Genomic DNA, 86,943 nt, shown 5'->3' with positions numbered 1-86,943 from the left:
TTACAAACTGTTTGTAAATCAGAGCAGCAGGCCCAGACATCGTTCCCCTCCATGCCAGCAAAAACAGCCGTCACCCATCGACGGCTTGACGAATCAGAGAACAGTGCAATCCTTGAACCAAAACGACGACAACGTGCGATTGCCCTGTGGCGACATCAAGCATACATTCAGTGACTTGAAAATCCGAGTGACCATCATTAGCTAAAATCCATTTCATGGAAGATAGTTTACCGTTACTGAACTCCAATTGAAATGGACCATGTTTCTCGATTATTATCTCATCGCATTCATATATGCCTTCGTAAGGCCCAATTACTGAATGAGCTTCAATTGACGACATGGACATATTGAGGGGCGAAATGTCTCCATTGGCTAGAAGTCTCCTAAGCGTGGGCATATTATTCACACCCCATTTTTCGAAGTGAGTCAATCAGGAATGCTAATTCCGCTGCTGTTCCATTTTCGGCTGCCTTTTGCTTTTATCCTCCAAGCTGTTCTAACGCTCGCACTGCAGCATTGTGCAAACGCTGCCTAAAACCAATGTCACTAAGTGCATCAGTCGCCACTTTTGAAGCATCGCGAAATGCCGACTGGTTGGTTGAACTGAATACTGGCTTGAACACTACAGAAGCGTCCTTTCCCGGCCTAACAGCCAATTCTATTCCTTTCACGTGAATATGTGCTCCCTTTGTCGCCCAATCGTCAGTTACCGCTGAAATCCTCGGCCATGACTGCTTCGCTTTTCCTGTGATTGGGGCTAGTCGAAATCGCGATGAGACATTCTCAGCAGCATTGTCAAGCGCCTTTCGCGTTTTAGTTCCGGATCGAGCCAAGTCACTAGTGGCTGCTGCGAATCCACCAAGCCCACCAGCACCAGCCTCAAGTGCACGAAAACCACGCTCTGTCCCTGATAGAGCTCTACCTGTTATAGCCTCTTTTCCTGAGGCTGCTTCAGTAGCACTAGTAAAGGCGTTGCCCCCTGGCATGTTGTCCATACATTCGCGCTGAAACGCTTTGGCTGTTTGGACGCCTTCACGATAATTTTCCCTGCTCAATTCATCAAGCGCCTTCCACCCGGCGTCTTGGCTTGCCAAATCTTCTCGAATTGACGCTAGACTACCACGTTTCGGCGGCGACTTCGGTGGTGGTGGATTGCGGTTAAACTTTTGATTCCTTATTGGATCCTTCTCTACGTACCACCATTCTGCTAATCCTATTCCCCACGCACCAAATCCAGGTTTTCATTCTTCCAGACCACTCGGGTCCGTAAACACAGTAACCTCATTCCCCACATACCGATAAAGATTCTCATCCCCCGCCTCGAACCCAATCGGATCCGGGCTCATCCATCTGCCTAGCTGGGCGTTGTACCAGCGGTTGGTGTTGTATTGCAGGCCGGTAGCTTCGTCGAAGTAGCGGGCGGTGAAGCCGAAGCCTGTCGTGTCAAGCGTGGCGTTCGTTTCGCTTAGCACGTTGCCGAAGGCATCGTAGGCGATGTGATTGACGACACTGGTCGTGTCGGTCAGGTCGTCGTACTCGGCCCAGTCGTGGACCGTGTTCAGGTGATCGGTCAGGGCCCAATAGACATCGCCTGAGGCGTTTTCGTCGGCCAGAAGCTGATCGACATTCGCCCGCCACAACAGACGATGATCGACTTCGCCGTTGTCGTCGATCTGAAGCATGATCTGGTCGCCGTCGTAGATAAACGTTCCAGACTGGTCGACGGTTCCATCCCCGTCGCTGTCGAGCTTACGCCCGATCAGCCGGTTGAACAGGTCGTACGTGTAAGCCACCTGCTGCTGTTTGACGTCCGAAGCATTGTAATCCGTCACGCTGACCAGGCGATTGCGATGGTCGTACTGGTAGACGACGCAACTGGTGCATCAAAGACATGGGGCAGAGAGCCCCCGTCCGTACTGCGAACGATCGCCCAACTGATCGTCGGCGATCGCCCCAATCGTAAAGAATTCCGCCAGATCAAGCGCCGCCCGAAACCGTACAAACTCCTGCAGGCAGCCCGAAAGTCGATCATAACCCGTGAGGGGATAATGAGTTAGAGCTTAAGCTCGTGCCATTCAGATCTGACGGCCTTTTCTTTCCCTCCTGAAATCAAGGCAATACACTCTTCAAATAGGCACGAATGGCTTCTCGTTCAGGCCCAACAGCACGTGAAGCGGCCAATGCACGGTTGCCACCCATGTCAACCAATAGTTTTACAAACTCCAGACGCTTGTTTATGACCGCTACTTCCATAGCTCTATCCAAATCACCCCATGCCGACTTCACATCCATAAGCTTTCTAAACAGCTCTAGATTATTTACACGGATCGATTGGCTTAATAGCGACAGGCCCTCAGACGGAACAAGCTCTCCCCCAGACTCGATGTATTCTCGAACGTAATCCCACGGCTGTTTAGCAATCACTTCTAGGAAGGGGCGAGCTTCTTCCGACTGCTGTACCAAGCTGTTCACAAAGGATAACCAACTATCTGCACATATACTTTCGGATTTATCTGGCGAGAACAGAATTAGCTTGGGTGTCTCTACGCCTAGTTCGATGCATATAAATTCTTGCCCTATCGTCATCGCAATTGGCAAGATCTGCGGAGATTCTCGAAACTCGTTTACATAATCAAATGTGTGCTTCAGGCTGCTACCATCTCGTCTTAGCCTTAGAAACAATGCCAAAGGATAGGCAAGGGCAGGCAATTTCGAGCGAACTTCAGGTCTGCAGGAACCACCGTTTTGCATGCGAAGAAAGTTCTTGTATTGAGTACAAATGGCCGCTCCCACATATTTTTCGAGGTCGATGAGAGCTTGCTCGTCAACCGGCTCCCCCCCAGCTTCCAATTTAATGTGTTTCATCTCTTCACTCAGCTAGATTTTACGACTTGTCGAATTACGGAATTGCGATAGCCCATGACTTCTGGCCATTAACGCTACTGATTTAGATCTCTCCGAAGGTTTGCAAGGCCTTTCATGAACACGGCTTCATACTCGGGCTCATTGCCGTTACGATTAATCTCACTTCTAGCAAGCCTCCCCTCCATGGAACGCAGCATTTTCTGTTTCTCTCGTATTCGTCATTCTTGCATTGAGGCGAATTTCTGTACTCTTCCTGTTTCCGCAATTCCTCCATGAACCAATCGGCGTGCTGCTGATCCATCGCACGTATTCCTTCATTTATCTCATCTTCTCCCTGGCTTAAGAATGCGATAGCCCACGACTTTCGCACAGTGGCGGGTAAGATTTCTACAGCGGGTGGCACTGGCTGCCAAGGAAACCTCTCGGTGTGCCACGGTGCCTCTGGCCTGTGTCTTGGGTTGCGGGGATATGGTTTGCCAGCAACAAGCAGCCAGGAGTTCGATTGTCTTCTGCTTCTCGGGATTCCGTGGACAACTTCTTCTACCAGGCGTAAGCTTCTAGGAATCGAAACCGTAGCCAGCCCCGGGCAAGATACCCGGGGCACCCGCAACCGAGAAAACTTCAAGACGGCCATCTTCTTCCACTGCGGCGGACTGAATTTGTCCCCATGAAAAAGCTGGATGGGCCAAGTATTTTCCATTCAAGTAACTTCTTCTTATCGACGGCAGGGAAGTTCACATGTTTGAGGCTAAGATGCAAAATTACTGCAAGTCAAGCAACACATCAAACATTGCAATAAGGCTGGTCATTCAACTAGCAATGGCAACCTTCTTCTGCACCGTTGGTACGGCTGGCGTTAGCTTGCCTTTCATTTTGTTTGACAGCAAGAGCTGGGAATTAAGTGGATTGACATTGACGCTTTACCTGTTGAGCGTGGTCGGTGTCTTGATATCGCTTTGTCTCTTGGGTATTGGATTTCTTCTAGCACTTGCGTCGTTTCGGACACTTACTCAGAGTGTAGCAATCGACGCCTCGGGGATTTCAGTGAGACGACTAATTGGAAGCAGCGCCTTCCATTGGAGTGAGCTCGAAGCGATTCAAGTCTACTCAATGCATCCAACCGCATCCAACTGGTTTGGGCTTGGAGCACTTTATGACACCACGTCTCTCTTTTTTTCAAATGGCCGCACGATATGCGTTGGGCCTGAAATTTCAAGGCGTTATAAGCTTGGACTGCTGGCCAATCGGATATTCTTGAAAACGCGAGTAGCGTGGGCCCTTGCCGAGATTAACAGCGGCCAAAACGTGAGCTTCGGATTAACCATGGCTTCGTCGTCGGGGCTTCACCGCGGAAATATGACTTTACGATGGGATGGAATTCGTTTTGTTTGCTTGCGTGGCCAAGGTTCGGAGCTGGAGGTCGCTGGGGAAAATGAGACATGGATGTTTCCCATTGAGAAGACCGGTAATGTCCTACTGTTAATTTGCATTATTGTTCTAAAAAGCAACGCTGCCTTAGGAGATTTACCAGAGGATGTCATAGCGATCATTGAAAAATACTGTCCGAATAGAAATATCGCAGAACGGACCATGATTTCCCCGCCTGATTGCCATTGCTAAAGCATCGCAGATCACCCAACATGGCGCAATCGGCGGGTGGCACTGGCTGCCAAGGAAACCTCTCGGTGTGCCACGGTGCCTCTGGCCCGTGTCTTGGGTAGCAGGGATATGGTTTGCCAGGAATCAAGAAGCCAGGAGTTCGATTGTTCTCTGCTTCTCGAGAATCCGTTGCCAACTTCTTCTACGAGGCGTGCGCTTCTAGGAATCGAAACCGCAGCCAGGCCCGGGCAAGATGCCCGGGGCACCCAGTGTAGACATCCATTATTTGGATGGCAACTAAACTTAATTGCGTAAATCGTTGCCTTCATCGTTTCGTTTCGATTAAGTTAAGCATATACCCCGTTTTGTCCCCTTTGTTGCTTACGGTACCTTCTGATGACGAACTTCCTGCGACTGCGATTTGTTTGGACTGTGGCTGCTGTTTTGTTGCTTGAAGTCGGCTGTTTTGCCTCGTTGGGGTTGGCCCAAGAGGGGGCGGGCAAGCCGAAGAAGGAACCGTTGCCGGTGATCCCGGACGAGCCTCGGGCGATTGATCCGGCGACGCTCGTGCCGGGGCCTTTGGCGGTGAAGAAGACCGCCGATTTGCAAGGGGCGACGCTCAGCGAGGTTTCGCAGTGGCTTGAAAAAGAGTGCCAGGTCGAGGTCTTGATCGATAAGGCTGCCGTCGCGCAGAAGGGTGTTCTGCCGACCGACCCCGTCGGAGAGAACTTGAAAGATACGCCGGTTTACCTGTTTCTCGATCGGCTGCGACGGCTCGATCTGTATTGGTATTACGCCAACAATATTGTCTATATCACATCCCAGGAAAAGTTTGACGAGCGGCTGGTCATGGTTCCCTATAACGTGGGTGACTTGCTCGACGCTGGCTACGAGATCGATTCGTTGGTCGAGACGATCAACACCACGGTTGCTCCGGACTCATGGATAGATGTGGGAGGGGATGGCGTAATGAATGTGATTGGCGACGTTCTGTTCGTTCGCCAAGATGAAGAGATTCAGCGCAAATTACAGGGGCTACTGCAAGCGCTGCGAGGCCCTGGTCGTCGCACGTTCACTTACGATCCGCCCGAGAATCAACAAATTCGTGAACGTTTGAAAAAGCCAATCACGGTTTCTTTTCGCGAAATCGCCTTGACCGATGCGGTTAGCCTGATTGCCAAAGAAGCGGAGATCGATATTCGCTTGAATCAGGCCATTCTGCGTCAGCTTGGGATTCGCGAGCGAACACCGGTTTCGTTGGAGCTTACCGATACGCCGGTCGATGTGGTGCTGAACGCGCTGCTGCAAGATTTGCAACTGACTTGGATTTTGCGGGACGGGGCGTTGTCGATCACGACGCCAGAAAAGGCGAAAGCTTACCTGGTGACGGCTGTGTTTGATGTACGCGATCTATGTAGCGATGCCAGTGAATCGGAAGCGTTGGTCGATGCCATCTCGTCGCAAGACGGCAACGAATGGGAAGCGTTAGGGGGCCCCGGCAGTTTGGCCATGGCCAAGTCAGGCACGCTGGTTATTCGGCATCGCGAGGCCATGCTGACCGATGTTTTGAACTTGCTGGAAGCTTATCGCACGGCCTTGAAGGGCTCGAAGCCGCGTGTCTCGCAAGATGAAGACCCCAACGAAGTGATCACCGTTTATTACCGCACGCAAGCCAATGTCGCCCAAGGGCTAAATGCTTTGCTGCCAGAGTTGGTTCGCCCGGAAAGCTGGAAATCGCCCAAGCATCCTGACGCCCCTGGCGTGATCTTTTCTACGGCTTCCGAAGACGAGATCATCTCCTCGCAAAGCGGCAGCGGCAAAGAGAGTTCGTCAACTCGTGTCCTGATTCCGCAAGCCGTGCTGATCATCACCCAAACCCGTGGTTGTCACGAAGAAATCGCCGAAGTCCTGAACCGCGTCGAACATGGCGACTCGCTGCATAGCGGTGGCATGGGGGCAATGGGAGGGGGCGGTGGTGGTTTCGGAGGGATGTTTTAACATTCTGCTGCCGGAACGCCCCCGCGCGGCTCCGATCTGAGTAACTTGCATCCGAAGCAGCCAAGCAACCGCCTGCGAAGCGAACCATGGCTCTCGAAGGGGGAACACCTTGTACGGTATGACCCCTTTCAGAGTTTCTATCCTTACAAGCACACCCACGATACTCGGGTATCCACACCTTGAGTAAGCAGCGTGTGATGTATCTTTCAATTGAGCATGCCCTGCTTTTCCATTGCCAGACGATGGAAGGGCGGGGGCATCGCGGCTATTCTCTGCGCGTGGCTGGCTAAGCGATCAGCAACCTGACCTATGGTTGATGTCTGCGCACATAACCTAGACTTGGTCAGGGGTGTTCTGCTTACGAACTGCGGAGCTTCCGGTGGTCGCTCTGCACGATTGGCAGCGAGTTCCTAATTGAAGGTGGTAAGGTTGAAGGCTTTTACTCTGAGCACGTTCTTCGCATGTTTCGTGCTTGGCACGCTCACGGCAACCACCTTAGCAGAAACGCAGGACTGCCAGAGCTGTCCTCTGCCTGGTGCCGCCACGCAACCGACCAATGCGGCCATGGAAGGTCCGGTTCACTATTTCAGTCATTTGTTCGATACCAGCGACTTCCCGGCTCGGTGGAATTGTGGGAACTGGTCGGCTGATTTAGGCTGGCTGCATATTCTCTCAGATGGGGCCATCGCGGCGGTTTACTTTGCGATACCGCTGGCGTTATTAGTGTTTTTGGCGAAGCGGCCAACCGTTCCCTTTCCATTCTTGCTGTGCTTGTTCGCGGCATTTATCCTGCTGTGCGGCAGCGGGCACCTGATGGAAGCGGTGATGTTCTGGTGGCCAGCGTATCGCTTCACAGGGCTTATTAAATTACTCACGGCGTTGGTTTCTCTGGCCACGCTAATCGCCCTGCTGCCGATCCTGCCCAAAGCGCTGGCCTTGCCCGATGTGGTGGCTTTGAACCAACAACTGGCCGACGAAATTGGTCGCCGTAAGATCCTGGCTTCTATCATCGATTGCAGTAGCGATGCGATCTTCAGCAAGGAAAGCGAAGGGGTAATTTCTAGCTGGAATCGCGGCGCGGAACGGTTATACGGTTACACGGCCGAAGAAGCAATTGGCCAGACGGTGACTTTGATTGTGCCGGAAGATCGGCGTTCGGAGGTGCACGAACTGCTTGGACAGATCGCCCAGGGTACCTCGATCGAGAACTTCGAAACGATTCGCGTTTGTAAAGATGGAACGCTCCGAGATATTTCGCTTTCGCTCTTTCCGCTCTACGACGCGCAAGACCAAATCTTTGGCGCGGCATCGATTGGGCGAGACATCTCGGCGCAAAAGCAACTCGAACGTGCTCTGCAAAGCAGTAAGAAGCGTTTCGACAGCTTATTGCAAGCGAACATTGTGGGGATCATGACGTCTTCCCTGGATGGCAAAGTGGGGCAAGCCAATAACGAGATGTTGCGAATCCTTGGCTTCTCGCGGCAAGAATTGGAAAATCAAGCGATATGCTGGCACGACCTTGTCACGCCTGAGTCGCGCGGCAGCATCCATGCCGACGCCTGGAAGACGACCTCGATGACCCAGCAGCATCGAGCTTGGGAAGCCGAGTTCGAGCGTCCCGATGGCTCTCGTGTTCCGGCGATGATTGGTGTGACGAATCTGGACGCGGAAGAAGGGCTTTACCTTTGCTTTGTGTTAGATATCACCAACCAAAGGGCCGCGCGCCAAGCAATGAAGGAAGCGAAAGAACTGGCCGAAAAAGCGAACCAGGCCAAAAGCGATTTCCTGGCAACCATCACCCACGAACTACGCACGCCGCTAAGTGGTGTGATCGCCATGACCGAGCTTTTGGCCGATACCGAGCTCGACGAAGATCAACAGAAGTTCGTCAACTGTTGTTGTTCCAGTGGGAACGCGCTGCTGGCGTTGATCAACAATGTGCTCGATGTTTCGAAAATCGAGAAAGGGCGGCTCGAACTGAGTTATCACGCTTTTGATCTTTCGGCCATGTTAGAAGACGTGGTGCAAACGATGCATGCCCGCGCGGCCAACCAAGCGATCACCCTCACGTGCCGGTGGGACTCGACGCAGAAGTTGATCGTGGAAGGGGATAGTCATCGGCTGTGCCAGGTTCTGCTTAACCTGATCGGCAATGCCATCAAGTTTACTCCCGCTGGCGAGGTGACTTTGACGGTGGAAGCGAAACGTCAGATGGAAAGGCAAATCGAACTATCCTTCAGCGTGGAAGACACGGGGATCGGGATTTCTGCCGATTGCCTCGACAAGCTGTTTCAACCCTTCATGCAAGCCGACAGCTCGACCAGTCGTCGCTTTGGCGGCACCGGCCTGGGTCTGAGTATCTGCCAGCAATTGGTGCAAGCGATGGGCGGGAACATTCAAGTGGAAAGTCAGCCAGAGGTTGGCTCGCGATTCTACTTTACGTTGGTGCTACCGGTCATCGAATCTCCTTCCCCTAGCGAGCAGACGCGGACGCCACGTTTGAACAAGGAGAAGCCGACCCCACCAACAACCGATCTACCTGCGCCGCAACAAACCAAGACCTGCCACGTGTTGGTGGCCGAGGACAACGCAACCAATCAACTTTTCATTCGTGAAATCCTGACTCGCGGAGGTTGGCATTGCACGATTGCGTTTAATGGAATCGAAGCTCTGGAACGAGCCACCTCCGAGCGGTTCGATCTGGTGTTGATGGATTGCCAGATGCCTGAAATGGACGGCTTTGAAGCCACGCAGAAGATTCGCCAGTGGGAACAAGCAAGCCAGCAATCTGTGCGACTCCCCATTATCGGGCTGACGGCCAATGCGTTCCGGGGTGATCGGCAGCGCTGCCTTGATGCAGGCATGGACGACTACCTTTCCAAACCGTACACGCGGGTTCAGTTCTGGGAAGTTCTTAGTCGGCATATCGACAGCCAAGCCCCGTCCGCTGTGGAGACCGCCCCAAACGCTATGGAAGAACAAGCCGCGCCGGCGATCGATATCGACTCGCTGTTAGACCAATGCCTGGATGATGTGAACTTCATGAGTTCGCTGCTAGAAACGTTCACCCGCGACGGTCAGACGCACATTCAGCAACTCGAACACCATCTTCAAGTCGAGGACGCGAAGGGGGTGGCCGATCGAGCGCATCAAATCGCCGGGATGGCTTCGATTGTGGGGGCCAAGCATCTTCACAAGTTATCGTGCCACATGGAAGAGTTGGGGGCGATTGCCGAACTTTCAACCGCCAAAGATGCGATTAAGCCCCTGAAAAGCGAGTTCGAGCAGTGTATCCGCATCTCGAATCGTTGGCGAAATTCAGTCACTGGGACAACCTAATGCACCAAACAGTAACCGACGACCTCCTATTATTGAGGTCTGCGCCACCAATCCAATTAGGGGCAACCAACGGAAGCCCCGGATTCGTGGCAAATCGGTCTGCTGCGATGTTGGATTACGTGCGCAGACATCAATAGTACCGATTATCCGTAGTTTGATTTACGCGTCTGCACTGGGCACTTTTCTGCACGGTGACTGGCCATTCAGGATTTTGAAATCAACTTACCCGGACAGCCGTTGACCATGAAACAGAAACAACTGCGAGCTTTGCTTGTCGATGACGACAGTCTGACCCGGCTCAATCTGCGTTTTTTTCTTGAGAAAGAAGGGTTCGTCTGCGAGTATGCGGAAGATGGCCGCGAAGCGTTATGGAAGATGGGCACCTCCGAGTTTGATGTCGTGATTACCGACTTGAAGATGCCCAACATGCACGGTCATGCGTTGGCGATCGAACTGCTTTCGATTGAACCACGCCCCCTTATTTCTGTGCTGACTGGCATACCCGAGCCTCAGATCATGCGCGACTTGATCATTCGTGGGGTCGACGATGTGACTTTGAAGTCGACCAACTTCATTGCCTACGGGGCCAAGGTGCGGGCCATGGTCGATCTTCGGCGACTAAAAGAGCTGAAGCCAGCCACTAAGCCTGAGCCCATGGCGACCAAGACAGAGCAGGGACCTGCCCGGCAGTTACCTGGACGAGTCAAGCTGGGAGAGGGTTTGGCCGAGGTCGTTCAGGCACTTCCTCTTTCGCCCCGCGCGATTGAAGTTTATCGCATGGCGCACGAGCAGGAAATCGAGTGCGAAGAAATCGCCGCTTGCGTCGCCACCGACCCTTCGTTGACCTGCGAGATCTTGCGAATTGGCAATAGCAGCGCGTTCAATTCCACGAATGAACCGATTACCGACATGGGCGAGTTGATCAATCGGATCGGTCGCCGCCGCATCGGCGAGTTGGCCCTGGCCGCTTCTGCCAGCAATGTGTTGAAGAACCTTTCCTCAGCGTTCATCGATATCGGCCTGGCCCGTCGCCGCAGCATGGCCGCGCGCCTGGTGGCCGAGTATCTTTGCAGCCTGCAAACCTTCGAGGTTTCACCTGGTGTGCTGGTGGGTGCGGTCATGCACTGCTTGGGGCATGTCGCGCTAAGCACGGCGTTTCCCACCGAGTATGCCGCCATGCTGGCCGTGGTGAACGAAGGAGGCGTGCCCCATATCTCCGAAGCCACTCGTCGCGTTTTTGGCGGAACCCAATCGGAATTGATGTCGCGGCTGCTGCGTTATTGGAAGGTGCCTGAGCAATTAACGTTCTCGCTGAGCCAAATCGAACGAAGCTATGACGACGCCATCGAGCACCCTGAACGCGTGCGCAAGGATATCGAGCTGTTAAAGCTATCGATTTTGATTGGCTGGATTGCTTGTGGACGTTGGGAACCGCACGATATCGTGGAGATCCCCAACCCAACGGTGGCCAAACGTTTGCGACTCGGCGACGTTTGCGGCCTGATCGATAACGTCCGTCAAGAGTTGCAGCGAACGGCGTCCCCGGCCAAGTCTCCTGAGGTTACACAGCGAATGCAGGTCCACTACCGCGGGTGTGCGATGGACGGCTTCGATTTCCTGGCCGAACTACTTACCGGCTTCGGCTTGGACCTCGTTCGCTGGGATGGGGATCGCGCTGTGCCGGTGATCATCAATGGCCTTAGTGCCCGCGAAGTTCCCACAGCATTGGAAACCAACCGCGATCATACGCTGGTCATCTGCGACGAAGACTTAACCGAGGCTTGGTCTTCGTATGGCAAAACGCTTGCTCTGCCGGCCAGCTATGCCAGTCTAGAAGCCGCCGTCGATAACTTTACCTGCTTGGCCGCTACCCAAAAGCAAACAACCGCCGCCAAAAAGCAGCAGCCACAGAAAAGCTAGGTCGCGCGTTTGCGGCTACTCGGCGTCGGTCAAGGGGCCGATATGTTTGACATTACGATCTTTCAAACCCACTTGAAATTTCTCCCACTGAAACGCTTCGCCAGGATCGTTTTTGCGTCCTTGAGGAATCGCGATATCGCTATGGCCGGTGATGTGGGTGATATCGTACTCGTCGATTAAGTACTCGCACAGCTTTAGCAAAGTCGCATACTGGGCGTCGGTGTAGGGCTCCCAATAATGGCCATCCTCTGACTGAACTGGCGTAGGTCCATCGTACTTGCGGCCGGTGTAGTTGACGAACTGGCCATCGACTTGGCGGAGCGGACCCCAGTTGCAAATCTCGATACCGACGCTGTACGAGTTGACGCCGGTCTTGTCGCCGATCTTGCTTTTGCCAGCGTGCCAGGCAGCTTGATCGAGCGGCACCATCTGGGTGACGGTTCCATCCCGACCGACAACGTAATGCGCCGAGACCTTGGCTTTGGGATTACGAAACCATCCCACCGTCGCGGCCTGCGAGCCACCGGCGGTGAAGTGCATGATGATCGCGGACACGTCTTCCCCTTTCCTGCTGCTGTGATGCGGGCTGGGGTTGAAGGTGACCCAATCTGGCTGCGCATTCTTCTGGCTGGAAGTTACCTCTTCGGCGGAAGCATGCAGACAAGGAAACGCCAGCAAAAGCGTCAGACAAAAACATGGAAAAAGCTTGCGAGTCATCGGTTGCGCGGCCATTAGCGGAGGGAAACAGACGGAGGGAATTCGATATCTGTGTTTATACAACGTGTTGGTGATATCGAAACAAAGGATGTCCGTTTCTTACCATTTTATTGCCCATTTCTGAACAATCGGCGGCCGCGATTCTCTGTTTTGCGCAAGAGAATTTACGCTATGCGTTTGGGCACGGATTCAGGATATTCCGTTTGATATTACAAAAAATTAAAGGCCGGATTAGCAGCCCGTAGAAAAAGCGACGATTCCCCACGAGGGCGATTCACTGCCTGCAGCATCGCTAGTAATCGTTCAAAGCTGAACGAGGATTCTCAAGCGTCTCTCAACAAGGATCAGGGCAAGCTGGAGAGCCAAAAGAAGGCTTGCAAGGCCCTGCAGGCTGCGTGCCGTGCCGATTCCGAAGAGCGTGCGCAGGATCAGGCCCAGGTTGCGGGCGGTGGATTGGATGGTGCAGCGTTTGCGACTCGGCTTGATCGGCGTAATAAGCAAGGCAAATCTCTTCCAGCTGCGCGTCAAACCAAGCCTCCGTCAACAGCTGATTCAACTTTTTATAGAACACATGCCCCGGCGCCTTCGGCAAATCGGTCGAAGCAACCCAAGCCGCCTGAGTTTCGCAGGCCCGTTTTCCTAAAGCCATCATCCATCCTTTGCAATGGGAAGATCTTGCTGGAGAATAACGAGGAGATGAGGGTTTTTCAACGGGCTGCTAAGCAAAAATCCCTGGCGTTTTGCCAGGGCTTTTCTTGGTTTGTGATTTGTGGTTGAAGTTCATCGGCAGAGGGTAGGCGGAAGGCTCAGTGGCATGGTTTAATCGCCACCCTGCCGTGTCTGTGACCAGAAGCCACGGACATAAAACAATACGACCTTTACAATGCCGAATGCTAGAAGTGCCGCTCCGCCAAAACACGCTGCTGCAATCGAATATCCCCGAGGATCGTAATGCGTTAGCCCCATTTCTCCTCCATAGAAACAAGCTCCAAATACTGCTGATGTTACAACGAACACAAATAATATAATTAAATTGCACATTTCCTATGCTACCGATTCATTTTATCCAGGTCGTCTTCAAAAAATATATGATCGCTGCCACCAAGGGCGCCGTTGTCTGCATTGACCGGCTTTCCACCACACAACCCAGGGCAATCGCACGTTGTCGTCGTTTTGGTTCAAGGATTGCACTGTTCTCCGATTCGTCAAGCCGTCGATGGGTGACGGCTGTTTTTGCTGGCATGGAGGGGAACGATGTCTGGGCCTGCTGCTCTGATTTACAAACAGTTTGTAAAGGTTATCGATCCGCGAACTGATCGGGGCAAGAACCATAACCTGCTGACCGCTAACGGGAACCAAGAGACGCTACATCGAAAGTTGCTCGAGATGTTCGCCGACTTCGGCGAGCGAAACTACCAGGTCCCGGGGCTTCGCAAACATACGACTCGCGAGCGTCAGTCAGGCGACAAGCAGCAGTGCGAAACGTCTTTCTTTATCAGCAGTCATCCGCCCCGGGTGAAGCACCTGGCCGGGCTGATTCGAGATCATTGGCGAATCGAAAATAGCCAGCACTGGGTGCTTGATGTAATTTTTGCCGAAGACGCCAGCCGCATCCGCCGCGGTCAGGCCCCAGAAATCACCGCCGCGTTCCGCCGCCTGGCCCTCAATATTTTAAAGCAGGACACTACCGTCAAAGATAACATCCGCGGAAAACGCCTCCGCGCCGGCTGGGACGAGACGGTGCTGGACAAGATTTATGCCGGTTTTAATGGGGATTGAACATGCGATTGCCCTGCCCCCACGGGGTAGCGGCGTCTTGACGCGATGCGAAATCCAGTCGGATGTCTTCAGTTGATAAAGAGTGCCTAGCGGAGCAAGATGCGGCAGTTGCGCAGCTCGAACAATTACCGCTTCACCATCCCCTGAAAAACCAATCGATGACGCCCCGACGTCTCCCAGTACACGATTCTGGTCCAACGGATCGATCCGTACGCAGCTTACTTGCTCGGGGTTACCCGCTGCCGCAGGCTGCTCGTTCTCGCCAGCTTGCACGCTTGTAATTGCCCCCAACAACAAGGCTCCGGCCAGCAGCTGATTCAACTTTTTATAGAAGACATGCCCCGGCGACTTCAGCAAATCGGTCGAAGCAACCCAAGCCGCCTGAGTTTCGCCGGCCCGTTTTCGTAAAGCCATGATCCATCCTTTGCAATGGGAAGATATTGCTGGAGAATAACGGGAAGACGAGGGTGTTTCAACGAACTTCTAACGTTTTAATTTTCGCTTCCAATTCTTCGATCACCGGAGCAATCACTTTCTGCGGGAAACGTTTGTGGATGTGCTGCGGGCAGTTGATGTCCCATGCTTCGATTTGAAACAGGATGACACGTTCGACGCGCGCAGGATAATCTGGATCTTGCAGCCGTTGTTCTAAGTCGTTATCCCCTTCGATCACACGTGCCTGGCCCCACAGCTTGATGCGGCGGCTATGGACGTAATCCATCAGAAAGATGAACGCTTGCGCGTTTTCGGAAAGGTTGCCGATGGTAATGTACTGACGGTTGCCGCTGAAGTCGGCAAACGCGAGCGTCTTTTCATCCAGCACTTTCAGAAAGCCAGGACTGCCGCCTCGGTACTGAATGTACGGTTGCCCAGCCGCATTGGCCGTACCGAAGTAAAACATATCTAGTTCCGCCAAGAACGCTGCCAATTCAGGCGTGACTTGCGTCCGCCAACCTCCGCGCTGTTCCATTTTGGCATACGCAGCTCGCGAACCTTGCTCGGTTTGAATTGCTTTCACCGCTGCCGTGAAGGCAATGTCGCTCGTAACTTTGGTCATGACGTCTCCTTTGTTTGTTGCGTATGACAACTCATTGCACGGCAGGAATCCCTTGGTCAGTATCTGGCCGAGGGCCGGGGGCTGGCCAATGGAAACGACGTTCACTCGCTTGGATAGAGACATCGTTGATGCTGGCTTCGCGTCGCCGCATGAGACCTTGCTCGTCGAATTCCCATAGCTCGTTTCCATAAGCCCGAAACCACTGTCCGGCGGCGTTATGGTATTCGTACTGAAAACGGACAGCGATGCGGTTGGACGTGAAGTTCCACAGCGATTTCGTCAGGCGATAGTCGTGTTCGTTTTGCCACTTGGTGCTTAAAAAGTCACGAATTGCCGCGCGGCCGGTCACAAACTGGCTGCGATTTCGCCAGACTGAATCTTCGCTGTAGGCGAGCGAGACACGGTGCGGATCGCGGCTGTTCCAGGCATCTTCCGCCGCGCGAACTTTGGCGGTGGCCGTTTCCAAAGTGAATGGGGGACGCAGGTCAAGCATCTGATCGTTCCTTGAGAAGTCTTTGTGCAAAAGAAAATGAAAGCCGGGCAGGGTGGCACCGTGCGTCTGCCCGGCGGTGGGCAACGTCGCTTAGTGCGAGCAGGTATCCGTACCGCAGCTTGCCGCAGGAGCGAGCGGTTCCGCTGCCGGAATATCGAGTTCGGTATCGGCGACGTTGTTCAGGAAGTTGGTGAAGCAGCCCAGCACCACGCTGGCGACCATCTCCACGATTTCTGCATCGCTGAAGCCAGCTTCTCGGACTGCGGCTAGTCGGGCGTCGCTCACTTTGCCACGGTTTTCCAGCACGTCGTGAGCAAACGCCAACGCGGCCTTGGTGCGGGTATCTTCACTGTGGCCGCTTCGCCCGGCCAGCACATCGGCGGACGAAAGCCCCATCGCCGGAGCCACGGCAACCAGCAGCGACGAACAGTAGTCGCACTCGTTTTTCTCGCTAGTGATGAGCTTGAGCTGATTTTGCAGCTTGGCATCGATCTTTGTGTCTGCCATGGCCGTGCTAAAGGCCAGAAAGCTGCTAAGAACCGCAGGCGAATTGGCCATCACCTGGGCCGAATTCGGAATCGTACCGAACACGCCTTTCACGCTTTCCAACAGCTCTTGGGTGCGACCAGTTGCGGATTGCAGATCGACGGAATTCAAACGTTGCATGGGAAGATCTCCTACTTTCAAAAAAACAGTTGGGTAAACTTGGAAACACAATACAGACAGGTCTGTCTTTGTCTTGCTAAAAAAATTGAACCTGAGCGGTGCCTACTTCTTAATGTTTCGCTCTCGACCACAGTTCCGCAGTCACCTAATCTATTTGTGAGAACCATATCCATACAGACAGGTCTGTCTTGTTAGAGGCAAAAAAAGGGAACTTGGTTACGGCTTATTACGGCTTTTTGTGAATGAATCTAACATTTGGAACGCGGCCTTCTTGGCGGTATCGGCTGGTTTGGGCGAACCTAACAGGACGGCGCTGATGATCGCCCCTTCGACCAGCAGCGAAATCGCTGGGGCCGTGGCGGCCGCGACGTCAGCATCGTAGTCCTGGGCGATGATCTCTTGAATGCGGGCATGAAAACGCCGCTTGTGAGCCGAAGCAAACTGCGACGCGTCGTGCTGGCTGTCGGCTAACTCGACGGCGGCGTTGATGAACGAACAGCCCCGAAAACCGGTTTGCTGAAACCACTTTTTCAAGGCCGCGAAAAAACCTTCCAGCCGCGTGCCACCTTTCTGCACCGACTTTTTGATTCCTTGCTCGAACATCTGATCGACGTCGACTTCGCGTTTTTCTAACGCCGCTAAAATCAAATCATCCTTGGAGGGGAAGTGGCTGTAGAGCGTTGTCTTGGCGACATCGGCCTCGGCAATAATACGATCGATCCCCACGGCCCGTACCCCTTCGGCATAGAAGAGCTTTTCTGCCGTGTCGATCAGCCGTTGTCGAGGACTCGATTTCTTTTCTGCTTTTGCCATGCTGAGATCATACAGACCTGTCTGTTTTCGTCAAGCGACTTTTTACAACCACTCTCCCATCGCGAGCAGAAATCTCTTCTGACGCAACATGAAGATTGGGTAAAATGGCCTTGCCTCAAGCTACAAGGGCTAAATAATACGTCGCAATTCCGCATTAACAGCTACCCAAAGACGACGAACACCACCTAAGCAACTTTTTGCACATTGGGCGTTGTTCCTCGGGATAGTTCTCGTAAAATGCAGCGTCCATCATTGGATTCTAGCTATTTGCCTTGCTTCGCTGACTTCCTGAGAGGATTCGCACCGCATGTCTTTGCCTACTCGTCGTCGATTTTTACAAACGTCTGCCGCTGCGACCACGGCTTTTGCGGCCCCGCTTCTGCTGCGGGCTGAAAATAAGTCAGGCTCCAGCCCGCTTCGCGTCGGCTCGGGCGAGTACGTTTACGAGTGCCACCATGGCTGGGGACAACTGCCTGAGGGCATTCAATGGGGCGCCACCCACGACGTCGCGATCGACGAGGCTGGCCTGATTTACATCACGCATCAAAGCCCGGCCAAAGACCCCCTGGATGCGATTGTGGTGTTCGATGCCGACGGCAAATACGTTCGCTCGTTCGGTCAAGAATTCCACGGCGGCGGGCATGGGCTTGATCTGCGGAAGGAAGGCAACCAAGAGTTTCTTTACTTAAGCGATATCAAGAATCATCAAATCGCGAAGCTCGACCTGAACGGCGAGATTGTCTGGACGAAGGGTTTTCCGCAAGAGTCGGGCAGGTACCAGGACGCTGGCCGGTACACGCCCACCAACATCGCATTGGCTCCGGAGGGTGGCTTTTATGTCGGTGACGGCTACGGTTCGCACTTCGTTCATCAATACGACGCCGACGCCAACTGGGTCCGCAGTTGGGGAGGGAAGGGGAGCAAGCCGGGCGAGTTGAATTGCCCGCACGGTTTGTATGTCGATACCCGCCCAGGCCGCGAGGCTTCGCTGTGCGTGACCGACCGAGCCAATAATCGCCTGCAATACTTCACCCTCGATGGCGAGCACCTCAGCTACGTCGACAACTTGGTTTATCCTTCGTCGCTAGATGTACGCGGCGAAGTGATGCTGGTGGGGGAACTCGATTCGCGCCTGACTTTGCTCGACAAAGACAACAACGTGCTGACCTATCTCGACGACGATCCCGCGTGGCGTAAGCATGTGAATGCGAACGGGCGGAAGGTTCGCCAGCAGCGCGATCAGTGGGTCGCCGGCAAGTTCGTCCATCCTCACGGGGCCACCTTCGATGCCGACGGCAACATCTACCTGGCCGAATGGGTCGTGGGGGGACGTGTTTCGCTACTACAGAAAGTTAGCTAAGCGAACCTAGCCAAACTCGCAGTTGAAAGCGGCGGCGTCCCCTGCGGACAGACGCCGTTTTTTATTGGTGCAAACGCTGCCAATTACGAATCTGGGGTGATGTTCAAAGCGGCTCGGTAGTCGGCAATGGCTTTGAGGAAGTCGGCTTTGGAGGCGATATCGATCAAGCGCGCATTGGTGGCCGATTGTTCGTATATGTTCAGTTCCACCAGGTCGATATCCCCTTCGTTAAATTGAATGCGGGCCAACTTCATGGCTTCGTCTGCCAAGGCGACGTTTTGTTCGGCCCGAATGATACGCTGCTTGGCGTTCAACAAGGCCGAGATGGCGTCTTGCACGGTCGCAACCGTTTTCTCGGCCGTGAATTGGCGTTTGAGCGAGAGCTGTTGCAGTTTGCCTTGGGTGGAAGTGATTTTGCCGAAGGCCGCGCGCCGCTGCAAAGGGACTTCGCCGAAAAGGCCCAGCTCTAATTCAAACGGAGTCTTATCCCCTTTGGGACTGGTCGGATCGCCGACATCTTTCGAGGCGTACAACTGGGCGTCGAGCTTAGGCAAAACCGAGTTTTCGGCCTGTTCTAAATCAATCCGCGTTTGGCGAATCTTCCAGTCGATATCTGCCAGCAGCGGCGAAGCGGCGATGGCCGTGGCAGGGGCGTCTTGCAGGTCTTGCTCGGAAGGCAACAGTTGCGGCGGGAAGTGGCCTGGCAGCAGCGATTCGTGCGGTAACAGCGGTTCGCCTTCTGGATTGCGAAAGAAGAGCGAAAGCTTGATCGCCGCACTTTGCAGCTTCCGTTCTGCTTCAATCACTTTCGTTTCCCGCGCGGCGATGAGCTGCTCGTTGGTGATGCGGGTGATTGCTTTCATGTCGCCTAGCTCGATTCGGCGTTGGATGTTTTGAACGCGCTGCAGGGCGAGCGCCAGTAATCCGCGTTCGGCATCGCGAGCCTGACCGGCGGCGACCCAATCCCAATAGTAGATCGAGGCAATTTTGGTGAACTCGATCAGTTGCGCTCGAATCTCTGGCTCGACCCGTTGTCGTTCAAGCTCGGATTTGAATAGCTCGGCCCGGCGTTGATCGATCGCGCGATCTTTCAGCAGCGGCATTCCCACGCCGGTTGCAAATTCGCCGCCACCGTTGGTTTGCTGACCGCCGTACCAGACCGGAAAGTTGCCTTCCCCCAGCCGATAGCCGCCATACAAATAACCGCCGGAAAACAGCGGCTGCTCCATCGAGACCCCTTGCCGGTAATATTCATAGAACCCTTCCGGGCGCGAGATGCTCGAGCCTTTCAACTTCAGGTCGAACGCGCCCATGGCGGTGACGTTTTCGCCAGCGGCGACCTCGCGGCTCAGGTAGGCACTGGAAAGAAGTGGGTACGAAGCTTCCACGGCCTTGATCACGTCTTGCATGCTCAGCGGCTTCGGCTTCACTTCTTCCAAGGGCGTGGCCTGCTGCGGTACGGCTTCTAAAGGAGCTGACTCGAGTGGTGCCCCTTGCTCGTTAAGCTGAGGCAAATCTTCGTCGAAGGAGACCATCTCGTAGTCTGCCGGCTGCGGGTTGGTGGCGACTTCCGGCGGCGCTGCCGCTTCCTGGCTGTGGGTAGCTTGGGCCGTGGTTGTTTCGGCATAGGCTGGCACGTGAACCGACGAAGAGCGACAACCGCTCAAGCAGTTGGTCGCCACGATGGTGAGCAGCAAGACGACGAGGTTGCCCCGGCTTATTTTGGCAGCTTGACTTTCGACTTCACAGGCTTCTTGCTTGCGGGCTTCTTGCCGTTGGTGGCCGTCGGTGGGAATCCGTTCAATTGTCGCCATATCTCGTAGCCTAGTGGAACCTGATTTAACATCACCCAACCGTTTGCTTGCACACCTTGCCGCAGGTAGCGATCCGATGGCCATGCCCCTTCTTCATCGGGTACGACCAAAACACGAAAGTTGCCTTGGCCATCGTCGGTTGCGTCGACACTGGTAACTTTTCCGCCGAAAGTGCCCACCGCCACCGAAGGCCAGCCGGCAAATTGAACGGCGGGCCAACCTTCAAACTGCAAGCGGACGTGATCGGCGTTTTGCACCAGGGGAACATCATTACCGGAGATCCAAAGTTCGACGGCCCGCTGAGTGGTCTCAGGGACAATCGTAAACAGGGGATCTCCTTCCTTTAACATTTGTCCACGTTCAAAGACCTCGACTCGATACAAGGTTCCATCCCGTGGAGCTCTGATTTTCAAGCGTTCGAGTTCAGAAAGTTTGATTTCCAGATCGCGTCGTTCTTTGTTGGCGGTGGCAACCTGGCCGAGCGCCTCGTGCTGCATGGCTTGGGCGTAATCGACCTTCGTTTGCGCTTCGCGTTCTTTCTGGATTCGCTCTTTCTTCTTCGCTTCGTACTCTCCTAAAGCGGCTTCCACATCGAGCTTGGCCGACTTCAAGTCGGACTCGGCTACGTGCAGATCTTTTTGCAACTTCTCCAATTCCTTTTCCGATTGCAGACCACTGGCAAACAGTTTCTTTTGGCGTTCCAAATTCAACTGAGCCTGCAAACGTTTGGCTTCGTAGCCGTCGACCAGTTTTTGTTTCGAGTCCCACTTCGCCTCGGCCGCTTCGATCAACTGATCGGCCCCCGACACGGCTGCAAGTTTGGCTTCGGTGAAGTCGATAACGTTCCTGCCGTAAACATCTGCTTTTGCCTCGGCGGTGGCAACCTTGGCATCGAGGTCGCGTAAGGAAGCTTCCAACTGATTTACCAAGTCGGCGGCGCCTGGTTCCATTTCCAGGATCAGGTCCCCTCGCTTCACCAGCGAACCTTCGCGCAGCTCAGGCGAAATTAACGACACGACTCCTTTCGTTGGCGCGGTGATCAACTGCTGTCGTTCTTGCGGAGCATAGGCAACCACTTGCCCGGTCCCTTTGGCCGATTGCTGCCATGGCACAAAGACCATCCCCACAATGCTCAGCAGAAGCATTCCCAACAGGATATTCGCCAATCGCCACACCCAACGCGATGACTGCACCAGCTTCAATGCTGGCAAGCTATCGTCGTGCGATTGCGGAATATCCGATACGTTTCGTAAACCCGATACTTTCATCGGTGTTCCCTTGCTTTAGCCGTTAGGTGCTATTGAGTTTCTGATGCGATTGCCCCGGAATTTTCACCCTTTAACACGACTTGGCGCTGGCATAACTGGGCGATGCTTTTCCTGACGGTGGCGACCACCAAAGTCCAACTGTTTTCGCCTTGCAATCTTTCCAACAATCGCCCCGCCATCTCGTCGGAAAGCCCGTCGAGTGCCCCATCGAGCAGCAGCATGCGCGGGCGTCCTACGATCGCGCGGGCCAACATCAAACGGGTGGCCTGGCTGCGGGAAAGTTTGTGTCCATGGGTCTGCACCATCGTGTTAAGACCGTCGGGCAGGTCTTGCAGTTCGTCAAACAAGTCGACAATCGTCAACGCGTCACGGACATCTTTGGCATTGATGTGCGGACGATTTAAATGAATGTTCTCGAGAATCGTTCCGTGGAAAATGGCGACTTGGCCAGCCAATGCGATATGCTCGCGAAGGGAATCGGGACGCAGTTCTCGGATATCGATATCATCCAGCTCGATCCCACCTTTGCTCGGCGAGCGTAGCCCACACAAAAGACTTAGCAGGGTCGACTTGCCCGCGCCGGAATCGCCCAAAATGGCGGTGCAAGTTCCTGGTTCGATTTCCAAACTGAAATTGGAAAACAAGGTTCGGCCTTGGTTAGCCAACGTGATTCCCCGCACCCGCATTGCTGCCGGAGTCCCTTCGTTGAGATGGAAGAGCCGGTCGTGCTGTTCGGTACTCAAATCGAAGAGATTCCCCAGCTTATCGATCGAAGCCAGCAAGTCGTAGAAGCTTTCGAGGTGCTTGCCTAATTTTGCGAACGAGCCGAGGATCATCATCACAATCAACTCGGCGGCGACCAGTTGGCCCAGGGTCATTTCACCGGAAATAACGAGCCAGCCTCCGAGCCCCAGCAAGCTTGTGGCCGCGACGGCTTGAAGGCCGAGCACGAACAAGATTTGACGCAATATGACTTTGAAGTGAGACCGTCGAGCTTCGAGCCAATGCACGGCCAAATCGTCGGCTCGCTCTAACGCGTAGGACTGGCCTCCGTTCATCTTAAAGGCGGTAGTATGCCGGGCCAGTTCCTGCAGCCAGGCCGCGACGGCGTACTTTGCTTTAGACTCTTTGATCGAAGTTTTTACCGCCCCACGACCCAGGCCAAAAATAGCCAGGGCGATCAGCATCAGCAGGACCACATCGAAGCCTAAGAAAAAGGGATGGTAAAAAGCGATCACGGCCATCCCGATGATGGTTTGCAGCACAATCGTCACACCATCAAGCAGCAATACGGAAGTCGCTTTCTGGACAGTAACCACATCGAAAAAACGATTGGTCAGCTCTGGTCCATGGACGTCGTTGAATTCGTCTTGCTGGACCCGGGGCAAGCGATAGGCCAGGTCTTCGACTACCCGGATGAAGATCCGCCGTTGCAACACTTCCGCCACGAAGATGATCAACGCCCGCATCACCGCCGCGAATACGAGGAAGACAAACAGCATCAGTGCCAGGACAATCACCGGCTGCAAATATCTGCCGAACGCGACCGTGTTGACCAGCACCTCGACAGCCACGGGAGTCGCCAGTGCCAAGATGCCGACAACGGCCGAGAAGACCAACAAGATCCACAGATCGCGTCGCTCGGGAATAAAGAGCGATACCAACCGCGAGAACGGCTTTTGCCCCCCTTGAGCCGAAGGTGTTTTCGTTGGGCGAGATGGCGTTTGGCAACTTAAAGCCGGCTGACCGATCAGCCACCGATACTTGGCATCTTTACTCTCGAGCGAAAGTTCCTTTCGCAGATTTCGCAACGAAATCCATCGTTCCGACTCGACGAGCGGTTCTAGCACGTGAACCTGAGAGCCTTTGACTTGAGTGATGATACGCCAGTGAGTTTGCCCCGCTTCGTCGTCGACGCCGAAAGCGATGGGAGTGCCATCGTGGACAAACGCAATAATGCGATCGACAGACGCATCGAGCGTGCGGACCTTGAGGTTGATGCTCTCGCCCACTTCCACCAAACGGCATCCCCAGGCAGCGCTTTCCTCGCCCGGTATCGCGCGTTCTGCTTCGTGCAACAGACGCCGAGCCTGGCCTCGATCAAACGAAACACGGGCTGTGGCGGCGAACTGTGCCAACACACAAATGGCTCCTTCGAGCGATAAATTATTCGTATTTCCTGCAGCACCTAGTGGCATTGTGGTTCAGACTTTAGGGAGAAGTTCTTAGGTGAATTCTCGGCTCTGTTTATAAATAGCTCGCCTGACACGCGAGCGACGCCAAAAACGGAGCCTAGCTTGGCTTTAACCGCACATCTTGCAGTTTCTTAATTGTCGACCTCAACCCTAAAGCTGAAAAATAGAAAAGAAGTAGGGTAGGCATAGATTTTATCTATAGAGGGTTTCACCCATGCAGATTCGCCCCCAAACGGTCGTTTTCTCTGCGATTTGAAGCAATAGATAGGCCGAACTCGCGCTGGGCAGGTACTTGGGGAGTGCTTTATGCGGAAAACACAGGGGGGTCGTCGCCCCCTCCACACCTAAATAAAAGCGACTTCGACGCGACAGTCTGTTCGGTTCGAGGCATATTACGCACCCCCCACGAGCGAACAGACATATTCCCTCTGGCAAATCTGCCTTCTCGCAACAGTTCACGCTGGTGGACCTTGGCCGATGAGGAACAGCCAGGCACACAACAGCCATCCCGGCACTGTGAATAGCGCCTTGTCCGAGGGCTCAGTTGATTAGGCGAATTCAATCTCCCGCCTTGATTCAAACCGCAACGAAGCCAAGCTGGTCCCACTGCTTACGCAATTCAAGAAGGACCGTCGCTGATTGAGCCTTGCCAGGGCGACAACCAGTGCCATGCGTCCCGTTCGTGCGAACGGGGGACACTCCTCAGCTTGCTTTGCGTTGCCACACGAGTGATTTCCGCCAGGCTTTTTAGTAAATCCTGGTGCATCGAGACGAACTCTGCGTATCCAAGCGTGATAGGAACATCGAGTTCATGAATGAGGCATGTGAGAAATATAATCGCTTACCACTTGGGGTTCGCCATCGAATGGGCTGCTGCGAGCGGATACTCGTTGGAAGAAAACGCCAGGCCTGCAATCTACAACAGGTTCTTAGGCGTTTTGAAACGCTTATGCCTTGCCTACGAACAGGCAAGTCGGTTCCTTTTACTGGACCGAGTCGATGACCTTTTGGGCTTCTTTCCCATAGTAGGCCTCGGGGAAGCGGCTTGAGGCGCGGCCCATCATGCGGCGGAGGGTAACTGGAGTTGTCCCTTTTTGCATGGCTTGGTCGTACAGCTTTTTGGCGGTTAGCTCTTCTTGAAACGCTTTGTCTTCTTCCAGCTTGTCGAGCAGCCCGCGACAGGCTCGGCCTTGGGGGGTCGATTTGAAATTAGTGGCGATGGCCTCCGCCATTTCGTACCCTTTGATTTGCTGCGGAACGGTCCCCTTGCGTGAATCGGCGATCTCTTTCACTTGTCCATCAAGGAAATCACTAATGGCCGAGTTGAACTCGTTGGCCAGCGGTTCATCCATCTTCTTCCGCATCGCCAGCAGCGATCGTTCGTCGAGGTTGCTTCCCAGTTCCAGCGGCCACAGCACCTGTTTCAGGGCGTCGGACGTCTTGTCGGTCAGAAACGAGAACTTCCCTTCCAGCCCAGTCTTAATTTGTCGACTTAAGGCGAACTCTTTCTGGCCGTTCTCTAAGTTGTAATAACCGCCGGCCTGTTTCCGGTTGGTTTGTTGGCCATCTTGGAAAATCGAGTAGTTGAACAGTTCGCTTTGAAAACCCATCCGCGCCACAATGTTCGGGTCGTCGCCGTGGAAGATGTTCGGCCCGACTAGTTTTCGCTGCAGGGCGTAGTCGACCCCGCGGACCGTTTCGTCTGCGTTCACCGCGAACAAGATGACCGGCTGATCTTTGATCGACTCGGCCAACTGGGCGAATAGCTCTGGGGTCCAAACGTTGCACTTCGGGCACCATGTGGCATAAACCAACACGATTGGCGTTTTGTCGCCGATCGTGGCCTGCGAAGGAACCCGCCCTTGCCAGCGGACGCCTGCCAAAGCCTGATCGAGCGTAACCAAAGGGCGCTCGACCGCTGGGGTCTGGGCGAAGAGGGTTGTCGAAAGCAAAGTGGCGGCGAGTAGGCTAAGCACAATCTGGCGAAGAGCTGGCATGGGAATCTCTCTCGGTATCAGGTGCCAAATTCACGTCGGCGTGAGCATGGCACCAAATCAATACGTTTACGAACAGGGCCTTTGTCGTCGTTGCAAACGAATATCGGCATCTCTTGATTGAACTGGCTCAGCCTAGCGCCGTCAAGTCAAATCCACCTGAAATGGGGCCTGGCGAACCACTTGCAGGCAAATTTTGTTGGCACAACCGTTCCCTCAATATTTTGCCAGCACGGACGAACTAGAAATGGTGCCTACCCCATCCTACAATCGCGATTAGCGCGGGGCAGCGCCAACCTTTTTCAACAACCCAAATGACCCCGTAGGAGCCTACCCCTGATGCAGTCTCATGAAGTTGACTACGAAATTTTTGGCGATTCCATGCAATTGGTCGAAGTGGAACTCGACCCTGGCGAGACCGTCATCGCCGAAGCAGGCGCAATGTGCTACATGGAAGAAGGGATTCAATTCGACACGAAGATGGGGGACGGTTCGACGCCTAGCCAAGGTTTCTTTGGCAGCTTAATGCAAGCTGGCGGGCGAATGCTGACCGGCGAATCGATCTTCATCACTCACTTTACCAATCGCGGCAGCGGCAAGAAGCGCGTTTCGTTTGCGGCGCCTTTCCCAGGCAAGATCGTGCCGATCGATCTTGCGAAAGTCAACGGACGCATCATCTGCCAAAAAGATTCGTTCCTGTGCGCGGCGTTGGGCACCAAGCTGTCGGTGGCCTTCAACAAACGGCTCGGCACTGGCTTCTTCGGCGGCGAAGGGTTCATCATGCAGCGAGTCGAAGGAGACGGCATGGCCTTCGTGCATGCTTGCGGCACGATCATCAAGAAGGAACTGCAAGGCGAAACGCTCCGCGTCGATACCGGCTGCCTCGTCGGCTTCACCGACGGCATCGACTACAACATCGAGCGAGCTGGCAACTTGAAAAGCATGGTCTTCGGCGGTGAAGGCCTGTTCCTGGCGACCCTCCGCGGGCACGGAACCGTCCTGCTGCAAAGCCTCCCCTTCAGCCGCATGGCCGACCGCATCGTCCAACACGCCCCATCCGCCGGAGGCAAAAGCCAAGGCCAAGGCTCCGTCCTCGGCGGCTTAGGCAACTTGTTCGGCGACTAAAACACCGACGCGGGCCAACCACATGGCAACGCAACTCGCAACCTGGTGCGTTGCCCCATGGTGAATGGTGGTGAGGTTGGCTCGCAGGGCTTGGAACTTCGAGATTCACCGTAGGGTGCTCGCCGGGTTATGCTGCCCCCGTCCATACGTACATGGGGATGAATTGCCTTATGTCTGTTGATCCTCGACGTCGCCTTCGCGTTTCCCTTTTTCTGGCTGCCATATTGGTGTTGTGCCTCGCTTTTGTTGCATGGAACACTTGGCAGTACATTCCAGGCACGTATTTTGTTGATAACGACGGTCATGCCTACGGGACCGGGAGGGAAATGTACTTTTATGACAGCGGGGAACTGCGGCTTGTGGAGGAGTACGAAGCCGGGATATTTAACCCAGCAAACGCACTACCTGCGAGATGGTGCGGTGGTCATCACTTCGTCGTTTGACGTGCAAGCTGGTGGCACGGGATATATTGTGAACGATGATGGCTCAATTCGGGCCAAGGTGCCTTATCGTTTCAGTCCAGAGCAGAAGGAGTATTTCGCCCACGGGAATGCGGAATACTATGACCTAGACGGAACTGTTGAAAAGATTGTTGAATTCCAAAATGGGGTCGAAACCAAAGAAACCACCAAGCCATAAAAACCACAGCTGACGTATCACAGCCTCCATGATTCCCACGCAAGCAATGCAACGACACTGCCATGATCACCACGCACGATCACCGTGGACGTGTGCCACGGTGCCTCGGGCCCGTGTCTTGACGGCGGGGGCACGTGACTTACATTCAGGTTTGTCCTTCTCGCCAGGCAGGCAGTGTCGAAAAAGACTCAGCATGACCCCACAGCATGCTCACGAAGACGTGAACATGGCACCCTGGCAAGTTCCTATTTTGAAATTCAGATTGGTTCATGGAGTGTAAATGAGGGACTAAATGTGGAGACTAAATTCTCCGGGGCTGGAGTGTCTTTTTTTTCTGGAGATACTGGAGTTGCGGTCTCTTTGAACATTAAAGGCAGTGTAAGCTTCTCATATACCGTGACTCTTACATAACCATCGGCGACATAGCAGTGGAGTGATTGACGTGAATTGGTGCCGTTTTGTCATTTTGTATTGCATGCAAGTAACGCTTGTTTGTCTCTGTGGGTTATCCATGCGTGCCAAAGCAGACGACATTCCTCGTTCAGACCAGGAAGTAATCAATTACCTGGAAGGCCAACACGCGGGCTTAAATTATCGGGAAATTGAAGGTCGCGTCGAGCTAGTTGGAGTGTCTATCGTTGCTCGCCCGGTTACGAATGCAGATGTCTCGAAGTACATCATTCAGTTGAAGCATTTAGAAGAGCTTGACCTCGGCGGCACCAGAATTACTGACACCGCTTTGGCTAAAATCGCGGAGCTACCGACGATCAAAAAATTTAGTTGCTGGGGATGTAAAATAACGGATGTTGGTGTCCGAGAAATTGCAAAATTGGAGAACCTAGAAGAGCTTAATCTTTGGCATACCCAGGTGACAGATTCCGGCTTTAGCCAGCTTAAGTCCTTGAAACAATTGAAAGTTCTTAATGTCTCTAGGACATCGCTTACTGATCGTGGGCTGGAGTCGTTTTCTGAATTGAATCAACTGCAGTATCTCGATGTGAGTGGGACGAAAATTACCGACGCAGGATTGAGTCATCTGGCCCCATTAAAGAATCTTGAATCGCTTTGGCTACTTGAAACGAACGTTCGAGGTCAAGGTTTTCGCTCATTAAGTTCTCTGGAAAAGCTCAAGGACTTGCGGTGTGATTATTCTGAAATCGACGACGAAGGGATGAGGCACATTGCACAGTTCAAATCCATGGAATCCCTGTTTCTTGGCCATACCGCGATTACAAACGAAGGCATAAAGTTCTTGGCTGATTCAAAGCAATTGCGGGCACTACGAATCAATGGCACCAACGTCGGAAACGAAGGGATAGCACACATAGCAAAGCTGAAAGGCTTGAGAACACTGATGCTTAGCAAAACAAAAGTCGACGACGAAGGAATCAAAAACATAAAAGCATTCGAAGACCTTGAATACCTTTATCTTGATTCAACGACAATCACCGACGCATCCGTCCAGTTCTTACAGCCATTCAAAAAGCTAAAAAGCCTCAATCTGTCGTCTACTAAAATAACCGCAGCGTCACTGGCAAGCCTCAAAGAAATGGAGGCCCTTCAAAGTATTAGTATCTTCGACACCGAATTGGAAAAGCTTGGCGAGGCTGAGCTGCAAAGTGAATTGCCCGGTATAAAGATTTCAAGACATCGCCCATTTTTGAACTGACTTCTACATGAGGCAAGAGTAAGGAGGCAGAACGAAATCGGAGGAATAAAGGGGTCAGGACTCGGTTTTCTCCGCTCGCCCTATGATAAACTACCCATATGGGTAAGCCTAAGCGAGCCGGGTATCATGCTCTCGTCCGCGAGAGCATGGGACTTACATTCAGGGTTTGTCCTTCTCGCCAGGTAAGCAGTGTCGAAAAAGACTCAGCATGATCCCACTGCATGCTCACGAAGACGTGAACATGGCACCCTGGCTAACTTCGTGAAATTTGTTTGGGCATGGATGGTCATGATTCTCGACGCGTCCAGCAGTTCTGCCCGTCCCAGTGAACAATTGCCACGAAATGAACCGAATGATCTACGAACCTTCCCCCATCGAACAAGCAATCTTTCAATTCTGGGATTTGCAAGTTGCGTGTGCGACGCCAGATTTGGCGTTATTGCCTTGCTACCTAAAGCGAGAAGTCACCGGTTGCGGCTTCTTTTTGGAACCTGTGGCCGGGCAGCAGTATCTGCCGCTGAAATCAACTGCTGACCTGGAAGACATTAACGGTCAAGACCAGTCCGGCCAGCCCATCATTGGAATCATCGCCTTCCAAGATGACCTCGGTATTAAAATGATTGAAGGCTTTTGCTATACATCACTTTGGCCAGATTGTGAGTTTGCCGACTTATCGCTCGGCGAAAGCAAGTCGAAGCAAAGAACGAAGATCGCCCTTGGCCAGACCGGCGTCGTCTCCCTTAGCAAACTCGCAGAAAGGGCGTAGTCCCGTTGAGTAGAGCCCTGTAGGGTGCTGCGATGATGGCGAGTAGGTGCCAATCGGTTTAAAATAGAAACCGCATCGGCAGTGGGCCAGGTGTTGCTGGTAAACAGCCGGTTTTCTTCGCTTAACTTTGTTAGGCAGTTGGGTGAACGTTCGACATCATGTTACGTCGACGGCACTCGATCAATTGGGTAGGGCGATATGCCATGGACGAAAGCCCGCACGACAGAACTACTGAGCAGCTGCAACAGCTGGCAAAAGTTCAGGCACTATGGCGCCGTATTTCGGCTGTGATTCTCATTGGTTTTTCTTTGCTGCTTGTGTTGGGCGGGGGGGTGTTATCCTTTTTCACCGGCAGAGCGAGCGACTTTTATGGCATGCTTTTTTATGCCGTGTTTCCCTTGATCACACTGGCCTACTTCTATTTCATCCTGCTCAACCCCTGGCGAGATCCGCTGAAGACGGAGCAAAAATGTGTCACCGTTTACCGAAAGCAGCGACGCCAAACATGGAAGACGGCGATTGGTAATGGCTGGATCATGCTGTTGGCATCGCCAGCGTTGTTCATTGTTTTTGTCGGAAAAGGACTGGAAGAAGGGTTTTGGCAAGCAGTATTAGGCGGCTTGTTGGGGCTGTTATTTGCGGTTGCAGGCATCGCGAGTATCGTCTGGGGACGACGCTCGCGCCGGACCGATCAGGCACGACAACCTGAGTAAGGGTGCCGTTTCCCGACGCACGAGTTTGCTAAACCGTTTTGCCGAAACCAATCGTGTGGCAACGTAGCTTGGCGTGACCACACGTTTGCGAATCGATAGCCAGGTTTGGCGCGTGAGGCCAGTTGGAGTTCCGCTGTTGTAAACTCCAACTGGCGAAGTTTGCTTGGCGGGGTGGTTACTTGCTTTCCCCGAGCATCGTTTCTAGCACTGGCTTAAACGCTTCTGCTTGCCGCATGAAGCCTAAGTCGCTGGCGTGCGAGGCGTCGGTGGCGCCTTCGGTGTCGTCACCGTACAGGGTGTCCCCTTCGATGTAGGCCAGGTGCTGAATGCCTGCTTTTTTCAGCTCTTCGTAAGCGGCTTTCAAAGCGGCGTGATTTTGCGTGTGATGTTCGTGCCGGGCCGGCAAGATCCAGTCGTTCGTGTTGCGGCGGTCCTCGACCAGAATGATGGGCGTATCTGGCCGGGCAGCGCGAAGCTGTTTGACCAGCGGCACGCAGCGTTCGGTTACGGCGGCGGCGTTCATGTTTGGCAGACAATCGATCACATAGGCAGCCGGGTCGAGCTGAACCAGGTAATCCCCCACTTCTTTGTCCATCTTGCCGTTGCCACTGAAGCCAAGATTGACGACAGGACGATCGAACCAGCGTCCTAAGATGGCTGTGTGGACCATGCCAGGGCGGCTGGCACACGCCCCATGCGTGATGCTGGTTCCGTAGAACACGATCGGCTTTTCGCGCGGGGCAAGTCCTTCAAACTTCGCCCCAGGCTTCACGCCGATCTGGACGAATTCCACCCCGTTGTACAGCGGCAAGTAAGCGGCGTACTCGCGCATGCCAGGGGCCAGGCCTTTGATGATGGCGGTTTTCATTTCTTGCTTATTCGGTTTGGTCACCATCACCCACTTCCACTTGCCATCGGTGTCGCGGGCATACAAATCGATACCGCTCACCCCGGTGGCAGGCATGTGAGGCATCGCCAGGTTGGCATCCATCAACTTGTAATGAACGTGGATTTCAGTGGCGTCGGTCTTGAAGCGGACCATCATGCCGGCGCTATCGCGGCTCAGGTTCCACACCGCCGGCGTGACGTGTCCGTTGGCTGACTTGGGGAAACGATCGAACCAGCGATCGCGCGGTTGGTCGGGCAAGATGCGGCCTTCGACGCCCCACTCGGTAACGTCGTGCCAAACGAGCCCGTCTGCGGCAGGCTTGTCCGCTTTCATGTCTGGGTCGATATCGCCCAAGCTCGGTTTGCTTTGGGCCAGCAGAGTCCCGGTAATCAGCAGCGTGAAGAGGCCAAATGTGGTGGCCAGCAGGCGAGTCGTTCGCATGGAAAGCGATTCCTTAATGGTGAGCAGGCAGCGTAGGTAGGTTTTGGCAATCGTGAATGATCAGGTTCTCAGTTTAGCACCAGCGGATAGGGGATGGTACACAACCGGGTTTTCGATTTATCCTGTTTGGAATGCAGGAAAACGTTATTTTAATTCACGGGATCGGGTCGTTCTCGCTTTTGCTGCGACCTTACGCGCGTTACTTGCGGTCGAAGTCGTTTCAGGCTCGCTGCTGGGGGTACCGCTCGTTCGGCGCGACCGTCACGGACGACGCCGCGCAGCTTCGCGAAGTGCTGGCCCCTTTGGCCGCAGCCGAACAGCCGACGCACTTCGTCACCCACAGCATGGGCGGAATCGTGCTGCGCGCGGCGCTGGCCGGGATGACTTGGCGAAACCCAGGCCGCCTGGTGATGCTTGCCCCGCCCAATCATGGAGCTCACTCCGCGCGGCTGGCAGCTTTTCTGCTGCGCTGGCCGGTGCCTGCTTTGGTCGATATCTCGGACACGCCCGACAGCTTGGTGCAATCGCTGCCTGAGCCAACCCAATTTGAAACCGGCATCATCTCTGGCCAACGCGATTTACTGGTCGCCCGTGCCAGCACGCCCCTGGGCTGCCAACGCGATCACATCCTGGTTGCGTGCGGCCACAACATGCTCATGTTCCACCCCACCGGCATGCGCGAGACGTTGCACTTCCTACAACATGGCCAATTTTCGCCCGATGCCAAACGGGCAGCAGGAATGCCTACGCAATCGAGATCTCATCGTACGAATCCATAACGACGAACAGGTGCAAGCTGGCATGAAATTGAAGCCGCACCAAGCACGGGCGAGACGCCCCTGGCACACAGAGATTATTGAAACTAGCCAGCTAAACCACGTTCCTACGGGAGCCCTTGTCACACAAGAGATTGTTGGGGCGGAACTGGTCTTGACCTCGCTCGTTGTTCGCACGATCATCCCCCCACTTTGATGGCCTGTTGATTTACCAATGCCAAAAGGGATGTGGCGATGGGATATAGTCGTTCGCTTGGGATCGTGCTGCTAGCAACTGGCGTGTGTGCTGGGGTGCCTGGTTGCTTTAGTTTGAGCCTGGGGACACGCAATTGCACCGGCGATCATCCTGAAGTCAAAGCCAGGTTAAACTCGTTAGAACAACGGGTCAGCGCGCTGGAACAGATGCTGGGACCGGCGCCGTCTGGCTCGGTAAGCGAAGCGATTCCGAACGGGCCGACGCCGATCGTCATGGAACCCCTGCCGTAGGCGATCGCATCGACTAGAATAGGCGAACCGTTTTGTTTTTGGTTCTTGCCTGACCGCCAGCTAAAGTCGTCGTCGCATGCAGTTCGTTTTTTGTACCTACGAAGACCACGCCTCCGCGATTCTTGAAATTCTGAACGAAGCGATCGTCCATTCGACCGCCCTGTACGACTACCAGCCGCGCCCTTTCGAAAGCATGACGCCGTGGTTTGAAGCGAAGCGGAAAGGGGATTTTCCGGTGATCGGGGCGATTGATGCCAACGGCGAACTGATGGGGTTTGCCACGTACGGCACCTTTCGCCCGTTCCCGGCTTATAAGTACACCGTCGAACACTCGGTTTATGTTCATACCAATCATCGCGGCAAAGGGTTGGGCATGGCGCTGATGATGCAGCTGATTGCGCTTGCCAAACAACAAGACGTGCATGTGCTGATTGGCGGGATCGATCTCAGCAACCAAGCCAGCATTCACCTGCACGAGCGGCTCGGCTTTCGCCTAGCCGGTACTATCTCGCAGGCGGCCTTCAAGTTCAACCGCTGGTTAGATCTTGGCTTCTATCAGCTAACCCTCGAAACGCCTGCCAAACCCGTCGATGGTTAACTACGTGCCAAGCGGTTAGCCAATCTCAGCCGACGCTAGCAAGGCAAGCAACGGTAAACTCGCCGCAAGCGCGTAGCCTTGCCGCCGGGAGCCAGCATTCCTCTGCTGATCGGCGAAATCGTTACGGTCGCTCGCCACAGCCGTTCGATTTCTTAGACGTAAGCTGGTGTTTGACGTAACGTGGCCCATGGTGACGAAGTCCAAGCTGGTTGGGATTGAGGCCGTACTAGGCACGGGCGGGACGCCCGTGGCACACAGATATTGGTGGCACACAGACATCAGTAGCCACAGATATCAGTAGTACGCGGGGGATTTGTGGACTAGACAGCGAGGAAAGCCTTTCTCCTTGGGTGCCCCGGGCATCTTGCCCGGGTTGCCTTGTGAACAAGCTCCCCAATTCCCCCTGGCAAATTGTTATTGGCATACAAGCATGTAAGCAAACCTTCGTGCTTCGAGACGGCACCCTGCGATGTTGTCGAATCGAAACAGACGCCAGCATGGTAGCCCCGTTTTCCCTGGGATGAATATTTACGGTCGCTGCTGGAGATCAAAGCGAGTGAGCAGGTCGATGGCATGGTGTGCCATGCTGTTAAGCACAATCTGGTCGGCGCCGCTGCTTGGGCAGAACGCTACCGATGCGCAGATTGAGCACCTGCAATGGCAACTGCAACAACAAGCTGCCGAGTTGGCGGAACTTCGCAGTCGACTCGATCAGCGCGAAGGGGTGTTCACCCCGACCTTCGTAGCCGATCCCGCTTCGTGTGGTAACAGTTCGCTACAGCGATTGCCGCTGGTGGCGGACGTGCCTAGTCCGTTCACTTGTGCCGATTCGCCTGCCCCTGAGTCGTTTTACCGCTTGAACTACTACGCCGACTACGATCATGGGTTCGTGATTCGTCCGTTCGATGCAGAGAAGTTTCCCTTCGAGATGAAGTTCAACGGCTGGGGGCAGTTTCGCTACCATGCCTTTTCGCGCGGGGTAACCTCGTGGACCGACAACGCCGGGATCACGCGTCCGGTTCGCAACCGCGATGCCTTCGATATCGAGCGTGCCCGGCTGATGTTTTCTGGCCATTTCATCGCCCCGCAACTTGGTTACTTGGTGCTGCTCGATGGCGACACTGATGGGGCGCATGCGGTCGATTTTTTCTATTACTATCTGAGTTGGAAGTTCAGCGATTCGTTTGAATTGCAGCTTGGCAAACGAAAGGTACCTGGCACCCGGCAATGGCTCATGAGTTCGCGTCGGACGCGGTTGGACGATCGCCCGATGTCGCTCGACTTCTTCCGCCCGAACCTAACGGTTGGCTTGTTTGGCGTGGGCAAATGGGGAGAAACAGGCCACTACGAAGCGATGGTCGGCAACGGTTACTTCTCGTCGAACGCGCCGAATTCGTCGTCCGACAACGAACTGACCTTCGCGTTTAACAACTACGTCGACCCTTGGGGAAAGTTCGGCGAACAGATTGCCGACTACGAGTACAGCGAGCAGCCGCTGGTTCGCCTCGGCCACTCCATGGTCTATTCGCCGCAGCAAGGGATCGTCGATGGGGTTCCGCTCGACGAAGCGGACTTCATTCGCCTTTCGGACGGAACCCGCTTAACCGAAACCGGCGCCTTGGCCCCCGGAGTGACGGTGAACTCGTTTAACGTTTACTTGTACGGGATGGATGCAGCTTGGAAATATCGAGGTTGGAGCGTCGATGCCGAAGTCTTCCTCCGTTGGATTCAGCAAATCGAAGCCAACGGCCCGCTCCCTCGGCATCAGCTTTTTCAGCACGGCTTTTACGTGGAAGGGGGCAAGTTCCTCATTCCTGGCGTGCTCGATATCAACGCCCGCTATTCGCAAGTTGCTGGCGATTACGGCACCGGTCGCGAATACGGTGCCGGGATGAACTGGTACCCACTGAAGACGTCGCGGGTGAAGATTTCACTGGATGCCGTCAAGCTGGAAAACAGCCCGCTGCAAAATACCTCGAGCGATATTATGGTGGGGGATACCGGCACGCTGATTCGTTCGCAGTTTCAAGCCGAGTTTTAGAGATTGGCTGAAAGCTGGCCGCCTGCTTTGCTTTCAATCGGCGGCCAACCAAGCGATGCCAGGCACATGCAGCGGGGCGTCTGACGGCAGGGTGATGCCGAATTGTTCGGCCATGATCGCCAACAGTTGCTGCTTCGAGGTGAGGGGCGTTTTGGTGGCCTGACCGTTGGCTTCGCGAACAGAGAACTCGTCGTTCAGGATAGTCAGGCGTTTTCCACCGGGGGCGGCACGGGCGACCATCAGCACGTTTTTGAAACGGGACTCGGGGTGGGTCGAGGTGTACCAGTTGCCGACCTCGCGATCGATTCGCGGCATTTCTTCGAGCGTCAATTCGTAGACATCTTGCCACTCCTCGCTGAACAACACTTGATGATAGTGAACGCCTTGCTCGCAAACGATTCGCCTTGTTTCGTGCGGCGTTGGCTGCTGCGTGTCGAGCTGAAAAAGCAAGGCCGCTGTCAAACTTAAACCACCCACCCCAACATCGGCCAGGTACGCTTGCTCGTCAATCTCGACACGGAGACACATATGCGTGCGCGGCGTGACGATATCGCGTGGCCAACCGATACGTACTCGCGCGCTAAGCGGGACGACCTGAAAGCCAAGCGATTGCAGCACCGCCAGAAACAAACCGTTCTGCTCGAAGCAATAGCCACCCCGGCCTTCCTGCACCAACTTCCGTTCCAGCGAAGCGACATCCAACCGCACAGGCCGCCCTAGCAGCGGGTCGAGATTCTCGAAAGGAATCGTCTGCGAATGGGCCTCCATCAAAGCGTGAAGCACGTCCAGCGTCGGCTCGCGCGGGCCGGTGTAACCGATGCGGCGGCAATAAGCATCCAAATCATGCAAGGCTTCCGCTGCTTCCTGGGGAAGGGGAGGGCGTTCCGTCATATCATTAAGCCAGAAAGAATATCGAAGGGCTGATCAGCCAAGTAAAACGCGCTATTGTCCCGACAAGCCACCCCTTAGGCAACGGCGGAAGGACAAGCAGCATGTTGCGTTTCACGCGGTTAGTTGCGGCCAATCGTTTTAGCAAACTTTGGTGCGTTGAGACCTTTCCGTGTGGATCTATGCTAACAGCAAGCTGGCACTGAATTGAGGCCGCACCAGGCACGGGCGGGACGCCCGTGGCACACAGATATAGATGGCCACCGATATAGGTAGTACACAGATCGTTCACAGGCAGGCGGATTTGTGGACTAAAGAGTTAATCATGCCTTTCTCTTCGTGTGCCCCGGGCATCTTGCCCGGGTGGCCTGGCGAGACGGCACCCAACGATACTACGAGAAGGGCTGACGGTTAATTCCCCTGCAGATGAGCTTTTTGTTTTTGCGAACGGGCTGTCCTTTTGTAGAATTGAGCGCAGCGTTCGTGGTGGTTAATAGATTCCTTGGAAACGAGTCCGCAAGTTAGCATGATGTTCGTAAAGATACCCTGTCCATTGATCGTCGCGTTTCTCGTCGTCACAAGTTGGCCTGGCCTGGTTGCCAGTGGGGAGTCGCCCCGGGCGGAAGAGTCGCTCACGGTGCAGCAGCCGATTCCTCAACAGGTGGTCGACAAGTTTGCGTTGAGCGATTTCTATCAGAAGTGCATTCTGATCGATGGGTTTCCGGTCGTTGCTTCAGCCCAAGTAAACGACGCGGCGCTGCAAGAGGCGGCGCATGTGGTTCAGGCAATGCTAGTCAAGCGAGGCGATATCTTGCAGCGTCTGGTCGCCAACAAGATTCGTCTGGCAGTGATCGGCGTCCATCAGCAGACGTGCGACATCCCGGAGCATTCCGACCTAACCCCGGTCGACTATTGGAACCGCCGGGCACGCGGGTTCGGCGCCACCAAGCAGCGGCCATGCGTTTCGTGCGCGGAAGAGAACGTCTTGAATCTGCCAGGCGATCCGTACTACGAAGAGAATATCTTGATCCACGAGTTCGCGCACGCGATTCATTTAGTCGCTTTGGCCGATCTCGATCCCCAGTTTCAAGAGAAGCTTGAGGCGTGCTATGAAGCTGCCCTGAAGAAAGAAACCTGGAAAGACACCTACGCAGGCTCCAATGTTACTGAATACTGGGCCGAAGGAGTGCAATGCTGGTTTGAAAGCAACGCTGAAAACAACGCCCAGCACAATCACCTGAACACACGCGAGGAGTTGAAACAACATGACCCCCAGCTGCACGCATTGATCCAATCGGTGTTCGTTGACACATCGTATCACTACGTGCGTTCCGATTCCGCCGAGCGAACAGAAGCCCACCTACAAGACCTCGACCGAACAAAGCTCGGCAAGTTCCAATGGAGCAGCGCTGAACCGACAAAATAGAAACGGGCCTATCGTATTCGCCAGGTTTCGTCTCGACACACCAAGCCCTGCGTGTTGCGATTTCACGCAATTACTTCGGCAACGCGTTTTAGCAAACGATGGTGCGTCGAGGTGCATGCGACAACACTTGCGTTACAATCCATCGCGTGGCAAGGTTACTTCACCGAGGCATCGACTATATGACAGATCAATTAGCAGGCATTCGCCTTCACTGCTTGCACCTACTGACTTGGATGGCACTGGCGACTGTTCATGTTGTCATCTTGCCACAAGCAGTTGATGCCGCTGATGGTAGTCGTCAACCGGACGTTCCCCAGGAGCTTTGGGACAAGGGGGTGACCGTGGTTGCTCAGACGGTGACGTTTCCCGCCACTGCCCCCATCACCGACATCGACATCACGAATGCCGAGACGCTGGGGACGATAGAAACGCTAGAGTGCCACAGCCACACCCTTTCCCCGCAGGGAATTATCGACCTCTTGTCCAAGACCAAAGGGCTGAAGTATGTCACCCTAAGCGGCCCAGGGGTCAATGATGAAGTCGTTGCGGCGTTGGGTGAACACCACGGATTGAAATGGATCTTTTTGAAAGGGCCTATTCACGGAGATGGCTTCCTTCAGCTCGAGAAGCTCCGTCCTCGATTGGAATTCCTCTTCGTGCAGTGTGAGCCCATCAAACGCCAGGGTCCGTTCATCGGTGAATATTTTGGCTTGACCGACGAAGGGATTGAACAGATCGGAAAGTTCGACCGCCTGGGGTACCTTTCCCTGAGGGAGTGCGGAATCATGGACAAGCACTTAAAACATTTCGACAAGCTGACTAGTTTGTCCGGCTTGCAATTAGATGGCAATCCGATCACCGGCAGCGGCCTTGCCGTGTTTGATGAACGACTGCCTCGCCTTACAGCACTGGCCCTGTCGTCTTGCCGCCTCACGGACGAAGGACTTCGTGATTTCCCTCACCTGGAATCTCTACATTATCTATCCCTGGCAAATAATCAGATTGGCGATAAGTCGATTGCCGCGATTGTCCAATCGGATCCCGACGAATTAACAAGATTAATTCTCAGCGGTACGGACGTGACCAACCAATCGCTCGCTATTCTTAATGAGCTCAAGCACCTGGAAACACTTGTTCTGGCGTATACGAGAATCACCAACATTGAAGCGTTACATGCCCTACCGATCGAAGTCGTGGACGTTTCCGGGACCCAATTCTCCGACGAGGAAGTCAAACAATTTAGCGGTCTCACCACGCTAAAAGTTCTTAACCTCTACGGCACGGCAATTACGGATCGCTCGCTGTCAGTACTTGAGGGCCTGCCTGACCTGACTCACTTAGGTGTCGGTAACACAAAGCTCTCGGCAACTTCGATCCAGAAGCTAGTGGAATCACTTCCCAACTGCCGGGTAGAGCCGCAGGATGAAATGACCTTTCTTGTTATTCCGCCCGTCCACCCAAAGCCGCGCATTAAAAAATGAACGCGGGGGTGGGCAACAGGTTGCTGTGCAGCGATTTTCACGCGATAGTGTCCAAAAGCTCCAACTCGTTTGCTTTCGCAGCGAAAAAGCGTTGTGCCATCTGATCGCCGATATTCAGGCGAATCAACTCTCGCAACGTACTAGCAATCGCAGGATTGTTGATGGCGCCAAATCGCTTCAAAAGCTTTTTCTTGACTCTTAGATGCGGCATCCGCGATTCGATTGTTTCCCAAATGAAAGTAAGATCTTCGGCGATTGAGTCCGTTTGGCTGCTTGCGAACGAACAGTCCATCCGAAGAGAGCGAATCCTGTATTCGTCCTGCCATTGCTAGTTGCCAGACGCAAGAACCTCGCTTGCTAACGCAGTTGCCTGCCTGCGTCATCCCATCGGCGAGCATCATAAAGCTCCATCGCCTGATCAATAGCGTCTACGTTGGTCATCGCAATGTCCCCCCCTATTTTCCGCATGACACGTGCGGACTAGCGTAACATGGACCGGTTTCTAGCGTGTGGTGATATGGGGAAGCCTCCGCTTAAAAGTCGAGCCCACCCCCGTAGAAGTAGGCTACCACAAACACGGCCACCGCAGTCACGGCGAAAAACACCAGCACGACTCGTCGAAGCGCTGCCCAGCTAAGATCAATCACTAAGAACGCACAACCGATCACTAAACAGACCGGCACGATACCAGAGATCATCGCCGCAAACGCTACCAAAAGGACATTGTCCCTACTGGGAAACGAATTTGCGCGAATCGCTAAGCCTAGCACTGCTCCGACCAGTGCCACGAGCGGCAGGATCAGTGGGGCAAATCTGAGAAGGCTGCTGCTCCGTGACATAACTAATCCTGTACACGCAAGTGGAATCGATCGCAGGGCTTGGGTAGCGGCGAGAGAACGCACCAAGCTGCGTGTTGCGATTTCACGCGATTGGTTTCCGGCAATACGTTTTAGCAAATTCTGGTGCGGCGAACAGTAAACCTACGCCCAAGGTCGAACAGGCAACTAGCCAAGTAAGCGGATCCTTAAAGCGTGTCATTGTTTTGATCTCGTTTCCAGAATGCTGTGAGCGGGCTGTCGAAGATGAACCGGTTGCCACGGGATTCAGCGGTGAACAAGAGCTTGAGCAACAAGCCGCCGCTGCTAGGCTTGCCGCCCCAAACAAAACGGGAACGTAAGCCGTGGAAGCCTGTTCAACCGGCCAAGCTGCAACCGTTCAAACCGAAGGCGGTAGTTGTTCCAACGATGGCAAAGCTGCCAGTTGGCCCGGTAAGCTATCCGAAGACTCGTTCGCCATGTGGAAAACGACATGAAACGGGACGGCTGCCCTGTCCCACGGTCCGCCCTCGTCGATAGGTTCACTCCACTCTTTGCAGGCACCTTCTAGCAACTGCAAGAGCCAGCCAATCTCGTCGCTTTCATCTCTCAAAAGCTCTTCGGCAGCCACTACACCAATGTAGATGCCGCTGGCGTTGAGCCATGATAGATCGGTCAAGCACTCATCGAATGCGGCACTGTTGAATCCAAAATACTCGGGGAATTGAAGTGCAGTGGCAAACTCCTTGAAAACACCATTGACGGTTTTCATCATGCGTGCATCGAGTAGAACGGCCACAAATCCCAAGTCTGCACGCAACCGGTCTAGCTTTCGTTCCAACACCAGTCTTTCGATTGCAGTTCGCAGCAACCAGGATGGCTCTGTTGAAGTCAGAATGCGGTCTATTTCTGTCATGGCAAGATTGCTGTAAACGTCCCGTAATGGTCACTGGTGAATTGCGCCGTCCCTCGCTACCAACAACCAATCGCTCTGCACCACGATTGACTCCCTTCTGATACGGGTTGACATCAAACTCCCGGTATGTGATAGGATTTCCGTTTGTGTCTGTCCTTGGAAGCACTTGTCCGTTTCCACGACCATCGTTACTGAATGTTTTTCCACCTTTGTAGCCGCTCGGTGCCTGCCCAGTACTGCGAACGTGATCCAGCGTATCTGTCGCCTTGGAGGGGATGCTTGTCTTTGGGCCGCTCTCGCACATATTATGCACAAGAAGCCCACTAGAAGTCACGCGGTAAACATGCTCCCCGTGAACCTCAAGATTGTAAACTCGATGTTCTCCCGCTCGTTTTTCGATCCGCTCAAGGACGAGCGTCTTACCGATCGCATCGAGTCTCTCCCCAAGTTTTAGGTCACCGGCGACGATGTAATCTTGACGATCTTCCGACCAAATGGGATGGTTTTCGGTGACGCCCAGTGGTTCCGGTTCTCCCTCGATGTAAAGGTCGAGAACGCCCGGTCGCACGTGTGTGATGGTGCCGGTGACGACGCGTCCGGTTCCCTTGGCAATCGCTGGAGAATCTGCAGCGCCAACCACCAAAGCCGCTTCCAAAATCGCAATACGTTCCCCAGTGAAAAGGGGCACTTTTCCCAGAGGCCAGCAGAAAACGCCCCAACGAAAGCCGTCAATCGTTGTCCGAGGAATCTATATTCAAAACCAACTCAGGTCTTTCGAACTTCCAATAGTTCGTTGCCCTGGTTTGTTCCATGAACGCTTATAAACTACTTATGCGCACTTGGTTCTGGCGATGGGTTCTAGCTCAACACTACTTCGGCAATCTTCCTCCAGGCAGCAAGGTAATTAGGTGGAGCGACTTCTTCGAAACCGTCCTCAAAATCGCCTATCCCTTCGCTCGGATCATCTTCGTCCGCATATTTAGCACGTATTTCGTCAAGGCTTCCGGCAATGCATAAAAACTGCTCAAATGAATCAGCAAGAGACTCAGGCGTCAACGCTGGATTTCCAACTGAGTATTTAACAACCTGACCATGCTGAAAAGATCCTGACGTGATAGCCACGGCTACCGGATCCGCATCCCAGCTTCCTATTTGATAGACACCGTCTCTTTCGAAAATGCTTCGCATCCCAGCGTCTTTATTGCATCGCAGAAGCTTTTCGCTGAGACTGACACCAGGTGTTGAGGTCGGCGATAGTTCGAAAAAACCTATCGATACACCAAGCAAGTCAATCTCTTCCGCTACCGACACGTAACTGGACGGCAGTTGGGGCAGCAATACGGTTAAGCGATCAGCTTCTTCCTTTTCGCTGCCTGGCCGCTTAAGCAAGATCCGATCCTTCAAGGCTGGCAGTTCTTCAGCCTGGGATTCCGAGTACGCAACCAATTCATCCAAACTCGTGATCATATAAAATTAACTTCCCCCTGCATGTTCTGGATGCCAAATTCCCAACCTGGCTGATGTGAGTGTACTGTTTCCGGCCAGGGAATGGCATTGGGGCCGTAGTCTAGGTGGTGATGCACAAGAGTCTCCCCTTCATACGGAGCGTGCTCAGGAAACTATTTTACCCAAGTTTCATCTACCACCGGCGAACGGCCACTTTTTATTGCCTCCTTGTTAGCTTCGCTGAGTGTATCACCATAGGTCTTCTTCCAGCTTCACCAGAAGGAGCGAGCGTTGCGAACCCCTCCATTTAAAGTAGCTTCACCAGAGCGGAAAACGGAGGTATCAATCGCCATCGGGCCTTTTCGTGTATGGGGATTAATATGAACTTGATACGGCGAATCAACGCAAGTATTTTGAACGAACAAACCGCTTGAGGTGATTCGACAAACGTGATCCCCTTGTACCTCTAAATTGTAAACCCGATGATCTCCCTCTCGTTCTTCGATCCGCTTGATTGCCGCGATGGTCCCCGAAGCATCTAAGCGTTCCCCGACTGTCCGTTCGCCAGCTGGTACGTAGTCCAATCGATCTTCCGACCAAATGGGATGGTTTTCGGTGACGCCGAGTGGTTCCGGTTCCCTTGGCAATCGCTGGAGAATCTGCAACGCCAACCACCCAAGCCGGGTCGTCGATTCAGCTTGAATGAACCACTAGTCGTCTGCGGAATCCTTGCTCATTTGTGCGATCCCGTTGTGAATCCAAGAGTTGCAGTTCAACTCTTTTGCTTTGTCTAGTAGCGACTGCATCACCTCTTGATAGCTCGACTCGCCCCTAGCGGCTTTCGCCAATATCAACGGCGTTGCGTGAAATAGATTTGCCAATCCGAATACGGATGAATTGTGGAGTTCTCGTCCTTGGTGACGAATTTCAATCAATGCCAGGTAAAGAAGCCAATGCAGTTTATCAATAGTCAACGCTTCGGCATCGGAGTATTTGGGTTCCATAAGACCATCAGTCCAAATCGAGGAACATTGACAAATCCCGAGTGTAGTCCGTGACGGGCACAAGATCGTTTGGCGAAATTGAACTAATCGGATCGCTGGCACGACGAATCAACTCATGGGCTCGCCCTTTTCCATCACGCAATGCGATTCAAACGTAGAACGTTGTTCAAGATTCAGAACTCAATCTTATCCGGTGCAGGATAATACAGGTCTCCTCGCCTGAATACTCGACCGTTTCGATCACATTCCTTCCCATCGAAAGCGAAAATCGCCCCCAATCGTCTACGTTAACTGAGGATCCAGGAATCGCAGAATCGAACATTACCATTTCGCTCGATCGTATATCCAGGTATTTATCTAGGACAAAGCTATTTTCGCCTATTTCCTGGATGGCATCCAATACTTTTGATTCACTGGCTGCATGGATCCAGCGAATCAAAAGAATTCCACTGCTTGTTACGCGAATCGCTGTTTGGTGTGGTTCGTCGGCCAAGACCAATGCTGAATCCCTTCCATTCGAGATTACCCCAACAAAATCCAAAATCTGACATGCTTCGTCGTAATCTGGGGAAGCGAATCCGGCAAAAGAAGACTCTTCAAAACCTCCCCAAGTCGGAAGTATCTCAATGGGCAAAATGACAAATGGTCCACCTGCGGTATTAAACCAACGCATCTTTAGGGTCTCAGCAAGGAATCAAAGCAGAGTATTCAGGCATTGGTCAAACGTACCACACGATGATCGTTGAAGAGTATCAGTCTAGCTGCTCCCTGCAGTTGGGTAGCCCGAATTTGCCCACCTTGGATTCTGCTACCGTCAAGGCAATGGAGATATAACTGCTGAGGGGCAATCGTTGGATTCATTTGATTCGGTGGCTGATGATCGGGGACAGAGTTTCCTGAACGTGTGCCGGGATTCTTTGTTCCGCACGTATGACAGCCGGTTTCATTTCCTATCCGATTGATTTCCGCTCGCTCCGCTGCCGTAAAGTCGCGGGCTGGCCCGCGAGCCGGCACAGATTCTCCTGCATGTGAGCCTGGTTGCAAGGTATTAGGGCTGGTACATGAATTATGTACCAATAATCCGCTGGATGTCACCGGATTAAAATGCTCTCCGTGAACTTCAAGATGGTAGACCCGATGTTCTCCCTCGCGTATTTCGATCCGCTCAATGGCAAGCGTCTTGCCGATCCAGTCTCTCTCCAATTGCCAATATAGTAGGCTGGGTTAGCGTCAGCGTAACCCAGCGATATCATTTCGAGGCATCCAACAATCGGCACCTCTCCCTTGGCAACCAAGCCCCGCCGCTTGGTTTGAATCAACAATGCGGTGCGGCAAGCAGTCGCCGGTTTGCTTTCGCTGGGTTACGCTGGCGCTAACCCAGTCTACGGCACTGACAGCCTAGTTCACAGGCATTCAACACATTGAAATGTACCAGGCAACGTGCTGCATTGCCACGCGATTTGCATCGGCAAAACGTTTCAGCAAACTCTGATGCAGCGAGACGCATCTTACGAAACTGGGCTTCTTCTTCGCTGGTCTGGCTTCGCTTCTGGCCCTGGCCGATGTTCATGGCGGTTAACGGTTGCCGCGTGTGGTGATCATGTAGACCTGAATCGCGAAGATGGCCAGGCCGATGGGGGCGCAGATGAGGCCGGTGACGCGCATGGTGGGATCGACCGCCACCAAATAAATGCCCAGGGCCGCCGAGGCCAAACCGAGGAAAGCCCACCATACGCGATACATTAATTTCATCTGCGTTGCTCCCAAACATGATGCGTTAAATAGTCGTTAGCCTAACAATGTGCCGCAGCAATCCGCTGTGATGGACGCAAACCGCTGGCTCGTTTTTCGCAAGGGATTCGTTGGCGGATGACGAATCTTGGACATTGTTTTTCAACTTGGTGGAAAAAAGAGTTTCGATCCATTGGCCCCTGCCAAATTACGCCACCTTTCTGGAAGCCCCTTACCCTTGATTAGGAATCGGCCTGCTAAGAAACAAAAGCTGGCTAGTCCCAACGAACACCAATCTTTCACTGGAATGATACCGCCAGGTACGCTCGCTTGGTGAACGCGCCGCAGCAATGCATAGCAAAGCCCGCACTTCCTGCAGCTCCTGGCGAAGCATGCTAGGTACCGACTGTCAGGGGCTTCCTTGCCGCTTATGAGGGAGATCGGTCTAGGCCACGCCTATCAATTCCTCTTCGAAATCTTCTTATTATCGGCAGCTTTTCATGTTTTTAGGGGGCTGACGGGTTGTGTAGATGCGAGAGGGTGCCTACGCTCATGTACTGATATCGAGTCTCAGTTTTATTTGTGTTTTTGTAGGTAGGGGGGCAATGTTCCGCTGCTGCAAAACTCCCAAGGCATTCCAACCAGCTTCTGAAGAGGTTTATCGCGATGGCTAATCCACGTCGCTTTAATTTTCATCGAGGTTTTACGCTTGTCGAACTCTTGGTGGTGATCGCTATCATTGGCGTTTTGATTGCTTTGTTGTTGCCAGCAGTCCAGCAAGCACGGGAAGCGGCTCGCCGTATCAGTTGCAGTAACAACATGAAGCAGCTTGGCCTAGGGCTGCACAACTACCACGATACGTATCGCCGCCTGCCGATCACGCAGATGACCGTCGCAGGCGAAAAGCCAAAGCGAGCGTTGGCAAGTTGGTCACGAGCGTTGTTGCCGTTTATCGAGCAAAACAATATTGCTGAAGCGTGGAACGAAAACGTGAATTTTGGCGTGGCCCCTAACGCTGCCCTGAATAGAACGCCCATCAGTGCCTACAAGTGTCCTTCTTCACCAATTGCGGAAGTGGAAGCCTGGACCACGACCGGAGACTATGCGAACGACACCGCTGCTGGCGATCCATACAGAGCTGGTGTCTGCGAGTATTCGGCCTCGTCGCACACCTACGATGGTTCGACTTATACGACCGGAATGATGGACTACAAGGGAGAGGTCTCGAAGCGTTTTCGTGATGTAACCGACGGGCTTTCGAATTCGTTGATGGTGGGGGAAGTCTGCGGTGGTCCGAAGGTTTTCGATGCCAAGCGACAATACCTTGCTGGTAATGATTTGAAAGATCGCTTCCATCACTGGGCCGGGCAGAATCGTATTTCGTTTCGCGGGTTCTCTTACGATGGGCTAACGCAATACGGGGGCAATTGCCTGATCAATTGCAACTCGGCCGGTTCCAATCTTTACAGTTGGCATCCAGGGGGAGCAATGGCTGTGCTCGGGGATGGCTCAACGCGATTTGTGGCAGAAACCACCGACTATACGCTGATCGAACGGTTAGTCACCATTCAAGATGGGCAACCGCTGGGTGAGTTTTAGTTTGTTGCTTGGCGGTTTCATCGGAACGGGGACGAACCGATCTAAGGGTTGCAAAGGGAAAGTGGATGTCATTGGTGAGTCGGCTATTGTTGTGGGGAATGGGGGCATGTCTTATTACCGGGTGCTACGCGGCGCCTCATGACGATGGTTTGGTCAAGCACAAAGTGAACGGCGTCATCACCGTTAATGGGAAGCCGTTAGAGCGGGTCATTGTCCGGTTTCAACATACCGACCCGACAATTCAGAGAGCTGCTGCCAATCCCGTGGGACATACCAACGCCGAGGGTCGCTTTGCGATGTCGACTTCCGGAGACGGGGATGGCGTGGTGGCTGGCGAGTATATCGTGACATTTCTCAGGGCTTCAGGCGATTACACCTCCGGCAAAGACTTGTTCCGTAATCGATTCATCGATCCCAGCAAGTCAGAGCATCGCGTTACCGTTTCCGATGAAGACCTGACAATGCCACCGATCAATCTGGAAGTGCCTGCCCAGTGGCTGACCGAACCACCTCGGGCCGATGACTAGTCGCCCCCGTCGCAGACCTGACAAGACCATTTTGATGAAACGAAACTTGCGGCGAATCTGGTTGAAGGCACACCAACTATTGGGCTTAACGGCTGGGTTGTTGTTTGCACTAGCTGGCTTGACCGGCAGCATTCTCGTATTTGAGAAACCGCTCGATACGCTGCTAAATCACGAGATAATGCAGACTGACAATCGGGGGCAGCGAATCTCGCTCGAAGCCTTGGTCGAACGCGTGCAGCCACGTCATGCTGATCTCGGGAAGATCGATCGGATTGCGGTACCACGCCATGAAGCGGAAGTCTTTATGGTTCGCTTCACCCCGTCCATCGCAGGGAAGCCCAGGCCACGTCCTGTGGAAGTTTTTGTCGATCCTGTTACCGGTGAAACCTTGGGACAGCGTCCCAGGAACAGCGGGCTGATTGAGTGGATCTATGACCTGCATGCCCGTTTGCTAACTGGTTGGTCCGGGCGAACGATCATGGGCATTGTCGCGTTGTCGGCACTAACGCTACTCGTTTCAGGGATACTGTTATGGTGGCCGCTGCTCAAGGGAGGATCGCGCATCGCGTTTGGAGTTCGTCGTACTAAGTTCAACTTCGATTTGCACAAAGTGATGGGACTCGGAGGGACGTTGCCATTGCTACTGATTTCCTTTACCGGCGTTTATCTAGGGTTGCCTTCGTTGGTGAAGCCGATTGTGCATATTTTTTCCAGCGAGACGCCGCCCCCTAAGAACATTGTCTCCACCCGAATGCAAGATGATCAACAAACGTTGACTCCGGATCGAGCCGTTGAGTTGGCTTTGCAAAGGATGCCGGGTGCCGAGTTGTTCCATGTTGATTTACCAGAGGGAGCGACAGGGACGTATAAGGTATTCTTGCGTCAGCCCGGCGAGTTTGAGCAGCTTCGTGGTTCAGGACGAATTTGGCTCGATCAGTACAGCGGCGAGGTACTGGCCACCCGCGACTGGGAAGCGTTTACCTTTGCGGATACCTACTTCCGGCTTCAAGTTCCCCTTCACAACGGCGATGTTTTTGGCATCGTGGGCCGCTGCCTCTTTTGCGTCGCGGGGCTGATACCAGCGATTTTATACGTGACCGGATTTCTGTTATGGTGGCGGAAGAAACGCTCGAAGGTCAGGAAAGCCGCGAGCGTGGAGAGGCGTGCGGCCGTCCGTTCGTCCTTATAAGTAATTCGCTTGGTTCGTATCTGAAACCAATGCCCAGGCCTCATCGACAAACTGAAACCGCTTCGAGGCGGATTCATTCCGCAGAGCCCATGAAGTTCCATTCGTCTCTTCTAGTTATCTGCTGTCATGTCGCCGTGTTTGTGTTGGGCTTATGGATCGTGATCTTGGGAAGACGCTTTTTAGAAATCTATGTGCAGTAAGATATTGCCTTAGTGATCTGCATCCTGGCTTTCGTTCTGTTCTGGCGAGCCTATTTAGCTTTGTGGCAACTGGTTGGGACTCAACGCCAGTAATAATTTTTCTGCCCCGAAAAACAGGCTCGGCTGGCTACGGATCACGATGCAGCACCGGCACGGGCGGGACGCCCGTGGCACACCGATTTAGGTGGCACACCGATTTAGGAGGCACACCGATTTAGGAGGCACACCGATTTAGGAGGCACACCGATTTAGGAGGCACACCGATTTAGGAGGCACACCGATTTAGGAGGCACACGGACATAGGAAGCACACCGAGGATTCGTTGGCTAGAAAACCTGCAATACCTCTCCCCTCGGGTGCCCCGGAGTTCGAGGCTTTTTCGTATTGCCAAGAGAAAGCCGCAAGCTTTGCTTACTGGGGCTGCGATCCCGAGGGAAGAACGCCCTAATCAGCTGCCTGGGCTATTTTGCAGAATCGTGCTGAGCAGCACTTGCTGCTTGTTGCTTGTGTAGCTGCGCGTGGCCGTGCGGTTCTAGGTGGACCAGCACGTCGCGGAGGGTGGCGAATTGTTCGAGCAGGTGATCTTTGACGTGGTGCCCGATCTGATGTCCTTCGGCAACCGACATCTGCGGATCGACTTCGATATGGATATCGGCGAAGTACTCCAGACCACTCTTGCGGACCCACAACGTTTCCACATCTTTCACGCCAGGCACAGTTAACGATTGCTGGTGTATCTGCTGGACCAAGTCTGGATTGGCTTGAACGTCCATCAGTTCGCTGGCGCTGGCCCGGAATAGTTGCGTGGCAGACCACACAATTGCGGCGGCCACAACGAGCGAAGCGGCTTCGTCCGCCCACATCAGGGAAGGACCGCCGAAACGAATCGCCCCTAAGCCAATCAGCACGGCCAGCGAACAAAGAGCGTCGCTCCGATGATCCCAGGCATTGGCAATGATCGCGGCGGAATTGGTCCGCCGACCGATGCGGACTTTGTATTGATACAACGCTTCCTTGATCAGCACGTTGCTGCCAGCGATCCATAAGGTCCAAGTCGCTGGAATCGCGTGCCCCACGCCAATTCTTTGCACAGCTTCCCAAGCGACAAACAACGCCGAAACAATCACTAGCAGTGCCACGTTCGAGGCAGCGATTGCCTCGGCGCGGGTATGTCCATACGGATGCTCTTCGTCCGGCGGCATCTGGGCGACACGCAGCGCGAACAACACAATCACCGTCGTGATGACATCGCCAATTGAGTTCACCGAGTCGGCAATCAAGGCAAACGAATTCCCTACGATACCGCCAATTAGCTTGACGACCCCCAGCAGGAAATTGACCACCAAACCCAAAATGGCGGCGTTGGTGACCTCGCGGTAAACGTGGGCTACGTTTTTCGAATCGTTCAAAAGATAGCGACCTGGCAAAGAATCAAACAGGAAAGACAGCCATTGTAGTGAGAAGTCTAGTAGGCCGGAATTAGTGTGAGGGGCCGATAACAGGCCAAGCCAGAAGATGCTTGGACACTCAACCACAAAACGGCCCACTGACAGCACTGCTAGCGTGACAGGCTTTTAAATCTTCTGCTGCGAGAACGAGATACGGAGGTTCTGCCGTTATCGGAGAATTGCCAACCATAACGGAGCGTAAGACGCTCGATAATGCGGGAGCACGGCACAAAGAGAATCCCCGGAAGCTGAGCGATTTCGTTCCCGGCTGCAAGAACATTGCATATCAGGCGAATTTAGCTCGATTCACAAATACCAGTAAGACACAGGCAATTAAACGACGGTATTCATCTTTTCAGGGGTGTCTCTCGCAGCTCACTAGGAAAGCCCTCTTTGAGCGCAAAAACAACCATTTCTATTGCTCAAAACGGACTTTTTCCGTCTGAGCCTCCCATTTAATTTTCAGCGTTCAAGTTTTTTTCTTGTGCAAAAGTTTAATCTTTATTATTATGCCCGTTCATTTGCAATTCGGGTCACTGGACCAGAATCGCTCCTTTTCTGGACTTACTTCTCACTTATTGCCTAAGGGGTCTGCAGATGCGCAAATCGAAGCCAGGATTTACGCTAGTCGAGCTACTTGTCGTGATTGCGATCATCGGCGTATTGATCGCGTTGTTACTACCGGCCGTGCAACAAGCGAGAGAAGCCGCTCGAAGAATGCAGTGTAGTAATCAGATGAAGCAATTAGGTCTTGCGCTTCACAATTACCACGATACGTTCGGCAGTTTTCCGCCGGGAACAATCATTACTCAAACCAGCACGACACAGGGGAATTGGTGCTGGGGATCGTTTATTCTTCCCTTCCTAGAGCAAGAAAACCTGTACGATGCCATTCAAGTTGGCAAAACGACCCTGACCAGCGCCATTGCCGACCCCGTTCGTTTATCACTGATGCAGAAACGGCTTGATTCTTTCCGGTGTCCATCCGATACGGGAACGGACCTGAACGAAATTCATCTCATCTGCGATCAACAGTTGGCGATGTCCAATTATATTGGCAACAATGCCAGTCGATCGCTCCGCGCTAACCCAGGTCCACCGACTTCTACCGGCGCCATCTCTTCAGCCAACGGTGTCTTTTTTGCGAATCGAGGAGTTCGCTTCGCCGATATTGCCGACGGAACGAGCAACACCATTGCCTTCGGAGAACGCGCCTGGCAATTAAACGGCGCCGTTATTGGCGCTGGCGTTGTGTTTGGCATGCGCGACGATGTCGAGGCGGTAAACGACAATAATCGAGGGCTTATTCAAACCCACGGTTGCGGCTATGTGCCCATCAACAGCACGGTTTCTCCTTATTCTCAACCGTTGCATTATCGCCGCAATTTCAGCAGCCAACATCCTGGCGGGTTCCAGGCAGTCTTCTGTGATGGCTCGGCTCACTTCATCACTGAAACAATCGATCACGATATTTCCACAGCTCAGTGCGATAGCACGTTTGAGCGACTGTTGTCTCGTGAAGATGGCGGCATCCTGGGTAACTACTAAACCACGTGCAAACGCTGGATGTCTGCGCACGTAACCTAAACATGTCCAGGCATTCTGACCACGAACTTCGGGGCTTCGGTTGGTTGTCCCGGTTCGATTGGTAACGCTGTCCTTAATCACTTCCTCTCCGACTTGTTTCTATTCTCGGAACGGTCGAGAGGAAGCTTTGCGCCTCTCCATATCGGTGGCTCCTATCCAACGGCCAACGTGAGCATAGATCGAGCCATACGAATTTCGCAAAAAAGCCTTTTCGAGATGCTAAAAGTTATGTTTCAAAACCATCTTCTTTCGAAACGCTTGCTCAAGACCACGTTGTCCTTCACACTGCTCAGTCTTCTCTTTCTGACAGGATGCTCTGCATCGTCCGGATTAGGGGACGTCACTGGTGTGGTAACGCTAGACGGAGCGCCGCTCTCTCAAGCGATCATTTTCTTTAAACCAGAAGCCGAAGGCGCCACAGCGTTTGGAAGAACCGATGAAAACGGAAGATACCAATTGACTTATGTCGGCAATCGCCAAGGGACTTTGCCAGGGGTGAACAAAGTGAGGATTACCACACGCCAAGAGACCGAAAATGAGGCAGGCAGAATCGTTTGGACGAAGGAAAAAGTCCCGGCAAAATATAATGAAGAAACAACCTTAATTGTGGATGTTAAGCCAGGCAAGAGTACGCACAATTTTGAACTCACCTCAAAGTGATGCCAACCGAAGCTAACACTGCTCAGCCCGGTTTGGCAGCTTCTGAGCGACACGCAGGGCAAACAACAGAATCACCATCGTGACGGCATGGCGGCGTTGGTCCCTTCACGATAACCAGACGCTACGTTTGTCGAGTCGTGCCAAAGATAGCGACCTGGCGAGGAAAGGAACTGGAAAGACGGCCATCGTATTGCGAAGGTGCGAACAGGGCAGGGTATCGATTCCCCAAGACGGCCAGCTTACAGCATGACAAGCTGGCCAGCCTCACCCACGGTATAGACTTCCTCCCACTTATACCCCCAGTTGCCCCCAATCTCGCGAATATGGGGCTCGATGGTAAAGTAGGCGACATCCGCCAGGCGGGCCTGGTTGCCAGCTTCGATATAGATTCGCTCGTTCAAATGGGTCACGATGCTGTGGCCAAAGTTGCCGAGGAAATCGATGCTCTCGAAGTGGTCCGACGTGATTCGTTGGGCCAGCATCGCATGCAGCTGCTCGAATGTCGTCTCGGCATGCACCCTTTCATAAGCCAGTGCGTGCAATGCCTGCAACAAGTCGTGACCCCGGCTAAAGTCGGGCCTAGTGGGGTATTGGGTTGCCGTTCCCGCTTCCACATAAAACGTACGTGCGCAGTCTCCCCACGCTTCGCCATACAGCGGGCTCAAGTCGATGGTCACCACGTTGTGGTTGCCAACCGGTTCTTCAGCAGGAACATAGTCGCGGCCAGAAATAGAAAGACAGCTGCGGGAACCTAACAGTACATATGCCGGGCAGTCGTAGTACCAAGTCCGCTCGATTCCCTGGTCGCGCATCATGGCCACACAGCGTGCGGCGATCGTTTGCTCGGTATCGTTGACCTGAATGGTCGGCCCTAAATCAGTAAGGACCGATCGAGCGATCGATTGCACGTGACGATTCGGATTCATACCGAGGCTCCTGAAGCGGCTTGTTCCGCGAATGCTTGGCCTGTCATTGCCATTTTTTTCTATGTTGCTTGAAAGGTTGGCGAGGGGAACACCTTCGAGAAGACAAGCACTTGTCCCGCAAACCACATCAGCTCAGCACGTCGAATGCCTTGGAGTCGCTATTCATTTCGAGGTTTTTGTCGCGCGGTTGCTCAGGCACTCGTTTTTGGTACCGCAGTGCGTAATAGGCAAACAGACCTTCACCGCCGATGGTCAGGCCCAAGAGAATCAGGGCGATCAATCTTAACATGCCATGCTCGGCATTTTCCTGCAAGAAACGGAGTAGGGCGAAGACTGCGGCAAAGATGGCTGTGGTAACCATCAGTGCGCGGAGCGATATTTGTTTTCGTTCGCTCCCCGATTGATTGATGATTTGCCGCAGTTGCAACAGGATAATCGGCAGCGAGATCGCCTGGTTCAGAAGAAAGATAATCATAAACGGTTGTGCCGCACGATCTGGCCCCATTTTCAGAAATATTGCTTCAGCGATGAAAAGAGTGATCGCCAACAAAGGCGCGGCGAAACATGCCATGGCAAGAATCAGACGTCTCAGGTAAAGCGCCGAGATGCCGGCTGCGATTCCCGTGACACTGCAAATCGGGCCGCCGACCAAGATGGTTTTGATCTGTAGCGACGCTACGTATGTGCTGCAGCCCATCGCCAAGAGATGAACGCATGCCAACAAGATGACAATAGAACTGGCCCTCTTGGATTGATTCATAATCGTTGCTGTTTGGGTTGGGTAGGCTGCCAGGGTGTATTGGCATCGATTCTATCAGAGTTGCCAGGCAACATTCCAACCTTGGTTGCCTTTTCCCTGGGACTTCGAGTACCTTGTGGCGAGCGAAATCTCCTTCGCCAAACAAAGCCAACGCAACTCGACTTCAGCACCAGGTTTGACTCGCCATGATCATTACGGAAAAGGATAGTTGGCTGGGCATGATCTTTGCCTTGCATGGGACGTCGTGGAATCGGATTTGGCCGCGAATTACCTTTGTGACCTTGTTTGCCGTGGTGGTCACGGTGATCGCGTATAAGTACCCCGAAAATGCCTATAGCTTGACGATGGCCCCGTTTACGGTCATCGGTTTGGCGCTGGCCATCTTCCTTGGTTTTCGGAACAACGCCTCGTACGACCGGTACTGGGAAGGGCGGAAGCTGTGGGGACGGATGGTCAATGTTTGTCGGACATTCACCATGCAGATCAACACCCTGATCGACGACGCCAACCCCGAGACCGGTCAGGCGACCTCAGCCGAGGCCATCCGACTGCGGCGCGAGATGGTACTGTTGATAATCGCCTACATCAACGCACTGCGACATCGCCTCCGCGATACAGATGCCGCCGAGGAAATGCGCGAGCGGCTGCCGCACGATCCCGAGTTAGCAAATTACCTGGCGCAAGACAACATCCCAGCAGCAATCGCCGACCGTCTTTCCCGCTGTATTAACCAAGCCTGGCGAATTGGAGCTTTAGATACCTACCACGTGCCGCTGCTGCATAACTGTTTGACCGAAATGTTGGCCATTCAGGGTGGTTGCGAACGGATTAAGAGTACGCCGATTCCGTTTACCTATAGCGTGCTGACCCACCGGACGGTCTTACTGTACTGTTTGGCGCTGCCATGCGGGCTGCACGATACGGCGAAGTTACTGACACCGGTGGTGGTCTGCCTGGTCGCTTACGCTTTCTTGGGCCTGGACGCCGTCGGGGACGAAATCGAGCAGCCGTTCAGCACCGACGACAACGACCTACCGCTGCTGTTTTTGACACGAATGATCGAAATTAACGTGCGGCAACTTTCCGGCCACGCCCCGGAAGAGATCCCGCCACCGATCAAAGCAGTCGATCATTTGTTAATTTAACGGGCTTTTATCGCTGCTTTTTGCAACAAGTAGAAAGAAAAGCCAAGAACTTCCGCTATTCGAGCGGTTTCTCGTATCGCCGGAGACGCGAATCGCCTATACTAGCATCTTCGCAATGATGACCGTTAAGCAAAGTGTTTCCCGGTTGTCATGCTCTAGATTTTTTGATTTGAGGTAATGGATCGATGCCGGAAGGAATCATCAAGCGATTGACCGACAAAGGGTTCGGTTTTATCGACACCGGTCGTCAAAAGGACCTGTTCTTTCACGCTTCCAACGTTGAGGGAACCAGTTTTGAGAATCTTCACGAAGGTCAAAATGTGACCTACGATGAAGGCCAAGGCCCGAAAGGCCCGCGAGCTGAAAACGTGACGCCTGTTTAAACAGTGTAGCTGTCTAGATAGAGCTCCGTTGAGCACGAAATAGACCGATCACAACAAAAAGATCTCACTACCGAATCGTGTAGTGAGATCTTTTTTTATGCGCAGACCACTCGCTAAGCGGCAGGAGCAGCCATCGTTTGAATGGTTATTGGATGGCTAGATCGATGTGTAAATCCAGCTCAGGCTACCGTCGTTGAGTTCGTTAATACAGATGGTGGCAAACGGGACAGCGCGGCGGTAAGTCCATGTTCGTTGGCAAACGACCGTTCCGCCAGGCAGTTCACGGGCTTTGTCGGTTTCGCGGACCAGTTCTCCCACGGCATCGGGCGGGCCGAGCTTGGGTTCGATGTCGTCGGCGGTGGTAACTTCTTGTTGCAATTGCTTAAGGATTGCCTGTTGTTGCTCGGTCAGTTCCAGCGGAGTCCAAGCAAACCGCACCGGCGAACCACACATCGGGCAGCAGTTGACCAGAAACTGGCTATTGGCGGTCCGCAAATAGTAGGCAGCCTGATCAACACAGTAGCGTAACGGCGACCGCCTATCGTGAACCAACTTCTCGATCGCACCGCAGTTGCAGCGACACTCCGGCCGCTTGTGCGGTTTCTTCCAAAACATCCTCGTTCGCTCCCTCTCGGTTCTCTTCCCCTCAAGCACCTTAAGCTGGCCAGCAATAGGGTGCTTTTGCCTTGCCCTTTTATTCTATCCGCCAGATATAAAGTGGCCATTGGGGCGGCAGTCTGCGTCCCCCTTGCTCCCTGCTCGATTTATTGCCCCCCAACCATAGTGGTGCTGCTTCTGCGCAAGGTGAAATCACAGTTTTTCACTCTGAATTATGTCAATTCGAGATGATCAGACCTGCCTGCGATACGTAACCTAATATAGAGGTACAACCTATTTTTACCCCAGACCAATGGATGACCCCAACAATCACATGAAACGTCTGCTAACCTTCCCGCTTGTTTTGACCCTCCTAGTAACCGGTTTTGTCGCCACCAGCCAGGCCCAGCTTACGCTGGACGAAGCCAAGATCTCGGGCGAAGTTCAGCAGTTCCTTCAAGAGAACGCTATTCCCGGCGCCGTGGTGCTGATTCGGAAGGGGGATCAGCAGTGGCAGAAAGCCTTTGGCGTGGCCGATTTGAAGACCGGTCAGGCAATGCAAACCGATATGGCGTTCCGCATTGGCTCGAACACCAAGACGATGACCGCTACCGTCGTGCTGCAGTTGGTGCAGCAAGGGAAGCTGAAGCTAGACGAACCGGTGAGCAAATATTTCCAGAACGTGCCTAATGGCGATCAGATTACTATCGCCGATTTGTTGGAAATGCGAAGCGGAATTCCAACCTACAGCGATTTGAAGTCGGTCAACCAAGTCTTGGATGAACAACCGAAGTATGTCTACACGCCCCAGGAATTGATTCAACTGGGTATCGAACAGAAACCACTGTTCAAGCCGGGCACCGAGTTCAACTACTCGAACACCAACTACGTGATGCTGGGCGTGCTGATCGAACAGAAGATGGGCATGTCGCTGGAGCAAGCGTTTTACCAGAACCTCTTTGAACCATTAAAGCTGAACCGCACGTTGTTGCCAGCCTCGAACGACGACACCATGCCGGCGCCGTTTGCCCATGGGTACTTGTTCGGCACGAACGTTAGCACGCTGGACGATCCGGCCTTGCCTGCCGATGAACAAAAAGCAGCGCTGGCGGGCAAGCTACTGCCCAACGACGTGACCTTTGCGAACCCATCGTGGGCCTGGGCCGCAGGCGGAGCCATTTCAACCGCCGACCAACTGGCCACCTATGTCGAAGCGTTGGTCAACGGAGGTCTGCTCGATCAGGCCATGCAAAAGGAACGCTTGGCCAGCTTGAAACCAACCAATCCAGATTTGGCCGATAGCCCCGAATACGGACTGGGTATCGTCAAGCTAGGGCCCATGCTGGGGCACGATGGCTCGTTGCCTGGCTATCAATCGTTCATGGGTCACGACCCCGAAACGGGCATCACGCTGATCGTGTGGACCAATCTACAAACTTCCCCCAACGGCGGCGAAACAGCCAACGGCATCGCCAAGTTGCTGATCAAGCACCTAGGTGCCAAGTAATTTCGCCAAAGAAGAAAAGCGGTAAACGGTGTGCCACGGGCGACTCGCCGCCCGTGCTTGGGATGGCTGCAATTTCAAGCTGGCTTACCCCAGTCGACCATCATCGTAGCTGAATAGGTTGTCTCAAGTGATTCACTCGCGATGCTCAGCAAGGTGCTGCGTCGTTAAGAATCTCTTCGTCAATTGGTCGCACAGACGCTGGCAATCGATTATCATCTTGCCGGGCGGTGGGAATTACCAAGCTGGCCTGAGTGTTCTTAGTATCGCTTTGGCCTCTCTGGGGTTACCCCAGGGAAACGTGAATGGTTCGACTTTCCGCTGCGTGAGAGTCGGTACGCCTACCGACGTACTATTTCTCACGCTGAACAAGACTCGTTGGCAATCCCGCCGTCCACTTTCTTGCTCATGCGAACCTCCAAGAAAACCATCGCTGCTGCCCTGGCGACCGCGTTCGTCGCTGGCTCGTTTGAAGTCGACGATTTGGTCGAGCGTGGCAGCCAGGTGCTGGGCAAACGATTACGTTGGCTAACGCTCTTAGCACAGCGTTTGTCCGAAGTGTTTCGGGGCCGCATGCGTCCACGCCGCGCGACGGTCGAAATGTTTGTGCTATTCGATCAAGACTTTCATCGCGCCTATCGCAAGTCGAAGCTGCGCGTCGTAAACCGAATCGATCTTTCCACCAGTATGGCCCCGACCAGCACGGCGGCTGCCTGGGGAACGTTTCCCGAATTGACCACGGCAAAGCAGTTGGCCGAATGGTTGGAAATTCGGAGCCGGCACTTAGATTGGTTGGCCGGGGCAGGGCAGTACGCCAGCCCGACTGCTACGAGCAAGCTGCAACATTACCGCACGCACGTTCTGCCGAAGCGGTGGGGACAGATCCGTTTGATCGAAGCTCCAAGCTACGCCTGAAAGCCATTCAACAGAAGATCTTGCACGAGATCCTCGATCTTGTTCCACCCCATTCTGCTTGCCATGGTTTTCGTCGTGGCCGCTCGATTGCCACGTTTGCTCAGCCACATCTGGGCCAAACGGTGGTTGTCAAACTCGATCTCCAAGACTTCTTTCCTTCGATCCGAGCGATTCAAGTTGGGGCGATCTTTCGCTTTTTAGGCTATCCCGAAACGATCGCGAACCTCTTGGCAGGGCTTTGCACTACCATTACGCCTGCCGACGTTTGGGAAGCTTGTGCTTATCAGGAACGGAGCTGGGGACAATCGCCGCAAGCCGATCGCTACCGGCAACGGCACCTACCGCAAGGCGCGCCGACGTCGCCAGCGCTGGCCAACTTGTGCGCGTATCGCTTAGACTGCCGCTTGGCAGGGCTGGCCGCAACCGCCGGGGCAAATTACACACGCTACGCCGACGACCTGGCTTTTTCAGGGCAAGAAGATTTCCGCCGCGCGTCCAGGCGGTTTTTCACGCATGCGAGTGCAATTGTGCTGGAAGAAGGCTTCACAGTGCATCACCGCAAGACACGCGTGATGGGGAAAAGCGTGCGTCAACGCCTGGCCGGGCTGGTCGTGAACCAAACTACCAACATCCCGCGCGAAGACTACGACCGCTTGAAAGCCACGCTTACCAATTGTGTGCGGCTGGGGCCTGAGTCGCAAAACCGAGACAGGCACGAAAACTTTCGCGCCCACCTGCAAGGACGCGTGTCGTTTGTCGAGATTATCAACCCGCCACGTGGCCAGCGACTGCGCGAGCGGTATGAAAACATCCCCTGGCCGAAATAGTGGCTGCGTGGCAAAGGATTAGCAGTGCCCAACCCGGGCAAGATGTCCGGGCCACATAGAAGTTGTTTGCGATGCTTGGCGAGAATGCGTGCTGGCGTTTTCCAGCCAATGGGGCAAGCTTGGGTGATCAGCTTGCCCCATTGTGCGGTTAAAATATTCAGCGAAACGCGGACGCTATGCACCAACGCAATAACGTTCGACCAAACCGGTCAGTGTCTCGGCCGTGATGGGCTTCACCAGGTAGTCTTTTACCAGGGCGTATTCCTCTGCATCGGCACGGTCTTCCGCATGGTTCGAGGACGTGTACATGGTCACGACCATCACATTGCTGCCGTCGCCAAATTGTTCGGCCAGATTCCGCAGAACCTGAAAACCATTCATCCGCGGCATGTTAATGTCGAGCAGCACCAATATTGGTGGCGGTGTTTCACCGAAGGTTTCTAAGCGGTAACTCTCTTCCTTGATGCCTTCGACAAAATGGTCGCCCGAAGAAAACTCGATGAAGTTCACCTCGAAATCTAACTTACGAACCGCCCGCCTTACAAGGTAGCGATCTGCTTCATCGTCGTCGACAACTACAATTGTTATTTTCATTCGATACATCCCCCTTTTGTCAAATTCTGTATGTGCCCCTGGGGTAGCATTACGGTAAACCTTGTCACTCCACCATCATCCTCGAGAACGATTGTGCCTCCTAATTGAGTCACGTTCTTCTTGGTGATCGCCAGGCCAAGCCCACTGCCTGGCTGATCGGTATCCGAAATCCGCTGGAACAAGCTGAATACACGCTCGCGATGCTTCTTCGGAATGCCGATTCCATTGTCGGCAATGGAAAGATAAAAGTGGTCTTGCTCACTCCATGTCCGCACGTTGACCAAGCAGTTTTTACGTGCCTGGTCGCGATACTTGATCGCGTTGGACATGAGGTTTTCGATAATCGCATCGAACCGCACTGGAATACTCCAAAAGCGATCTTCATGCTGATAATCGGTGGTCAACTTGGTGTGGTCGGTTGGCAGACTTGACCACGCCGCTTGAATTCGGGCATCGATATCAATCTCGACCCAATCGCCGTTCATCATATCCGAGCGGGCAAGTTGCAGCATGTCTTCGATGCGTTTGGCCAGTCGATCGGCCAGTTCGCGCGACCGAGTCAGGTTGCATTGCACTTCTTCCAAATCGCCTGCCTTCAGATCGGCTTCGGCATAGCCCAAGAGCCCTGCGATCGAGGCCAGCGGAGCTTTCAAATCGTGCGAAGCGCTGTAGGCGAACTGGACCAAATCTTGATTGAGACTTTCTAGCTGCTTGCTCTTCGCTTCGATGAACCGCTCTTTGGCCACACGATCGGTCACGTCGATAATTGTCGCCATGGTCGACTTGCCGTGGGACTCGAGAATGGGAGTCAGACCGATCTCGACAGGAAACTCGCTCCCGTCTTTGCGAACACCGAACAGTTCGCGACCACCGCCCATATTGCGTGTCGACCGGTTGCTTTGATAGCTCGTGCGGTAGACGGTGTGCTTCCGCCGGAACCTTTCCGGCACCAATATTTCAATCGGCTCGCCCAGCAGATCGTTCGTCTCGTACCCGAACATCAGCGTGGCACTTTCGTTGACCAGTTCAATCGTGCCGTTTTCGCCGACTTGAATCATGGCACTCGACGCGGCGTTGAGCGCTCGGCGAATCATCGCTTCGTTCTTCTTCCGCTCGCTGATATCTAAGATCGATACCATCACCATCATTTCGCCGTCGAACTCGAGCGGGTCGAGTCCGATTTCGACCGGTATTTTCGTGCCATCTTTCCGCATACCGTTCAGATCGCGACCGGTCCCCATGCGGCGATTGGTGGGGACCTCGAAATAGGCATCCCGCAGGTCAGGGTGATCCTCACGGAACTCCGGCGGCACTAGCACTTCCACCGTCTGTCCGATCAGTTCGTTTGCGGCGTAGCCAAACAAGACCTCTAAACGTTTGTTGGTCCGGACAATTTTTCCGCTGGATGCGACGAGCAGAATAGGCATCGGACAGATTTCTAAGTCAATTTTGTATTGACCCTCGTTCTGTGTCACTTACCCATACCTCCCTGCATTGTGGCGCAATTCAAAGCTTTCCGCGACTCGAAATGCTTGAACTTCTGGCATCGTCAAGCGTTGGTCCCCCGTAAAGAGCCGATTAGCTGGGTGGCTCAATATGCTTCATTCGGACAATCGAAGGTCGATCGTTGAAAAGAGGTCGCCATTTGCGCTACTTTCCTAGAAAATGCCATAATTACCTGGATGTTGCCAGCCGTTTAATGACTCGTGCCTTCTAAGGTACCTGTTGTCCAAGAAAAGTGGGGGAAATATTCGTGCGGAATTCCACATCTATTTGCTCCCCAAACTAGTCGATCACACGAGAATCGTGCACCCCACCAGCGGGCCAATGTGATGCACAATAAATACCAATCCGCTAGGAAATTTATATGGGCTGCCAACGCAATTAGAACGATTTGCCAGTAGCGTACGCATGACGCTACGAAAGACATTTCATACCCCGGTGTGGCAGGGTATTTCTTACCAACCCAGCAGGGTACGAATCGACGCCTCAAAGTTTGCTGAAGAGATCAGCAATGCTTACATCGCGTCAACGCAACGGACTGGGGGCGAACTTGCCATCAATCGCAATCTGCGGCGAAACGCAACCTAAGCAGGTTAAAACATCTCATTCGCGGCCACTTTCACCCATGCGTCGGCATCGCTTGTTTCGTTTTCCACGATCGCGTTACCTACACTTTGGGAACCGCCTAGTTCTTCGGCATAAACAACTTTTGTCTCGGTCGGCACCGTGAGAGTCAGCTGGATGGAAGTACCGCCGTGATCGGGGAGAGTGTATTCGCCATACGTGGCCAGGCGAGTTTCACTTTCGCCATAACAAGCCACAACGCCCATGCGTTGCTTGTTCGTTTCAATCGATACCTTCTTGGTTGGATGCCCAAGAATCATTTGCTTCTTTTGAATGGTTAAAGCAGGACGGACGATCGTCTCGTCGACAATGACCTGAGTATTCTTAGGAACGACCAGCACGCTATCGCCAGAAACCTGAGATAGCACGGCGTGCTCGTAGACGATGCCGTTGTCGATTAGCAAGTTGTTGGTGTATTTGCTGGAGCCAGAGGGGTAGCTGGGGAAGCAGCCGCTGGCGAACATGATGCTAAGCAGGACCAAGCAACCAATAATTAGACGATCAATGCCTAGCATAATGCCTGACCAAATCCCGTAGGGTGCGCTGTGCGCACCAGAGTTTGCTAAAACGGCTTGCCAACATCCATCACGTGGCAACGCACAGAAACCAATCCGCATTAGCCAGGCAAACTGAGGCGTGGTGCGTTACTACGCGGTCTTTGTTTTTTCGTTGGGTTCGCAGGGCCTGGTGCGCGGAGCGCAGCCTACGGTTAGGCGGCGCTGGCTAGTTTTGCGGGTTGCGGTTCAGGCTGCTTTTTCTTTTTGGCGGCCCGTTCGTCTTTCCAACGATTGTGGACCCACCAGTATTGTTCGGGGTCGCGGCGGACGACTCGTTCGAGCATGTCGTTGTACCACTGGGTAACTTCCTTCACCCCCTTGGGTTCGTCGCAGAGGGCCGGGTCGTAGATGCCTTCGACTCCCATTTCAAATTGCATCGGGCCGCCGATGCGGCGCATGTACAGGAACACGACCGGGGCGCCGCTGGTCATCGAGAAGACACTGATCGCTTTGTGGTACGAAGCGGGTCGGTTGAGGAATTCGACCCAGCACCCTTTGGGGCCGGCGTTTTGGTCGCACAACAGGGCCAACGTGCCGTTTTGTTTCAGCACTTCTTCAATGTACGGGGCGCTTCCTTGCTTCGGCAGAATAATCTGACCGGTCGCGCTGCGGAACTCTTCCAGGTAATCGTGCAAAAACGGATTATCTAGCGGCCGGGCGACCGTGTAGGTCGGAAAGCCCAATAGCCCGGTGCAGTAGCCCATTAGCTCGAAGTTGCCAAAGTGCCCCAGCAGCACCACGACCGGGCGGCGGCCGAGAGCTTCTTTGATTTGAATTTCGATCTGGTGCATCTGGATCGACTTGTGCCAGTTGGTGGTGTGCAGCTTACGCGGCGCATGGGCGATCTCGCAGATCATCAGGCACAAATGATGCCAGCTTCGCCGGGCCAGCTTCTTACGCTGCTCGGGCGTCATCTCGGGGAAGGCATGCCGCAGGTTCGATTCCAACAGCTTGCCCCGAATTTTAAAGACGTCGTTGGCCAGCCAGGCCAAGAACTTCGAGATCTGATCGCAGACCGACAGCGGGATAGCTTGGACCACACAAATAAACAGGCGGACCGCCAGATAAACTAGATAGTCGGTAACAAGTTTGGGCCTCATTCCGCCTCCCTGCGATGCGTGGCCAAATTGGGTCGAAGGTTTCGGCGCGTATTGTGAAAGATTTGCTGCTATCAGGGAAGAGCAATCATGGTGATAGAAGAAGGGAGATCCATCACCCCGGTCATCAAGATCGCAGTAGGGGGAACAAAAGAACAAAGAGAGTTGCCACGGATGAACGAATGGGAAGGGACAAAGTCGAGATGCAGATTTCTTTCGGCTCAGGCCCAAAGGGCCGACCGTTAATAGCCAGGGGCGGAAGCCCCTGGAATGTGGCGTGAAAAAAGTTCGAGCCCCAAAGGGGCGATCGTTACCCAGCTACCGGCACGACGAAAGCTCCATTGGGCCTGGCGAAAAAGTGAATCCTACTCGAAGACTTACCTCTAAACGGTATCCATTCGTGGTTCTAGACCGCTTCTCACTCTGCGGTCAAAACCGTCTTCAAGCCGACTCCACCGTGTGCCGCTGAAAGGTCACAGACGCGACGAGCACCCAGGGCGTGGGATGAAAGAGGGCTGGCTTTCCAGAGAAATTGCATATTGGGCTACGTTTACCCGATTGGAGATTCGCCGATGGGCAAAGAATATTCGCCTCGGACGGTCAATTGGCGGACTGCTTCGTAGGCGACGACGGAGGCTGTCGAGGCCAGGTTCAAGCTGCGGACGTCGGTGCGCATGGGGACCGAAATGGCCGTTTTTTCGTTCGCTGCCACCAGTTCTCGCGGCAGTCCGGCGGACTCGCGACCGAAGACCAGAACGTCTTCTTTTTCAAAGGTAACACTGGTATACGGGGCCGCTGACGTTTTGGTTAAGTACCACCAGCGATTACCTTTAAGCGATTTTGTGAGCGCATTCCAATTGGGGACGACTTGCCAGTTCAAGTACTGCCAATAGTCCATCCCGGCCCGCTTAAGTGCGGCGTCGTCGACCTGAAACCCGAGCGGTTCGACCAGCCACAATTTGATTCCTGTGGCGACACAAGTGCGGCCAATGTTGCCGGTGTTCGGTGGGATCTCCGGTTCCAGTAGCACGATATGAAGGACCGGGTCATACATCGAAATCTTCTCACTTCCAGATCAAAATGGCTTTTCGGGCAAGTCGGCTATGGTACGATACGCACCTAGCCAACCTGGACGAGGCTATTCTGCCCCTTCCTGGCGGATGTATCCAGTGGACCTATCATCTTTCCCCATAACCGTTTTTCGCCATCATGTCTGACGCACGAATCGATTCGTATACCCACGCTCTGGAGTTCGCTGAAAAACAGGTTGCCCACATTGTGCAGGCGCATCCGGACTACTTTCCCATTTACACCGAAGGGGGTAAGTGGCGTCACGACAAAGAGTTATGGACTGACTGGTGTGCAGGTTTCTTTGCCGGGATGATGTGGCAGTTTCATTTGCGCACCGGGGACGCCGACTGGCGGGCCAAGGCCGAGCATTACTCGAAGCTGCTCGAGCATCGTCAGCACGACCGCGACGTGCATGACTTGGGGTTCATCTTTTTGAGCACCTACCTGCCGTGGTATCAGCTGACCGGCGACAAGCATTTGAACGATGTACTGATCCAGGCCGGGCGGACGTTGGCGATGCGGTTTAAGGAAAAAGGACAGTACCTGCGAAGCTTTGTTTCGGACGACTCGCTGTTCATCGACATCATGATGAACGTCCCGATCATCTTCTACGCCGCCAACGAAACTGGCGACGCCGAGCTACAGCGGATTGCGGAAGCGCATTGCCGCACAACCCGCGACAAGATTGTCCGCGAGAACGGTTCGACCGCCCACGAAGGAATGTTCGACCTGGAAACTGGGGAGTTTCTGGAACAAACCACCCACCAAGGGCTGCGGGGCGATAGTAGCTGGGCTCGTGGTTTGTCGTGGTCGTTGTATGGCTACAGCAAAGTGTTCGCATTGACCAATAACCCTGAGTTTTTGGCCGTCGCCGAACGGAACGCCGACTTCTGGGTGGAAAACTTGCCGGAAGATAAGGTTCCGTTCTGGGACTTCGATGCCGATTTGAGCCAGCCAGCTCCGTGGGGAGCTCAGAAAGAGACTTCCGCCGGAGCGATCGCTGCTTCTGGCTTGTTGGACCTTGCCAAGCAGGTTTCTGACCCTGAAAAAGCGAAGAAGTACCGTGAAACGGCCCTGGCGACGCTCGATGCCCTAGTCACCCCAGAATACCTGGCCGTGAACGACGAAGGTTGGGAAGGGATTCTCAAGCATGGTGTCTACCACACCGCCAAAGACCTAGGGGTCGACGAATCGGTAATGTTCGGCGAGTATTTCTTCGTCGAAGCCCTGACGAAAGTCGTGCGGGAGAAATAGAGCCTATTTTCTCGGAACGACCCCCACTTGGGGATAAAACAATCTGTGGGGCAAGGGCAGCTTGCCCGTGCGGTCCTGCTAACTTGCTACCACGGATTTCACGGATCGGCACAGATAAGTAAGAAAGTTTTCGAATAGGATTCACAGTTTTGCAAGCCCCAAAGGGGCGACCGTCAATAGCCAGGCGGCGGAAGCCCCTGGAATGTGAAGCGAAAAAAGATCGAGCCCTGAAGGGGCGATCGTAGCCCTATCAGCAATACGACGAACGCCCCTTCAGGGCTTAGAAAATGTTAAAACTCTTCACCAGGGGCTGCCGCCTGGCTATTGACGGTCGGCCCCTTGGGCCCGGGAAGAAAGCTATCTAAATTTTTTCCAATCCGTGCCCATCCATGCAATCCGTGGTTAAAAAAGCCTGCCCCATCGGTGCTCTCTGTGGCTAATTCCTCTCTCCCTCTGAAACCAGGCCAATCTATTTCTAGTCGATAAAGCTTTCCATCGTGATGTTGTCAAATATCGTGCGGTTGGTGACAATAGAGCAAAAGTCTATCCACCGCGGGAGTTTACAACGTTGGAAATCGTTCGCAATCCGACACGCAGCGTTAAGATCGGCAGTGTGACTATCGGTTCTGGTCACGAGATCGCCGTTCAGAGCATGACGGCCACCAAGACCCAAGACATCGACGCCACCGTCGCCCAGGTTACTGACTTGGAAAAAGCGGGTGCCGATGTCATTCGTATTGCGGTCGATAGCAAGAAAGATGCGGAGGCTTTGGCCGAAATCCGCAAGCAGGTCAGCGGCAATCTTTCGGTCGACCTGCAGGAAAACTATCGCTTGGCCGAACTGGTCGCCCCGCATGTCGATAAGATCCGCTACAACCCTGGCCACCTTTATCACCACGAACGTGAGAAGCCGTGGCAAGAGAAGGTCGAGTACATCATCGGCGTGGCGAAAGACAACGACTGTGCCGTCCGCATTGGCGTGAACTGCGGTAGTGTCGACCCGGCCAAGCTGGCCCAGTACGACAAGCACGATTCGATCACCCCCATGCTAGAAAGTGCCTGGGAGCACTGCGACCTGGTCGATCGTCTTGATTTCGATCGGTACTGCGTTTCGCTGAAAGATAGCGACCCGCAAAAGGTGATCGAAGTGAATCGCCGTTTCGCCGAGAAACGTGCTGATGTGCCACTGCACTTGGGCGTGACCGAAGCCGGCATGCCGCCCGATGGCGTGATCAAAACGCGGATCGCCTTTGAACAACTGATCGGCAACGGCATCGGCGACACGCTCCGGGTTTCGCTCACGGTGCCGAACTCGCGCAAGGGTGAAGAGATCGAAGCTGGCCGCAAGATTCTGGCCGACATCAAAGCAGGCCGCCTGCGAACGGTGCTGGATTACGGTCTGCAAACGTTAAACATTATCAGCTGCCCTAGCTGCTCGCGGGTTGAAAACGAAGCGTTCGTCGACCTGGCCGCCAAAGTGAAAGAGCTGACCGAGTACGCCAAAGACCACAAGATCACCATCGCCGTGATGGGTTGCCGTGTGAACGGCCCCGGCGAAACCGATGACGCCGATCTTGGTTTGTGGTGTGGCCCGAACTTTGTGAACCTGAAAAAGGGAGGCGAGCCGCTGGGCGCCTTCGATTACGACGAAGTGTTGGTCCGCTTGAAGGACGAACTCGACCAACTCATTTCCACCCAAACCGCCGGCTGACCCCTCCTCAACGCGGCAAAGGACCACGGATGGCCTTTCTCCCCCGATCGACTGCCGTTTGCGTCAAGCTCCTGCTGGGGCTGAGCTGTCTGTCCGCGCTCGGCTGCACGATGTGGAGCACGCAGTTAGCCTCGGCGCCGAGCACCTTTGTCGACGACGTTCCTCTGCAGATCGAAGCCGATTTCGATCTGCAGGACAACAGCTTGGTTCTGCAAGAGACCCGCAACCTGAAAATGGAACTGCGGGACGACCTGGGGATTCCGTTCTCGAATCAAGATATCCATGTGCGAATCTTCCGCGATCCCAGCACGTTCGCCCAGTTCACGCGGCAACATTTCCCCCAACTGAACGGACGCCGGGCGTTGTTTGTGGTGGAAGGTGGGCAGTATTACGTCTACGCGATTTGGAGCGACAGTATCCTGGCCGACCTGCGGCATGAACTGACGCACGCTTATCTGAATTCGTCGGTCGGCACGTTGCCACTGTGGCTCGATGAAGGGCTGGCCGAGTATTACGAAGTGGTTGGTGTCCGCGGGCGAATCAACCGCGAACACTTGCCGTGGTTGAACGATGGCCTGAAGAACCACACCTGGCAGCCCAACTTAGAGCGGCTGGCCACGATCGCGCGTCCTGAGCAAATGAGCGGAACCGATTACGCCGAGTCTTGGCTATGGATTCATTACCTGATGCGGAACCAACGCACGACTATCGTCCGCGATTACTTAGTTGCTCGGCACCAACGGAAGGTGGTCGACCCGATCCCGCTTCAAATCCGCACCAAGATTCCCGACGCCGAAGAGAAACTCACCCAGCACCTAATCAAAATCCAACCAGGCGTGCCGGTACCCCGTTAGCGTTGTGATCAGGATAAGATTTTTTTCCACAGAGGGCACACAGCACACCGAGGGAAAGAAGAGGAACCACGGATTACACGGATGGGCACGGATAAGAAGAGATTTCAAATGGATGATGAAGCACGATTTGCAAGCCCCAAGGGGGCGATCGTTAATAGCCAGAGGCGGAAGCCCCTAGTGAAGAGTGCCTTAACAATTTCTAAGCCCTGAAGGGGCGTTCGTAGTTCATTGCTGGGCTACGGTCGCCCCTTCGGGGCTCATCCTTCTTTTTCGTTCTCTATTCCAGGGGCTTCCGCCCCTGGCTATTAACGGCCGGCCCCTTGGGCCTACAAAGAGCCCCCTTTAATTCTCGTCTTGTCTGTGCCCATCCGTGTTATCCGTGGTTAAAATCTCTCCTCTTTGTGAACTCGGTGGCTAGAAACTCCTTCCCTGCTCAAAGACTTTTTCATGATTCGATCCGCAACCGTTCAGTTTCAGCATCGGCCTGGGGATAAGACGTACAACCTGGCTCAGGTCGAACGGTTTTGTCAGCGAGCGGCCGAGCAGGGCGTGCAGTTGATTGTTTTTCCGGAGATGTGTTTGACCGGTTATTGGCACGTGCGGAACCTCTCGCGAGACGAGGTCGAAGCGTTGGCCGAGCCGGTGCCGGCGGGTCCGCTGACGGTTGCTTTGGTGCAATTGGCCGCGAAGTATCAGATGATCGTTGGGGCTGGTCTGATCGAGCTTGCCGACGACGGGCAGATTTACAACACGTACGTAGTGGCCCTACCAGACGGCGGCGTGCAGCGACATCGTAAACTGCACTGTTTTATCAGCCCTCATTTCAGCAGTGGCGACTCGTACACGGTCTTTCCAACACCGCTCGGCTGCAAGCTGGGCGTGCTGATTTGTTGGGATAACAACCTGGTCGAGAACGCCAGAGCGACTGCTTTGCTGGGGGCCGATATCTTGCTGGCCCCGCATCAAACCGGGGGAACGGCCTCGCGAAGTCCGCACGCGATGGGACGAATTGATTTGGAAGTGTGGACCGAGCGGAACACCCATCCAGAGCGACTTCGCACCGAGGTCAACGGCCCGAAAGGTCGCGAGTGGCTGCTGCGGTGGCTGCCAGCCCGGGCCCACGACAACGGCATGTTTTTGCTGTTCGCCAACGGAATTGGGCAAGATGACGATGAAGTCCGCACCGGCAACGCAATGATCTTGGACTGCTATGGCCGGATCGTGGCGGAGGTAACCGAGCCGGAAGATGCCTTGGTGGTGGCCGACTTGGACTTGAGCTTGCTCGACAAATGCACTGGTCGCCGTTGGATTCGTGGGCGAAGACCAGAGTTGTATGATGTGCTGACCGAACGAAGCGGGCAAGAACTCGATCCCCGAGCAGCCCGGTTTTCGGAAGCCTCGACTAAGCAAGCCGAATAGAAATTGGCTTCGTAGTCAGCACCAGTATACCCCGTGCGTCCCGGGCAACTTGCCTGGGTTGTGCTGCTAACTCGGTACCCACTTCCCACGGGCAGGATGCCCGTGCCACACAGAATTTTTTTTAACCAGCCAGCTAAGCCGCTTTCTCTGGGTGCCCCGGGAACTGCTGCCAAAGCGGATACTTACTTCGCACGGGCGAGACGCCCGTGGCACACAAGGATTGGTTAGCCAGACTGGCTGAAAAACCTCTCTCTTCGGGTGCCCGGGAGGGCCTGCTAGGTCAGCATCTTGGCCATCATGCGGACTTCGTCGTAGTGTTCGAAGCCCAGCTTTTCGACGACGTCGGTTAGCATGTCGTTGCTGCTGTTGACCTGGGTTTCGACAACGGCCGTTCCGGTTTCGGCCATTTGGCGGAGCGTTTCGGCAAGGAAGAACTGGGCGTGTACCTGAGTGCAGGTCGCCACGGAATCGATATCGACAATGCCACTCATCCGCACCCCGCGTAAGTGACTGAACGCTTCGAGTTCGACAACCACCAAGCGGGCGATTTCGGCCCCATCTTGCTTTTGCACCAAGGTGTAACACGTTCGGTGCTGGTGCATGAAGATGCATGCTTCGCGATACGAGGCGAACGGCGGGTCGTCTTCCCGCAACACATTCAGCGAACGACGGGCCGTGATTTGCGTGCGATCGACCGGCGGGCGGAAACCACGCAGGGCCCGGCTATATACGCGCCACGAAGTCGACGGCGACATTTCGCTCCGCTCGGCCAGTTCCATCATGCGGGCATCGGAAACCAAGGCCCCCCGGTTGCAACTGGCTTTGGCGAGTCCGAAATAGAAGGGGCCTGGCTCTGAGGTTCCCCCCAATAGCAACACTTTGGCTTCCGACTCACGGACCATTGCCTCGGCGGCTTGAAACAGGGCGTCTTCGATTTCGGTGGCATTGGGGACGTTGGCGGCGATCACCAACGGTAAATTGGCCGTTTCGCCCCGCAACTCACTGGCAACCAAAGGGCCATCGGGCACTAAGTGGGCCATGCCGACGATCTTGCCGTCTTGTTCGGCCACCAACAGGTTTTGGGGGCGAAAGTATGGTTTGGCAAAGACCTGGGCTTCCAACAACGCGACTGTCATTGGCTGGGCAAGTCCCCGAGCCACAGGCTGGTGATTCCAAAGTTCCACCAGTTTGGGAGGATCGCTGTTGGAGAATGTACGAACGACGATCAAGAGAAAAATGGTCTGTGCGGGGTGGGGATGTGATATAGATTACATAGTTAGCGTATCTGAAATAAGCCGCTACGGGAAGCAGGTACCCAGCAGAGTAGTGTGCGTCTTGACGCACCAAAATTTGCTCGGACGCTTACCAATAACCATCGCGTGGCAACGCTCTAAAATTTGAGAGTCGACGTGAAAATCAGGCGTTACCCATTAGCAGGGCTTAGTGCGTCAAGACGCACCCTACAACACTTCGTTGACAAGATTTTTCCGCTTCACTGGAAGCTGAAAACTTCCAACGCACCTACCGAGGAAACGCAATTACCTTTGCTTCGGTTTCGACTTCTTCTTGCTCGTGAACCATTTCGTACAGCAGTTCGCGGGCAACGTCGCAGTCGCGGGGGTCGGTTTTTTCGATGCAATCGCTGACCAGGCGTTCGGTGGTTTGGCCGGTGATGACGACCGTATCGCCGGTTTCGGCTTGGCTGAACGCGTAGCGGATTGCTTCGGTGCGGTTCGGAATCACGTGGGCTTTGGCAGGGCGGCCGAAGCCATCGACGATGTCGTGAACCACTTCGCTGTTGGTGCGGCTATGGGTACTGCTTAAGGTGATCAGCGAAACGTCGCTTCCCCGTTCAGCAACCCGGCCTAACAGGGGGCGATTAATCCGGTCACTTGTTTCGTGAGCCCCCAACACGCAAATCAAGCGGCCAGGAGTGACGCGGCGAAGCGTTTTCAGGGCGACGGCCAGGCCATCGTGGGTGTGGGCCTGATCGATGAAGACACCAAACGATTGGCCACATTCAATCCGCTGCATCCGGCCTGGCAAGGCCTCGACCGATTCTAAACCACGGACCACGGTCTTTAAATCGACCCCATAAACCAGGCAAACGGCGGCGGCGGTCAGGCAGTTGTAAACGTGATGGTCACCAATCATCCGCGTGCAAACCGGTACCGACTGGTTGCCGGCGGTCAGCAAGAAGGTTTGTTCGCTCTTGTGACGCTCGATGATGGTCGCGGTGATTTCACCGACCCCGTGCATCGCCACCGAAAGGGAAGGAACTTCCGCCTTGTTTAGCAGACGGACACAGTTGGAATCGTCGCCGTTGAAAATGGCAACGCCTGTCTCGCGAAGATATTTGAGCAATTTCTTTTTGGCCCGATAATAATTTCTGGCCGAACCGTGCAGTTCGATGTGATTTTGGCGGATGTTGGTAAAAGCTGCCACGTCGAGCTGCACGCCAGCCAAGTGCTGTTTGACGAGCCCTTCGCTGGAAGCTTCGATCACGGCATGCGTGCAGCCGTTGTACTGCATGCGCGAGAGCATATCGGCCATGATGGCCGGGTTGGGCGTGGGGTGGCTCCACGACTGTTCGTCGTAACCGTTGTCGAACCCTAAGCTGGTCAAGCTGCCAACTTTGGCGCCAGCTTTCTGGAGAATGGCTTTGATCAAGAGGCAAGTCGTTGTCTTGCCGTTGGTTCCGGTGACACCGATCACTTTGATTCGGTTGGTCGGCTGATCGGCCAACGCATGGCACAACTGGCCGTATGCCTCGCGGCTGTCCGAGACCACACACACCGGCACGCTAACGGGGAGTGGCTTCTCGGAGACAACCGCCGCGGCTCCACGCTCGATAGCGTCCTCGACCTGGTCGTGTCCATCTTCGCTATCCTCGCAGATAGCGACAAAGACTTCGCCAGGGAGAATATGCTCAGGGCGAGCACAGCAAGCACGAGCAAGAATGTCGCGAGCGCCGATGAATTTAGCTTCCGGCAGCAAGTTACGCAGCGAAACCCCTAAGCGGGAGTTGCCCGTACGAGAAGTAATCGATGGCGACATCGTTGGCCTCCTTGCCAATATTTGCCCCGGTTCTAGCGGGTGCTCGGTGCAAAAGAGAGAAAAACCTCGAATCCATCCGAAGTTCTTACGCAAACGACCCGTCCTGGTTCTTCCTGACCGAGGACATGCCTAAAATAGGACCAGTCGCTTGACGCTGCAGCTAATGTTTTCCATTTTGGCTCAAGAGTCAACCCGACTTTACCGACACCCAGTTCCCATTTGCCCAAATCGTCGGGGAAATGGGGATAGGATTTTAAAAAGAAGAGTTCCTGTTGGTTTGCTATGTAGCTGAGTAGGGTGCGTCTTGACGCACCAGAAATTGCTCGGACGCTTACCGATAACCATCGCGTGGCAACGCCCAAATATTCGCGTTGCCCGCGAGAAATAGGTGGTTACCCATAAGCAGGGCTTGGTGCGTCAAGACGCACCCTACAGGACTCGCCACCCCTCGCAACCACCCAAAAAAATTTAATCAATTCAAACGCCAGCTAGCACACCGCGCAAAACCAACTATGCCCACCCAAGATTTCGATCTCGATTCCCTGGCCGCCTATCTTCACTTGACTCCTTCTCAGGTCGAGAAACTAGCCGGCCGCGACGACATTCCTGGCCGTAAAGTGGCCGGGAAGTGGAAGTTTTCGCGGGCCGAGATTCATCATTGGCTGGAACATCGGATTGGGGTGTTCGACGAGCAAGAGCTGGTTCGGGTCGAAGGGGTGCTCGATCGGCATGGCAAGCATGACGAGCCGGTCCGCATTTGCGAGATGCTGCGCGAGAACACGATTAAGATCCCGCTGACCAGCCGCTCGCCCCGAAAGGTGATTACCGAAATCTGCCAGTTGGGGACCGATGCTGGGCTGCTATGGGACGCGCCGCAAATGATCGAGGCGGTGCTCACCCGCGAAAACATGCACTCGACGGCGCTCGACAACGGCGTGGCGTTGCTTCACCCGCGTCGCCCGATGCCGACGATCTTGGCCGAAGGTTATCTGGCGATGGGGCGCACCTATCAAGGGATTCCGTTTGGTGGCAGTCGGGGGATTTTGACCGACGTGTTCTTTCTGATCTGCTCGATCGACGACCCCTCGCACCTCCGTACGCTGGCTCGCTTAAGCCGGATTATCAACGACAACAACCTGCTTGGCGCGATCCGAGCGGCGGACCATGCGGACGATATCATGCAGCTGATGCGCGACCGTGAGGATGAATTGTAAGTGGTTGATCAGCGAACGGTAGAAGTACTACTGCTGGGCGATCTGGAAGCGGCCGAGTTTTCTTGCCTGCTGCCAACCCTAGCGAAACTGGCCAATGTTCGCTGGCAACGGTCGGACGAGACCGCCGCTCTGGCCAACTTCGCTTGGGTGCTACTGTGCGCGGCCCGGCCTGGTCGCTTTGGGGAAGCCGAGGTGGAATCAATCCGCCGCCGCAATCCTTTGGCCCAGATCGTGCAAATTCATGGCCCGTGGTGTTACGGCGAGGCCCGCACTTGGCCGCTGCCGGCGGGGATCGAGCGCATCGCGTGGTACGAAGCCCCTTACCGCCTGCCGAGCCTGCTGCAATCGACCGGCGGGCCACCCATTCCAGCGACCTCTTCCCCGCAGGAACGAGCGCTGGCCTTGCTAAGCGACGTGTCCCGCTCGGCGGAGGGAGGCGAAGTGGGAATCTATGCCTTAACGGCGGCCGACTTCGGTTTGCTGGCCTCGGCCTGCCAAGCGTTAGGAATGACGGCAACTTGGGCCGAGCTTGATCAGCCGCCAGACTCTTCATGGGTGGGGATGGTGGCGATCGTAGCAAGTACCGATCGCGCCGAGTTTCCGGCGATTGCCGAGGCATTTCGCCACGCCGGGGACATCCCCAAGCTGCTTTGTGTCGGTGCGCCGACCTGGGAGGACTGGCAAAAGGGTCATTCTTGCGGCGTCACCGCAATTTTGGGGCAGCCATTTTCGCTGGCCGATGTGGCCCAACTCTTGATTCCACAAGGAGATTGCGGCATTTTGCCCCTCGTCAATCGGGCGGGCAAGCGGTAGGATGAGGCGTTCTTTGCAATGTGGCGACATCGATTAGGCAGGGTGCGTCTGCCCAGCCACACAATGCGAAGCGTCCAAGCAAATTCTGGTGCGTCAAGACGCACCCTACGATACTTCCATTTCCCAATCCAAACTTCATGACCAGTTTGCCCATTATCGATCCGAACACTCCTCAACCTTCTGCCGCCGGTCAATCGGGCGACTCAGGCGAGGCCCGGGGGCGGTATTCGTTTATCAGCCTCGGTTGCCCGAAGAATCTGGTCGATAGCGAGCGGATGCTGGGCCTGCTGAACAAAGACGGCTACCAGCTAACCCAAGATACAGAAGGTTCCGACTTTGTTGTGATCAACACGTGCGGCTTCATCGAGCGAGCCCGCGACGAGTCGTTCGCCGCCATCAACGAGATGCTGGAACTGAAGCGACAAGGGAAAATCAAAGGGGTGATCGTCTCTGGCTGCCTGGCCGAGCGGCAGAAAGATGCCTTGCTGGAAACCTGCCCAGAGATCGACCAAATTGTGGGCGTGTTCGGTCGGGAAGAAATCACCCGCGTTGCCGACCGCCTGGTAGGCAACCTGGAAGAACAACGCAGCGTCTTTCGCCCGGCCCCGGTCCGCGCGCTAAGCGATCGCGAACGCCTGCGAATCACGCCGCGCCATTTTTCGTACCTGAAGATTTCCGAAGGGTGCGACCGGCTTTGTACGTTCTGCGCGATTCCGAAGATGCGCGGCAAGCATGCCACCAAGCCAATGGAAGAAGTGATCGCCGAAGCGGAAGAACTAGCCGCCGACGGCGTGCGCGAGCTGATCGTCGTTGCTCAAGATACCACCTACTACGGCATGGATCTGTACGGCGAACCACGCCTGGCCGAGCTGCTTTCCAAATTGAACCAAGTGCAGGGGATCGATTGGATTCGTTTGATGTACTTCTATCCGATGTACGTCGATCGCCCGCTAATGGAAACGATCGCTGGCTGCGACAAGATCGTCCCGTATGTCGACATTCCCTTGCAGCACATAAACGACACGATGCTCCGCCGCATGTCGCGCCGCGTGACGCGTAGCAGCACCGAAGAACTGGTCGGCATGATGCGCGACGTGATGCCAGACCTCAACATTCGGACGACATTCATCACCGGCTTCCCGGGCGAAACGGACGAGCAGTTCCTGGAACTGGCCGACTTCATCGAGAAGCAGCGGTTCGAACGCGTGGGCGTGTTCACTTACTCGAAGGAAGAGGGGACCCCAGCAGTCAAGCTGGACGATCATCTTCCAGAAGAGCTCATGGAACAGCGGCGCGAACACTTGATGGCCATTCAGCAGGAAATCGTCTTCGCGCACAACGAAGCCAAGGTTGGCCAGACGATGGACGTCATCATCGATCAGCCGGTCCCAGGCGAAAAGACCGCCTGGATCGGGCGCACCAAAGCCGACGCTCCTGATGTCGACTGCGTGACGTATGTCACCGCCAAAGGCTTGAAGCCAGGGGATATCGTCCCGACCGAAATTGTAATGTACAAAGACTACGACCTGGTTGGTGTCGCCAATGGCCCCGCCAAGTAACGGTTGCCCCTTGAATTGATCAAGAGCCATGCCACCGTTTTCGTTGACATGGTTTGCAAGAGGAGATTTTTGCCACAGAGATCCTAGAGCCACGAAGGTGTTTCGTGAAAAAACGAGGGAATAGAAATCTGTGTGCCACGGGCATTTTGCCCGTGTGAAGTAGGTACCAGATTAGCAGGGCAGCACTGGCAAGATGCCAGTGGCACACAAGCTCTTGTTTCTGCAATGCTCTTTCCCTTTCTCGGCGGTGACAATCTCTCTTAAACGATGAGACATGCCGACGAAGACGACGGCATGGCACCCGGGAAAACATTTTTCAGAGCTAAGAAACAATGCGGTACCTTTTCTTTTGAGTTCCCCCGACGACCATTATTCGATAGCAGCGAAGCCCTCTCATGTCTGACAAGCCGATCCCTTCCAACGTGATTGTCAACGTTCCGAACACGCTGACCGGTATCCGTTTCATTCTTTCGATCGTGGCGTTCGTACTGCTGCCGCTGAACCAGATTTGGGCCGCCCTGGCGATCTTTATTTTGGCGGTTTCCACCGATTGGATCGACGGTTATTGGGCGCGCCGCTACAACCAAGTGACCCAGTTCGGACGCATCTTCGATCCGTTTGTCGACAAGATCATCATCTGCGGCACGTTTGTGTTTCTGGTTGCCATGCCAGGCTCGGGCATCGCGGCTTGGGTAGCTGTGGTGGTAATGGGGCGCGAGATGCTGGTGACGGTCATTCGCAGCTTCGTCGAACAGCATGGGGGCGATTTCTCGGCCAATTGGCCGGGTAAATGGAAAATGGTTCTCCAGTGCGCATCGGCGATTCTCTCGATGCTGACGCTTGGTTTGCATGCAGGGCAGGGCGTTACCACTTGGTACGGGCTGGCCGGGCTGGAAGCGACTTGGTTTGTCTATCTGTTTAATTTCATCCTGTGGGGGACGATAGGCCTGACACTGGCATCGGGAACCATTTATATTGGCGATGCCCTACGCTTTATTCGTTCAGGAAAGACCTCTTCCACCCCATAAGCGAGAAATCGTGTTGGAATCGCTCGCTGGCCTGGCCATTTTTACCTATACCGTCGTACTGATCTCGACCGCTGCTTGGGTTTGGCTTTATGTCTTCCGGCAGCTCAAGTCTGGCCAGCCGATCTTGGCTCAACGATCGATACCCCTTTCGCAGCGTGGTGCCACCAATATCGCGATGCTGGTTCTCAGCGTGCTGCTGGCGATTGTGCTCGTCCTGAACACTGCCGCAGTCCTCATCCAATATGCGGAACCGGAAGCCGCCAAACCACATTTAGAGTCACGTTCAGTCGCCATCTGGGCCCAGATGATCATCCAATCGCTCATCTGTTTTCTGCTGGCCGGAACCGTGGTGGCCCTCGGCGGAGCAAGCATGTTCTTTGGTAGGTCCGAGAGCCAATTTCTGCAAGATGTCCGCGTGGGTGTGCTGGCCTTTTGTGCCCTTTGTGTGCCGGTGGTCATCATTCAGATCCTTGTGTCTTATCTCACGCCGTACGAGCATCCTTTGATCGATATGATGGTCAAAGACCCGCAGTGGAATGTGTTGGTGCCGGTGTTGGTCTCGGCCGTGCTGATTGCTCCGGTGACCGAAGAGTTTATCTTTCGCTTGGTCGTGCAAGGCTGGCTAGAAGATCACTTAGTCAACGCTCCACCAATCGATTCCATTGCGCCCGCCGGCGCAGAAGAAATCGTGAAGCCGCTGAGCGATGCCGAGTCGTTCGCCCTGGAATCGGCCCCCAATCCTTATGCTCCACCGGCACTGTATCGTGACGGGACAACTGCCACCTCCGCAGCGGTTGCGACCTACACGCCACGGTTTCAAGCGGTGCCGATCCTGATTAGTTCAGGCCTATTCGCCATGATGCACTTTGGGCAAGGGGCGGCGCCGATTCCGTTGTTCTTCCTGGCCTTGGGGCTGGGCTACGTCTTTCAAAGAACACGCACCATGACGGCCAGCTTCGTCGTTCACTTTATGTTGAACGGGCAATCGATGGTGCTGCTTCTGCTGCAGATCTTGCTGGGGGACGAAGCTGGCACACCGCCGGTTTAATTGTCGCCTCCCTCTTCGTATAATGCCGACCATGAAAAGGGAATCAGGAGACTTGTTCCTGGTTGCGTTGCTGGCCAACAGGACGTGTCCCATTTCTGACAGAGTATCCAGCATCAGCACCCCAGCGGAGTGAAGACGAATGGCGTTTGGTTTTGGCATTATCGGCACTGGCATGATCGCGGAATTTCACGCACGGGCAATCGCCGACATCGCCGATGCGAAGCTGGTCGGCTGCTATAACCGCACGCCTGAAAAGGCCCAAGAGTTCGCCGCCAAGCATGGCATTACAGCTTACGAAAGCCTGGACGAGATGCTGGCCAATCCAGACATTCACGTCATCACCATCGGCACGGCCAGCGGGGCCCACATGGAACCATGCGTTGCTGCGGCCAAAGCAGGCAAGCATGTCATCGTCGAGAAACCGCTCGACGTAACGCTGGCCCGCTGCGATGCGATGATCGAAGCTTGTCGCGAGAACAACGTGAAGCTGGCAACCATCTTCCCCAGCCGTTTCCATGGCCCAGCCACCGAAATGAAAAAAGCGATCGAAGAAGGTCGTTTCGGCACGCTTTCTCTGGGCGACGCCTACGTCAAATGGTTCCGCACGCAAGAATATTACGACAGCGGCGCGTGGCGCGGCACTTGGCAGTTGGACGGCGGTGGCGCGCTGATGAATCAGGCCATTCATAGCGTCGATTTGCTGTGCTGGCTGATGGGTGACGTCGCTTCGATCACGGCCAACTGCTCGCTGATCGGGCACGAGCGGATCGAGGTCGAAGACGTGGCGGTCGCTTCGCTTAAATTCAAAAACGGTGCCCTAGGGACGATCGAAGCCAGCACGGCCGTTTACCCTGGCTACCTCAAACGGATTGAAGTTCACGGCACCAAGGGAACCGCCGTGATGGAAGAAGAAGACATCAAAACATGGGACTTCGCCGAGCCCACCGACGAAGACGAAGCGATCAAAGCCCGCCTAGCCGGCAAGACCGAAACAGGCGGCGGCGCGGCCGACCCCAAAGCCATCGGGCACCACGGCCACCGCGCCCAGTTTGAAGACCTGTTGGCCGCCGTCCAAGAAGACCGCGAACCCGCGATCAACGGCCCTGAAGGGCGGCGTTCGGTCGAAGTCATCCTGGCCATCTACCAAGCCGCCGCCACCGGCCAGCGCGTTGACTTTCCCCTGCCCAAAGACCCCGATTTAAAAGGCTGGTCGCCAGGGAAGTAGTGGGCCATATGCCCCAGGTGTGCGTTTTGATGAACACGTTGTCGTAACGCAGGGCTTGAACGGCCCCTGGGGTGCCGTGCCGTAAACTTTGTTGGCATGCGTTTTCTGCTTCCCATGCTCACGAAGATGTGAACATGGGACCCAGACCCCAAGCTTCGCAAACTCTGGGTCGTCGAGACGCATGCGACTGGTAGGGTGAAATTCTTAGCTCTGCGCCTGGCCAATTTTCAATTGCGCGCGCAACAAATCTTGAATGCCCTTGCTGGCATTCACATCGGCACAGCTTCCCCTGGCCCCCCTCATTTTGATATAACTTTGACAAATTCCTTTGTCCCCCCGCCTGGTTTCGTATTGCCCAGACGAAAACACCATTCGTCTCTCCCGATTTTTGGGGAACAGAGACGCTTTTTGCCCCTTTAGGAAAATAGGTTCATGGCTGCTAATCCCTCGATTCTCGCAGATAAACTACACGAGTACCCCCAGCAAGATGTAATCGACGGAGCCGGCGACGGCATCACTACGGTACTTGAAAGCACGCTTAACAAGTACGGCGGTGTGTTGCCACTTTTGCACCGTTATGCCGGTCGCACGTTTTGCAGCCCTGGCAAACGTCTTCGCCTGGAAGAAAAGTCGTACTATCCAGACTACATGGGCGGAACTGGCCTCGATGAAGTTTGGATGTGCTGCACCGTGCCTATCGTGACCGGCGTGATCGATACCCGCACGAACAAAGCCCCATTTCGTGAAGGGGAAGCGCACGTCCTGACAGCAGAAGGCCAGGTGATCTCGCTGCAAGATTTGATCACCGCCAACCCTGAGGCGGTCATTGGTGAAAAGGTCACCGCTTTCTCGAAGGAGATGTTCGGCAATCCCACGTGGCCGATTGTGTCGAAGAAGTTCGACAACCTGAATCCGATTCCAGATCACCTTCACTGGGCTAAGTGGGAAGTTTACGACATCAACTCTTACGATAACCCTGGGGTCTGTCCTTCGCACTATCACACCACGGCGATGGGGCTGTACTCTTTCGTGACGAAAGATGATTTCCTGGCTTGCATGAAGGGATTCGGCCAAGGCGAATACAACGGCATCCGTCACTTGGCACCCCATGTCATGATGAAGTTGGATGACGGCTTCACGATGCCGAACGGTGTTTTGCATTCCCCCACCGACCTGTGCACCCACGAACTGCACGTCACCATGGACGAGCACTTCCTGGCCGAAGACGTGACCCTCGACGGGCGTATCAGTGCCGAGGCAGCTTTTTATGCTTGCCGCGAAGAAGACTACCCTGCGTCGCGGCACGAAGACTGGGATTACCTGGTCGAAAAGTTCGACTTTGCCGCCAACCAAGATCCCGACTTCGTCAAAAAGAATTCGCGCCCGGCCATCACCGCGGAAGAATTCAGTGGCGAAGGGGTCGACGCCAAGTGGATTGTTTACGGCGATTTACTCGGCGACCAGAAGTGTTCGATCCTCCGGCTCATCTTAGCCCCAGGTGCCAAAACGACCTTCAGCCCAGAGTGCCCGACCATTTTCCACACCAACGGCGGTAGTGGTCGCGTCGGCAAGTACGAAGTGCGTTATCACCAAGATATGGTTCTCGGCGAGATCTATCCCGAAATCGGCTTCATCACCCAAGCCGCACTGTCAGGCGGCGGTGTGGAAATCGAAAACACCGGCAACGAACCATTCGTGCTTACATTCGACTTCCCCCAAAACGCCCACAGCAAAACGCCTGGGGTGACGGCAACGTAATCAACGCCCTGCATCCCACCACGCACGCCAGCACTTTGCTGGCAGCGAATAACCCTAGGATGTCATCCCGAATCTGGCTGGATGACATCCTTTTTGTTTTTGCTGGGCAGTCATGTAAGCTGAAACAAGTGGATCAAATCGTTACCCATTGCATGACAGCAACATGAACATCGACATCCAAGTTGGCGACGTCCTTCTGTATCCGGCAGATTTATTGATTGCAACCGCGAATCCTTGGTTGAATCTTTCTGGCGGAGTGAACGGAGCGATTCTCGCAGCTTGTGGTGAGGTGATTCAGCGTGATCTGCATGATCAGTTAAGCGAGCTAAAGGTCGCGGCGGTTCCACCTGGTTCGATCCTGCACACCGGTGCCTACGGCTTGCCATTTCGACATATCTTACACGCTGTGGCAATCGATCCGTTTTACGATTCCTCGATCGAACTCGTACGGCAGACGTTCACCTCGGCCCTGAAAGCCGCAGTCGAACTGGGCGCGAAAACGGTTACTTCCCCCACGCTGGCCACCGGCTATGGTCCTCTATCCATCCAAGACTTTGGCCACGCCGTGGCAGGCATCGCCGACGAACGTTTTTCCTCGTTAAGCGTTACAATTGTTGTCCGCAGCGACGAAGTTGTCGAGCAACTGCGCCAAGGAATTGATGGAGACCGGTAGCGACTAGAATAGTGAAGTGGACCCCATTATTCGGACCACGGGCTTAGATAGAAAACCTCGCAGGGCTTGGTGCTTCGAGACGGCCCCCTATGCTGCTGGCAGGATGAGGTGTTTTGAACTATTGAGGCTTGTTTCTCAGTGCTTCTTGAACTCAACGACCCAGACATGCACGGACGATTCCAACTTTTGCATTTCGTCTAGCATAATTTCCTTTGCCTTCGCCTGATTGAAGCCGCCTGAACCGGCTCCGATTAGGGGAAAGGCAATGGACTGGAAGTTGTTATCATTGGCGACTTCGATTGCATTACGAACAGAATTACGGATCGACCTTTCCGAAGCCCGCCACAGCATGTTGATCCCGGCAACGTGGATGATGCCCTTAAAGGGTAGTTTTCCAGCGGATGTCAGCACGGCTGTCCCTAGTGGCATTGGCCCATGCTTTGCCACTTCCTTAAAAGGGCCAGTGCCGCCACGTTTTTTGATCGCACCAGAGACGCCTTGGGGAAGCAGCAGCCACCACGGAATGATATTTCGATTCCAAGCGTTGACGATTACGTCCACATCTTGGTCAAGAAGATCGCCTTGGATTACCGTGACATTCAAAGTTTCGTCCTCAACCAATTGGGTTACGCTATTCACAACTTGCAAATCATTGCCAGGGTGCCATGCTCATGTCTTCATGAGCATGAGCAGCTGCAGACAATTTTCTACTCACTCTAATGAGTCAAATCACCCGGCAGACGTGAACATGGCACCGTGGCAGATTACCCATCATGGCGCAATCAGCGTGGCGTTACCCCGCTAAAGTTCGTGACACAGAAAACGAGATGGCGTCTGGTCTACGACAATTTTATTCCGTTGCACACGACTTGCCATGCTTGTTCGCCAAACCTGTCGTCACTGTAGCACGACACGACCCCTCGTAGCATCGCAACGACCCATTCACAAGAATCGTCATCAAATGCGTCGAATGGCGAAGTTGCATTGTAGGTAACCTTTGCTGTTTGCTCTGCCACTGCTAGTACATACGACAGAATGTCATCTTCCAGTGCCCTTCTTGAATTCCTGTCATGCTGGAGAGTAATGTCCCTTACTTTCGAAAACAACCGGTGACCGCTGCTCCATTTTTGCGTTGTCAAAGCAGCCTGTTCAACTTCAGTCAGTAAGGGATTCGACACACCAGACTTCTCCATGACCAATCGAAGAATTCGGGCGGCCCAAAATGGCTGTGCCGAAATGGGAAGATGTGAACAAATCAGAACTCCGGCCTCATAGCCACGATTTTCGACCCAGTGCTGTTCTGCTTCATTTAACCAATTGCAAGCATTCATAAGCGGAGAAAACGAGTCCTGACACAAATGGCACGAGCTTAAGCAGAACGTTGATTGCGAACACGCCGGGTGCTCCGGGCATCTTGCCCGGGTTTGGATGCCGTTTCGCTTCTCTGAAGTCCACGACAGCTAGCGGCAAACTGGCCACGGATTCCAAAGCAGCCGAAAACAGTCTGACCCTGGCAGCTTGATTACCTGGTTGGGCATGTCCCTGCTTCCCAGGCACGGGCCAGAGGCACCGTGGCACACAAAGAGGTTTCATTCGCCAGTGCCACCCGCCGCCGTGGCTAGTCAAAGTGCAAAGTCCCCTCCGCTGAGATCCTAGCCGCAGTGTATCCACGTACATATGGATAACGCAAGCGATAAGATTTCCTGCGATTCGCATCCGTAAAATTGGCAAATTCATAATAAGGCAAGATTCGATCAATCTCTGTCTGACGCCTGCTAGGGTCGCCATACAGCTTCACTCCTCGCCATCCGCTGCATATCCTAAATCGCAATGCGTAAGCACAGAGAGTATATTTAACGTTTGAGCGAGGCATGCAATTGATTTGCAACTTTAAGCCCAGTCTGGCGTTGCACTCAGCCCACTCAAAAGTCTTCTTGCCATGTTCCCTAGCGAATTTAGGCGGTAACGTATATCGAAAGAATTCCGGTTCTGGCCATCCGAGCCGTGCGGCAAGGTCTTTCACGAGACCTGGATTCATCACGCTTTGGGTCTCCTTGGTAGCAATGAAGACAAATGGGCAACGACCTTCCTGCGATTACGCGTTAACAACATGCTCACGAAGACGTGAACATGGCACCCTGGCTAAACGCCCAAGACGCCAACCGTACCGACAAATTCCCCAGAGTGAAATAGAAGTTGAGGGTAATTGAAAGGTTGGCCGGACGGTTACTCTACGATACAATCGCAAAGCCAAATCCGAAACAGGAAGTAGCCTGCCGGTGATGCAGTACCACGCGGATTGAGATCGCTTGGTTACGCTTTCGCTAACCCAGCCTACAGGACTAGCGACAAGCAATTATGACTCCCGATATCAACGCAGATATTATCGCAGCCGAATCAATTGGTGGAATTCAACTCGGCAGTGACTCACGCGAAGTCCTTAACTTACTTGACAAGACTCACAATCGATTTTCTTGCCTCAAGTATGTTGTCGGCGACTTCTTGTGCACGCAAGTTACGCTTGAACACGTTGGCCTATCTTTCGTACATGACGAGGGAAATCGGATCATTGGCGTCACTTGTAGGCCTCCTTACGCGGGGCGATACCGGCAGAAGTTTTACCCCGGAATAACCGTCGGCAAGTTGCGAGAAATGGCAGCCACTACACTCGTTATTCACGGATACATTATCGTTGACAAGGAATTCGGCGTACTATTTTCTGTCCCGGAGAAATACGCTGGAAAATTCTACGATGACATTGACACAATTGAACAGCTTCCCAGTCATATGGCTCTGAATGAAATTTTGGTACGTGACCGAGAGTGGTGGCGTTAGAAGATTGTCAGCGAGCTGGGGCGAAGGAAAGGAGACGAGGGAGATTCGATCTATCCCGCCCTCAATCGGAGCAATGCCCGGCAGGTGATTTTTCGCAGGGCGGAGGACTACGAAGCGTTACTTCACGTGTTGGGTGAAGGCTTGCAGCGGTCCCCTGTCGAACGGTCGGAGTTAACGCTGAGGCCCAATCACCGGCACGTGGTGCTTCGGCCCGCCGACGATGGCATGGTGGGGCGAATCTGCGGTGAGTTACAGCCACGCATAAGTAGCACCACCATGCTCACTATCCTACCTCTGGCGAAGGTCACTTTTTTCAGTCCCGCTTCAAGAGCTTTCCAGTTGCCGACGACGATCACTTTTTGATCGTCTGCCAATACGTCGAGCGGAACAGGGTACGGGCCAATCTGGTCTAGCAAGCAGAAGATTGGCTTTGGGGATTCTCTCTTTCGGTGGTCACGGGAAGAAGGTCGAAGCCCTAACCTGCGTTCTCCTTGGCCCATTCCCCATTTCCCGGTCGCCTAATTGGATCAAGTTTGGGGTGAAGGTCATTGGGCTATGGATCTTTCATAACGGATGGATCAGGATTTGGTGAGCACTCCAAGCTCTCCACGAGCAACTCAAAGTCTGCCAGGATTTGCTCGACCGACCAATTCTCCGATCGCACTTTCGCAATTCTCGTCATTTTCTGGCGTAAACTTTGATCATCCCACAGACGTGTGATGGCGTCGCCCCAAGCTACAAGCTCTTCCGCTGTAATCAACTCGCGGGAGCTAGGCGTAATTCGCTCAGGAATTTCCAGGGGGATTCCTCCGTCGCCAATCACTTCAGGCAGGGCACCGCGATTGCTGCCAACAACGAGGATCCCGTTCATCATCGCCTCGGCCGCGACCCTCCCAAAGGTTGATAACGTCCTAATTAATGCGCTCAATTGAGAGCCAGCTCTGGCTCTGGTATGGATTTGATTACGAACATCAACCAACCAGAACCGAGGACTGACCATGACGAATGTACCAGAAGATCACGCGAGTGAAGAGATCCGAGATGTGATTTAGATT

General features: G+C 54.2%; 75 protein-coding genes and 2 pseudogenes. 40 read left to right on the top strand and 37 right to left on the bottom strand.

Annotated elements, in window-relative coordinates:
• Positions 1-479 precede the first annotated feature (479 nt).
• The 3 genes from DTL42_RS19220 to DTL42_RS19205 all read right to left on the bottom strand — a co-directional run bounded on the left by DTL42_RS19220 (position 480) and on the right by DTL42_RS19205 (position 2,865).
• Positions 480-1,094, bottom strand: a complete 615-nt coding sequence (locus tag DTL42_RS19220; protein ID WP_114371027.1) for a pre-toxin TG domain-containing protein — start codon at positions 1,092-1,094, stop codon at positions 480-482.
• Positions 1,095-1,241: 147 nt separating this feature from the next.
• Positions 1,242-1,832: an RHS repeat-associated core domain-containing protein gene (locus DTL42_RS19215; RefSeq protein ID WP_114371025.1), complete on the bottom strand. Its 591-nt coding sequence runs from the start codon at positions 1,830-1,832 to the stop codon at positions 1,242-1,244.
• A 277-nt stretch (positions 1,833-2,109) separates the two neighbouring features.
• Positions 2,110-2,865, bottom strand: coding sequence for an SMI1/KNR4 family protein (locus DTL42_RS19205; protein ID WP_114371021.1), 756 nt, complete (start codon positions 2,863-2,865; stop codon positions 2,110-2,112).
• Positions 2,866-3,603: 738 nt separating this feature from the next.
• Between DTL42_RS19205 and DTL42_RS19195 the strand changes: the two genes are divergently transcribed.
• The 4 genes from DTL42_RS19195 (at position 3,604) to DTL42_RS19180 (ending at position 11,721) form a co-directional block, all read left to right on the top strand.
• Positions 3,604-4,485 (top strand): hypothetical protein, encoded by an 882-nt coding sequence (locus DTL42_RS19195; protein ID WP_114371016.1) that lies wholly within the window; start codon positions 3,604-3,606, stop codon positions 4,483-4,485.
• A 375-nt stretch (positions 4,486-4,860) separates the two neighbouring features.
• Complete coding sequence (locus DTL42_RS19190; protein WP_147274352.1) at positions 4,861-6,462, top strand: hypothetical protein; 1,602 nt, start codon at positions 4,861-4,863, stop codon at positions 6,460-6,462.
• 429 nt (positions 6,463-6,891) lie between these two features.
• Entirely contained in the window at positions 6,892-9,801 is a 2,910-nt protein-coding gene (locus tag DTL42_RS19185; protein ID WP_147274351.1) for a PAS domain S-box protein, read from the top strand.
• 243 nt (positions 9,802-10,044) lie between these two features.
• Positions 10,045-11,721, top strand: coding sequence for an HDOD domain-containing protein (locus DTL42_RS19180; protein ID WP_114371010.1), 1,677 nt, complete (start codon positions 10,045-10,047; stop codon positions 11,719-11,721).
• A gap of 15 nt (positions 11,722-11,736) precedes the next feature.
• On the opposite strand, the gene DTL42_RS19175 is transcribed toward DTL42_RS19180, so the two are convergent.
• The gene (locus DTL42_RS19175) at positions 11,737-12,438 is read right to left on the bottom strand and encodes an N-acetylmuramoyl-L-alanine amidase (protein ID WP_158545468.1); all 702 of its coding nucleotides are present in this window, start codon (positions 12,436-12,438) and stop codon (positions 11,737-11,739) included.
• Positions 12,439-12,741: 303 nt separating this feature from the next.
• On the bottom strand, positions 12,742-12,966 hold the full coding sequence (locus DTL42_RS26410; protein ID WP_158545467.1) for a hypothetical protein: 225 nt from the start codon (positions 12,964-12,966) through the stop codon (positions 12,742-12,744).
• 726 nt (positions 12,967-13,692) lie between these two features.
• Between DTL42_RS26410 and DTL42_RS19165 the strand changes: the two genes are divergently transcribed.
• A complete protein-coding gene (locus DTL42_RS19165; RefSeq protein ID WP_114371006.1) occupies positions 13,693-14,217 on the top strand; it encodes an ISAs1 family transposase in 525 nt (174 codons plus the stop codon).
• On the opposite strand, the gene DTL42_RS26610 is transcribed toward DTL42_RS19165, so the two are convergent.
• From DTL42_RS26610 to DTL42_RS19140, 5 genes are all read right to left on the bottom strand, one after another.
• Positions 14,110-14,631: a hypothetical protein gene (locus DTL42_RS26610; protein ID WP_199590181.1), complete on the bottom strand. Its 522-nt coding sequence runs from the start codon at positions 14,629-14,631 to the stop codon at positions 14,110-14,112. The genes DTL42_RS19165 and DTL42_RS26610 overlap by 108 nt on opposite strands.
• 58 nt (positions 14,632-14,689) lie before the next feature.
• Positions 14,690-15,274, bottom strand: a complete 585-nt coding sequence (locus DTL42_RS19155) for a pyridoxamine 5'-phosphate oxidase family protein (RefSeq protein WP_114371004.1) — start codon at positions 15,272-15,274, stop codon at positions 14,690-14,692.
• Between the two features lie 31 nt (positions 15,275-15,305).
• Positions 15,306-15,767, bottom strand: a complete 462-nt coding sequence (locus tag DTL42_RS19150; protein WP_114371002.1) for a DUF1348 family protein — start codon at positions 15,765-15,767, stop codon at positions 15,306-15,308.
• Positions 15,768-15,857: 90 nt separating this feature from the next.
• Positions 15,858-16,433: a carboxymuconolactone decarboxylase family protein gene (locus tag DTL42_RS19145; RefSeq protein WP_114371000.1), complete on the bottom strand. Its 576-nt coding sequence runs from the start codon at positions 16,431-16,433 to the stop codon at positions 15,858-15,860.
• Between the two features lie 216 nt (positions 16,434-16,649).
• The gene (locus DTL42_RS19140; RefSeq protein ID WP_114370998.1) at positions 16,650-17,246 is read right to left on the bottom strand and encodes a TetR/AcrR family transcriptional regulator; all 597 of its coding nucleotides are present in this window, start codon (positions 17,244-17,246) and stop codon (positions 16,650-16,652) included.
• Between the two features lie 307 nt (positions 17,247-17,553).
• Here DTL42_RS19140 and DTL42_RS19135 point away from each other — a divergent pair, with 307 nt between their 5' ends.
• Positions 17,554-18,606, top strand: a complete 1,053-nt coding sequence (locus DTL42_RS19135; protein WP_114370996.1) for a peptidase — start codon at positions 17,554-17,556, stop codon at positions 18,604-18,606.
• Positions 18,607-18,689: 83 nt separating this feature from the next.
• Here DTL42_RS19135 and DTL42_RS19130 read toward each other — a convergent pair whose 3' ends face one another.
• From DTL42_RS19130 to DTL42_RS19115, 4 genes are all read right to left on the bottom strand, one after another.
• Complete coding sequence (locus tag DTL42_RS19130; RefSeq protein WP_158545466.1) at positions 18,690-20,420, bottom strand: TolC family protein; 1,731 nt, start codon at positions 20,418-20,420, stop codon at positions 18,690-18,692.
• Positions 20,324-21,688, bottom strand: a complete 1,365-nt coding sequence (locus tag DTL42_RS19125) for an HlyD family secretion protein (protein WP_114371033.1) — start codon at positions 21,686-21,688, stop codon at positions 20,324-20,326. Before DTL42_RS19125 ends, DTL42_RS19130 begins: the two co-directional genes overlap by 97 nt.
• Before the next feature lie 29 nt (positions 21,689-21,717).
• The gene (locus DTL42_RS19120; RefSeq protein ID WP_158545465.1) at positions 21,718-23,829 is read right to left on the bottom strand and encodes a peptidase domain-containing ABC transporter; all 2,112 of its coding nucleotides are present in this window, start codon (positions 23,827-23,829) and stop codon (positions 21,718-21,720) included.
• 1,037 nt (positions 23,830-24,866) lie between these two features.
• Positions 24,867-25,880 (bottom strand): protein disulfide isomerase family protein, encoded by a 1,014-nt coding sequence (locus DTL42_RS19115; protein ID WP_114370990.1) that lies wholly within the window; start codon positions 25,878-25,880, stop codon positions 24,867-24,869.
• Positions 25,881-26,216: 336 nt separating this feature from the next.
• Between DTL42_RS19115 and DTL42_RS19110 the strand changes: the two genes are divergently transcribed.
• The 5 genes from DTL42_RS19110 to DTL42_RS19090 all read left to right on the top strand — a co-directional run bounded on the left by DTL42_RS19110 (position 26,217) and on the right by DTL42_RS19090 (position 30,789).
• A complete protein-coding gene (locus tag DTL42_RS19110; protein WP_114370988.1) occupies positions 26,217-27,002 on the top strand; it encodes a TIGR00266 family protein in 786 nt (261 codons plus the stop codon).
• A 336-nt stretch (positions 27,003-27,338) separates the two neighbouring features.
• The gene (locus DTL42_RS19105; protein ID WP_114370986.1) at positions 27,339-27,641 is read left to right on the top strand and encodes a hypothetical protein; all 303 of its coding nucleotides are present in this window, start codon (positions 27,339-27,341) and stop codon (positions 27,639-27,641) included.
• 511 nt (positions 27,642-28,152) lie between these two features.
• Positions 28,153-29,310, top strand: a complete 1,158-nt coding sequence (locus tag DTL42_RS19100) for a leucine-rich repeat domain-containing protein (RefSeq protein WP_158545464.1) — start codon at positions 28,153-28,155, stop codon at positions 29,308-29,310.
• A gap of 343 nt (positions 29,311-29,653) precedes the next feature.
• On the top strand, positions 29,654-30,076 hold the full coding sequence (locus DTL42_RS19095; RefSeq protein WP_147274349.1) for a hypothetical protein: 423 nt from the start codon (positions 29,654-29,656) through the stop codon (positions 30,074-30,076).
• 203 nt (positions 30,077-30,279) lie between these two features.
• Complete coding sequence (locus tag DTL42_RS19090) at positions 30,280-30,789, top strand: hypothetical protein (RefSeq protein WP_114370980.1); 510 nt, start codon at positions 30,280-30,282, stop codon at positions 30,787-30,789.
• Between the two features lie 175 nt (positions 30,790-30,964).
• Here DTL42_RS19090 and DTL42_RS19085 read toward each other — a convergent pair whose 3' ends face one another.
• A complete protein-coding gene (locus tag DTL42_RS19085) occupies positions 30,965-32,119 on the bottom strand; it encodes an SGNH/GDSL hydrolase family protein (RefSeq protein ID WP_114370978.1) in 1,155 nt (384 codons plus the stop codon).
• A 131-nt stretch (positions 32,120-32,250) separates the two neighbouring features.
• Here DTL42_RS19085 and DTL42_RS19080 point away from each other — a divergent pair, with 131 nt between their 5' ends.
• The 4 genes from DTL42_RS19080 to DTL42_RS19065 all read left to right on the top strand — a co-directional run bounded on the left by DTL42_RS19080 (position 32,251) and on the right by DTL42_RS19065 (position 36,020).
• Positions 32,251-32,898 carry an esterase/lipase family protein gene (locus DTL42_RS19080; RefSeq protein WP_114370976.1) on the top strand — a complete coding sequence of 216 codons (648 nt, stop codon included), beginning with the start codon at positions 32,251-32,253 and terminating at the stop codon, positions 32,896-32,898.
• 231 nt (positions 32,899-33,129) lie between these two features.
• Positions 33,130-33,381 (top strand): hypothetical protein, encoded by a 252-nt coding sequence (locus DTL42_RS19075; RefSeq protein WP_114370974.1) that lies wholly within the window; start codon positions 33,130-33,132, stop codon positions 33,379-33,381.
• A 76-nt stretch (positions 33,382-33,457) separates the two neighbouring features.
• On the top strand, positions 33,458-33,979 hold the full coding sequence (locus DTL42_RS19070; protein ID WP_114370972.1) for a GNAT family N-acetyltransferase: 522 nt from the start codon (positions 33,458-33,460) through the stop codon (positions 33,977-33,979).
• A 583-nt stretch (positions 33,980-34,562) separates the two neighbouring features.
• Positions 34,563-36,020, top strand: coding sequence for a porin (locus DTL42_RS19065; protein WP_234824274.1), 1,458 nt, complete (start codon positions 34,563-34,565; stop codon positions 36,018-36,020).
• Between the two features lie 33 nt (positions 36,021-36,053).
• Here the strand turns inward: DTL42_RS19065 and DTL42_RS19060 are convergent, their stop codons facing one another.
• Complete coding sequence (locus DTL42_RS19060) at positions 36,054-36,911, bottom strand: arylamine N-acetyltransferase family protein (RefSeq protein ID WP_114370968.1); 858 nt, start codon at positions 36,909-36,911, stop codon at positions 36,054-36,056.
• Positions 36,912-37,461: 550 nt separating this feature from the next.
• Between DTL42_RS19060 and DTL42_RS19055 the strand changes: the two genes are divergently transcribed.
• Both DTL42_RS19055 and DTL42_RS19050 read left to right on the top strand, forming a co-directional pair.
• Positions 37,462-38,334 (top strand): hypothetical protein, encoded by an 873-nt coding sequence (locus tag DTL42_RS19055; RefSeq protein ID WP_147274348.1) that lies wholly within the window; start codon positions 37,462-37,464, stop codon positions 38,332-38,334.
• Positions 38,335-38,513: 179 nt separating this feature from the next.
• On the top strand, positions 38,514-39,815 hold the full coding sequence (locus tag DTL42_RS19050) for a leucine-rich repeat domain-containing protein (protein ID WP_158545463.1): 1,302 nt from the start codon (positions 38,514-38,516) through the stop codon (positions 39,813-39,815).
• A gap of 533 nt (positions 39,816-40,348) precedes the next feature.
• Here the strand turns inward: DTL42_RS19050 and DTL42_RS19040 are convergent.
• From DTL42_RS19040 to DTL42_RS26395, 8 genes and pseudogenes are all read right to left on the bottom strand, one after another.
• Positions 40,349-40,654, bottom strand: a complete 306-nt coding sequence (locus tag DTL42_RS19040) for a hypothetical protein (RefSeq protein WP_114370960.1) — start codon at positions 40,652-40,654, stop codon at positions 40,349-40,351.
• A gap of 376 nt (positions 40,655-41,030) precedes the next feature.
• Positions 41,031-41,546, bottom strand: a complete 516-nt coding sequence (locus DTL42_RS19030; RefSeq protein ID WP_114370956.1) for a barstar family protein — start codon at positions 41,544-41,546, stop codon at positions 41,031-41,033.
• A gap of 28 nt (positions 41,547-41,574) precedes the next feature.
• Positions 41,575-42,114: pseudogene (locus DTL42_RS27210) on the bottom strand (ribonuclease domain-containing protein); the annotation flags it as partial.
• Positions 42,115-42,404: 290 nt separating this feature from the next.
• The gene (locus tag DTL42_RS19020; protein WP_114370954.1) at positions 42,405-43,013 is read right to left on the bottom strand and encodes a hypothetical protein; all 609 of its coding nucleotides are present in this window, start codon (positions 43,011-43,013) and stop codon (positions 42,405-42,407) included.
• Positions 43,010-43,249, bottom strand: a pseudogene (locus tag DTL42_RS27205) (hypothetical protein); the annotation flags it as partial. The gene DTL42_RS19020 and the pseudogene DTL42_RS27205, both read right to left, overlap by 4 nt.
• A gap of 453 nt (positions 43,250-43,702) precedes the next feature.
• Entirely contained in the window at positions 43,703-43,996 is a 294-nt protein-coding gene (locus DTL42_RS19010) for a hypothetical protein (RefSeq protein WP_114370950.1), read from the bottom strand.
• A gap of 166 nt (positions 43,997-44,162) precedes the next feature.
• Entirely contained in the window at positions 44,163-44,669 is a 507-nt protein-coding gene (locus DTL42_RS19005) for an Imm21 family immunity protein (RefSeq protein WP_114370948.1), read from the bottom strand.
• A gap of 902 nt (positions 44,670-45,571) precedes the next feature.
• Positions 45,572-45,748 carry a hypothetical protein gene (locus tag DTL42_RS26395; protein ID WP_158545462.1) on the bottom strand — a complete coding sequence of 59 codons (177 nt, stop codon included), beginning with the start codon at positions 45,746-45,748 and terminating at the stop codon, positions 45,572-45,574.
• Between the two features lie 645 nt (positions 45,749-46,393).
• On the opposite strand from DTL42_RS26395, the gene DTL42_RS19000 reads away from it, so the two are divergent.
• The 3 genes from DTL42_RS19000 to DTL42_RS18990 all read left to right on the top strand — a co-directional run bounded on the left by DTL42_RS19000 (position 46,394) and on the right by DTL42_RS18990 (position 49,042).
• Positions 46,394-47,326, top strand: a complete 933-nt coding sequence (locus tag DTL42_RS19000) for a DUF1559 domain-containing protein (protein WP_114370946.1) — start codon at positions 46,394-46,396, stop codon at positions 47,324-47,326.
• A gap of 65 nt (positions 47,327-47,391) precedes the next feature.
• Positions 47,392-47,853 (top strand): hypothetical protein, encoded by a 462-nt coding sequence (locus DTL42_RS18995; RefSeq protein WP_114370944.1) that lies wholly within the window; start codon positions 47,392-47,394, stop codon positions 47,851-47,853.
• Positions 47,854-47,887: 34 nt separating this feature from the next.
• On the top strand, positions 47,888-49,042 hold the full coding sequence (locus DTL42_RS18990) for a PepSY-associated TM helix domain-containing protein (protein WP_114370942.1): 1,155 nt from the start codon (positions 47,888-47,890) through the stop codon (positions 49,040-49,042).
• A gap of 661 nt (positions 49,043-49,703) precedes the next feature.
• Here the strand turns inward: DTL42_RS18990 and DTL42_RS18985 are convergent.
• Positions 49,704-50,651, bottom strand: a complete 948-nt coding sequence (locus DTL42_RS18985; RefSeq protein WP_234824273.1) for a cation diffusion facilitator family transporter — start codon at positions 50,649-50,651, stop codon at positions 49,704-49,706.
• Between the two features lie 636 nt (positions 50,652-51,287).
• On the opposite strand from DTL42_RS18985, the gene DTL42_RS18980 reads away from it, so the two are divergent.
• Both DTL42_RS18980 and DTL42_RS18975 read left to right on the top strand, forming a co-directional pair.
• Positions 51,288-52,238, top strand: coding sequence for a DUF1559 domain-containing protein (locus DTL42_RS18980; protein ID WP_114370940.1), 951 nt, complete (start codon positions 51,288-51,290; stop codon positions 52,236-52,238).
• 255 nt (positions 52,239-52,493) lie between these two features.
• On the top strand, positions 52,494-52,937 hold the full coding sequence (locus DTL42_RS18975; protein ID WP_114370938.1) for a carboxypeptidase-like regulatory domain-containing protein: 444 nt from the start codon (positions 52,494-52,496) through the stop codon (positions 52,935-52,937).
• A gap of 239 nt (positions 52,938-53,176) precedes the next feature.
• Here DTL42_RS18975 and DTL42_RS18970 read toward each other — a convergent pair whose 3' ends face one another.
• Together DTL42_RS18970 and DTL42_RS18965 are read right to left on the bottom strand one after the other, a co-directional pair.
• Positions 53,177-53,863, bottom strand: a complete 687-nt coding sequence (locus DTL42_RS18970; protein WP_114370936.1) for a M24 family metallopeptidase — start codon at positions 53,861-53,863, stop codon at positions 53,177-53,179.
• Positions 53,864-53,990: 127 nt separating this feature from the next.
• Positions 53,991-54,623 (bottom strand): hypothetical protein, encoded by a 633-nt coding sequence (locus DTL42_RS18965; protein ID WP_114370934.1) that lies wholly within the window; start codon positions 54,621-54,623, stop codon positions 53,991-53,993.
• Between the two features lie 185 nt (positions 54,624-54,808).
• On the opposite strand from DTL42_RS18965, the gene DTL42_RS18960 reads away from it, so the two are divergent.
• Together DTL42_RS18960 and DTL42_RS18955 are read left to right on the top strand one after the other, a co-directional pair.
• Positions 54,809-55,768: a bestrophin family protein gene (locus tag DTL42_RS18960; RefSeq protein WP_114370932.1), complete on the top strand. Its 960-nt coding sequence runs from the start codon at positions 54,809-54,811 to the stop codon at positions 55,766-55,768.
• 185 nt (positions 55,769-55,953) lie between these two features.
• Complete coding sequence (locus tag DTL42_RS18955) at positions 55,954-56,151, top strand: cold-shock protein (protein ID WP_105328919.1); 198 nt, start codon at positions 55,954-55,956, stop codon at positions 56,149-56,151.
• Positions 56,152-56,307: 156 nt separating this feature from the next.
• On the opposite strand, the gene DTL42_RS18950 is transcribed toward DTL42_RS18955, so the two are convergent.
• On the bottom strand, positions 56,308-56,766 hold the full coding sequence (locus DTL42_RS18950; RefSeq protein ID WP_114370930.1) for a hypothetical protein: 459 nt from the start codon (positions 56,764-56,766) through the stop codon (positions 56,308-56,310).
• Positions 56,767-57,082: 316 nt separating this feature from the next.
• On the opposite strand from DTL42_RS18950, the gene DTL42_RS18945 reads away from it, so the two are divergent.
• The 3 genes from DTL42_RS18945 to DTL42_RS26595 all read left to right on the top strand — a co-directional run bounded on the left by DTL42_RS18945 (position 57,083) and on the right by DTL42_RS26595 (position 59,994).
• A complete protein-coding gene (locus DTL42_RS18945; RefSeq protein ID WP_158545461.1) occupies positions 57,083-58,255 on the top strand; it encodes a serine hydrolase domain-containing protein in 1,173 nt (390 codons plus the stop codon).
• A 405-nt stretch (positions 58,256-58,660) separates the two neighbouring features.
• Complete coding sequence (locus tag DTL42_RS26600) at positions 58,661-59,167, top strand: hypothetical protein (protein ID WP_199590178.1); 507 nt, start codon at positions 58,661-58,663, stop codon at positions 59,165-59,167.
• Between the two features lie 20 nt (positions 59,168-59,187).
• The gene (locus tag DTL42_RS26595; RefSeq protein WP_199590177.1) at positions 59,188-59,994 is read left to right on the top strand and encodes a reverse transcriptase family protein; all 807 of its coding nucleotides are present in this window, start codon (positions 59,188-59,190) and stop codon (positions 59,992-59,994) included.
• Positions 59,995-60,168: 174 nt separating this feature from the next.
• On the opposite strand, the gene DTL42_RS18935 is transcribed toward DTL42_RS26595, so the two are convergent.
• The 5 genes from DTL42_RS18935 to DTL42_RS18915 form a co-directional block, all read right to left on the bottom strand.
• Entirely contained in the window at positions 60,169-60,588 is a 420-nt protein-coding gene (locus DTL42_RS18935; RefSeq protein WP_158545460.1) for a response regulator, read from the bottom strand.
• The gene (locus DTL42_RS18930) at positions 60,585-62,063 is read right to left on the bottom strand and encodes a sensor histidine kinase (protein WP_114370923.1); all 1,479 of its coding nucleotides are present in this window, start codon (positions 62,061-62,063) and stop codon (positions 60,585-60,587) included. The genes DTL42_RS18935 and DTL42_RS18930 overlap by 4 nt, the downstream gene beginning before the upstream one ends.
• A 621-nt stretch (positions 62,064-62,684) precedes the next feature.
• Positions 62,685-63,230 (bottom strand): hypothetical protein, encoded by a 546-nt coding sequence (locus tag DTL42_RS18925; RefSeq protein ID WP_114370921.1) that lies wholly within the window; start codon positions 63,228-63,230, stop codon positions 62,685-62,687.
• A 194-nt stretch (positions 63,231-63,424) separates the two neighbouring features.
• Positions 63,425-64,372, bottom strand: coding sequence for a lysophospholipid acyltransferase family protein (locus DTL42_RS18920; protein ID WP_114370919.1), 948 nt, complete (start codon positions 64,370-64,372; stop codon positions 63,425-63,427).
• A gap of 547 nt (positions 64,373-64,919) precedes the next feature.
• Entirely contained in the window at positions 64,920-65,423 is a 504-nt protein-coding gene (locus DTL42_RS18915; RefSeq protein ID WP_114370917.1) for a tRNA (cytidine(34)-2'-O)-methyltransferase, read from the bottom strand.
• Positions 65,424-65,578: 155 nt separating this feature from the next.
• On the opposite strand from DTL42_RS18915, the gene DTL42_RS18910 reads away from it, so the two are divergent.
• The 4 genes from DTL42_RS18910 to DTL42_RS18895 all read left to right on the top strand — a co-directional run bounded on the left by DTL42_RS18910 (position 65,579) and on the right by DTL42_RS18895 (position 70,678).
• Entirely contained in the window at positions 65,579-66,694 is a 1,116-nt protein-coding gene (locus DTL42_RS18910) for a glycoside hydrolase family 88 protein (protein WP_114370915.1), read from the top strand.
• 568 nt (positions 66,695-67,262) lie between these two features.
• Positions 67,263-68,405 carry a (E)-4-hydroxy-3-methylbut-2-enyl-diphosphate synthase gene (ispG, locus tag DTL42_RS18905; RefSeq protein ID WP_114370913.1) on the top strand — a complete coding sequence of 381 codons (1,143 nt, stop codon included), beginning with the start codon at positions 67,263-67,265 and terminating at the stop codon, positions 68,403-68,405.
• A gap of 29 nt (positions 68,406-68,434) precedes the next feature.
• The gene (locus DTL42_RS18900) at positions 68,435-69,259 is read left to right on the top strand and encodes a DUF1570 domain-containing protein (protein WP_114370911.1); all 825 of its coding nucleotides are present in this window, start codon (positions 68,435-68,437) and stop codon (positions 69,257-69,259) included.
• A gap of 447 nt (positions 69,260-69,706) precedes the next feature.
• The gene (locus DTL42_RS18895) at positions 69,707-70,678 is read left to right on the top strand and encodes a nitrilase family protein (protein WP_114370909.1); all 972 of its coding nucleotides are present in this window, start codon (positions 69,707-69,709) and stop codon (positions 70,676-70,678) included.
• A 275-nt stretch (positions 70,679-70,953) separates the two neighbouring features.
• On the opposite strand, the gene DTL42_RS18890 is transcribed toward DTL42_RS18895, so the two are convergent.
• Positions 70,954-71,814, bottom strand: a complete 861-nt coding sequence (locus DTL42_RS18890; protein WP_114370907.1) for a hypothetical protein — start codon at positions 71,812-71,814, stop codon at positions 70,954-70,956.
• 385 nt (positions 71,815-72,199) lie between these two features.
• Positions 72,200-73,735, bottom strand: a complete 1,536-nt coding sequence (locus DTL42_RS18885) for a Mur ligase family protein (RefSeq protein ID WP_114370905.1) — start codon at positions 73,733-73,735, stop codon at positions 72,200-72,202.
• 512 nt (positions 73,736-74,247) lie between these two features.
• Between DTL42_RS18885 and DTL42_RS18880 the strand changes: the two genes are divergently transcribed.
• The 8 genes from DTL42_RS18880 to DTL42_RS18845 all read left to right on the top strand — a co-directional run bounded on the left by DTL42_RS18880 (position 74,248) and on the right by DTL42_RS18845 (position 83,053).
• Positions 74,248-74,949, top strand: coding sequence for a PTS sugar transporter subunit IIA (locus tag DTL42_RS18880; protein WP_114370903.1), 702 nt, complete (start codon positions 74,248-74,250; stop codon positions 74,947-74,949).
• On the top strand, positions 74,950-75,762 hold the full coding sequence (locus DTL42_RS18875; protein WP_114370901.1) for a hypothetical protein: 813 nt from the start codon (positions 74,950-74,952) through the stop codon (positions 75,760-75,762).
• A 137-nt stretch (positions 75,763-75,899) separates the two neighbouring features.
• The gene (gene rimO / locus DTL42_RS18870; protein ID WP_114370899.1) at positions 75,900-77,321 is read left to right on the top strand and encodes a 30S ribosomal protein S12 methylthiotransferase RimO; all 1,422 of its coding nucleotides are present in this window, start codon (positions 75,900-75,902) and stop codon (positions 77,319-77,321) included.
• Positions 77,322-77,716: 395 nt separating this feature from the next.
• On the top strand, positions 77,717-78,349 hold the full coding sequence (gene pgsA / locus DTL42_RS18865) for a CDP-diacylglycerol--glycerol-3-phosphate 3-phosphatidyltransferase (RefSeq protein ID WP_114370882.1): 633 nt from the start codon (positions 77,717-77,719) through the stop codon (positions 78,347-78,349).
• A gap of 10 nt (positions 78,350-78,359) precedes the next feature.
• On the top strand, positions 78,360-79,397 hold the full coding sequence (locus tag DTL42_RS18860; RefSeq protein ID WP_158545459.1) for a CPBP family intramembrane glutamic endopeptidase: 1,038 nt from the start codon (positions 78,360-78,362) through the stop codon (positions 79,395-79,397).
• Between the two features lie 139 nt (positions 79,398-79,536).
• Positions 79,537-80,622, top strand: coding sequence for a Gfo/Idh/MocA family protein (locus DTL42_RS18855; protein WP_114370878.1), 1,086 nt, complete (start codon positions 79,537-79,539; stop codon positions 80,620-80,622).
• A 432-nt stretch (positions 80,623-81,054) separates the two neighbouring features.
• Entirely contained in the window at positions 81,055-82,380 is a 1,326-nt protein-coding gene (locus tag DTL42_RS18850) for a hypothetical protein (RefSeq protein WP_114370876.1), read from the top strand.
• Between the two features lie 163 nt (positions 82,381-82,543).
• On the top strand, positions 82,544-83,053 hold the full coding sequence (locus tag DTL42_RS18845) for a macro domain-containing protein (RefSeq protein ID WP_114370874.1): 510 nt from the start codon (positions 82,544-82,546) through the stop codon (positions 83,051-83,053).
• A 135-nt stretch (positions 83,054-83,188) separates the two neighbouring features.
• Here the strand turns inward: DTL42_RS18845 and DTL42_RS18840 are convergent, their stop codons facing one another.
• Positions 83,189-83,692: a macro domain-containing protein gene (locus DTL42_RS18840; protein ID WP_234824272.1), complete on the bottom strand. Its 504-nt coding sequence runs from the start codon at positions 83,690-83,692 to the stop codon at positions 83,189-83,191.
• Positions 83,693-85,411: 1,719 nt separating this feature from the next.
• Between DTL42_RS18840 and DTL42_RS18825 the strand changes: the two genes are divergently transcribed.
• Positions 85,412-85,888, top strand: coding sequence for a hypothetical protein (locus tag DTL42_RS18825; RefSeq protein WP_114370867.1), 477 nt, complete (start codon positions 85,412-85,414; stop codon positions 85,886-85,888).
• Between the two features lie 553 nt (positions 85,889-86,441).
• On the opposite strand, the gene DTL42_RS18815 is transcribed toward DTL42_RS18825, so the two are convergent.
• Complete coding sequence (locus DTL42_RS18815) at positions 86,442-86,888, bottom strand: glycosyltransferase (protein WP_114370863.1); 447 nt, start codon at positions 86,886-86,888, stop codon at positions 86,442-86,444.
• Positions 86,889-86,943 lie beyond the last annotated feature (55 nt).

Source organism: Bremerella cremea (assembly GCF_003335505.1).
In the GTDB taxonomy this organism is placed as follows: Bacteria; Planctomycetota; Planctomycetia; order Pirellulales; family Pirellulaceae; genus Bremerella; species Bremerella cremea_A.
Note: the sequence above shows the minus strand (reverse complement) of the source record. Positions and strands in the feature narration are given on the sequence as shown.

Coding starts and splice junctions, on each gene's coding strand:
- DTL42_RS19205 (WP_114371021.1), bottom strand. CDS start 2,865: ATGAAACACATTAAATTGGAAGCTGGGGGGGAGCCGGTTGACGAGCAA.
- DTL42_RS19195 (WP_114371016.1), top strand. CDS start 3,604: ATGTTTGAGGCTAAGATGCAAAATTACTGCAAGTCAAGCAACACATCA.
- DTL42_RS19190 (WP_147274352.1), top strand. CDS start 4,861: ATGACGAACTTCCTGCGACTGCGATTTGTTTGGACTGTGGCTGCTGTT.
- DTL42_RS19180 (WP_114371010.1), top strand. CDS start 10,045: ATGAAACAGAAACAACTGCGAGCTTTGCTTGTCGATGACGACAGTCTG.
- DTL42_RS19175 (WP_158545468.1), bottom strand. CDS start 12,438: ATGACTCGCAAGCTTTTTCCATGTTTTTGTCTGACGCTTTTGCTGGCG.
- DTL42_RS19165 (WP_114371006.1), top strand. CDS start 13,693: ATGTCTGGGCCTGCTGCTCTGATTTACAAACAGTTTGTAAAGGTTATC.
- DTL42_RS26610 (WP_199590181.1), bottom strand. CDS start 14,631: ATGGCTTTACGAAAACGGGCCGGCGAAACTCAGGCGGCTTGGGTTGCT.
- DTL42_RS19155 (WP_114371004.1), bottom strand. CDS start 15,274: ATGACCAAAGTTACGAGCGACATTGCCTTCACGGCAGCGGTGAAAGCA.
- DTL42_RS19150 (WP_114371002.1), bottom strand. CDS start 15,767: ATGCTTGACCTGCGTCCCCCATTCACTTTGGAAACGGCCACCGCCAAA.
- DTL42_RS19145 (WP_114371000.1), bottom strand. CDS start 16,433: ATGCAACGTTTGAATTCCGTCGATCTGCAATCCGCAACTGGTCGCACC.
- DTL42_RS19140 (WP_114370998.1), bottom strand. CDS start 17,246: ATGGCAAAAGCAGAAAAGAAATCGAGTCCTCGACAACGGCTGATCGAC.
- DTL42_RS19135 (WP_114370996.1), top strand. CDS start 17,554: ATGTCTTTGCCTACTCGTCGTCGATTTTTACAAACGTCTGCCGCTGCG.
- DTL42_RS19130 (WP_158545466.1), bottom strand. CDS start 20,420: ATGGCGACAATTGAACGGATTCCCACCGACGGCCACCAACGGCAAGAA.
- DTL42_RS19125 (WP_114371033.1), bottom strand. CDS start 21,688: ATGAAAGTATCGGGTTTACGAAACGTATCGGATATTCCGCAATCGCAC.
- DTL42_RS19115 (WP_114370990.1), bottom strand. CDS start 25,880: ATGCCAGCTCTTCGCCAGATTGTGCTTAGCCTACTCGCCGCCACTTTG.
- DTL42_RS19110 (WP_114370988.1), top strand. CDS start 26,217: ATGCAGTCTCATGAAGTTGACTACGAAATTTTTGGCGATTCCATGCAA.
- DTL42_RS19105 (WP_114370986.1), top strand. CDS start 27,339: ATGACAGCGGGGAACTGCGGCTTGTGGAGGAGTACGAAGCCGGGATAT.
- DTL42_RS19100 (WP_158545464.1), top strand. CDS start 28,153: ATGCGTGCCAAAGCAGACGACATTCCTCGTTCAGACCAGGAAGTAATC.
- DTL42_RS19095 (WP_147274349.1), top strand. CDS start 29,654: ATGAACCGAATGATCTACGAACCTTCCCCCATCGAACAAGCAATCTTT.
- DTL42_RS19090 (WP_114370980.1), top strand. CDS start 30,280: ATGGACGAAAGCCCGCACGACAGAACTACTGAGCAGCTGCAACAGCTG.
- DTL42_RS19085 (WP_114370978.1), bottom strand. CDS start 32,119: ATGCGAACGACTCGCCTGCTGGCCACCACATTTGGCCTCTTCACGCTG.
- DTL42_RS19080 (WP_114370976.1), top strand. CDS start 32,251: ATGCAGGAAAACGTTATTTTAATTCACGGGATCGGGTCGTTCTCGCTT.
- DTL42_RS19075 (WP_114370974.1), top strand. CDS start 33,130: ATGGGATATAGTCGTTCGCTTGGGATCGTGCTGCTAGCAACTGGCGTG.
- DTL42_RS19070 (WP_114370972.1), top strand. CDS start 33,458: ATGCAGTTCGTTTTTTGTACCTACGAAGACCACGCCTCCGCGATTCTT.
- DTL42_RS19065 (WP_234824274.1), top strand. CDS start 34,563: ATGCTGTTAAGCACAATCTGGTCGGCGCCGCTGCTTGGGCAGAACGCT.
- DTL42_RS19060 (WP_114370968.1), bottom strand. CDS start 36,911: ATGACGGAACGCCCTCCCCTTCCCCAGGAAGCAGCGGAAGCCTTGCAT.
- DTL42_RS19050 (WP_158545463.1), top strand. CDS start 38,514: ATGACAGATCAATTAGCAGGCATTCGCCTTCACTGCTTGCACCTACTG.
- DTL42_RS19040 (WP_114370960.1), bottom strand. CDS start 40,654: ATGTCACGGAGCAGCAGCCTTCTCAGATTTGCCCCACTGATCCTGCCG.
- DTL42_RS19030 (WP_114370956.1), bottom strand. CDS start 41,546: ATGACAGAAATAGACCGCATTCTGACTTCAACAGAGCCATCCTGGTTG.
- DTL42_RS19020 (WP_114370954.1), bottom strand. CDS start 43,013: ATGATCACGAGTTTGGATGAATTGGTTGCGTACTCGGAATCCCAGGCT.
- DTL42_RS19010 (WP_114370950.1), bottom strand. CDS start 43,996: ATGGAACCCAAATACTCCGATGCCGAAGCGTTGACTATTGATAAACTG.
- DTL42_RS19005 (WP_114370948.1), bottom strand. CDS start 44,669: ATGCGTTGGTTTAATACCGCAGGTGGACCATTTGTCATTTTGCCCATT.
- DTL42_RS26395 (WP_158545462.1), bottom strand. CDS start 45,748: ATGAAATTAATGTATCGCGTATGGTGGGCTTTCCTCGGTTTGGCCTCG.
- DTL42_RS19000 (WP_114370946.1), top strand. CDS start 46,394: ATGGCTAATCCACGTCGCTTTAATTTTCATCGAGGTTTTACGCTTGTC.
- DTL42_RS18995 (WP_114370944.1), top strand. CDS start 47,392: ATGTCATTGGTGAGTCGGCTATTGTTGTGGGGAATGGGGGCATGTCTT.
- DTL42_RS18990 (WP_114370942.1), top strand. CDS start 47,888: ATGAAACGAAACTTGCGGCGAATCTGGTTGAAGGCACACCAACTATTG.
- DTL42_RS18980 (WP_114370940.1), top strand. CDS start 51,288: ATGCGCAAATCGAAGCCAGGATTTACGCTAGTCGAGCTACTTGTCGTG.
- DTL42_RS18975 (WP_114370938.1), top strand. CDS start 52,494: ATGCTAAAAGTTATGTTTCAAAACCATCTTCTTTCGAAACGCTTGCTC.
- DTL42_RS18970 (WP_114370936.1), bottom strand. CDS start 53,863: ATGAATCCGAATCGTCACGTGCAATCGATCGCTCGATCGGTCCTTACT.
- DTL42_RS18965 (WP_114370934.1), bottom strand. CDS start 54,623: ATGAATCAATCCAAGAGGGCCAGTTCTATTGTCATCTTGTTGGCATGC.
- DTL42_RS18960 (WP_114370932.1), top strand. CDS start 54,809: ATGATCATTACGGAAAAGGATAGTTGGCTGGGCATGATCTTTGCCTTG.
- DTL42_RS18955 (WP_105328919.1), top strand. CDS start 55,954: ATGCCGGAAGGAATCATCAAGCGATTGACCGACAAAGGGTTCGGTTTT.
- DTL42_RS18950 (WP_114370930.1), bottom strand. CDS start 56,766: ATGTTTTGGAAGAAACCGCACAAGCGGCCGGAGTGTCGCTGCAACTGC.
- DTL42_RS18945 (WP_158545461.1), top strand. CDS start 57,083: ATGAAACGTCTGCTAACCTTCCCGCTTGTTTTGACCCTCCTAGTAACC.
- DTL42_RS26600 (WP_199590178.1), top strand. CDS start 58,661: ATGCGAACCTCCAAGAAAACCATCGCTGCTGCCCTGGCGACCGCGTTC.
- DTL42_RS18935 (WP_158545460.1), bottom strand. CDS start 60,588: ATGAAAATAACAATTGTAGTTGTCGACGACGATGAAGCAGATCGCTAC.
- DTL42_RS18925 (WP_114370921.1), bottom strand. CDS start 63,230: ATGCTAGGCATTGATCGTCTAATTATTGGTTGCTTGGTCCTGCTTAGC.
- DTL42_RS18920 (WP_114370919.1), bottom strand. CDS start 64,372: ATGAGGCCCAAACTTGTTACCGACTATCTAGTTTATCTGGCGGTCCGC.
- DTL42_RS18915 (WP_114370917.1), bottom strand. CDS start 65,423: ATGTATGACCCGGTCCTTCATATCGTGCTACTGGAACCGGAGATCCCA.
- DTL42_RS18910 (WP_114370915.1), top strand. CDS start 65,579: ATGTCTGACGCACGAATCGATTCGTATACCCACGCTCTGGAGTTCGCT.
- DTL42_RS18900 (WP_114370911.1), top strand. CDS start 68,435: ATGGCCTTTCTCCCCCGATCGACTGCCGTTTGCGTCAAGCTCCTGCTG.
- DTL42_RS18895 (WP_114370909.1), top strand. CDS start 69,707: ATGATTCGATCCGCAACCGTTCAGTTTCAGCATCGGCCTGGGGATAAG.
- DTL42_RS18890 (WP_114370907.1), bottom strand. CDS start 71,814: ATGACAGTCGCGTTGTTGGAAGCCCAGGTCTTTGCCAAACCATACTTT.
- DTL42_RS18885 (WP_114370905.1), bottom strand. CDS start 73,735: ATGTCGCCATCGATTACTTCTCGTACGGGCAACTCCCGCTTAGGGGTT.
- DTL42_RS18880 (WP_114370903.1), top strand. CDS start 74,248: ATGCCCACCCAAGATTTCGATCTCGATTCCCTGGCCGCCTATCTTCAC.
- rimO (WP_114370899.1), top strand. CDS start 75,900: ATGACCAGTTTGCCCATTATCGATCCGAACACTCCTCAACCTTCTGCC.
- pgsA (WP_114370882.1), top strand. CDS start 77,717: ATGTCTGACAAGCCGATCCCTTCCAACGTGATTGTCAACGTTCCGAAC.
- DTL42_RS18855 (WP_114370878.1), top strand. CDS start 79,537: ATGGCGTTTGGTTTTGGCATTATCGGCACTGGCATGATCGCGGAATTT.
- DTL42_RS18850 (WP_114370876.1), top strand. CDS start 81,055: ATGGCTGCTAATCCCTCGATTCTCGCAGATAAACTACACGAGTACCCC.
- DTL42_RS18845 (WP_114370874.1), top strand. CDS start 82,544: ATGAACATCGACATCCAAGTTGGCGACGTCCTTCTGTATCCGGCAGAT.
- DTL42_RS18825 (WP_114370867.1), top strand. CDS start 85,412: ATGACTCCCGATATCAACGCAGATATTATCGCAGCCGAATCAATTGGT.
- DTL42_RS18815 (WP_114370863.1), bottom strand. CDS start 86,888: ATGGTCAGTCCTCGGTTCTGGTTGGTTGATGTTCGTAATCAAATCCAT.